Below are 115343 nucleotides of genomic sequence, written 5' to 3' on the forward strand. Positions count from 1 at the left end.
GTGGCGGAGCATTGCCGGGACGGAGTTCCAGTGCATGGCGTTGCGTGCGCTCGGTGCCCGGATCGGGCAGCGCGTGCACATCCACCGCGGGGTCAACCTGACGCAGGGCGGCTGGGATCTGCTCGACATCGGCGACGACGTGACGCTCGGCCAGGACGCGCACCTCGGGCTCGTTCAGTTCGAGCACGGACAGGTCGTCGTCGGGCCGGTCAGGGTCGGTTCCGGTGCCACGATGGACACCCGAGCGAGTCTCGGCCCCGGTTCCCGGATGGGGCGCGACTCCTGGCTCACCGCGCTGTCGTCGCTGCCCGCCGGATCGTGCATTCCGGACAGCGAGATGTGGGACGGCGTGCCCGCCCGCCTGGTGGGTCCGGCGCCGCGACCGCCGTTGCCTGCGCAAGGAGGGAGCTTCTTCGCGCCGGTGCTGCACGGCGTCGCGATGATGATGTCTCGAGCGCTGCTCGCGTGGGTTCTGGCCCTTCCCGCCACGGTCCTGATGCTCGGAGTGGTCTTGTTCTACGGGCTCACGTTCGACTCGCTGCTGGTCGTGCTCACGAACCCGTTGTCCTACCTGCCTTTCCTCGGTGTGGTCGCGGTATTGGCCTGTCTGTCGCTGATGGGCACGGTCGCTTTGGAGGCTGTGGCAGCGCGGGCGCTCGGAGCCGTGACGGAGAAGGTCATCAGCCGGTGGAGCCCCGAGTACATCCGGATCTGGTTGAAGAGCGGGCTGGTCGACTCGGCCGGGAAGTGGCTGTCCGGCGGGCTGTACTGGCCTACCTGGCTGCGCTGGGCCGGCATGGACGTGGGGCGCGGCTGCGAGATCAGCACGATCATCGACGTCGTTCCTGAGCTCATCCACATCGGACCGGACACGTTCTTCGCCGACGGCATCTACCTGGGCGGCCCTCGAATCCACCAGGGCGCGGTGACGCTGTCAGAAGTCCACCTCGGCTCCGGGACGTTCCTGGGCAACCACGCGGTCATCGCGGGCGGGCAACGGCTGCCCGACGACATCCTCATCGGGATCAGCACGGTGGCCGACGACAGGGTCGTGCGGCCGGGCAGCTCGTGGTTCGGGCATCTGGCTTTCGAGCTGCCGCAACGGGAAATCGTGCAGGTCGACCGTTCGTTGACGCACGAGCCGTCGCTGGTGCGGCGGATCAACCGGCTGTTCTGGGAGTGGCTGCGGTTCACGTTGCCCGTGGCCCCGCTGGCCGTGATGACCGCCTGGTTCTGGGGAATCTCTCTGGCCTCGGCCTTGCCGTCGGTGATCTTCCTGACGGTCGGCGTCGCGGCGGTCACGTTGGGCGCGGCGCTGCTGCCGTGCCTGATCGTGCTGGCGATGAAGTGGGCGTTGCTGGGCAAGGTTCGACCCGGCATCCACCCGCTGTGGTCGTGCTGGTGCAGCCGGTGGGACTTCCTCTACGTCGCCTGGGGTGTCATCGCGAGCGGGGTGCTCTCTGCGTTGGAAGGCACGCTCTTGCTGGCGGTCTACCTGCGCCGCACGGGCATGAAGATCGGCCGGAACGTCCTGCTGGGCGACGGTTTCGCGCAGGTCGTCGACCCGGACATGCTCCAGTTCGACGACGGTGCCACGGTGAACGCGATGTTCCAGGCGCACACCTTCGAGGACCGCGTGCTGAAGATCGACCGGGTCGTGGTGGGCGCGCAGTCGACGTTGGCCCACGGCACGGTTCCGTTGTACGGCGCTGTGGTCGGTGAGGGCGCCTACGCCGCGGCCCACAGCGTCGTGATGAAGCACGAACACCTGCTGCCGCACACGCGCTACGAAGGCGCCCCGACCCGTGCCTCTTCGTGAGTCAGAACCGCTGCTCGATCTCCTTGATCGCGGCCGCCGCGAGCTCCGCCGCTGCCGTGCGCGGGTTCGGAGCGTCGACGATCTTCGCGACGAGCTTGCGCATGTTCGTGCCGATCTTCGCGAACGCCGACTCCGCGGTGGCCTCGACGTCGCCGAACAGCGTCCACCACCACCAGGAGTTCGTAGCGGAGTTCGCGACGACGTCCGGGATGACCAGCGCGTCGATGATCTCCTCGGCTTCCTTCGTCACCGGCATGTTCGCGGCTTCGACGATCAGCTTGGCCTTGACGCTGTGCGCGTTGTCCTTGTGGATCGCGTAGCTCGTGGCGGCCGGGACCAGCACGTCCGCCTCGACGTCGAGCCACTTGTCGCGGTCGAGCTGGACATCTCCTTCGCGCAACTTGCTGCGGTCGATGCCGCCGTGCGCGTCTCGGGTGAGGAGAAGGGTTTCCACATCAAGACCATCAGGGTTGGCTACTACCCCGTGGACATCCGCGAGTCCGACGATCTTGACGCCCGCCTTGGCGAGGTAGCGTGCCGTGGCGCCGCCCATGGAGCCGAAGCCCTGGATCATCGCCGTGGGGTTGTGGAGGTTCAGTCGTTCGATACCGGCGAGTGCGGCCTCGGCGACGCCGTAGCCGCCGACGAGCTCGTCCAGGCTGACGCCGTCGACGTCGACCGCGAAGGCGTCCGCAAGGCGTCGGCGGGCCTTCTCCTCGTCGTCCAGCAGCGGGTAGACGGCCTGGATCGACGACTGCAGGCCGATCTTCTCGATCGCGGTGTCGATCGTGGACTGCCGGAGCCCGAGGTCCTCCCCCATCGTCCAGAACCGTTCGATGTAGGGCGACATGGCGAACAGGTAGGCCGTGAGAACCTCTTCGGCCCTGGGGTCGTAGGGGTCGAAGTCGATGCCGCCCTTGGCGCCGCCCAGCGGCACGTAGCGCGCCTCGGGGTCGTAGTTGAGGGCTTCCTTGGCGGTCATCCCCTCGGCCAGTCCGCGCACCTCGTCGAGGGTGCAGCCGTGGCGCATGCGCAGACCACCGCTGCTGACGCCTCGGACAAGTCGATCAATGACGAGGTAGCCGCGCGCGCCGGTTGCCGGGTCGGTCCACGTGACCTGGAGATAACTCATCGAACACACCTCTTGACTTCAACGTATGACCGCGGTCACATGGTCCGTCCCGAATAACTGACTGACGACTCAGTTAACCATCTGGAGGGCCCGTGAGCGAGGTACAGCCTCTCAGCGGCAACTGGCTCAGCGAACGAACGCACCTGCGCAAGTCACTCCGCCGGGTGGACGTGACGTTCTACCTGCTCTGCACCCTCGTCGGCCTGGACACGATCGGCAGCGTCGCCGCCAACGGGCCCCAGGGCCTCGTCTGGATGGTGATCCTGGCGGTGGTGTTCTTCCTGCCGTACGGGTTCCTGACCACCGAGCTGGGCACGGCGTTCCCCGTCGAGGGCGGGCCCTACGTGTGGACCAAGCTGGCGTTCGGCCGGATGGCGGCCGGCGTGAACCAGGTGCTCTACTGGCTGTCCAATCCACTGTGGATGGGCGGCACGCTGGCGATCATCGCGGTGACGACGTTCGAGAAGTTCTTCGTCGATCTGGGCATGGTCGGCAAGCACGTCGCGGGGCTGGCGTTCATCTGGATCGGAGTTCTTGCTGTCGCCGCGTCATTGCGGATCGGCAAATGGGTGCCGATCGCCGGCGCGTTCGCGCGCATCGTGCTGCTGGGCTTCTTCACGCTGTCGGTCGTGGTCTACGCGGTGAAGAACGGCGTGCAACCGTTGTCCGGCGGCGATTTCGTGCCGACGTGGGCCGGTTTCGTCGCTCTGGTGCCCGTGCTGATCTTCAACTACGTCGGGTTCGAGCTGCCCTCGACCGCGACGGAGGAGATGACCGATCCGCAGAAGACCGTGCCGTTCGCGATCCTGCGGGCGGGCATCGCGTCGTTCCTGCTGTACGGCGGGCCGATTCTCGGGATTCTGCTGGTGGTTCCCGCCTCTCAGATCCAGGGGCTGGGCGGGTTCATCGACGCCGCCAAGCAGGTCATGACAGTGTACGGCGGGTCGGTTGCTCCCGATGGCACCGTGACTTTGACGGGCGCGGGCGCGGTTCTGGGCACTGTGTGCGCCGCCGGGTTGATCATCGGCGTGCTCACGTCCGGCGTCTCGTGGGCGATCGGCGCGCACCGGGCGCAGGCGGTGGCGTGCGCTGATGGCGCCGGACCTGCTTATCTGGGGCGGCTTTCGGCTCGCTATGGCACGCCGTTGCGGGTGAACGTCCTTTCCGGACTGCTGGCGTCCGTCGTGCTGGTGACGGCGTTGAACCTGACGGGCGGCAACTCCGAGAAGTACTTCACCGCCGGGCTCGCGCTGGTGATCTCGACGACGTTCATCAGCTACCTGCTGACGTTCCCGTCGATGCTGGTGCTGCGGCGTCGGTTGCCTGATGCTCCTCGGCCGTTCCGCGCGCCTTTCGCTGTGCTGACAACGGTTCTGACGACCGGGCTGGTCGCTTTCACCGTGGTCGTGCTGATCTGGCCGTTGGAGCTGCCGTCGGCGTTCGAGGGTGAGCGGACCGCCTACACGTTGTCGCAGGTCGTTCCGTTGCTGATCGTCGTCGGCATCGGGTTCCTGTTCTACGCGCTGGGTGCCCCTACGCGGGCGTTGGACCGGGAGCTTGAGGGAGATTTCATTTCTTCGCCTTCATGAGGAACTCCGCGTTGCTCCCGGTCTTGCGCAGGCTGTCGAGAAGCACGTCGATCTCGCGGTCTGCCATGGCCCGGCGCATCGCGTCCGTGATGGCCAGTTCCTGTTCGGAGACCAGCAGTTCCGCCTTGCGGGTGCTGGACTGGTGGAGGTCGATCGCGGGGTAGACCCTCTTCTGGGCTGCCTTGCGGTCGAGCTTCAGCTCGGCGTTTCCGGTGCTCTTCAGCTCCTCGAAGATCACCGTGTCGGCCAGCGAGCCGGTCTCGACCAGCGCCGTGGCGAAGATCGTGAGTGAGCCGCCTTCCTCGATGTTGCGGGCAGCGCCGAGGAACTGCTTGGGCGGCGTGAGCGCACCGGAGTCGATGCCACCGCTGAGGATGCGGCCGCCGTTGGGCGCCGCGAGGTTGTAGGCGCGGCCGAGGCGCGTGAGGGAGTCGAGCAGGATCACGACGTCCTGGCCGTCCTCGACGAGGCGCTTGGCCCGTTCCACGGCCAGCTCAGCCACTCGGACGTGCTCTTTGGGGTGTTCGTCGAACGTCGAGGTGAACATCTCGCCGGGGATCGTGGCGCGCATGTCCGTGACCTCTTCCGGCCGTTCGCCGACCAGGGTGACGATCAGGTGGACTTCGGGGTTGTTCTTCGCGATCGCCTGCGCGATCTGCTGCAGCACGATCGTCTTGCCGGCCTTGGGAGGCGCCACGATGAGCGCCCGCTGCCCCTTGCCAACGGGCATGACCAGATCGATCGTCCTGCTGGTCAGCTCGAACGGGTCGTGCTCGAGCCGCAGCCTTTCGTTCGGGTAGAGCGGCGTCAGGGTCTCGAACCTGGGCCTTTTGTGCGGCTTGCGCCCGTTGACGGTGTCGACGCTGACCAGCTTGTTGTCCTCCGTTTCGCCGGAGATCTGGTCACCTCGCCTCAGGTCGTGTTGCTTGACGAGGTTTTGCGGTACGACTGGACCGTCGACGAGGAAGGCCTTGTTGTTTCGGATGTCGAGTACACCGATGTGCATGGTGACTGTCCTTTCGGGAGGGTTTGGCTGTGTTGGTGGTGGGGATCGATTTCGGCACCCTGTCGGCGCGGGCCGTGGTGGTCCGCGTCTCGGACGGGGCCGAGCTGGGCAGCGCTTCGGTCGAGTACGCCCACGGCGTGCTGGAACCCGAGCCGCAGTGGGCACTTCAGGTGCCTTCCGACTACCTGGATGCCTTGCGAGCCGTGCCTTTGGCGTTGCGCGAGGCCGGCGCGTCCCCCTCGGACGTGATCGGCATCGGCACCGACTTCACCGCCAGCACCGTGCTTCCGGTGCTGGAGGACGGCACTCCACTTCAGTCCTCGTCCCCGCACGCCCTGGCGAAACTCTGGCGCCACCACGCGGCTTCTTCGCAGGCCGCGCGCTTCAACGCCGTTTTCGCTTCGGAGCCGTGGATGGAGATGTACGGAGGACTGACCTCAGCGGAGTGGGAGTTCCCCAAAGCGCTGCAGGTGCTCGAAGAGGCACCTGATGTCTACGCCCAGATGAGATTCTGGGTGGAAGCCGCGGACTGGATCGTCTGGCAGCTGACCGGAACCTATGTGCGCAACGCGTGCACCGCCGGTTACAAGGGACTGTACCAGTCCGGCTACCCGTCGCCACAGCTTTTGGCTTCGCTGCACCCGGATTTCGGTTCCTTCGCAGCTCAGAAGCTCGACACGCCGATCGTGCCGTTGGGCACACGGGTAGGCGGCCTGTCCGCTCGCGGCGCGTCCTTGACCGGTTTGCTGCCAGGCACGCCCGTCGCGTGCGGGGTGATCGACGCGCACGCCACCGTTGCTGCTGCTGGAGCTGCCTCGCCCGGCCAGTTGGTGGCCGTGATGGGCACCTCGACCTGCCACATGATGGTGGGTTCTTCGCTGCGTCCCGTACCGGGCATGTGCGGCGTCGTGGACGGCGGCATCGTGCCTGGCCACTGGGGCTACGAGGCGGGCCAGAGCGGCGCAGGTTCGATCCTCGCCTGGTACGTGGAACACCAGGTGCCCGGTTCTTATTCCGCTGCCGCTGCTGCCGAGGGAATCTCCGTCCACACCCTGCTGTCCCGTCTCGGCGATGGCCTTGCGGTCGGCTCGCACGGCCTAGTGGCTTTGGACTGGCACGATGGCAACCGCTCGGTGCTGGTGGACCACGCCTTGTCCGGTGTGGTGGTGGGCCAGACCCTCGCCACTCGCGCGGAAGATGTGTACCGCGCCCTGATGGAAGCCACCGCGTTCGGCACCCGCACGATCGTCACGGCGTTCCGTTCCGCAGGCCTGCCAGTCGAGTCGTTCGTCGCTGCCGGCGGCCTGACCCAGAACCCGGTGCTCATGCAGATCTACGCCGACGTCCTGGGCATGCCGGTCTCGCTGATCGGCTCCTCGGAAGGCGCCGCCCTGGGCGCCGCGATCCACGGCGCGGTCGCCTGCGGTGCCTACTCTTCTCTGGGTGAGGCCTCCGCCGCGATGGGATCAGTGCGGCGCGACGTCTACATCCCAGATCCTGCAAGGGTTTCCTTGTACACCCGCCTGTACGCCGAATACGTGACGCTGCACGACTACTTCGGCCGCGGCGGCAACTCCGTGATGCACCGCCTGCGGGTCAAGCCAGCTCCCTGAGCACCGCCTGCGCCAGCTCCTGCGGACTCCGCCCGTCCCGGGAGTAGTCCCTGGTCTCGCGGCGCCCCCAGCCCTTGCGCAAGATCACCTGGAAGCGCTCCGGATCCTCCGCGTGCGCACCGGCCCAAGAGATCTTCGGTGCCCCGATCATCACCAGGCGCGCGGCCGCGAGAACCGGCGTCTCCCACTCTCGCCCCTCGGCGACGCGCGCGATCTCGCGGTCGTACGCCTCAGCGTCGAACACCGCGTCCCTCGGCATCGGAACCTCGTACGACCACGTCCACCGCACCGTGCCCGCCTCGCGCACGATCGTGACATCCGTGCGCCCACACCCGTCAATGCCGCAGTCACAGGTGGCGATGACGAACGTGTGCGGCTTCTCCGTAGCCACAAAAGCCTTGTCCTGCACCAGAACCTCGACCGGATCCCGGCCCATGCCCGCACCCACCGACGTCCTCTCGACGTCGTTGACGTGCACGAGCACCTGGAGCCCGAGCATCTCCGCGGGCGCGATCTCCAGCCGGAGAGTGTCGTTCATGCCGCCATGATGACCGGCTTGCCGCTCCGGCGCCCGCAGTTTTCAGCTGCACCGCTTCCACGCCAGCCGGAACGTCGTGCTGACGCTGGAATCCGTCGAGTCCATCGTCATGAAGCTGGTGTCCCGTCCCTTACCGGTCACCTTCAGCTCAGCCTCGATGGTCAACGGCTTCTTGTCCTTGCACGGCCCGTGAGCCACCCCGTCCGGAACGTCGGTCACCTGCCAGTTGTCACTCATCGGCCCCTGATAGGTACGAGTGCTGTGCCGCGTAGGGAACCCCGGGAAGTGGTAACTGTTGCGCTCAGTGCCCTTCGCGCCCTCGGTGAGGTTCGCGAACCCGCGATAGTCCGTCGCGGCGATCCCGTACGCATACCCGGCCGTGTGGTTGAGCTTGAGCTCGATCGTGCAGCTCTTCTTGGCCTCAGATCCCTTTGCCTGCACCAAGAAGTCGCTGTACGTCACCGTGAACGCCTCGTTGTCCTCGGACATCGCCACGTTCGTCGTCCCCTGCGGACATCCCGAACCTGCCACGCTCACCACCTCGACGGTGACCGGTCCAGGTGGGACAACTGCCACAGCCACCAACGCCATCGCCGCCGCCAGCATCGAGGCCTCCTCACATCGTTGTGGGAGAACCTATCGAGCCCCGCAATCCCGCAAACGGCGCTCAGGCACCCGCCAAGTCGCCTACGACGTGGAGGACCGTTGGGCGGTCCGCGGTGAACGCCTTGCGCAGCGCCGCGGCGAACTTGTCCTCGTCGTCGAGGGTCAGGCCGTGGCAGTTGAGGCCCTTGGCGACGCGCGCGAAGTCGATGCCCGGGAGGTTCACGCCGTGGACGGGTTCGCTGCGGTCCGCCATCTCGCGGCGAATCTCGCCGTACCCGCCGTTGTCGCAGATGATCACGGGGAGCGCGAGGCGTTCCTGGGCCGCGGTGGCCAGTTCGGGGAGGGTGAACATCACGCCACCGTCGCCGTGCAGCGCTACTACCTGGCGGTCTGGGGCTCCCATTTTGGCGCCGATGGCCGCGGGGAGACCGTAGCCCAGGGTGCCGAAGCCGGTGGGGTACAGGAAACTGGCTGGGGCTTCCAGCGGGAGGTTGGACAAAGTGCCGTAGTAGCAGGCCATTGCGCTGTCCGCGGCGATGATGGCGCCGGGGGCCAGGACTTCCTGCATGGCTTCGACGAGCGGAAGCCAAGGGGCGCCTTGGGTTCTGGCGTGTTTGCGGAAGAGCTTCTGCCAGCGTTCGGCGCGTTTCACCGCGTCCGGGCTAGCTTTTCCCTTGCCCAGGCGTTGGTTCAACGCCATCACAGTCGCGTGGGCGTCGCCTACCAGGCGGTAGTCCGGGAGGGCGTTGGTGATCATCTGGGCCGGGTCGACGTCGATGCGGATCAGGTCGCCGGGGAACTTCAGCGGGCCGTTCCAGAGGTCGGTGGAGGCCAGTTCGGTGCCGATGGCGAGGACTACGTCGCATTCGGCGATGAACTCGGCTACGGCTTTGTGGTGCAGGCCCGCGCCTATGGAGAGGTGGTGGCGTTCGGAGACGGTGCCTTTGCCGTTGGCGGTGGCGACCACTGGGGCGCCCAGGCGTTCGGCGAGGGCGGTGATCTCTTCGGCCGCACCGCGAGCGCCGCCGCCGATGATCAAACCTGGGCACAAAGCGGCGTTGAGGCGGCCTGCTGCTGCGGCGATCGTTACTGCGTCGGCCGGTGGGTGGGCGACGATGACCGGGGCCACTTCGCTGACTTTTTCGACGGCGTCGATGAGGTCTAGCGGGATCTCCAGGTGGGCTGGGCGGGGGCGGCCGGAGGTCATGTGCGCGAAGGCTTGTGCCACGGCCAGCGGGATTTCGGCGACGCTGTGGACGCGGTTCGAGTAGCCGATTACGGCTTCGAGGGCGGCGCTCAGGTGGCGGGCTTCGTGGAGGGTGCCGTTGCCTCGGCCTGGGTGGCGCAGGGGCATGCCTGGGGAGATCAGCAGGACCGGCACGGAGTCCGAGTAGGCCTGGGTCACGGCGGTCATGGCGTTGAGCACGGCCGGGCCGCTCGTGGTGAGGCAGATTCCCGGTTTGCCGGTGACTCGGGCGTAGCCGTCGGCGGCGAAACCGGCGCCCTGCTCGTGGCGGGGCGTGACGTGTTTGACGTCGTGGTCGGCCAGGGCTCGGTAGATGCCCAGGTTGTGGGTGCCGGGGATGCCGAACACCAGCTCGGTGCCGTGCGCGACGAGTGCGCGCACCAGGGCGTCACCCCCGCTGATGCGAGGAACGGTCATGCTCATGCCACGCGTTGTCCGCTCGTGTCGTTCAACCTGTCCCCCGAAGGGATGATCAGCGCGTCGACGGCCAGCACGCCGTCAGGCCCCACGCGCACGGGGTTCAGCTCGATCTCGGCCAGGTCCGGTCTGGCCACGAGCGTCTCCGAGATCTGGGCGATCACCTGGGCCAACGCCGCCACGTCCACCGCCGGGGCGCCGCGCCAGCCTGACAGGAGCGGAGCGGAGACGAGGCGTGCCAGCATTTCCCTTGCTGTGGCGGGAGTCACGGGCGCGAGCTCGATCGCGGTGTCCTTGAACAACTCTGCGTGAACGCCGCCCGCGCCGACGAGGATCACTGGGCCGAACGAGTGATCGCGTTTGGCGCCGATGATCAGCTCGATGGCGTCGGAGCGGGTGTCCATCTCCTCCAGGACGTAGGTGCCCGGGCCGAGTCTGGACTCCATCTCCTCGAATGCCGCAGCAGGGTCGGTGAGGTTGATCCGAACGCCGCCGTGCTCGCTCTTGTGGGCCAGCCAGTCGGCTTTGAGGGCGTACGGGCCTCGCAACGTCGTGGCCCTGGCCTCGGCGGCGCACGTCACCGGATGCGCCTCGGGGAACTTCACGAAGTGAAGCAGCTCGCGGGCGGCGAGGTAGCCGGGCTGGTACCGCACCGCGCTCGTTGCTTGCGGCTCAACGCTTTGGATGCTCGTCCCCAACCGGGTCGCGTGCCCGAGGGCAGCCACCGCGCGCTCGATCGTGTGCTGCACCGGCACTCCACCAGCGCGCAACGCCCGCACCGCCGCAGAGTCAGCGCACATGCTGTGCACGGAGATCAGAACGCCGGTTTCCCTTGCCAGGGAACAGATAGCAGCAGCAACCGACACCTCGCGCGACTCGAGCGACGGCGTGTCCGCCCCGTAGCTGCCGAAGTACCCGGACAACACGACGGTGTCGACCTCTCCCCCGCGTGCCAGAGCCGAGACCGCGCGGGTGTAGTTCTCCATGTCCTGCTCCCCCGCCCCGGCGAGGTCGAGAGGATTCCGCCCGGAAGACAGAGCGGGCACCGAAAGCCCTGCCGCCACAGCGAGATCCGCCGCGATCGCACCCTGCCCACCCGAGTCGGAGATGATCCCGACCCGACGCCCGCGCGGCGCCCCCGACTTCAAGACGGAGGCCAGGTCCACCAGAGCGGCAGGCGTCAGAACCCGCACCGCACCGGCCCGTCGGCAAGCCGCGTCCACAACGTCCATTGAGGACGTAAGCGCACCGGTGTGCGACAGAGCAGCTTCCTGTGCGGCAGAAGAGGAACCGACCGTCAGCAGAACAACGGGCTTCCCCGCGGCGCGCAACGCGGACATCGCCGCCACGATCCCCGGCCCGAAGCTCTCCAGGTACACCCCGACAACCGTGGTCATGTCGTGGGAAACCAAGTCCAGCAACGCCTCGGCAGCCGTCACGTCAGCCTGGTTGCCGACCGACACGAACCGCGACACCCCCAGACCCGAAGCCGCGAGCCCGGCGATCTCCAACCCGATCTGCCCGCTCTGCGACACCACTCCCAAAGAACCGGGCTGGAACTGCCCCCACGCGAGGTGCAACGACGTCGCCGCGTCGAACACCCCCAGACAGTTCGGCCCGAGCAACCGGGCCCCGGCCTCACGAATCCGCCCTATCACCCGCTCGTCGATACCCGACGTGATGCCGACAAACCCGCGCACCCCAACGGCCAGAGCCTCGTCCACCACAGCAGGAACGTGCGCGGCCGGCACCGCCAGCACGACGAGTTCAGGCGCCTCAGCCAGTTCCGACAACGACCGCACGGTCGGATGCGACAGAACCGAGCCACCACTGCGGTTCACGAGGTGCACAGCACGACGAGCAATGCCGCTCAACGCACCGCGCGCCAGCCAGTGCCCCCACTTGGCGGGGTCGTCGCTGGCACCTACGACCGCGACGGACGCGGGGTCGGAGAAGATCATCTCGCACCCAGGCCGCGGGAGATGATCAGACGCTGGATGTCCGACGTGCCTTCCTCGATCTCCTCGAGCTTGGCGTCCCGCATCCACCGCTCGACCGGGTACTCGCGCGAGTAGCCGTAGCCGCCCAGCGTCTGCACCGCCGCGTGCGTGCACCACATGGCGTTCTCGGAGCCGACGAGCTTGGCCATCGCGGACTCCTGCGCCACGGCCACACCCTCGTCGTACAGGGAAGCAGCGCGCACGGTCAGCAGGTGCGAGGTGTCGACGCGCGTGGCCATGTCCGCGAGCCGGAACGCCACCGCCTGGTGCTGGATGATCGGCACGCCGAACTGCTGCCGTTCCCGCGCGTAGGAAGAAGCGAAGTCCAGCGCCGCCCGAGCCAGACCCGTGGTGGCGGCGCCGATCAGGATGCGCGACGCGTCGAACGTCCGCATCAGGCTGGCGAACCCCTGACCTTCGTCGCCGAGCCGGTTCTCGACGGGCACCCGCACGTCGTCGAGGAACACCTCGGCGTTGACGATCGCGCGCTGCCCCATCTTCTGGAACGGCGCCCCGACCTTCAGCCCCTCCGAGGAACGCGGCACCACGAACGCCGTGACACCACGCGACCGCAACGACGGATCCACGGTAGCGAAGATCACGAACGTCGAGGCGTAGGGAGCGTTGGAGATCCAGGTCTTCTGTCCGTTGAGGACGTACGAGTCCCCGTCCCGCCGCGCCGACGTCTGGATGCTCGCCGCGTCCGACCCGCTGCCGGGCTCGGTGACGGCGACGGCGGTCAGCGGCGGCAGCGAGGTCCCGAGTGGACTGAGGAAGCGTTCCTGCTGCTCAGGCGTGCCGAGGTGCTCGATCGGCGCGCTGAAGAAGCCGTTGGACGTGATCAGGTTGCCGATGCCGATGTCACCGTGGCACAGCTCCTGCTGGACGAGCACCTGGGTGAGCAGGTCGGTGACGCCACCGCCGCCGAACTTCTCCGGGATCATGAACGACGTCAGCCCGAGCTGCGACGCCTTCTCCCACACGTCGAGCGGCGACTCGGTGTCGGCCTCGTCGACGGCGCGGCCCCGCGGACGGATCTCCCTCGCGGCGAAGTCACGGGCCAGCTCGACGAACTGCTCCTGCTCGGCCGTGAGCCGCAGGCCGTCTCTGACGGTCCGCCCCATCTCGCACTCCTAAATTGACTGACGAATCAGTTATTCACGATCCATCGGGCAGCCTAGCCGTGTCAAGCCTCTTCAGAAGGTGCGCGAACGGGTGATGACCGGGGTCGGTTCAGGTGGTCTCGATACCGGCCACGAACAGTCCCGGTGTCTCCGCGGCGGGACGCTCCCACCGGGTGGCGTAGTGGTCGAGGAAGATCTGCCCGACGAGCTCGCCGCGCGTGCGCACCCCGGTCTTGTCGAAAATGGACTTGAGGTGGTCCTGCACGGTGTACGGCGACATCGACAGCGCCTTGGAGATCTCCTTGGTGGGGCGCCCCTGGATGCACTGCATCGCCACGAGCGACTCGCGGTCGGTCAGCCCGTACGCCAAAGCGACCACGGGTGCGACGTCCTGCGGAGTGGCCGGATGGATGATCACCGCGGTCCGCCCGTCGGTGCCCAGACGGGTGCCGTACAACAACAACCACGTCCCGGAGCGCGTGCGAACGCGGGCGCGCGCGGCCAGTTCGAGCGGATCGGTACCGATGGGAATCCCCCTGGCGCGGGCGGCGATCGACTGCACGATCTTCGACTCGCTCGGGTGGTCCGGCGGCGGATCCTCCACGAGCTCGCCGATCCAGCGTTCCGCCGCGGCCGAGGTCGACTCCGGCTCTCCGGAAGCGTCGAACACCACGACACCCGGCCCCCAGTCCACCCGAGGGCCGGACAACGAGGCGGCGATCGTGCGACGCAGTCCGGCGCCGATGGACGGGGCCAGCGCGGACAACGCCGCCACGTCGGCCTCGGTGAAGCACGGCCGGTCCGCGTGCCGCAGGAAGGCCGCCGCTCCCCAGTAGACGCCGTCGACCACCAGCGAGACGCGCAGCTCGTCGCCGATGCCGTACGACTCGCGCGATCGGTGCCGGGCGGAGCGGCTCAGGTCGCCGTGCGTGTCGATGCTGCTCGCCCCGGCGATGCGGCCGCTGTTGGCGAGGAACGACCACTTGTTGACGTCGTCGACGACGTACTCGTAGTGCGCGAGCCAGGAGCCGGAACAGGCGATGTCGCGGTTGACGCTGCCGGTGAACAGGATCGTGCCGGGATCGACCGTGTGCCAGCAGTAGGCGTCGAACGGGAGGGCCGGCCGGAGCGTCTCCGAGACGCCCGCGGTGAAGTCGACCCAGGTCAACCGGGCCGCGTCGATGCGCGCGATCTCCGCCCGCACTCGGGGTACCAGCGCCACGCGTCGGAGACTACGCCGCGCCCGGCCACGCGCCACCCCCAGAAATCTGGCTCCCACCAGCGACGATCACCCAGCGTTCTGGGATGGTGGACGCCTCAAGAGCGGTCGCAGGCTCACAGCATGACGACTTCCGACATCGCCCCGGACCGAATCTTCCAGCTCGCCCAGGGGTTCATGGCCAGCAAGCACCTCTTCGCCGCCAACGAACTGGGCCTGTTCGAGGCCCTCGGCGAGGGCCCGGCCGATCTGGCCGGTCTCGCGGCTCGCACCGGCCTACCTCAACGCACGGCACGCATCAGCGCCGACGCCATGGTCGCGCTCGGCCTACTCGAAAAACATGGCGAGCAGTACGCGAACTCACCGGTGGCCGCGACGTTCCTGTCGGGCGCCACACCCGCCGACTTCAGACCGCTGCTGCGGTTCTGGGACAAGATCAGCTACCCGGCGTGGACCGATCTGGCCGGAGCTCTCGGACGCGGCAAACCCGCGCACGACATCACCGAGATCGACGACGAGCTCGTGCCCGTCGTGTCGGCCGGCATCGACGCCGCCACGGCCGGTGCGTGCCGCGCACTCCCTCACGTGGCCGCGTTGCCGCAGCAGAGCCGGGTGCTGGACATCGGAGGCGGAACGGGGTCGTGGTCCGTCGCCCTCGCGGACGCCGATCCCTCGCTCACCGCGACGGTGTTCGAGCTGCCGGGGGTGGCCGCCTTCGCCACGACACGGCTGCGCGACCACTCCCGGATCCAGGTGCACGTGGGAGATCTGCTGACCGACGATCTCCCGCAGGGCCACGACGTCTTCCTGATGGCCAACCTCATCCACTACTTCACGCCGGACACGAACCGCACGATCCTCCGCAAGATCCGAGCCGCCGCCGAACCCGGAGCACGCCTGCTGATCGCGGACTTCTGGACGGATCCGACGCACACAGCTCCGTTGCCCGCGGCCCTCATGGCCGGCGAGTTCGCGATCCACGTCAACGACGGTGACGTGTACAGCGTGGACGAAGGTTCCGCGTGGCTCGCTGAGTGCGGCTGGGCCTTCACCGGGCATCTCCCGCTGGCCGGCCCGATCAGCCTGGTGACCGCGGACGCGGTGTAGCTCAGAACCGCGCCAACGCCGCCCGCACGATGTCGAGAGCCTCATGCGGCGTGAGGCCCAGTTCCGCGGACATCGCCGCGTACTGGGCCGCCGCCGCACGCACTCGCTCTCTGTTGTTGTCACCGTTCGCGCTCACCACGGTGCCCGCGCGGCCCCGCGTCTCGACGAGGCCGGCCTCCTCCAGTTCGCGGTAGGCGCGGGCCACGGTGTTGACCGCCAGACCCAGGTCTTTCGCCAACGCGCGCACCGTAGGCAGCTTGGCGCCCACCGGCAGCTCTCGGTTCGAGATGGCGTGGGCGTAATGCACCCGCACCTGCTCGTACGGAGGTGTGTCCCCGTGGTGGTCGATCTTCACTGCACTCCGCCCCTCAACCCGCTTGTCACTACCTCTGTGTTGACCAACGGGTCAAAGCGGCGGAGGTTGCGGTCAATTCAGCGAATATGTGTCTGGTCCGCGCCCATCTGCAGGTACAGCTTCTTCCAGCCTTCGTCGGCTTCCGAAGCGCCTTTGCCGTCGCAGTAGGGCTTTGTGCCGTTCGAGGTGTAGTAGCGGAGGATGGATAACGAAACCACGGTGTCCCAATTACCTTCGTCGAAGTACTCCTCCCCCGGCGTCTGCTCCTGGTGCTTCATGCAGGAGATGTCGGACTGCTGTTCGTCGTCGAACTGAGCGGTGGCCGAACCGGACGTCGAACACGCTGCCAGTGCGAACAAGGCGGCCACGAACACGATGAGCTTCTTCATGATCCTTCTTCCTGAGAACTAACCGGCCAGCGCACGCGTGGCCAGACCGACTCCGACGAGCATCACCAGCGCCGCGGTGCCCAGCGGCGTGAAGTCCGCGTACTTGCGGAAACGGGCCAGGCGGTGGCTGAAGCGGTCTCGCAACGACACCAGCAGCAGCCCCGCGGCGGTCAGCGTCGCCGCCATTCCCAGCCCGTAGGCGAGCACCAGGATCACCCCGAACCACGTGCGGCCCAGCGCGATCGCTCCGAGCAGCACGACCAGCGCGGACGGGGACGGCACCAGGCCGCCCGCCACGCCCATTCCGACGAGCCCCGCCCGGCGGTGCCCATGACCATGTCCGTGTCCGTGGCCATGGCCGTGCCCATGACCGTGACCGTGTCCATGCCCATGGCCGTGGTCGTGCCGCTTACGACCACGGTTGCGCACCGCCGAGCGGAGCAGCACCCCTCCGATCACCGCGACCAGCAGACCGCTCGCCACGCCGAGCCAGCGGAGCACTGACTCACCGGCGATCGCGCTGGACACGCTGAGCAGCAGCCCCAGCACCAAAACCCCCGCTGTGTGGGTGATGGTCACCGTGGCCCCCACGAGGAGTGCGTCGCGGCGGGTACCCCTCGAACCCGCCAGATAGGCGGCCATCACGGTCTTGCCGTGGCCGGGCAGCAACGCGTGCGAAGCGCCCAGCACCAGAGACAGCAGGACCGCGCCTATCCCGACCACCGGGGTGAGATCACCCACCAGTCCGACGGCCGCCTTTGTGGCTTCTCCCAACGCACCGGGCGGGGTGACGACAGTTCCCTCGCCTGGTTGAGCGACAAATCGGACCGCCCGGACGTCCAGCGGCGACGACAACAGGTCGTCCGGGTAGTTCCGCAGTTCGTTCGTCACCGACTCGGACGGAGCGCCCGACACCGACACGTCGACACCGACGACGGTGATCTCGCGCCAGCCCGGCTTGTCCTTCAGGTACGAGTCGCTGAACGTGACCTCCACCTCGCCGCGCACCGGCAGCAACGCGGTGTACTCGCACGTCAGCCGCATCGTCGGCAGCCCGGCCTCACCGGGCGGCCGCACGACGTCCGCGTCCCGCACCTCGAACTTCAGCTCCTGCTCGTCCGCCATGGCGTTCAACGACTTCGCGCGTTCCGTGCAGCGCTTGCGGGCGTCGACGAAGTCCCGGTCCTGCAGGGTCGGGATCTCCGCACTGTCCACAACGGACCGCAGCTCGACGCGGTCGGGGAACACCCGCAGCCCGTCGTAGTGGTTCACGCTCAGGTTGCTCAACGGGTGGGCCTGCGCCACCCCGCCCATCAGCAGCAGGCCGAACAGCCCGAACACCGTCAGCAGGAACACCCTCATCGCAGACTCCCCAGAATCGCCTCGCGGTGCCGCAGAACCTCAGGGTCACGCCAGCCCAGCGCCACAGCCTTGTCGGAGTACTGCAGGGCTTCCGCCGACCGTTTGTTGACGTGCAGGGCCCACGAGAGAGCGTCCGCGGTGAAGACGCTCTGCCGCTTCGCCCACTCCTTCTCGGCGAACCGCAACGCCTCCGCGGGATCACCGTGGTCAGCCGCGATCAACGCGGCCGTCAGGTCGTCGCCACCCAGCGCCCGCAACTGCTGCAACGCGAGGTCGAACTGCGCTCGCGCTTCAGCGGGCTTGCCGGCCTTGTCCAACGCCTTGCCGTACTTCACGAGGTAGTCCGGCGACGGAGCCTTCGCCACGAGCCCGCGATAGACCTCCAGCGCCTCCTCGTTGGTCCGCCCCTTCAGCTCGTCGAGCTGGAAGCGGCAGAAGTCGCGTTCGGCCTCGGACGACGCCGACTCCAGCGCCCGGTTCAACGCCTCCCGTGCCTCGTCCACCCGGCCGTGCAGCTCGAAGTGGTACGCGGCGCGGGTGAACGACGCGACACCCGGCCGCAGGTCCAGCATGCGTTGCAGGGCAACAGAAGCACCGGCGTCGTCACCGAGCTGCGTCAGCGCGTCGACGAGCACTCCCTGCGCGGAAGCGTTGTCCGGCAACGCGGTCACCGCACGCTGTCCCCAGTCGCGGGCAGCGGCGAAGTCGTGCTTGGCGTTCGCCAGTGCACCACGACCGATGAACGCGTCACCGTTGCCTTCCGGCTTGAGCCGCAACGACTCGGTCAGAGCACGTTCGGCACGGGAGTAGTGCTGGGGATCGAAGGTGACGCGGGCCAGTTCGACGTGCGTCGCACCGAGCTGGGCCCACGCGGCAGCGTCCTGCGGGGTCCTGCGGAGCTTGGCCTGCAACGACTCGGCGTTGTGCTGCAAAGAAGAACTCGCGGACTGCTGGGCGGCGGGTGTTGCCGCCTGCGGGGAGGCACAGGCGGCAACGGCGAGCAAAGCTGCCAGCAGCGGAAGTGATTTCCACATGTCAGGCACCCTTGCCTAGTTGGAGTTGACCGCCCTGTTGCGAGGCAGTCCGACGTACGGGAACTTGTCCCCGAAGCGAACGTCGTTCTTGTCCACCCGGTCACCCTTGGCGAGAGCCGGCACGAGCTTGCCGGTCAGCGCCGCACCCACCACGGCCTGGATCTCGATGTCCACGACGTCGTCGGTGAGCCTGCGTCCGTTCGGGAACCCTTGGAGGTCACCGGCGAGCACACCGAGCCGGTTGGGATCCTTCGCGACCGGAACGCCCATGTTGAGGCGCAACATCTCCGACGGCTGGAACTTCTTCGGGTCGACGTCGGCGTTGTTCAGCTGCGAGTTGAGGTCGGCCTTGATAGGCCCGCCCGCCTTCGTGGTGATGCCCGTCAGGAAGATCTCCACCAGGTCGGCCCGCGGCGTCTTCGGTGCCGGGATGCCGTAGATCTGCTGGATCAGCCGCGCGAGCTCCGGGTCGTTCACCCGGTCCAGCAACGCCTGCACCTTCGCGTCGTTGACGGGCTGCAGCGCGTTGAAGGCGTCCTTGATCGGCGCCGACGCCACGACCTCGTTCACCAGCGGGTTGCCCAGCCTCGAGACCTGGACGAAGTCGCCCTGCGGGGTCGCCTTGCCGGGTTCGAGCTTGAGCGTGCGCTTCTCGGTGTCGCTCCACACGCCGATCACCGGGTTGCGCTTCGGGTCGCCCTTGAGCGCCAGCATCGTCTTCGGCACCTGGATCGCGATGGTGTTGACGTTGTAGCCCATCAGCGTGTCCTGGTTGACCTCCTTCAGGTTCCCGCCGTAGAGCAGGTCGAACACCCTGAGGTCGAGGAAGAAGGAGTCCTCCGACGGTCCCACGTACACCTGGCCGCCACCGGGGAGCTTGGACGTCGCCTGGTCCCTGATCGTCCCGAAGTTCGGGAACGACGCGGGCCCGGTGTTCGACGGCGCCGCCCTTCCGTTGCGCACCAACGTGGTCGTCTTGTTGCCCTCGATCAGCTCGAGGTTGTAGTTCTGCCGGAACAACAGGTTTTCGTCGTTGATCGAGGTGACGGGCCCGTTGTTGTAGAGGAAGGTCGGCGACTTCCCACCGCGCCGGTCGTCGGTGGTGAACGTGAACCGGAAGGTCTTGTCCGGCAACGCGTCGCCGTCGGCGTCGATGTTGAGGTCGTACCGCGCGTCCGTGGCCCACGGGTAGAAGTTGGGACCACCGTTGGGTTCCTGCAGCCCGAACCAGTTCGCGATGAGCGTGACGGTGTCGGGTCTGTCGGGACTGGTGAAGGCGTAGACGTCGGTGTTGTCCACGGCCGGGTCGGCCGCGATGAGCGGTGCTTCGCGGTGGCTGGAGGCTTGCGCCGCCGGGATCGCCGCCGCTGCCGCGACCACGACGGCGGCGATCGCGCCGCGCCGTAATCGCTGTTTCTTGCTAGTTGGCATTGTCCTGCTCCCTTCCCACGGCCGGGGATTCGGAAGCAGGACGCCTGCCGGTTCGAGCGCGTTACTTTCTTGTTATTCGGCGGCTTTCGGAGCAACGACGGTGCCACGAGCACGCGTTACGACGATTGGCGCAGCCAGCACGTCGGCGGCACTGGGCCCGCGATCCGGCGCCGACCGGCACACCACGCGCGCCTCGAACTCGATTTCCCGCGAGCGCTTTCCTATGCGCACCAACGTCGCCGACGCCTCGACGACGTCACCCGCCTGGATCGGCGCCACGAACTCGACGGAGCTGTACCCCGCGAACAGCCCCTCGTCCGAGTCCGTGTGGATCAGCAGTTCGGTGGCCACGTCACCGAACATGCCGAGCCCGTAGGCGCCGTCCACCAGGTTGCCGCCGTAGTGAGCGTGCGAATGCGGCACGTAACGGCGGTGCGTCACCTGGAAACCCTCGACCAAAGCCCCGCTCACGCGGCGACCCCCTTCTTCTCCTGCATCGCGTGCACCAGATAGCTGGCGACCTCACCCGGCGTGGTGCCTCTGCTGAACACCCGGTCCACGCCCAGCTCTCCTGCCATCAACGGATCGAACCGCGGACCGCCTGCGACGAGCAGCGGCCGCTTGTCCCCCATCGCCTCGCGGAACGCCGCGGACATCTCCTGCGTGTTCAGGATGTGCGCGTCCCGTTGCGTGACGACCTGCGAGATCAGCACGGCGTCGGCCTTCTCACTGCGGGCACTGCGCACCAGTTCGGGTACTGAGACCTGCGCGCCGAGGTTCACGACCTTCAGCTCGCGGTAGTACTCCAGGCCCTTCTCGCCCGCGAAGCCCTTGATGTTGAGGATCGCGTCGATGCCGACCGTGTGCGCGTCCGTGCCGATGCAGCCACCGACGACAACCAGCTTGCGCCGCAACACCTTCTTGAGCGTGGTGTTCACTTCGGACGGTGTCAGCAGCGGGTACTCGCGCTCGACCACCTTGACCTCGTCGAGGTCCACGAGGTGCTTCACCGAACCGTAGACGACGAAGAACGTGAAGTCGTCGCCGATCGGGTGCGAGTGGACCACCATCGCGGGGTCCATGCCCATCTTGTTCGCGAGCTGCTGCGCGGCGCCGTCCGCCTTGGGGCCGAAGGGAATCGGCAGCGTGAACGACGTCTGGATCATGCCGTCGCCGGTCGTGTCGCCGTACGGCCGCACGTACCTCTTGGACTCGCTCACTGCGCTGCCTCCAGCATCTCGCTCGCCGGGTTGAAGTAGCCGTCCGCCTTCTCGACCACGCCGTCCGCGCCCTTGCCCTTGTCCGCCGGGCGCTTCATGAGACCGAACGTGCCGTCCGCGATGGCGTTCAGCAGGCCCTCGTCCACGATGCGTTCGAGCAGATCCACGGCCTCACCGAGAACCTGGTGCGCGCGCTTGACGATCAGCCCGTCCGGTGCGGGACGGAAGTCCTCGGCGAGGCTGCCGGCCGCGTTGAGCACGTACCGGACGTTCTGCAGCGCGAGGTCGCGGTCGGACAGGAACGGCGTCACGACGGCTTCCGTCATCATGCCGACGAGCAAAATGGACTGTCCAGTCAGGACACCCGCGAGGTTGAAGAACCCGTCCAGCAGGTAGCCGTTGAAGACGTCACCCGTCATGTGCTTGGTGGGCGGCATCCACTTCAGCGGCGCGTCCGGGAACAGTTCGCGGGCCAGGAGTGCGTGGGCGAGCTCCAGGCGGAACGAGTCGGGCACCTTCGGGTTGATCTCGAAGGCGTGGCCGAGGCCCAGCAGGTGGTCGGGCAGTCCCGCCTCGTGGGCGAAGTGCTCGTTGAGGAGCTGGCTGACCGTGACCGTGTGCGCGGCGTCGACGGCGTCCGCGGTGGTGAGGTAGTTGTCCTCGCCGGTGTTGATGATGATGCCCGCGCGGGCGTGGACCTGGCGGGAGAAGCGCTGGTCGACGAACGTGCGGATCGGGTTGATGTCGCGGAAGAGGATCCCGTACATCGAGTCGTTCAGCATCATGTCGAGCCGCTGAAGTCCTGCCAGCACAGCGATTTCCGGCATGCAGAGACCCGACGCGTAGTTGGTCAGCCGCACGTACCGGCCGACCTCCTTCGACACGTCGTCGAGCGCGGCCCGCATGATGCGGAAGTTCTCCTGGGTGGCGTACGTGCCCGCGAAACCATGGTGCGTGGCGCCTTCCGGCACGTAGTCCAGGAGGCTCTGACCGGTCGAGCGGATCACCGCGATGATGTCGGCGCCCGCGCGTGCCGCGTTCTGGGCCTGCACGACGTCTTCGTCGATGTCGCCGGTCGCGACGATCAGGTAGATCCACGGCCGTTGCGCGGGATCGCCGAGTTTGCTGACCAGCTTGTCGCGCTGGACCTTGTTGCGGTCGACCGTCTTGAGGCCCTTGGCGACGGCGGACGTGGCGGCTTTCTTCGCGGCCGTCAGGTCCTTGCCCGTGGGAATCTTGAACTGGATCTGGCCCGCCGCGGTGGCTTCCGCGAGCTCGGTCAGGGTGCCGAGGTTGTTTTGACGCAGTGCGTGGAAAGCCGGAAGCACCACTCCGTGCTCCAGCCCGCACTGCTCGCGGACCGTGTCGATCACGCGGTTGACCCACGGCACGTCACCGGCGCGGTGAGTGGAGTCCGCGCCGGTGATGCCGGCCAGGCGAAGTGTGGCGCGCTCGACAGCGACGGTGGTGTGCGCCTTCGCGAGGGACACCACCGGTTCGGCCGCCCGCGCCGCGAGTTCGCGCGCGGTGGCCACCACCTTGGGATCCAGGTCGAGCAACGCCATCGAGTCACTTCCTCTCGTAGATTGTCCGGCCGTTCAGGACGGTTCGCACGCAGTCCGGCGCCGGGCCGGTCAGATCAGGCAGCCCGGGAACACCCGAGCGTGGATCGGTCGACCAGCGCTGCACCCGCGAGTCGCTCGCGGCCACGACGAGGTCACCCGTCTCCCACACCGCGTAGGTAGCGGGCGCGCCGGGCTGGAGCGTGCCGGTCAGGCCGTCGTCCACGCCCGCCGCACGCCAGCCGCCGCGAGTGTGGGCGGTGAACGCTGCTCGTGGCGAAATGCCATGGCCCTCGGTCTTGTGGTGCACCGCCGCGCGCACGGCCGCCCACGGGTCGATGGCGGTCACCGGGGTGTCCGAGCCGAACGCGAGTACGACGCCTGCTGCGGCGAGCTTCGAAAAGGGGTTCAGCCCCACTCCGCGCTCGCTTCCGAGCCGTTGCGCGTACATCCCAGTGGGGCCGCCCCACTCGGCGTCGAAAAGAGGCTGAACCGAGGCGATGACGCCCCACCCAGCCAGTTTGCGGGCCTGCTCGGCGTCGACCATCTCGACGTGCTCGAGGCGGTGGCGTGCGGAGGCCAGTTCGGGCGTGCCGAGGGCCTTCTCCGCGATCTCGAAGCCGTCGATGATCGCGGCCATGCCGGCGTCGCCGATGACGTGGAAGCCCGCCTGGATGCCCTCTTCGGTGCACTTGATGAGGTGGTCGGCGATCTGCTGGCCGTCCAGGTAGAGCGCGCCGGACGTCTCCGCGTCGGCGTAAGGCTCGGTCAGCGCGGCGGTGCGGGAGCCCAGCGCGCCGTCGACGAAGTGGTCGCCCGCGAGGCCGCGAACAGCGACGGAAGGCTTCTCGTGCGCACCCCAGTAGGCGACGATCTCGGGGCCGTCGGTGTGCTGGAGAAGCTCGCGCAGGTCGTCCTCGCCGGAGATGTCCGGACCGGCGCACTCGTGCACTGACGCGATGCCCATCGACGCGGCGTGGGCGAGGAAGGTCTTCTGCGCCGCCTGTCGCTGTTCGGGCGTGATCGCTGCTTTGGCAACGCGACGCACGACGTGATGGGCGGCGCGAGAGAGCGGGCCGTCGTCGTCGAAACCGTCGGCCGTGCGCGCGTCGTCCGTGATGAGGTTCGACGACACCAACGCCGAGTGCACGTCAATGCGCGACAGGTAGACGGTCTTGCCCTGCGCGGCCTCGTCGATCTCCGCGCGCGTCGGCGGCCGGTTCTCCTGCCATCGCGTCTCGTCCCAGCCGTGCCCCCACACCATCGGGCCTTCGGCGTCGCGGACCAGTCGGAGGATTTCCTCGACGGACGACGTGCGGGTCAGGTCAAGGCCGGTCAACAGCAGACCGGCACTCGTCGCATGGACGTGGGCGTCGACGAACGCGGGCGCGACGAACGCCCCGTGCAGGTCGATGACCTCTGCCTCGGGGTGCAGCGCGCGGCCCACCGAGTCCTGGCCGATCCACACGATGACGCCGTCCGTGACGGCCATGGCCGTCGCATCCGGTGCGTAGATGCGGCCGCCGACCAAAAGTTGCGTACTCACGTCACGCAGTCTGCCGTTGCTCGAACAGCGCCCGCACACCCGGCTGGGTCCTGATCAGGTCCAACGCGAACGCCGCGTGACCAGGCACATACCCGTTGCCGACGATCATCTCCACGTCGGCGGCCAGACCTTCGGCACCGAGGGCCGCGGCGCTGAACGACGTCGCCATCGAGAAGAAGATCACGGTGCCGCCGTCGCCGGTCGCGAGGATGGCGCCGTGCTCGCACCCCGGCACGTCCACACACACGACAGTGACATCAACCGGCTTACCGACAGCCTCCGCCACCGCGACCGGGTTGCGTGCGTCCGCGATGACGACCTCGTCCGCGAGGCCCGCCTTACGCACCTGGTCCGCTTCCTTCTCGGTCGGGACGAGAGCGACCAGGCGCGACGCACCGGCCTGACGCGCGGCCGCAAGAGAGAGCGACCCCGACTTGCCTCCACCGCCGAGCACCAGCACAGACCCACCGGAGTGCTTGCGGACCACCCGATCGGTGAGCGCCGGCGCCCCACACACGTCCAGCACCGACAGCGCCAGCTCGTTGGGCATGTCATCAGGCAACACGGCCGCGATCGACCGCCCGAACAGCACCGCGGTCCCCCGGCACGGCACCTGCTCGTCCTCGCCGTCCCAGTCCTGCAGGCCGTCGTTGATCTTCAACGGCGTGAGCGTGAGGCTGACCAGCGTCGCGATCCGGTCGCCCGCCTTCAGCCCGAGCGGCGACTCAGGCCCGACTTCGAGGACCGTGCCGAGCAGCATGCCGCCCGAGCCGGTGACCGGGTTCTGCATCTTGCCGCGCTCGCCGACGATGTCCAGCACAGCCTGCCGCACTGCGTCGCCAGTGCCATGCTGCTCCCTGAGCTGCCGGAACGACGCCGCGTCCAGGTTGAGCCGCTCGACCGCGACGATCACCTCGTCGGCCGCGGGAACCGGTTCCGCGTCCAGCCGCCACGCCTGCTGCGGCAGCACGCCGGCGGGTTCGAGGACGCGGTGCAGTCCGTACGCGCTCACCTGAAAATCCTTCGGTCGACGACGCTGTCTCGACAATATCTTCACGTGAGACGTCAAGATACCGCAAGCATCACTTGACGATCCGGGTCACAACCCCGCGTCCGAGCCCGCTGTCGAACCGGGATCCAACCCTGATCGAGACCGGCTCACTCACCTCGAACAGCACGACGACCGTGCCCCTGGCGGTCCCGGACAGAACGCCGCCGACAGAGGAACTGCCCCGCCAAAAACCGAAGTCGATGTCCGCGACCTCTGGAGTCGCGCCTTCTCGTGCCATGAGGACCGCACGGAACTGCGTGCACGCAACGGGGCTTCTGCCGTTTTGCCAGGGCGATTCGACCAGGCGCTGGATGACGTCCGCCAGTTCGAGCACCTTCTCGCCCGAGTCCGCGGTCACCACGGATGCATCGGGAAAGTCCGGCCCCAGGTCGAGGGAGACAGGGAAATCGGCGAAAGCGGGCATCACCGCGCCGGTCGCACACTGCACTCCGACCGAGTGAGCCAGGCCGATCTGCGCCTGCAGTACCGGCGTCATCCCCGCGCCTTCATCGGAAACGGCGACCACGCAATCGATCCGATGTGGCGACGTGACCAGGTACTCGACCGGATCACCGGAGTCGACCACCTCGAACGGTTCCTTGCCGAACGCCGTCCGCAACTGCTCGGTCAGCGCGCCCCTGGAGTCTCCCAGCAGAACCACCGTGCGACCCCGCGCCTCCTCGCGCAACGCCACTGCCGAGGCGTCGCCCTGAGCCAACCGGATGGCGTCCTCCGCACACGCCCAAGCTTGGTGCCACCCACCGGTGGCGAGCCAGTTGCGCCCCAACTGCACCAGCAGTGGCGCGATCTCGGCCGGAACGAGCGGGCCAGCTTGGTCGACCAATGCGTCCAAATGCGGTCGTGCGCGCTCGAGTCCCCGTCGATCCTCAGGCAGTCGCACCATCGACGCGACTTCCTCGGCACCGAGGAAGTCCCGCACAAACCGCCCTACGAGGGGATTCAGCTCGAAGCCGGCCGGTACGCGCCTGACCAACGACCACCGGGTCAAGGCAGCCTCGTCCGCGACGTCCCGCAGGAGTGAGTCCGGGATCGGCGACTGACCGAGGAACGACAGCGCCTTCAACAGTCTGATCGCGAAGGGGTTCAGAGGGAGGAGGGCATCCCTCAACGTCCGGTCCACCGACAGGTCGCCGTGCCGCACGAAACCCACCCCGCGCTCGTCGAGCGAGGCCAAGTAGTCCCGCACCGACCCACCGTTCTCGCCCAACTGGCCCCTGGCGCAGGCCAGTGCCAGCGGGAGGTCGCCCAGTACCTCGGCGAGGTCATCCGCGTCCGGCACGTCCAGGTACCGCACGGACTCGGCACGGGGCAGCGGGCCGACCTCGACCACCGACTCGGCATCGCCCCAGTCCCGGTTGCGCGTCGTCACGAGGACCGTGCCCGAGCCGCTGCGAGGCAGTGACGCGTCCTCGGCGCTCTCGAATCCGTCGTAGATCAGCAGGTAGTTGTCGTCCTCCAGCTCGTCCAGCACGCGATCGGCCGACGAGCCCACGAACTTCGCCAGCGCCGCGATGTCGTCGTCCTGGGTATCAGCCCGGATGAGCCACACAAAGCTGTAGTCACCGTAGTAGTCGATGGCGTACCGGATCGCGAACGTCGTCTTACCGCTGCCCGGCGGGCCGGCGAGCACCGTGATCGGTGCCCGCACCTGTTCGGGCAGGCCGTCGCGCGGCACGAGGTCGTCCGGCACCGCGGGGAGGTTGGTGAAGGTGGTGCGATCTTCCTCGAGGTCCGCGGCGGTCACGAAGCCCAGCCGTGCCAGCAGTTCCCTCTGGGCCTCGCCAGCCGTCATGCCGACGACGTCGAGCACCTGCTTGTCCTCGAGGAACGCGGAGGGCGTGGCGTCCTCGACGCGCACCGCGAGGAACGGAATGCCCTTCGCCACCGCATCGGCCCACTCTCTCTCCACCGCTGCCGACTGAACGGAGTTCCACGACCACACCCCGACGACGTAGCCGACACGAGCGCCGAAGGGTCTTTCAGGAACACCGACCAGAGGACGTTCGCCGACACTCCGCAACGCTTCGGCCAGAGGCTTGGCCCACACCAGGTCCTCAGCCGCACAGCTCACCAGAATCGGGTGCCGCAGGCGCTCCTGCGCGGACTCCTCGGCTACCGCCACCGTGTCGACGATCGACAGGTAGGCCTCGATCGCCACGCCACGGAAGGTGTCCTGGACACCCACATCCAGGGTGAGCAGCCTCTCCAGCCCCGGATACAGCTCGGCATACCGCTCCATCAGCCCGCTCACCGCGGCGTCGGGCTTCACCTCCGGCTGCCGATAGGCCTGTTCCAGCCGGGCCAGGAGCGAGTGGTCGTTGACGGCGGCCCGGTACACCTGCCGGAACTGAGCCTGCATCACCACGAGCTTGGCCAGCACCGACGGCACCGGTTTCAAGTCCGCGGACAGGTCCTTCAAGAGCAGGAACGCCTGCACCGTGCGTTTGATGCGCCGCGGGTTGTACGGCGCGGTGCCGCGCAGGATCGGCAGGCAGGCCAGCACATCCGGGTCCGACGACATCTTGCGGATGTACGAGTCGACCTTGCCCGCGGCCGGAGGTGGCAGCGAGTACGGCAACTGCACGATCTTCTCGAAGAACGTCTCGCCGAGTTCGCCGACCGCCGACAGGTCCTTGTACTTCACCCGGATCGCGTGCTCGATCACCTCCCGGTCGACCGCGAGCAGGAACACGCAGCCGGGCTCGTCGAGGAACAGCTTGATCGTCTCGATGATCTGCAGGGTCTGTTCCGGCAGGCAGCGGTCCAGGTCGTCGATGATCACGACCAGGGGTTTGCGCGGGTACACGACCTTCAGCACGCCTTGGAACTCGGCGGTGAAGTCGTCGATCAGCGCGGTCTGCGACCGGTGCTCGCGACGCCGCCGGAACGCCCCCAGGTCGGCGCCCAGCCGCACGTCGAACAGCTTCAGCAGCGCTTCCGGCTTCGTGCCCAGCGCCGCCACGACCCCCACCAGCACCCTGACCAGCGGATCGGCGAGCAGGGGTTTGTTCGCGAACCAGCCGGTGATCGGGTTGCCGGCGACCGGGACGAGGCTGACCGCGACGAGAACCAGCGCGGTGAGCATCGCGATCTTGAAGGCGATCGCGAGAAGCTTGCGGAACAACTCGAAGAAGCCCGCGCGGAAGTCGATCGAGCGCAGCCAGATGCGCAGGCGCACGTCCGGGACGCGGTACCAGGGCACGGAGCGGCGGGCGTCGACGACGATCTTCTCGATGAGGGCGGCCCACAGGTTGTCGTCGCGGGCGTACTTCCAGGCGTTGAACCAGATCGGCCGCACGCCCTCTTCGGTGAGCTTCTTCTCGATCAACCGCAGGAACGTGGTCTTGCCGCTGCCCCACTCGCCGTAGACGCCGATGGTCCAGGGCGTGCCGGAGCGGTCGATCTCGGCGATGGTCCGCGCGAGCGGCTCCGTGAACCGGTCGAAGCCGAGTTCGTCGGTCGTGGCGGGCTTGTCGGACGACGCAGACACACTCTGTTGTCGCCCGGCTACCTGCTTTCGCTACCTCGTGCGGAGGTCGCGGCACCTGAGTCCGAACTTTTTTCTTCGAACCGTTGAACCGATCCCGAACAGCGTCCGTGTGGATGGCAGCACCCTCGCGGAGGAGGAACGGCGATGTTCAACGAGACCCGGATCGGCACCGCCACCGTCGTCGAGTTCATCAGGCCGGACGGCACGGTCGAGCCGATGAACGTCGACCTCCAGTACCGCTCGGACGATCCGCACGCCGTGACAATGCGGTTCCAGGCCCGGGACCAGGAGTCGACCTGGGTGTGCGGGCGCGAGCTGCTGTCGGACGGGCTGCTGTCGCCCGCGGGCATCGGGGACGTGCGGTTGCGGCCGGACCACGGGGACGTGCTCGTGCTGGAGCTCTTCACCGAGGACTCGCACGCGGTGTTCCACCTGTCGGCCGACGAGCTCGGCCGGTTCCTCGACTCCACCTACGCGGTCGTGCCGGCCGGGCGTGAGGCGCTCGACTTCGACCTGCTGCTGAAGGACCTGCTCGCCTAGCGGCGTTCCGGGACGTTCCGCGACGTTCCGGAACAGGCGTTTCTCCCCCTCGGCTCGGGCAAGGTTCCGCCCGGCTCCGGAGCACCGGGGCGTTAGGCGGAACGTAAGGGGAGATGATGCGGACCTTCCTCCGTCGGGGGTTCCCGGCACTCGCGGCGCTGTTCGGGGCGCTCGCGCTGGTTCTCGGCCTGTCCGGCACGGCGTCGGCGGCCTCGGCGTCGTTCTACGCGCCGAGCATCCCGTGGAGCACGTCGACGAGCCCGAGCCAGCCGTGGACGAACTCGACCAACATCTGCTTCGGCGGCGGCCACTGCGGTGGTTCCGGCAGCAACGTGACCGTGCGGACGCCCGCCGCGTACATCAACTCGGTGCACGTGAACGTCCACGACAACGTCAGCAACGTGCACAAGGGCACGGTCTACGTGTTCGTCGACGAGGTGCTGGTGGGGTCCGCCGACGTCCTCGCCGGCGGCAGCATCAGCGACTTCCCGGTCAACCGGGTCGGCTCGACGATCAAGGTGGCCGCGGCGCCGCACCCGTCGGCGTGGTCGGACGAGGTCGTGCTGCTGGGCATGCTGGTTCTCTAGGTTTCTTGCGGCTGCGGGCGGTCCTGGACCGTCCGCAGCTGTTCTTGTGCGCGTTCGGCTGCTTTGTGGTTCCCGATCGCCTGGTGCAGCGCGAGGGCTTTGTAGGTGACCGCGATCGCCTCGTCACGACGACCCAGTCCCGCGTAGCAGGCGCCGAGGCTCGCCAGCACGTCGCCGCGGGCCGCGTGGTCCTCGACGTCCGCGTACAGGTCGCGGGCGCGTTCCAGCACTTCCAGGGCATCGGCGAACCTTTCAGCGCGGTTGTGGGTTTCGCCGAGGTTCGCGAGTGCTCTGGCCTGGGTCTCGGCGTCGAAACGGCCTCGCGCGACGAGCACGAACCGTTGCGCGCCATACGTGACGACCAGCTCGTTCAGCGCGTTTCGGCTCGTCACGACGACGACGGACGACCCACTGCCCGGCAGCAACGGCAGCACCTGCTCCGCGTCACGCGCGTCGTCCAGCACGAGCAGGACGCGCCGCCGTGCGATCGTGGTGCGCCACAACGAGATTTGCTCGCCGGGCGCTGCCGGTGGCTGGACGCCCAGGGCACGCAGCAGAGACGCCGGTTCCGGGTGGTGAGCGCGCAGGTCGAGGTACAGCACGCCGTCGGGGAAGCGGCCGGCGTTCCGGTGGGCCCAGCGCACCACCAGCGCCGTCTTGCCGACGCCCGCCGGGCCGGTGACGACGGAGATCGGTTCCTCGCCCAGCTCCAGCTCGCCTTCGAATCCGTGCGGCACTGGTGGCAGCTGCATCGGGGTGAGCTCGGGCCGTTTCGTGACGCGGCGGGCTTCCTCGACGCGGTCGCGGGCGGTGGCGAGCTCGGCCTGTTCTTCATCGCTGGCCCCGAAAATGCCGATCAGGACGTCGAACCTGTCGGTCGGCGGCAACGTCACGCCGTTGAGGTACTCGGAGATGCGGCCGACGGCGTACCCCGACTTCGCCGCGATCTCGCGGACCGTGAGCTCCCTGTCGTTCTGCGATCTCGCGTGTCTTCGTCTGAGCGCCCGCAGCTGTGCCGCCAACTGCTCGGCCGTGGTCACGTCGTCCATCCGCTCTCCCTCGTCGGGGTCAGAGGCGCAACCCCAGGACGAGCTTGTCAGCCGAGTCGATCACGCGGAAGCCGAGGTGCTCCCAGAATCCGATGCCGTGCGTGTTCTGGTGCCGCACGTGCACATGAACGCCCTTCTCCAGACGTTCGAGCACGGTGCGCACGAGCTTTCCGCCGAACCCCTTGCCCTTCGCGCGCGGGAGGAGGTTCGCGTGCATGTGTGCCGGATAGTCCTTGACCAGCGTCGGATCGACCCTGACCGGGTGGTGGATGTGCTGCACGACGCGGTTCGGGTTGGGTCTGAGCGGATATCTCACCCGCAGGTCGGGCCACCAGTCACGTTCGCAGCGGTCCTCGAACGCCTCGCTGTCGGACGCCGCGATCGCGTAACCACACACGCCCTCGTCGTCCTCGACGACGAATGCGAGGTCAGGCTCGAACGCCACATACGGTCCGACGTAGGCGTGTCCGAGCAGACGAGGGTCATCGAACAGATGGCGCGCACCCAGGCCACCGTTGCCGGTGTCGAGGCAGATGTCGTAGAGCGCGTCCAGGTCAGCGGGCCGGTACGCGCGGATCACGTCAGCTCGCGCCGATCCGTGATGATCACCGGCTCCACGTCGACCACTTCACCGTCGACGACCTGACCGGGCCCGAAGCGCCGCTCGTGCTCGAACTTGAGCGCCGCCGCCTCGGCCTTGCGCGCGATCCGGCGGCTCACGATCTTGCGCGTGGGCGGGAACAGCAGGAACAACGCCGCCACGTCGCTGATGAACCCAGGCACCATGATCAACGCCCCGGCCGCCGCGATGAGCACGCCGTCGGCCATCTCCTGGTGCGGCTGCTGACGCTTCCACACGGCCTCGCTGAACGCGGCCATCGTCTGCGCCCCTTGCCTGCGCACGAGCTGAAGGCCGACCAGGGTGCCGACCAGCAGGAGCGCGATCATCCACAGCCCGCCGATGGCGTTGCCAACGGCGATCATGACCGCGATCTCGGCGAACATCCCGACGAGCACCAGCGCGAAGACAGGCATGCCTTTTGAACGCACAAGCCGCCCGGTTTGCTCCCGGCCCGCCCTCGACCAGCACTTGAGCTGAAATATTTACGGCGCGCTAGCGATATGACAGGATATCTTTACGCGACCTCGACGCTGAGGAGTACGGATGACTGCGCTGCACGACGCCCCCACGGCGTTGGAACGGCTGGACCGCCAGCCGTACACGTACGTGCGCCGTGAGCTGGTCGAACCCGACTGGCGGCGCTTCCCGGGCTGGTCCCACGTGACCGACGCCCAGTGGCGCGACGCCCAGTGGCAGCGCGTGAACTGCGTGAAGAACGTCAAGCAGCTCCGCAAGGTCACCGGCGACCTGCTGAGCGAGAAGTTCTACGACGACCTGGCCGCGGACATGGACGGTTTCGCGACCATGTCGATGCTGATCCCGCCGCAGATGCTCAACACCATGGCGGTAGACGCGGCCCCGGCCGACTTCACCGACGCCTTCCTGGCCGACCCGGTCCGCCGCTACATGCTCCCGGTGAAGTCCGACCGCGACGTGCGCTGGCCGTCCCACCCGCACTCCCAGCGCGACTCGCTGCACGAGGCCGAGATGTGGGTCGTCGAAGGCCTGACCCACCGCTACCCCACCAAGGTCCTGGCCGAAATGGTCTCGACCTGCCCCCAGTACTGCGGCCACTGCACCCGCATGGACCTGGTAGGCAACTCGACGCCCTTGATCGACAAGCACAAGCTGTCTTTGAAGCCCGTCGACCGCCAAGACCAGATGATCGAGTACCTGAAGAAGACCCCAGGCGTCCGCGACGTCGTCGTCTCAGGCGGCGACGTGGCCAACGTCCCGTGGCCGCAGCTCGAGTCGTTCCTGATGCGCCTGCTGGACATCGAAACGGTCCGCGACATCCGCCTGGCCACCAAGGCCCTGGCCGGTCTCCCCCAGCACTGGCTCCAGCCCCGCGTGGTCGAGGGCCTGGAGCGAGTGGCCCGCACAGCCTCCCGCCGCGGCGTGAACCTCGCCATCCACACACACGTCAACCACGCGCAGTCGGTGACACCTCTCGTCGCCGAGGCCGCGCGGACGGCGTTGGAGGTCGGCGTTCGGGACGTGCGCAACCAGGGCGTGCTGATGAAGGGCGTCAACGCGACGCCGGACGACCTGCTGGACCTTTGCTTTGCGCTGCAAGGGGAAGCGAACATCCTCCCCTACTACTTCTACATGTGCGACATGATCCCCAACGCCGAGCACTGGAGGGTGTCGGTGTGGGAGGCACAGGAGCTGCAGCACGCGATCATGGGCTACCTGCCTGGGTACGCGACGCCGCGCATTGTGTGCGACGTGCCGTACGTCGGTAAGCGGTGGGTGCACCAGCTCGAGGGGTATGACCGCGAGCTCGGAATTTCCTACTGGACCAAGAACTACCGCACCGGGATCGAGCTCGAAGACCCCGAGGCGTTGGACCGCCGGTACCCGTACTACGACCCGATCTCGACTTTGGGCGAGGCCGGCCAGAAGTGGTGGTCGGACCAGGCCTGACAGGTCGCGATGGGGCCGTTTCCGGGTCAACTTCCGGGGGCGGCCCCATCGACATGTTTTGCCTGTAGCGCTATGTCGACGTTCGCGGCAGCAGACCACGCAACGCCACCGCGAAGAGTCATCTCGCCTTCAGCAAGCCGGCGATGAGCTACCCAGGCATGTGGGCTCCTTGCGCGACCTCGTGATTCAGCTCGACCCGCTCACGGCACGAGGTGACCAATGCACGTTCCGCCGTTGTCGTCGCTGTTCGTCGCGTCTGCCATGCAGGTCGGCATTCTTCAGCCGTGCTCCAGTGAACACCGCCCCGCCTGTACGCAGCCTCAAGGTCAGAGCAAGCATGCCGCGACCTTGCGGCCACCCATGTGCCACGCCGTAGTTAAGCGGCTTCCAGGACGAAGAACATGAAGCTCAGGAAGGCCCCGGAGGGGAACCTCGCCATCTCGTCGGGAAAGAGTTCGTGGGCTTCCGGCGCCGGAGGCGGCTCGCTGATGACGGCGGTGCGGAAGCCTGCCGCGGTGAAGGCATCGGTCATCGCGTGCAGCGGCCGGTGCCAGTAGGTGAGCACGGCCTTCTGGCCGTTGAAGTCGTACTCCTCGGACCACTTGGTGGTCGCGAAGTAGTCCGTCTCGCGATGCACCATCTTGAGGAGGATGGGGTGGTTGACGACCACGATCAGCCGGCCACCGGGCTTCAGCACCCGCCGCAGCTCAGCCAGAGGTGCGGTCCAGTCCTCCAGGTAGTGCAGCACCAAAGCGGCGACGGTGTCGTCGAACGCGCCGTCGGGGTACGGCAGCGGGCCCGTTATGTCGGCGACCCGCAGGTCCACGTCGTCGCCGAGCCGCTGCCGGGCCAGCTCCACCATCTTGGCGCTGCGGTCGAAGCCGCTCACGACGGCTCCCCGATCACGTAGCGCCGCGGACACAGGACCAGCACCGCAGCCGGCGTCGAGAATTCGTCGACCGGCCACGTCGCCGGCCAGGTCCACGATCGCGGGCCGGACGTAGTAGGCGTTGAGGAGGCTGGTCTCGTTCTCGGCCGTGTACGCCTCGGCGAAGCCGTCGTAGTCGTTCTCCACGGCTGGAGCGGCGATGACGGCGGAGCTCTCGGGAATGGCAGGCATGTTTCCCATACTGCCCAGTGATCAATCAGGGTGCCAGGAGATCATCTCCCTCGCCAATCGCCCGCTTGGGCAGCGCGCTCCCATCAGCCCAGGTGAACGGCGATTCCAGGTCGCGACAGCCCCTATGCGCTCGTCGAAGCACAGGGACATGGCGCCTGCTGCGGGTCGGTACCAGTGTCATGCCTGACTGGAGCGGTCACGTTCGCACCGAGACCGAGATCTCGCCTGCGACGCCGCCTCGACCAGGTCCAGCGCCGCGGCGGTGGTCAAACGTCCGTTCTAGGGTGGGCGGATGAGGGTTCTGTCCATTCAGTCGGTCGTCGCCCATGGTCACGTCGGCAACTCCGCGGCCGTGTTCCCGCTGCAGCGTCTCGGGGTCGAGGTGGTCCCGATCCCCACGGTGAACTTCTCCAACCACACCGGGTACGGCGCATGGCGTGGCCCGCTCCTGCCGCCGTCGGACGTGGCCGAGATCCTGCTCGGGGTGGAGGAACGGGGAGTGTTCCCGCAGATCGACGCCGTGCTGTCCGGCTACCAGGGCGGCACGGGCATCGCCGACGTGATCATCGACGCGGTGCGCAGGGTGAAGGCCGCGAACCCGGCGGCGCTCTACGCGTGCGATCCGGTGATGGGCAACGCCAAGTCCGGCTGCTTCGTCGCGCCCGAGATCCCCGTGCTGCTGCGCGACCGAGTCGTGCCGGTGGCCGACATCATCACCCCGAACCAGTTCGAGCTGGGCTTCCTCACCGGCACCGAGCCCGCGAGCGTCGAGGAGACGCTGGCGTCGGCCGACCTCGCCCGCGCGATGGGGCCGTCGACCGTGCTGGTCACGAGCGTCGAGAGGCCCGACCGGGAGGAGGGCACGATCGAGATGCTCGTCGTGGACACCGCCGGGTCGTGGCTCGTGAGCACCCCGCAGCTGCCGTTCAAGGCGAACGGGTCCGGCGACGTCACAGCCGCGCTGTTCACCGCCCACTACGTGCAGACGAAGGACGCGCCGCTGGCTCTCGAACGCACCGCGTCGAGCGTCTTCGACCTGATCGACCTCACCTACCGCTCCGGCGAGCGCGAGCTGCGGCTGGTGCAGGCCCAGGAGTTCTACGCGACGCCGCGGATGCAGTTCAAGGCCGAGCAGGTGCGCTGAACCTGAGTCGCGCGCGAAAGAGTTGAGTGTGGAAGTCGGTGACGTCGCGACTTGGTTCGCCGCTGATCATCGCGGCGGTGTTCGCGATGATCAGCGGGAGCTCGGCGAAGACTCAGGCGCGAGCGGTGCTCGAGCAAGCGGCCGACCTCCTTGTCGGTGGTGCGCTTGACGCTCAAGAGCACCGCGGTACAGCACGAACTGGCTGTGTCGGCCTGACGTGACCGCGCGGCAGTCTGCTCAGCGGGGCTTGCGAGCCAGGTAGAGGACGTCCAGCGGATCGTCTGGCACGTCGGTGACGGCGAGTACCTCGAACCCGGTGTCGATGAGCATCTGGCGGGCGAGCTCCTCGCCCCAGCAGGTGCCCAGGCCTGCGCCGCCCAGTGCCAGCGACACGGTCATGCAGTGCAACGTGCTGATGGAGTACAGGTAGGGCGCGAGCGGGTTGCCGAGGTTGCGTTCCACGTGGCTGGACGCCTTGATGTCGAACATCACGAACGTGCCTCCAGGTCTGAGCGCCTGGTAGATGCTGCGCAGCACGCCGACAGGGTCGGCTTGGTCGTGGATCGCGTCGAAGGCGAAGATCGCGTCCAGCGGCGGCTCGGCGGGGATGTCGATCACGTCGTGCACCTCGAACCGGGCGTTCGTCAGGCCCGTGGCCTCGGCCTGGGCCTGGGCGATCGCGTCTGCCGCGATGTCGTAGCCGACGAACTCCGATGACGGGTACGCGGCGGCGAGCAGGTTGACCGCGTGGCCGGTGCCGCAACCGATGTCGGCGACCCGGATGCCGCGGGCCAGCTGCTGGGGCAGGTCGCCGGTGAGCGGCAGCACGCCGTCGAGCAGTGCCCCGTCGAAGAACCCGCGGCTGAGTGTGTCCATGACCTCGGTGAAGCGGGGCCGGAACGCCTCGTACGGCACGCCGCCGCCCGTGTGGAACGCCCGGATGACGCCGTCGAGGTGGGTGGCCAGGTGCCCGGTGACCAGGCTCAGCGGCGCGATGTTGGCCGACCCGTCGCCGGCCAGGCAGGCCGCGTGCTCCGGTGGCAGGGTGTAGGTGCGGGTTGCGGGGTCGTAGCGCAGGATGTCGCCGGTGGACATGGCGCCGAGCCACTCGCGCACGTAGCGCTCCTGCAGCCCGGCGCGTTCGGCCAGTTCGGCACTGGTCGCCGGGCCTGCGGCCGCCGCGTCGAACAGACCGGTCCGGGACCCGACGTCGATCATGAGGGTGAGCATCGAGTCGGTGTAGATGCTGAAGATCCGTGCCGCGAAACCTTCGACCGCGGCCTCGTCGATCAGTGATGTCGTCATGGCCCGACGCTACGACCGGGGCTCGCCCGCCCGGATCGGAGAAACGGTGCATCCGGCTACTGGCCGCCGTGGGCAGTTCTACCCATCGGTGAGGCCGTGCTGGTGGGCGTAGGTCGCGGCGGCGGTGCGCGAGGACAGCCCGAGCTTGGTGTAGATGTTGGACAGGTGCCGGGCAACTGTCTTCTCGCTGAGCACCAAGGCGGCGGCCACCTGCCGGTTCGTCCGGCCCTTCGCCACCAATGCCAGCACCTCGACCTCCCGCACGGTCAGACCGTCCGGCAAGGCGCGGGATCCGGCCGGGTCGAGACGCCGCAGTGCCGAGGTCGCGGCCGCGCGCTCACGCTCGCTGGCGTCGAGGTCGCCGACGGCGGCGTAGGCCCGCGCGAGCAGCAACCGGACCTGGGCCGCGTCGTACGGTGCGTCGAGCGCCAGCCAGTCCGCGCACGCACGGCGGAGCACGGCCAAGGCCTCCGCGGGCCTGACCTCGCTGAGCAGCACTGCACCGTGGGCATGTCCGGCCAAAGCCCGCAGGCCCGCGCTGCCGTACCGGTCGGCTGTGGCCAGCAGCTCGTCGGCGGCGTCCCGCGCGATGTCCCCAGCCCGCGCCGCCAAAGCCACCTCGACGGCAGCGAAACACAGCGGGGCGCGGGGCAGCGGGTCGTCGACCGCGGCCAGCGCGACCCGAACCGCGTGCAGCGCGATGTCCGTGCGGCCCTCCGCCAGCCGCAGCAGCGCCATGCCGGGCTGCGGATCGCGGCCGAGCTCGTGGGCCTGCACGAAGGCTCGCTCGGCACCGGCCAGGTCGCCGCGCAACCGACGGGCCTCGCCGACAACGTAGTGGGCCTCGGCGGCGCTGGAGACCGACAGCTCCCGCACGTCGGCACCGGCCTGCGCGGCCAGCGCCTCCGAACGGGCCCACTCACCGCGGATCTGCAGCAGCTGCGCGCGATGAACCCGGCAAATCCCGGTGAACAGCACGGCCGCGGCCTGCCGCGAGCACCACAACTCCAGCCCGTCGGTCCAGGTCCGCATGCGCCGCAGGTCCACCAGCTCGTGGCAGATCGCGATGACGTTGCAGTAGATGTTCCCTGCCCACTCCTCCGGCAGCTCGCCGGCCACTACCGCGGCCATCGCCTCATCCAGCAAAGCCAGGCCCTCCGCCACCCGGCCCCGGCCGATCAGCACACGGCCCTCGCTGGCAGTTGTGACGGCGACCAGCGCCGGATCGGCAAACCGCACGCCGAGTGGCCGGATCTCCCTGGCAGCGGCCAGCATCACCTCCGCGTCGCTGCCGCACTCCACCTCGAGGAAGTAGCGCAGGTAGGCGTGCTCGACGCAGTCCGTGTCGCCGTCGAGCAATCGCTTCGCCCGTCCCAACCACGCCGCGGCCAGCACGTCCTCAGCCCGCAGGAACAACAGGAAGGCCAGATCCATCGCGGTCTTCGCGGCCCGCCGCGGCTCGCCCGCGCGCTGGTAGGCGCGGTACGCCGACTCGCAGGTGGCCAGCGACTCCTGAATTCGGCCCACCCACCACGCGGCATCGCTCAGCGCGGCCAGATCGTCCGCGCTGAGATGAGCCCGCTTCGCCATCTCCGTCCCGTCTCCATCGGTGACCCCAGTCCGAAGATTATGCTCGTTTATCCAGCTCAGAGCATCTGTCGCCAACCCATGACGCATGTAGCGCGGACAAACTTCCGGAGGCGGCCGCTCGGACATGCGATCGCAGGTAACGCAGCTGCCGCAGGGCGGATAAAGGCCTCATGGATGTCTTGCCGTGGCTCCTGGCCGTACAACCGTCCACCTCGCCGGGTACCACGCCGGGTGTGCCGGCCGCATCGCCCTGGGTACCTGTTGCCACCCTCGTGGCGGCCGTCATCGCGGCGATCGTGGCCGGCGTTGCCGCGGTCCTCCAGCGGAAGTCGGGCCGGGAAGCCGCCCAGGCCGCACACCTCTCCGCGGCTGCTTCCCAGCGGGCGGCGAGCGCGGCCGAGGCGGCGGTGGAGTTGAACGACCGCGTCTCCACGGGAAACGCGACTCGGTCCGAGGCCGACTCGCTCGCCAAGCGCTACCAGGACGCCGCCAGCCAGCTCGGCCACGAGAAAGCGGTGGTGCGCATGGCCGGGGTGGTCGCGATGGCGCACCTGGCCGACGACTGGCCCCAGCAACGGCAGATGTGCGTCGACGTTCTCTGCGGCTACCTGCGGATGCCGCCGTCGGCGCTGACGGAAAGAGATGCCGAGGAACGTGCCGAGCGCGAGGTCAGGGCTACCGTCACCAGGCTCATCGCGGCGCACACCCGGCAGCACCATTGGCCAGGAGAAGACGCCGTGCCCAGCTGGTCGGCGTGCGAGTTCGACCTGTCCGGGGCAGTGATCCACGACCTGGACTGGGTCGGGCTCACGTTCGAGAAGCGCGTCCACCTCACCGGCGCGACCCTGACCGGGCACTGCCGGATCATCAACTGCCGATTCGAGTACCTCGGCATTCTCCTCGACAAGCTCGTGCTCGAAGGAAGCCTGGAGATGTACCGGATCGAGGCGCGCGAATGTGGCGTCTCGCTCGACCGAGCCGCGATCCGCCCGACCGGGGAACTCCGGATCTCCCTGCACGGAGATCCGGGTGCGAAATGGGAGATGTGCTACCCCGAAATCGACGGAACGGTGGACATCTACATCAGTCCTGACGCACACACCGACAGTCTCGTGCTGTGCGACGCCGAGGTGCGGAGCGGGAAAGCGCTGATCCACTGTGCCGAGCACGAACTCACTTCCGGGAACGCCAGGCCCTTCTTGAACTTCTCTGGATGGAAAGTCGGCAGCGAAGCGACGGTGCGAATTGACAGCCAGCTGATGGACGTCTGGTCTGCCGAATGGCAGCCGCGACAAATCGACGAGGGTGCCGATGTGGTGCTCGCTGCCAGAATCGCGGCGTCGGAGTAGTCAGGCGCGGTGGGTGGCGAACGCGGTTGTGATCGCGGCGGTCGCCGCCGCGATCAGGCCCGCGAACAGGAAGAGCACCCCGGTGAAGCCCCACCCGGCTACCGCCCCGACCAGCACCGGGCCGAGGCTCGCGCCGACGAACAGCAGGAACGCGTACAGCGCGACGGCAGCCCCCTTGGCCTGGCCGGCCTGGCCCGCGATGAACTCGATCAGCGCCGGCGACGTGGCGGCCACCGCGGCCACGAAGAACAGCAGGAACACGCCCAGCGCCACGACGTTCGTGCTCCACAGCGCCGCCGCCAGCACTGTCACGAGTGCCAGCACACCGCCGCCGATGACGCGCGCCGGCTGGGACAGTCGCACCAGCTTCGGGGTGAGCAGCGGCACGGCGACCACCGCGGGCAACGCGCTGGCCCGCAGGATCAGCAGTGCGGTGGGGTCACCGGCGACCGTGGCGGGGCCGGCGAGCGTGACGATCGTGTAGATGCCGACGAAGCTGCTCATCAGCACCATCGCGAGGACGTAGCCCACGAGCAGTCGCGGCCGGGCGAGCAGGCCCGCCATCGCGACGAACGCGGCACGCGGGTTCGGGGAGCCCGCGGAGGTCGAGGGGCGCAGTACGGCGCGCACCACCGGCACGCACGCGAGCATCGCCGCCGCGCTCAGCAGGAAGACCGCCCGCCAGCTCAGCGCGGAACTGATGACCTGCGCGGTGAGCTGCATCAGGACGGTGGCCGCGATGGAGCCGCCGGTGATCCACGTCAGCGCCACGGCACGACGTGACGGCTCGATCCTGTCGGTCACGTAGGCGAAGGCGGCGGGGACGAAGCACGCGGCCGTCGCGCCCTGCAGGACCCTGAGCACGCCTGTGACCAGGAGGTTGGGAGCCCAGGGCACCAGCGCTGTCGCCACTGCCGTCGCGATCAGGCCCGCGGTGATGACCGTGCGTGGGCCGTAGGAGTCCGTCGCCGGGCCCGCGACCAGGAAGCCCGCCGCGTAGGCGATGCCGAACGCGGAGGCGAGCCAGGCCAGTGAGCCGGCGGTGGTGCCGTACGAGACCGCCATCGACGGCAGCATCGCGATCACCGTGTACATCTGGCCGACCACCACGATCCCCAGCGGCGCGAGCAGCCACACGGTGGGAGCGAAGGGCGCCCAAGTCTGGTCCTGACGGGTTTCGGCAGCCGCAGCAGTCACCTCGCCAGGGTGCCCAACCAACTTGTTGGTTGTCAAATGCGACAGACCGCCTCACACACCCCGGAGAAACTAGCTACGATATGTCGCGTGAGTACGAGATTCCAGCTGACCACCCGCCAGAAACTGCTGGCAGCGGCCCGTGAGGAGTTCGCGGAGCACGGCATCGCGGGCGCTCGGGTCGAACGCATCGCCGCAATGGCGGGCGTCAACAAAGAACGCCTCTACAGCAATTTCGGCAACAAGGAAAAACTGTTCGAGGCGGTGGTCACGTCGGCGCTCGCGCAACACACCGAAGCGGTTGGTCTGCCCGGTGGTGACCTGATCGCGTACGTCGAACGGCTCTACGACTACCACCAGGACAACCCGCAGGTCCTGCGCCTGATGTTGTGGGAAGCGCTGCACTACAGCGACAGGCCGCTGCCCGACGAGGAGGTCAGGACCCGGCACTACGCCGAGAAGGTCGAGAACCTGGCCAAGACCATGGGCACGGAGTCCGGCACCCGTGCCGCGGTGACCATGCTCTTCCTCATCGGCCTCGCCGCGTGGCCCGCCGCCGTGCCTCAGCTCACCAGGACCGTCCTCCCCGACGCCGACGACCGGTCCGAGGTGCGGGCGCAGGTGATCGACCTGGCCCGCAGGATGCTGCAGAACGAGGGCTGAGCATCGCCCAGCCCTCGTTCGCCGCCTGATCAGCTCAGCAGTTGCCGCACCACGTCCGCGAGCACGTCGACGTGCCGGCGCTGCACCATCGTGTAGTGGTCGCCCGGCACGACCTGGTGCTCGAACTGGCCGTCGCACAGCGCCCGCCACTCCCCCACGACGCCGGGGTCGGTGCCGGACGCGGCCTGCACGAAGTGCACGACGCCGCCGAACCGGTCCGGCCGGTATGCGTACAGCGCACGGGCGTTCGCCTCGAACCGGGCGCACACCGCCTCGAAGTCCGCGAACGCGATGTCCTCCGGCAGGATCCCCGCCGAGCGCAGTGCCGGGAACAACTCCCCCGCCGAACCGAAGTCGCCACCTGCCCACGGCACGCCGGCGAGCCCGGCGAGGTCCCTGGCGAGCCACGACAGCAGCACCAGCTGGTCGATCACCGCGGCGGCGAGCCGTGACGGTGACTCGGCGATGTCGAGCGCGAGGACGAGGTCGACCTCGCATCCGGACGCCTCGAGCTCACGGGCGATCTCGATCGCGAGCATTCCTCCCATCGACCATCCGCCGACGCGATAGCGCGTACCCGGCACCTCCCGGCACACCGCCCGCGCGTACTCGGCGGCGAGGTCCGTCAGGCCGAGGGCGTGCCCGTCCGGCGACCGCAGACCGTAGACCGGCTGATCCGGCCCCAGCCGGCCCGCGAGGTCGGCGTAGGACAACACCTCGCCGCCGATGGGATGCGCGAGGATCAACGGCACGGCCGAGCCCTCGGTCCGGATCGGCACGACCACACCGGACGGTGCCGCGGCGGAGAGCCACCGAGCGAGCGCGCGGATCGTCGGCGCCGCGAACAGCGTCGACACCCGCATCTCCACGCCGGTCGCCTGCCGCACGAGCGACACCAGCCGCACCGCCTGCAGCGAGTCGCCGCCCAGGTCGAAGAAGTCGTCCGTCACGGACAGCTCGTCGGTCCCGAAGAACCCGCGCCACAGCCCGAGCAACACCTCCTCCTCGGCGTCCGCGGGCTTCTCCACCTCGGCGTCCGTCGAGGCCGGCAGCGCGCTCAACGCCGCGCGGTCGACCTTTCCGTTGGCGGTCAACGGGAACTCGTCGAGCACGGAGAGCACCGACGGCACCATGTAACCCGGCAGCGCGTCGGCCACGCCGGCCCGCACCGAGGCCGAGGTCGTTCCCGGCTCCACCAGCACGTGCGCCGCCAGCCTGCCCGCGCGCACGGTCGCGACGGCGGTGCGCACGCCGGGACAGCTCTCCAGAGCGGACTCGACGTCACCCAGCTCGATGCGATGACCACCGATCTTGACCTGGGTGTCCTCGCGGCCGAGGAACTCGATCTCCCCGCTGGGCAGCAACCGGCCCAGGTCACCGGTGCGGTACCACCGCCCGCCCGTCGCCGGATCGGTGACGAAACTGCTCGCCGTGCGTTCGGCGTCGCCGAGGTACCCGCGCGCCACACCCGCTCCGCCGATGTAGATGTCGCCGACCGCCCACACCGGTCGAGCGCACAACCGCTCGTCCCCGACGTACACGTGTTGGTTGCGCATCGACACGCCGTACGGAATCGAGGCCAGCTCCGCGTCCTCCGGCCGGATCCGGTGCCAGATCGACCAGATCGACGCTTCCGTGGCGCCTCCCAGACCCCACTGCGCGGCGTCCGGGAACAACCGCCGGATGTCGGCGGGCAGCGTGACCGGAATCCAGTCGCCGCTGAGCAGAACGGCCCGCAGCGGCACGTCCGCGGACTCGGCGTACTCGCAGAGCATGGCCATCAGGGCGGGAACGCTGTTCCACACCGTCACGCCGTGCTCGGTCATCTGCCGCAGCCAGGCGGCCGGCTCCCGTTCGTCGCCCGCGGCCGGCACGACCACGGCCCCGCCCACCGACAGCGGGCCGAACAGGTCGTACACCGAGAGGTCGAAGTTCAACGCGGACAACGCGAACACCCGGTCCGAGGAGATCAGCGACAGCTCTTCGTTCACGTCCCTGATCGTGTTGAGCGCCGCGGCGTGTTCGATCATCACGCCCTTCGGCACGCCGGTCGATCCGGACGTGTAGATCACGTACGCCAGATCGTCCGGCCCGACCGCCGGGTCCGGTACGAAGACGACTTCGGCCGGTCCGGGCTGGATTTCCCGTGCCCACAAGCCTTCCGGCCACTCGATTCGATGCCACGGCTGCGTCAGCACAGCGGTGATCCCTGCCGACTCCAGCACGCCGTGCATGCGCTTCGCCGGCCATCGGGCATCGACCGGAACGTAGGCGGCGCCGGCCCGCAGCACACCGAGGCACGCCACGACCTGCTCCCAGCCCTTGTCCATCACGACGCCGACCAGCGAACCGGGGCCGTGCCCGCGTTCCGCCAACTCGGCCGCCACGACCAGCGCCTCGGCCGCCAGCTCGGCATAGGTCAGCGTCCGCGCGCCGGAGATCACCGCCACGGCGTCCGGTGTCCGCGAGGCCTGCTCGAAGAATCCCGCGTGCAGCAGGGACTTCTCCGGGTCGCGGACCTCGGCGATCGGCGCTGCGGCGGGTTCGGGCGCGTGCCACGCGCCGGCCTCGCACAACGCCAGAACCGTGCGTTCGTACTCGGCGAGCATCGCGTCGATCATTCCCGCCGGGAAGACCTCTTCCACGACGTCCCAGTTCAACCGCAGCACACCGGCTTCCTCGACGGCCTGGTGGTCGAGCGTGACCTGGGGCGTCCGCACACCGCTGGCCACCGTCGTGCCGCTCTCCCCCATCCGCGCCAGCGCGCCGATCAGGCCCGCGGGACCGTTGTGCGCGGCCTGAACGCCGCCCAGCGTGGACGTGAACACCACCGGCATCCGGGCGCGTCCGGCGCCGCCGTCGAGACGGTTGAGCTCACGCGTCACGTCGACACCGGTGAACGCGGCGTGCTCCATGTCCTGGGCCAGCTGCCGTTGCACGACGCGGGCGCGTTCGGTGAAGGACAGCCCCGGATCGACCCGGACCTCCAGCAGCGAGGTCGACGAGAAGTTGCCGACGACCTGCGACAGGTCCTCGCCCTCGAAGCCCTGCCGGTTGGACACCAGGACGTTCACGGCGAAGTGCGGGCTCTTGGCCCACTTCGCCAGCACGTCGCAGTACGCGGTGCAGATCGCCGCGGACGGCGTCACGCCGAGCCCGGCTCCGAGCTGCTTGAGCTTCGTCCACAGTGGAGCGGCCAGGGTGATCGACCGGTGGCCGAACACCGGAGCCGCCGCTTCGCCCAGACGAACCGCGAGAGGCAGATCGGGTGCGGGCGGCAACGTCGTCAGGCGGTCCTGCCAGTAGGAGCGCGCCGCGACCATCCGGTCGGATGCGCGGAACTCGCGCAGCCGCGCCGTGTACTCCCGGAACGTCGCCTCCGGAACCTGCCGCACCGCGGCCGGATCGTGGTAGAGGTCGGCCCACTCGTTGAACAGGGCCGCGGCGCTGCTGCCGTCGGCGATCAGCACGTCGACGCCGAAGTGGAGCCGGGTCGTCCGATCGTCCAGCCGGGTCGCGGTGGCCCGGAAGAGCGGCCAGCGCGACCGGTCGAACTCGTGCGTTTCGAGGTCCGCGCGCAACCAGTCCAGCCGCGCCTCCTGATCCGCCCGGCCACGCAGGTCCTCGACCTCGATCGAGTAGTCCGGAACCTCGTCGAGCACCCGGAAGTGGCCTTCCTCGGAGAAGACCGCGCGCAGCATCTCGTGACGCCGCACCATCAACCGCAGCGCACGCTCCGCCGCAGCCAGGTCGAAGCCGGTGAGGTCCGCCTCGATGTGGATGTAGGTCGACACGTCACCGAGCTCGAACTCCGAGGAGCGACCCGCGACGTACGCCTCCTGCAACGGGGTGAGCGCGCACTTGCCGTCGTCGATCGGCAGAAGTGGTGCCACTGAACGGTTTTCCTCGACGGGTTCGCCGACGAGCTCGGCGACGTGCGTCGTCAACGCCTCGGGCGTCGGGTGGTCGAACACGGCGGTCGCGCCCACCCGGACACCGAGCCGCTTGCCGACCCTGCCGCGCAGTTCGGTCGAGGTGAGCGAGTCGAAGCCCATCTCGAAGAACGAGCGGCGCGCGTCCACCCGGCGCGGCTCGACGCCGAGCAGCCCGGCGACGCAACCGATCACCACGTCCCGCACCACCGCGCGCCGGTCCTGTGCCGTCGCGGCCACCGCCAACAACGACGCCGCGTCCTCGGTCACCGCCTCGACGACAGGAGCCCGGTGCTGTGGCGCGAGGCTCGTCAGGAGGAACGGCACGTCGGCGAGACCGGAGACGTCGAGCTCCGCCGCGACGACGAACGACGTGTCCGCGGCGAGCGCGGCGTCGAACATCGCGAGTCCCGCTGACACCGGGAACGGCACGATCCCGTTGCGCCGCAACCGTTGCAGGTCGGCATCGCCGAGGTGCCCGGTCATCCCGGACGCCTCCTCCCACAGCCCCCACGCGACCGACGTCGCCGGACGGCCCTGTTCCCGGCGCCAGGCCGCGAACTGGTCGAGGAACGTGTTGGCAGCCGCGTAGTTCGCCTGGCCCGGCCCACCGAGAACGCCGTAGACCGACGAGAACAGCACGAAGAAGGCGAGGTCGTCGTGCGCGGTCAACGCGTCGAGCAGCACCGCCGAGTCGGCCTTGCCGCGCAACACCTCGTGCAACTGGTCCTCGGTCATCGCCGCGATGGTCGAGTCGCGCAACACACCGGCGGCGTGCACCACGCCCACGATCGGTCCGTGCGAGCGGATCTCGGCGAGCGCCGCGGCCGCCTGTCCCGCGTCGGCGATGTCGGCCGCCACCACGAGCAACCGCTCTCCCAGCTCGTCGCGCAGTTCGGCGACCGCGCCGGACCTCTCGCCGCTGCGACTGATCAACGCGACCGAGGTCGCACCCAGCGACGTGACCAGGTGCCGGGCGAGCTCCCTGCCGATCGTGCCGGTGCCGCCGGTGATCACGACCGTGCCTTCCGGCAGCGCATCGGGTTCACCTGGGGGAGCGGCAGGGACGATCGCCGGCCGCAGCAGGCCACCGGAGCGGACCACCAGCTGCGGCTCGTCGCGCCGCAACGCCTCAGCGAGCCCGGCGCCGCAGCCGTCGACGACCCGGAACACGCCGGGATGTTCGGACTGCGCGGACCTGACGATGCCCCAGACCGGACTCGTGCCCAGGCTCAGCCCGGTGTCACCGGGAACGGCGACCGAACTCCGCGTGACGAGGACGAGCCTGCCGGGGCTCTCGTGGTTCAGCCACTCCTGCACCAGCCTCAGTGCCCGCGCCGACGCCGCGTGCGGCTCGTCGTCCGCGCACGGCACGACGACCTGCCACTCGTCCGGAGCGGCACCGGTGATCAGCGCGGCCTCGGCGAGCGTCGAGACCGAGACCTGCGCGAGCTGACGCACCTCCGCCGACAGCGGATCGTCGCCGGCACCGACCACGCACAGCCGTGCCGTCGTCTCCGCTGCCTCGGGCTCGGACCAGTCGAGCCAGTGCAACCTGGCCGACGGGCCACGCAGGCGGCGAACGACCACACGATCGATCGACAGCAGCACGGCACCGGTGGAGTCGAGCAGTGCCAGCGAGATCTCGTCCTCACCGGCGCGACGGGCGACCACCGTGCAGGCGTCACCCACTTCGTCCCGGCCCACCCGCACCCCGGCGAACAGGAACGGCACGACCAAGCCCTTGCGCACGTCACCGAAAAGCCCGCAGCCGAGCGCGGCGTGCAGTGCCGCGTCCACGAGCGCGGGATGCACGGTGAAACCACCGTGGTTCACCAGCGCGGCGTCGGACAGCCGGACGTCGGACGTGACGACGTCACCGCCGTCGTGGACACCGCGGACCGCCTGGAACGCCTCGCCGTAGCCATATCCCGCACCGGCCAGCGCGGTGTACATCTCGTCCGGTGCGACTGGACGACCGCCTGACGGTGCTGCGGTGGACACTCCACTCGAGACGGTGAGAACCGCTTCGCCGTGCTTCACCCAGTCACCGCCGGACGTCCGCGAGTGGATCGTCGCGGTGTGATCAGCAGTGACGGCCACCTGCACCTCGACCGGCGCACCGTCGAGTGGCACCACGAGCGGGTCGTTGAGCACGAACTCCTCGATCGCCGCGTACCCGGCGTGTGCGCCCGCGTGCAGCAGCATCTCCACGAACGCCGTGCCGGGCAGGAAGATCGCACCGTTCACCCGGTGGTCCATCAGCCACGGATGGCTGCGCAGCGACAGCTCCCCGGACAGCAGCATCGCGTCACCCGGCAGCGCGACCGCGGAGCCGAGCCACGGGTGCCGAGCCGGTGCGGACCTGCGGGCGACCGCGGCGGGCTGCTCCGCTGCCGAGAGCCAGAACCTCTGACGCTCGAACCGGTACGTGGGCAGGTCGACGCGACCGGCCGCGGGAAGCAGCCTCGCCCAGTCGATCTCGTGCCCCTGCACGTGAGCCTGGCCTGCCGCCGCCAGGAACTGGTCGGCACCACCACGATCACGGCGCAGCGTCGCGCAGACAGGAGCGTCGCGGCGCTGCGCGGCCAGCACCGCCTCGATCGCGCCCGTCACCACCGGGTGCGGGCTGATCTCCACGAACGCGTCGTACCCGCGTTCCGCCAGCACCGCCACCGTGTCCGCGAAACGAACCCGGCTGCGCAGGTTGCGGTACCAGTACCCGGCGTCCAGCTCGTCGCCGCGCACCGGAGCGGCGTCCACAGTGGAGTAGATCGGAACCGCGGCACGCACCGGCCGGACGTCCCGCAGCGCCGCCATGATCTCCGCACGCAACGGCTCGACGGCCGGGGAGTGGGAGGCGTAGCGCACCGGCACCCGGCGGGCGTACACGTCCTTGGCCTCGCACAGCGCCAGCAAGCGTGCCGCACCCTGCTCGTCGTTCCCGGCGAGCACGAGCGACCGCGGCGCGTTGACCGCGGCGACGACCAGATCCGCGGCCGCTTCGGAGATGAGAGCGGTCGCTTCGGACTCGGTCGCCGCGACGACCATCATGCCGCCCGCACCGCCGGACCGTTCGATCGCCCGGCTGCGGCCGGCGACGATCCGGGCGGCGTCGGCCAGGCTGAGCGCGCCCGCGACGTGGGCGGCGGCGACCTCGCCCTGGGAGTGGCCGATGACGGCGGCCGGCCGCACACCCGCGTCCTGCCACATCGCGGCCAGGGCGACCATCATCGTGAAGATCATCGGTTGGACGACGTCGGTCGCCTCGGTGTCCAGACCGTCCGCGAGCGCGTCGAGCAGCGAGAAGCCCAGGTGTGGCGCGAACGCCTCCGCGCACTCCCCGACCTTCGCGCGGAACACCGGCGTGGACGAGAACAGCTCGGTGGCCATGCCCGCCCACTGCGAACCCTGACCGGGGAAGACGAACACGGGCTGCCGCACCCGGCGCGCCTCACCCGTCACCGCGGCCCCGCCCGGCGTCCCGGCCACGAGATCGCCCAGACCGGTCAACAAGCTGTCGCGATCACCGCCCACCACGACGGCGCGATGAGCGAAGTGCTCGCGCTCGCACGCCAGCGACCGGGCGACGGCGGCCGGTGGATGGCTGAGCACCTCCGCCACCGCGGCGGCCGAGGCGGCGAGCGCCTCCGGCGTCTTCGCCGACAGCGTCAACGCGACCACACCGGCGGTCGCGGGCCTCTCCTCCTCCGGCTCGGTGACGCTTTCGAGGACGACGTGCGAGTTCGTGCCGCTCACCGCGAACGCGGAGACAGCGCACCGGCGAACACCGTCGCGCTCAGGCCACTCGCGCGCTTCCCGGAGCACGTCGACGGTCTCGGGCCAGGACACGTGCGAGTTGAGTTCCTCGACGTGCAACGACTTCGGCATCACACCCGCTCGCATGGCGAGCAGGCACTTGATGACACCACCGACGCCGGCCGCGGCCATGGAGTGACCGATGTTGGACTTCAACGACCCCAGCCACACCTGGTCCGAGCGGTCGCGACCGTAGGTGGAGATGATCGCGCCGGCCTCGACCGGATCACCGAGCTTCGTGCCGGTGCCGTGCGCCTCGACGAGGTCGATGTCCTGCGGGCGCAGGCCGGCGTCGGCCAGCGCCTGCTCGATGACCTTGGCCTGCGCCTTGCCACTGGGTGCGCTCAGCCCGTTGCTCGCGCCGTCCTGGTTGACCGCGGAGCCCCTGATCACGCCGAGAATCCGGCGGCCGAGCCGGCGGGCCTTCGCCAGCGGCTCCAGCACGAGCACGCCCGCGCCTTCGGCCCACGCCGTTCCGTTCGCGGTGTCGGAGAACGTGCGACATCGGCCGTCCGGCGACAGGGCGCGCTGCCGGGAGAAGTCCTGGAACATGCCGGGCCCCGCCTGCACGGTGCTGCCCGCCGCCAGCGCCAGTTCGGTTTCACCGCTGCGCAACGAGCGCACGGCCGTGTGAATGGCGACCAGCGAAGAAGAACAGGCCGTGTCGACGGTGATCGCCGGCCCTTCCAGGCCGAGCAGGTAGGAGATCCGCCCGGAAGCCACGCTCGGCGACGTACCCGTTGCCATGTAACCGGAAGTCTCGCCCTGCCAGCGGCCGAGCGGCATGCCGTACTCGTTCGGCATCAGGCCGACGAACACACCCGTGCGCATGCCCTTGAGCGACGACGGCACGATGCCCGCCCGCTCGATCGCCTCCCACGCGACCTCCAGCAGGATGCGCTGCTGCGGGTCCATGCCCAGCGCCTCGGCGGGCCTGATCCCGAAGAACGCGGCGTCGAACGTGTCGGCGTCGTACAGGAAGCCGCCCTGGCGCACGTAGGTCGTGCCGGGGCCACCGTCCGGGTGGTGCAGTGCCTCCAGGTCCCAGCCGCGGTTCTTCGGGAAGTCGCCGATGGCGTCGCGGCCCTCGGCGACGAGCTCCCACAGCAGTTCCGGTGTGTCGGCGCCGCCGGGATAGCGGCACGCCATGCCGATCACTGCGATTGCGTCGTCCACGTCAGGCACAGCTCTCCCCCATCCTGTCGTTCACGTGCGCGGTCAGCTCGTCGATCGTCGGACAGTCGAAGACGTCCGTGTCGGCCAGCGAGAGCCCGGTCGAGTTGTTGATCCGGTCCATCAGTTCCATCTGGGCCTGCGAGTCCACGCCCAGGTCGTGGAACGCCACGGCGGAAGCGTTGCCGGGCAACGGTTCCCCGAGCAGGTCTGCGAGTTCGCGTTCCACCAGCGAACGCACCAGCCACGAACGGTCCGGCGAGTCCTTCCACTCCGCCCGGAACTCCGGCGTCCCGGTCGTGGACACCTCCGCCGCGACCGTCACCTCCGGGAGGATCGGGAACTCCGCACGGTCGAAGGGATGTGCGGGCAGTGACGGCACCTTGCGGGCGGCGCCGAGCAGGCCGAGCACCGGGGCGGGGTCTCCGTCGGCCAGGTGCCTGCCGGCGGCGCTCAAGACCCTCACGTCGCCCGCCCAGCCCTGGGGAACCGCGAAGCTGTTGCCCGCCACCACCTTCGCGAGACCCGCGCGGAGTTCGTCCCAAGTGGACCCGACCACCACTGCCCGGTGGTCCCAGCGCGTGCGGTGCAGCAGCGTCCACGCCACGTCGGCCGGCGTGTGGCCGGCGGGGTCGTGGTCGAGCAGCCTGCGGGCGAGCTCGGCGAGTGCCTCAGGAGAACGCCCGGACAAGCACCACACGACCTCGCCGGCCTGCCCGCGCTGGTCGGCGGCAGGCGGCGGACCGAGCACGACGTGGGCGTTCGTGCCGCCCATGCCGAAGGAGCTGACGCCGACCACCTCGTGCTGGTGCAGCACGAGGTCTTCGCATCGGGTGACGACCTCGAGGTTCAGCTCGTCCAACGGCAGCGCGGACTTCACGAAGTTCAGGCTCCGCGGCACCACGCCGTCGCGGATCATCAGGCAGGCCTTGATCAACCCCGCCACACCGGCCGCCGACTCGAGGTGCCCGATGTTCGTCTTGACGGAACCGACCTTGACCTTCCGGGCCTGCCCGACCGCCGCACCGAGTGCCTTCGCCTCGACCGGATCGCCGACCGGGGTCCCCGTGCCGTGCAGCTCGACGTAGACGACGTCCGATGCGGACACACCGGCGGCCTTGTGCGCGGCCTCGATGACGTCCTGCTGCGACTCCGCCGAGGGAACACCCGGCAGGTCCGGTCCGCCGTCGTTGGCGGTGGCGCTGCCGCGGATCACCGCGTGCACCGCGTCGCCGTCGCGAAGCGCCGCCTCCAGCGGCTTGAGGACGACGAGCCCGCCGCCTTCGCCGCGCACGTACCCGTTGGCGCGTTCATCGAAGGTGTGGCAACGACCGTCGGGTGACAGCCCACCCCACAGCTCGATCTGCTCGGTGACCTCGCGCAGGAGGTTCAGGTTCACCCCACCGGCGATCGCCGCTTCGCACTCGCCGGCGCGAACAGCCGATAAGGCCCTGTGCACAGCAACGAGAGAAGAGGACTGACCGGTGTCCACGACCTCGCTAGGCCCACGCAGGCCGAAGAAGTAGGAGATCCTGTTGGCCAGCATCGTTCGACTCGTGCCCATGTGCCCGTAGCGGTCGAACGATCCGGAAGCGAGGTAGCGGTGGCGGAAGTCGTCCGCGCCCGCTCCGACGAACACGCCCCAGCGCGAGCCCCGCACGTCCGCGGTGCTGACGGCCGCGTCCTCCACGCACTCCCACGCCAGCTCCAGCAGCAACCGCTGCTGCGGGTCCATCCAGGTCGCTTCCCTGCGGGACAACCCGAAGAAACCCGAGTCGAAGGCGTCCAGTCCGTCGACGAACCCGCCGAACCCCGTCGCACCCTGCCACCGGTCCCGCGGCACCTCGGTCACGCTCGACCGGCCCGCGACGAGGTTGCGCAGGAACTGCGCGGGATCGGCCGCACCGGGCAGCCGGCAGGACATGCCGATCACGGCGATCGGGCTCATCGCGCCACCTCGGCGGGCCCTGGTCCGACCAGCAGGTGCCGCACGCCGCGGAACGTGGGGCTGGGCTTCCACTCCAGCTCCGCGCGCGAGGTCCTGATCTCCAGATCCGGGCAGCGTTCGATCAACGCCTCGAACGCGACCTCGGCCTCCACCTTGGCCAGGTGCTTGCCGATGCAGTTGTGCACACCGCCGCCGAACGCGATGTGATCACCGCCAGGCCTGTCGACGTCGAACGCGTCCGGGTCGCCGAACCGTTGTTCGTCCCGGTTCGCCGCGGCGAACGCGAGGAACACGATCGAGCCCGCGGGAATCAGGGTTCCGCCGACCTCGACGTCCTCGCTCACGTAGCGGTAGAGCGACAGGTTGAACGGCGACTGGTGGCGCAGCATCTCCTGCACCGCGCCGGGCACGAGCGCGGGATCCGTCCACAGCCGCTTCCTGAGTCCGGGTTCGGACTCGAGTGCGAGCAGGCCCGCCGCGATCAGGTTCGCGGTCGTCTCGTAGCCGGCGACGAGCAGGGCGTAGGCCTGCGAGACGCCTTCGCGCTCGGTGATGCCGGGGTGCCTGGCCAGCAAGGCCAGCACGTCCTCGTCCTCGGAACTCCTCTTGGCCGCCATGAGATCGCGCAGGTACGCCGCCATCAGCCCGGCGTCGCGCCGCAGGTCCTCCTTGGACGCCGCGCTCGTGATCGTCTGCGCCCACGACGCGAACGTGTGCCGATCCGCGACGGGTACGCCGAGCAGCCCGCAGATCACCTCGATCGAGAACGGCAACGCGAAGTCCTCGACCAGGTCGAACTCGGTGACCCCCGCCAACTCGTCCAGCACACGGTGGGCGACCGCACGCACGTCATCGCGCCGCGACGACGCCGCACGCGCGGTGAACGCGCCGTTGAGCGGCTTGCGCAGCCGGGTGTGGTTCGGCGGGTCGTTGTTCGCCATGTTGTCGTAGAGCACCGCGTCCTGACTTGCGTGCCCGAACACGGCCATCGCCTTGTCCAGCTCCTTGCGGAACCGCGGGTCACCCAGCGCGAGCTCGATGTCCTCGTACGACGTCAGCAGCCACGCTCGCAGACCTGGCGGCAGGTAGGCCATGCCGGTCTCGAGCACCACCTCGACGGGCTTGTTGCCCGCCTCGCGAATCGCGGCGTACGCCGGATACGGATTTCCGAAGAAGTCGCCGTCGAGCACCAACGGATGTGCGCTGCTGTGCGCAGAAAGAATCATGGTCCCCCGATCTTTCGAACAAGACAGCGAGGACTGAGAAGAAAAGCGAAATGCGCAATCCCATGTCCGCCCCCCGCCGACATGCACATATGAACAACTACCAGCCGCTCACAGCGGCACCCCAAACCCCAGCGAACACTACCACCCAGGTCCTGCCGCGCCGACAATGACGAACGTCACGACAGGACGGTCACACCAAATCACATAAAACGCTTTTACCTCACACCGCGGGCCCGAAGACCAGCGACACGTTGTGCCCGCCGAATCCGAACGAGTTGGCGAGCGCGCAGCCCCATTCGCCGCGCCGTTCCGAACCGGTCACGACGTCCAGATCGATCGCCGGGTCGAGTTGCTGGAGGTTGCGGGTGGGCGGCACCACGCCGTCGCGCAACGCCAAAACCGACACGATCGCCCCCAGCGCTCCCGACGCGCCGAGCAGGTGACCGGTCATCGACTTGGTGGCGGTCACCACGGGGTGCGTGCCGACGGCCTTCGCGATCGCCTGCGCCTCCGCGAGGTCGCCCTGCGGCGTCGACGTCGCGTGCGCGTGCACGTGCCCGATGTCCGACGGCTGCAGGCCACCATCGGCCATCGCCTTGTTGATCGCGCGCACCTGCCCGTCGGTGTCGGACGCGGTGATGTGCACGGCACTGGAACTGATGCCCGCGCCGAGCACCGCCCCGTGCGCCTTCGCACCGCGAGCCTTGGCGTGGTCCGCTCGTTCGAGCACGAGCACCGCCGCACCCTCGCCGAGCACGAACCCGCTTCGCGTGGCGTCGAACGGCCGACAGGCCTTCTCCGGCGTCTCGTTCTCCGTGGACAGCGCCCTCATCTGCGCGAAACTGGTGATCGGGAACGGGTGCACGCTCGCTTCGGCACCACCGACGACGACCACGTCGGCCCGCCCGGCCCGAATCAGGTCGAGCCCCACCGCGACAGCCTCCGCACCGGAAGCGCAGGCACTGACGGGCGTGTGGGCACCACCCCGCGCGTTGAGTTCCATGCTCACCCATGACGCCGGGCCGTTGGCCATCAGCATCGGCACCGTGTTCGGCGACACCTTCCGCGGCCCGGCGGTCTCGAGCACGTGGTTCTGCCCGAGCAGGGACAGCACGCCGCCGATACCGGTGCCGATCACCACCGCGACCCGTTCCGGGTCGACCTCGGGAGTACCCGCGTCCGCCCACGCCTGCTTGGCCGCGACGATCGCCATCTGCTCGCACCGGTCGAGCCTGCGCGCGTGCACTCTGGGCAGCGACGCGGCAGGGTCGGCCAGCACCGGCGCCGCGATCCGCACCGGCAGCGACTCCGGCCAGTCGTCGCCCGTGAGCGCGCCGATCCCGTTCTCGCCGGCGCGCATGGCCGACCACGTACCAGCCACGTCGACGCCCAACGGCGTCGTGGCCCCCAAGCCCGTGACCCACACACCCGCGTTAGACAGCATGCCCGGAACCATATCCAACCATCCGGTTGGTTGGCAACCTCAATAAAAGCTCAAGAGGAATTAACCGGAATCTTTTCCACTTCTTGCGCCCACTGTTTACGGCGTACAGGGAATCCAATCCCAGCCCAACGCATCGCGCGTAAATGTACCGCCTTCCACCTGAACACCAATTCACCGGAATTCGGCCCGTCACACCACCGACCGCACCGTGCCACCATCTACTCGGATCGTCGCGCCGCTCACGTAGTCCGCGTAGGAACTCGCGAGATAGGCCACCGCTCCGGCGATCTCCTCCGGCCTGCCGAACCGGCCGACGTCGTTGGGCACCAGCGACGTGACGGCGTTGCGCTCGATGTCCTCCCAGGTGTCGCCCCACCCGTTGGCCAAGGCCTGCGTCGACAGCCACTTCTCGACCGAGTCGACCATGATCGCGCCCGGCGACACGACGTTCGAGGTCACGCCGGTGTCCTTCAGGTCGCGCGCCAGGGAGACGGCGAGGGTGTGGCGGGCGGCCAGGGTCGCGCTGTAGTGGGGCTGGATCGCGATCGGCTGCGAGCCGAGGCCGCCGCCGATCTGGATCACCCTGCCCCAGCCGCGGGCGCGCATGCCGGGGGTGAGGCGCTGGATCATCCGCACCGCGGAGACCACGTTGGACTCGTAGATCTCGCGCCACTCCCCCGGTGTCGCGTCCTGCCAACCCGTGTGGGCGTACCCACCGGCGTTGTTGACCAGTACGTCGACCTCGCCGGCGACGGCGGCCACCGCGTCCGCGCCGGCGTCGGTGGCCAGGTCTCCGATCGCCACCGCGACGGCGCCGATGTCGGCCGCCACGGCTTGCGCTCGAACCTCGTCTCGGCCGTGCACGACGACGTCCGCGCCTTCCGCCGCCAGCAGTCGGGCGATCGCCTCACCGAGGCCCGAGCTCGATCCCGTGACCAGGGCGCGCTTGCCCTTCAGGTTCAGTTCCACCACGTTCTCCACAAGTCTACAGTCGTATACTTCGTTCGAAGTCTACACTCGTATACATGAGTTCCGCACACCGCCGAGACGCCGCCGCCACCCGCGCGGCGATCCTCCGCGCCGGCGTCGAGGCGTTCACCCGGTACGGCTTCGACGGGGTCGGGGTCCGCGAGATCGCCCAGGCGGCTGGGGTCAGCGCGATGCTGGTCAACCGCTACTTCGGGTCGAAAGAAGGACTGTTCGCCGAGGTCGCCGAGGTGTCGATGACCGACCGCACCGTGCTCGGCGACGACCCGGCAACCCTGGCGCGCGACATCGCGGCGGCACTCGTCCGACGAACCTCGCCCGCTGCGGACAACCTGTCGCCGTTCCTGCTCATGCTGCGATCGGCGGCCAACCCGCGCGCGGCCGAGATTCTGCGGGAGAACATCGAGCGCCACGTCGAGGCGCATGTGTACGAGGTCGCACCGGACACGCGCGGCACCGACCGCGCGGCCGTGGTGCTGGCCGTCATCGCCGGGTTCTGGTTGCTGCGCAAGGTGATCGGCAGCAGCGCATTGAACGGGACCGACGAGAAGACCCTCGAGACCACGCTGCGGCAGCTCTTCGAGACCCTGATTCCCTCGGCCACCACCGGTTAGTCACTTGATGCAGCAAAACGGCATCCGACTCGGGTTACTGCGCAGTGAGGGCGAACCCGCGCGCAGCGAACCGAGGAGAAGCCGCGTTGAAACGATCATGTCTGGCCATGGTGCTGATAGCGGCAACAGCGGCCGCACCCGCCGCAGCGGAACCGCAGGTACCACCCGGAGCAGGCACTGACGGACTGTCCGCCGAGGTCACGCTCGTCACCGGCGACAAGGTCACCGTCAACGGCGACGCGGTCCACGTCCAACGGGCTCCCGGCCGGGAGAACCTGCGGTTCCGCACCTATCGGGACGTGCACGGCCATCTGCACGTCGTGCCGCTCGACGTTCAGCCGCGGCTGAACTCCGGTGAGCTCGACGAGCGGCTGTTCGACGTCTCGCTGCTCGCCGGAGCGGCCCCTGACCAACCCCGCGGCGTGCGGCAGCAGGTGGCGGAGAGCTACGACTTGAAGCTCACGTTCCTCGATCACGACGGCAGACCCGCACCCAACTACCACTTCCGCTTCGTCGACAACGCCCGGCAGGAGGAGCACAGCGGCTACGACCCCTCCGGCACCGTCACCGTCCGCCTGCCGAAAGGCACGTTCTACTTCGAGGCGAACATCGACACACCGGGTGCCACCCCGACGACGAGGGGCAGGCTCACCAGCGCGGCCGAGCCCGCGTTCGCCGTCACCTCCGACACCGAGCTCGTGATCGACGCGCGCCAGGCCACCCAGCCCGCGATCTCGGTGGACCGCCAGGAGGCGGCGGAGGTCGTCTCGGAGGCGGGCCTGTCCTCGATCACGGACTGGGGCGGCGAGGTCGGCGCGCGCTTCCTGATCGACACGTTCGACGGCTTCTACGTCCGTCCTTCGACGACTTCGCGGCCGCAGTTCAGCTGGTACGCGCAGACCGTGCTCGCCAGGCCGGACGGCACCGGCCGCTTCTCCGGCAGCCCGTACCAGTACCACGCACGCGTCGTCGAGCACGGCGGCGTGCCGGCGAACGTGCGCCGAACCTTGCCGGACAACGAGTTCGCTGTGATCGACACCGTGACACACGCTCGTGTCCCGGGCTCACAGGTGAACCGCAACTACGGCGCGTCCGGGCCGGCGCCGTTCAAGCTGCGCGAGTACTACACGCCGGACGTGGAGTGGTGGCCCTCGACCGGCGAGTCGACCGCGGCGGGCAACGGCTACCAGACCGACGCGTCCGCCCGCGTCTACCGACGTGGCCAGACCGGCGTCGAACACCTCAACACGGCGGTGTTCGGCCCCGCGTTTCCCTTCGGCCCCGCCAACTACCGTCCTGCCGGGCGGCGTGGTGACCTGCTGCGGCTGCAGGTGCCGATGTTCAGCGACTCGTCCGGTCTGAGGATGGGAGACAGTCCGCACACCGGCCGGACCACCCTGTCCCGCGACGGCGAACTGCTCGGCGAAGCCGCCTCGGCGGGCGGTTACCTCTCGACCGAGGCGCCGGCCGCCAGCACGCGCTTTCAGCTGCACGCCGAGGGCGCACGGGACTCGGTGACCGCGCGGGTCATCGCGGACTGGACGTTCACCTCCGAGCACGTGCCCGGTGACGAGCTCGAGCTCGTCCCGCTGCTGGCCGTGCGGTTCGCGCCCGAGCTCGACGAGCACAACCGGGGACGTGCCGGCCGCGCGCTGACGTTCCCGATCACCGTTCAGCGCAACGGAACCGCCGGCAACGTCACGGATGTGCGCGCTCCGGCCGTGCAGGTGTCCTACGACGAAGGCGCGACCTGGCACGGGGTCAAGCCGCTCAGGATCGGCACCAGGTGGCTGGTCACGCTGTGGCATCCGGCGAACGCCAAGTCCGTGTCGCTCAAGGCGAACACCGGTGACGAGACGGGCGAGGTCGAGCAGACGATCATCCGTGCCTACTACCTGAAGTAGCCCACTACGCCGACCGTGTGTTCGCCGACTTGGCGAGGTGCTTCTGGAAGAAGTCGTGCCGGAACTGGTAGACGCCACCGACCTCGCGCAGCAGGCCGCGTTCGTAGGCGTCCACCAGGAACACCTGCAGCCGCAGCGGCATTCGGCCACCCAACAGGAGTTTCGTTGTGTGGTAAGAGGTTCCCGCGTGCCAGGTTCTCGCAGTGATCAAGATGGGGATCAGCAGCAGCTCAAGTGGAAAGTCCGGGTACTGCTCCAAGCCGAACGTGTAGCCGAAGTAGAACACCAGGACCGCTGCCTGCAGACCGAGCGCCCGGCTCGCGCTGTACCGGCGGTCAGCGGCCAGCGCGTCGGCGGTGGTGACGAGCGACGTGATCGGCAACCTGCCGTGCTTGGCTCGTAGCGCGTAAGCGAACCACCCCACCAGCACGGCCACGACGCCGATCATGAGGCTGAGCAAGGAGAAGCCGAAGAGTGTGAGTGGATCGGCGGGGAGGTACCAGCCGTCGGTCTCCTCGATGGTGAGGAAGTCGGTGCCGTAGAGCTGGACGACGCGAATCGTCAACCACGTCATGATCGGCAGGAACACGGCGAGCCCGGCGACCGCGCCCAGCCCGTAGGCGCGGTCGTCGATCACTGGCTCGGTGTGGCCCGGCGCGCGAGGCCCGATCGGCACGGCGGTTCCGGCGACCAGCGCGATCGCCGCGGCCAGCCAGTAGTGCTGCGGTCCGGCGATCTGGTCCACGAAGCCGTGCCGGTAGAGCTCTGGCCAGCCGTGATCGACCGCGAGCAGGCTCGCGAGCACGCCCAGCCAGACGACGGGAAAGCTCAGCCGCAGCACGAGCCGCCGGGGCAGGTCGAGCGAACGGTGCAGTCGCCACCACGCGATGTCCTGAACACCGAGCCGGTCCAGGTGACGGGCTAGGAACGTGAGCCATTCGGTGACCTTCGCCGCCGGATAGGCCGGAGAGTTCGTCGCCGCCAGATCAGGATGCGGAGCGACTGAGTAGGCGGCGGGGATGAGTGCGTCGAGCAAATGCGTGTGCACGGCGGCGATGTCGGGGAACGCGCACAACGCGCTGGGGTCGGTGTCGCGGCGGGCGTAGGTGAACCGGGCCAGCGAAGCCACGAAGGGTGAGGACAAAGCGGTCGCGAGCGGGCCGTCCGGGTTGGTCCGCAACGCGGTGAAGACCGGCGACCAGCGCTCTTCGTCGCCGGGCCGGTGGAGGTAGGAGATCGTGTCCTCCGGCTGGACGGGATGGAGCTCGACGACCAGCGCCGTGCGCAAACCCGCGCCGGCCGCCGTGAGCTCGTCCGTGCGCGAGGTGAGCACGACGGGGTTCCCGCCGTCGATGGCCGTGTTGATCTGCCGGACCGCGAGAGTGCGGTGCACTTCCGGAAGTTCGTCGAAGCCGTCGAGCACCGGCAGGATCCGGCCCGATGCGAGCAGCCGCCGCCATTGCGCCCAGCCGATCGCCGGGTAGTCACGGGTCAGCGCGCTCGCGGCCCACCGGTACAGCGGCTGCTCCGGGTCCCAGGACGACAGCGAGAGCACCACGGGAACCGGCCGGCCCTCCGTGGGCAGCCGCAAGGCCAAGTGCACCGCCATGACCGTCTTGCCGCTGCCGGGTGGGCCGATGATCACCAGTTGCGGGGCTGCCGCTGCGAGGAAGGTCGCCGGCAGGTCGTGGATGTCGCCGCGGGACTCCGGACGGGCGGTGTCGGACCACGCGACCGGCAACAGGTGCGACAGGCTGATGCCGCGCGACTGCAGTTCCGCCTTCCACTGGGCCCGCACCTCGTCGGCGAGCGCGGACAGATCCGGCTCGGGTGTGCCGCCGCGTTGAAACCACCACGTGCCGAACGCGAGGAGCACGCCCGCGACCAGACCCATCGCCGCCGCGACGGGCCACGGCACGAAGTTCACCAGTGCACCGAGCACAGTGGCCACGACGATGCCGGCCAGAACCGCCCGAGTGATCAACAGCGCTCCCCGTCTCCGCGAACGTCAACGGGCTATCGCGAGAACAGCGGCGGGCGTAACGCGGGCCCCGCCGACCACGACAGCAACATGCGATCTATCGAGGGAGACGCTGGGGTGCGGTGGTTGTCGTGGGTGGTGCCACCGCTGTTGGCCGTGTTGGTGGGACTCGTGACCAACAGGGCCTCCGAGAAGCTCCCGCCGTGGGTCGACACCTGGGCGTGGACCGCACTAGGTCTGCTGACCGCCCTCACGATGGTGCTGGAGTTCGTCCGGCAACGCACCGCGGACGGACGAACCGCCCAAGCGCGGGAACGGCAGGCGGCGGCAGCGCTGGCCGATGCCGTGACCAAGCAGTGGTCGCGTGAGCTGTCGGCGCTGCTCGCCGGCCGGGCGATGCCGCATCCCTGGTCGACCACGACGCGTCCGGTCCTGCCCCCGGCTATAGACATCGTTGGTGCGGCACCGGAACGGACGTGGAGCACCGCGCTGCGCCGGGTGTTCCGCCGTGCTGTCACCAAGTCGAACGCCGAACTGCCGGTGCTCGACGTGCTGCGGCGGGCACAGGCCCGTGGCGATCTCGACTTCCGCGGCGGCGTGGACGAGCTCGTCGCCTTGCTGCGGGAGTTGCCGCGACGGCAGCTGATCGTGCTCGGCGAGCCCGGTGCGGGCAAGAGCGTGCTGGCCGCGCGGATCACCTTGGCGTTGTGCGCCAACCGCTCGGAAGACGACGTGGTGCCGGTGCTGCTGCCCCTGTCGTCGTGGCAGGTCGGCGAGGAGTCGCCACGAGACTGGATCAAACGCCGGCTGCGGGCCGACTACGCCTCCGACGACGTCGAACAGCTCGTCGACGCGGATCGTGTGCTGGCCGTGGCCGACGGCCTCGACGAACTGCCTCCCGAACTGCACGCCGAGGCGGTCGCGGAGCTAGGCGCCAGCGGGCTGCCGCTCGTCGTGACCTCGCGCAGTGTGGAGTACGAGGACGCCGTGTCGCCGTCCGGCCGGGTTCCCGCGTCGGCTCTGGTGGTGGAGCTCGCCCCGCTCACGGAAGCGGACGCCACGACCTACCTGTCGGCCGGCCGGGTTGATCGAGATCCGCGCTGGGCCCCACTCCTCGCCCGACTGCGGAACCAGCCGGAGAGCGCTCTCGCCCAGGCGTTGCGCACGCCGCTGATGATCGACCTGGCCCGCGCCGCCGATCCGCGGACCCTGCTCGACCTCGACGACGAGGACCAGATCAAACAGCTCCTGCTCGACGGGCTGGTGCCCGCCTCCTACCCGGACGCTCGAAGAGAAACCGCCGCACAGCAGCTGAGTTTTCTGGCCGGGCACCTGCACCGCCAGAGGACCTACGAACTCGCCTGGTGGCAGCTGTACCGCGCGCTGCGCTTCCCCAAGTGGGCCACCGGGATCGGCGTCGGGCTGACCGCGGCGGTGCTCGCGACGCTCGCGGTGTGGCTCATGGTGTCGCCCACGGTGGCCGAGACGGGTGCGAAGGCAGCGCTCGGGCTCGCCGCTGGGGCTTTGGCCGGCGTCGTGGTGGGGTGGATGGCCGCGACGAACGCAGAGGGCGAACCGCGCCGCATCAACACCCAGGTGCGCGGCAGGAGAACACAGCTGGCCGTGCAGATCGGTGTGGGTGCTATGCGCGGCATCGGCGCGGGGTTGATCATCGGCCTCGTCGCCGAGCTCACCTACTCGTTGCGGTACGGCACGTCCGACCCGGTCCACCCTGGTTTGTTGATGGGCGTGGCATTCGGTGCGATCACCGGCATCGCGTACAGCCTGGTCGGGTGGTTGGAGATGACGGCGATCTCCCTGCGCACCGCGAGCCCCGCGGCGAGCCTGCGCGGCGACCGCACCACGAAACTCGTGCAGCTCGCGGTGCTGGCGGTGCCGTTCGGCCTGTCGACGGGCCTGGTGCTCGGGCTGGTGGCGGGCCCCGTGGTCGGGCTGCTCGACGGTGCGGGCGCCGCGCTGCTCGGGGTCGTCGTCGGATTGGCCCGCGGCCCGCATCTCTGGGTGCGGTTCGTGGTCGCCCGGTTCGTCCTGGCAGCACGGGGGCGTCTGCCGTGGCGGCTCATGGCGTTCCTCGCCGAAGCGCACGAACTGAACGTCCTGCGAGCGAACGGCGGTGCGTACCAGTTCCGCCACAGACTGCTCCAGGATCGGCTGTCCGGCAGCCCACTCGCGGCGGGCAGGTCCTCCGCGCCGGCACCGGCTCGGATCCCCCGGCGCGCCGGCAGGTTCGCGGCGCTGATCGTGGCCGTGCTCCTGGCCGGGACGGGACTGGGCGTCGGCCTTCCGATCGCGGGCGGGTTGCAGACGCGGTGCGGCTTGACCCCGTTCGATCAGGACGTCCGCTACCTCAGCGCCGGTTTCGACTACGAGTGCGTCGGCATCTCGGACGGCTCCTACGCGTTCGCCGGTGACCAATCCGGGATCTACGAGCTGATCCAACGCGAAAACGCGACGGTCACCTCAGCACAGCACGAGTACGTTCGCGTCGCACTCCTCGCCCCGCTGGAACCGGGCACGTTCGACCAGCCGCACATCAGGCACGCGTTGCAGGGCGTGTACCTCGCGCAGAAACAGGCCAACTCGGAGAACGCCGTCAAGGTGCAGGTGCTGCTGGCCAACGAGGGCCGCCGTCAGTCGAACTGGCGGCCCGTGGTCGAGCAGCTCCTCCCGATGACGCGGCAGCAGCACCCGCTCGTCGCAGTGGTGGGACTGGGCCTCAGCAGCTCGAACGCGGTCGCCGCGACCAGGATGCTGTCCCAGCAAGGCATCCCGATGGTCGCGGCGACCGCGAACGCACTGGCATCGAACAGCCTGTTCCGAATCACCCCGTCCAACACCGAGTACGCCGAGGCCCTGCGGCGGTCGTGGACGGGACCGGCGCCGGAGTTCCTGCTCACGACCGGCGAACCAGACCCGTACGTCCAGTCGCTGCGGGAGAGCTTTCTGTCGACCTGGGAGCTGCCCGAGGTGCGCGGCGGCGGGCGGATCTACCTCCCGTCATGCCCGTCTGCATTGCTGTACGCCGGGCGCGCGGTCGACGACCTGATTCGCTACCTCCGGGAGCAGTGCGGGCATCAGCCCCTGACCGTCGGCGTCGTGGCAGCCGGGATTCCCTCAGCAGAACCGTTGCCGCACCACACGTTCCGCTACGCGTTCCCCGCTGACCCCGCCGGGTGGACGGTGAATCAGGCCCCTGAGGGCTTCGGCCCGTTTCGCGCCGACTACTGCGGCCTGTTCCGCGAGCCACTGGACGACGGCTTCGCGCTGCTCTACCACGACGCGGCCGCAGCGGCGTTCGCCACGATCCGCCCGGAGGCGAGCACGGCCTCCGTCCTGGCCGGGTTGCGAACCGTCGAGGTGCGTGGCGCGACCGGCACGTTCAGGTTCGACGAGCGCGGAAACCCCGTCGGCAAGCCGATTCCGATCGTCACCAGACCGCCGCGAACCATGTGCCCGTAAGTGCACAGAACTGAGCATTCTCGGCCCCTGTCAGCCGAATCCGAGGAGTTTTCATCTATCCTCGCGGCGATCACGGTCCTGACACCGAGGAGCAGCTCCTTGCGTCTTCCGCTCCTGATCGTGTGCGTATGTGCCGCGGCCATCTGCGCAGGTGTCGGGCTGGGTGTGCTGATCAGCACGCGGTCTGACGGTACGGCTTCACCCAGCACGGCGCCGGGGAGCCGTGGAGCGGTCGACGTGCCCAGCATCGTTCCGACGGGAACGGTGGCTGGAGCTGTTGTCACGCCGACGGAACGCAGCACGCCGTCCTCCTCCGCGAGCCACAAGTCGCAGCCGACCACCACTTCGGTGACGACGACGGCGCCCGCCACGTCACAAACGACCACAACCACCAGCATGAGCTCCAGCTCGCGGCCGAGCAGCCCTGCTCCGCCGACGCGAACGAGCTCCGGCGGTTGCATCCTCATCTTGTGCTGGAACGGCTAGGAGAATGACCAGGCCGCGAGCGAGAACCGGTTGAGGCGAGCCGGATCACCAACGGCTTCGTACGACGAGATCAGTCCGTTGTGGACAGTCACGCGCAGGACGAGCTGCAGGCGACCCAGCGGCGCGATCACGATTCCGGGCTCTCCGTCGACCAGCGCCACCTCGGCGATCGCGATCCGGTGCGCGTTCGCCGCAGTTGCCTCCGCGACCGCCCGAGCGCCCCGGATCTCGGCGGCGACTCCGGGCGGCGTCGCGAACCGGTCGGCCCTGCGCACCACGTCCGGCGCCAGCAGGTCGAGCAACGCGGCCAGGTCGCCGTGGCGCGCGGCGGCGAGGAACGCCTCCACCACGGCGTGGTTGCGGGCGAGCTCGGTCCTGTCCCCCGGTGCCGCACCTCGGACCCGGCCGCGAGCGCGGCTGGCCAGTTTCTTGCTCGCCACCGGTGATCTGCCCACGACCGTCGCGATCTCCTCGAACGGGACGGCGAACACGTCGTGCAGCACGAAGGCGACGCGCTCGGCGGGCGTCAACCGGTCCAGCACGACCAGCAGGGCCAGGCCTACCGACTCGGCCAGCACGGCCTCCGCCTCCGGTTCGACGCCGCCGTGCCGTTCGACTGCAACACCTGGCGCCTCGTTGCGGGATCGCCTGGCGCGCAACAGGTCCAGGCTGATCCTGCCGACCACGGTGGTGAGCCAGCCGGCCAGGTTCTCGATCTCGCCGACATCGGCGCGGTCGGCCCGCAGCCAGGCGAGCTGCACGGCGTCGTCGGCCTCGTCGAGCGAGCCCAGCAGCCGGTAGGCCACCCCGCGCAGGTGCTCGCGGCACGCCTCGAAGCGCACCGCCAACGCCTCGGATCCGGTCATCGGTCACCTTTCCCGTTCGCCATCCGTCAAGAGGGTGCCGACCCACTTCGGATGAGCGCGACGAGCAGAGGAGAACCGGTTCGTGAGTCTACAGATGGCCTACATCATCGTCACGGTGTCAGCAGCCGTCGCCACCACCTTTGCGTCCATTGTGGACTTCATGCGCGCCGAATGGGTCATCGCCAACATGACCAAGTATGGCGTGCCGCGCGACTGGTTGTTCCTGCTCGGGGTCGCCAAAGCAGCTGGTGCCGTCGGCCTGGTCGCGGGATTCGTGGTGCCGCCCATCGGAATCGCGGCCGCGGCGGGTCTGACCGTCTACTTCGTCGGCGCGGTCATCACGGTCGTGCGCAGCCGGTGGTACTCGGACGTCAGCGCCCCGGCGGCGTTTCTCGCACTCGCCGCCGGGACGCTGGCATTGGGACTCGTCCAAGCCTGACTCAGCGCAGCGAACGGAAAGCCGCGCGGAGCTCGGCGGTGAACAGGCCGGGTTCCTCCCAGGCGGCGAAGTGTCCGCCCCGGACCGGCTGCTGGTAGTAGGAGAGCGTCGGGTACGACGACTGCACCCAGCTGCGCGGAGCCTGGAAGATCTCGCCGGGAAAGGCGCTGAACGCGACCGGGACCTTCACCGGTGCGGTGACCTGGCCCCCGGAGTGAAAGCTCTCCCAGTACGCGCGGGCGGCCGAGACACCCGTGCCGGTGAGCCAGTACAACGAGATGTTGTCCAGGACGTGCTCCCTGGTGAGGTTGCCCGCAGGCGCCTCGCCCAGGAAGGCTCGGGCGATCTTGTGATAGCTGTCCGTGTCGTGGTCGAGCATCCACGCCGCCAGGGCGACCGGGGAGTCCAGCAGCGCGTAGCCGATCGTCTCGGGCCGGGTGGACTGCTCGACCAGGTAGCCGTTGCCGGTGGTGCCGAACACTTTGAGCGCGGCGGCCGCGGCCTTCTCCTCATCGGTGTTCTTCGGCAGACCCGCGCTGTTGCGCAACGCCGGAACCAGCAGGTTCAGATGGATGCCGGCGAGCCCGGCAGGTGCCAGCCGACCGAGGTTGTCGGTGACGGCCGCGCCGACGTCGCCGCCCTGGGCGACGTAGCGGGTGTAGCCGAGGCGGCGCATCAGCTCGGCCCAGGCACGCGCGGTCCGGCCCGTCTCCCAGCCGAGCCCGGTCGGCTGGGCGGAGAAGCCGTAGCCCGGAATCGACGGCAGGACGACGTGAAACGCGTCGGCCGCCGTGCCGCCGTGCGCGGTCGGGTTCGTGAGCGGCCCGATGGTCTCGAGCAGCTCCACGATCGAGCCCGGCCAGCCGTGGGTCATGATCAGCGGCAGCGCATTCGAGTGCTTCGACCTGACGTGGACGAAGTGGATGTCGACACCGTCGATCTCGGTCTTGAACTGCGGGAACGCGTTGATCTTCTCCTCGAACCGGCGCCAGTCGTAGCGGGTGGTCCAGAAGCGGGCAAGCCCTTGCGCGGCCGCGAGTTGCACGCCCTGAGTACGGTCGGCGACGAGCTCCCGGGACGGCCAGCGCGTCGCGGCGACCCGGTCGCGCAGATCGGCCAGCTGCCGGCGAGGAACCGCGACCCGGAACGGACGGATCCCGTCCCGCGACGCGAACGCCGGGGCTTCGCCGAGCGCACTCGTCACCGCGACGCTGAGTCCGGCGGCGAGTCCGCCCTGCAGCAGCTGCCGTCGTGTAGGTCCAGACATGGATCTCCCCCTCCTAGCGCAGTTCTCGGAACGCGGCGCGGACCTCGGCTGCGAACAGCTCCGGCTCTTCCCAGGCGGCGAAGTGACCGCCCCGTTCGGCGACCCCGAAGTAGGTGAGCGTGGGGTACGACAGTTCGGCCCAGCTGCGCGGAGTCCGCCAGATCTCGCCGGGGAACGTGCTGAACCCGACCGGAACCCGCGGCGCCGGAAGTGGCGGTTGGCCCGCGGTGGGGGCGTCGGCTCCGTAGGCCTCCCAGTAGCTGCGGGAGGTGGACGCGCCGGTGCCGGTCAGCCAGTAGGCGGTGATGTTGTCGAGCAGGTGGTCGCGGGTGAGGTTGCCGGACGGCTTGCCGTCGACGAACGCACTGGCGATCTTGTAGTAGGCGTCGGTGTCGTGGTCGATCATCCAGGCGGCGAGCGCGGACGGGGAGTCCAGCAGCGCGTACCCGATGGTCTGCGGCCGGGTGGCCATCTCGACGAAGTAGCCGTTGCCGGTGGTCTGGAACTCCTTGATCGCGGCCAGCGCCGCGCGTTCCTCCTCGGTGCCGTTCGGCAACGACGACGGGTCGTTGAGCGCGGGCACGAGCAGGTTGGTGTGGATGCCCACCAAACCTTGCGGGCCCAGTCGCCCGATCGCGTCGGTGACGCCGGCCCCGACGTCGCCGCCCTGCGCCACGTAGCGGTCGTAGCCGAGCCGGCGCATCAGCCCCGCCCACGCCCGAGCGGTGCGCACGAGGTCCCAGCCGACCTCCTTCGGTTCCGCCGAGAAGCCGTACCCCGGCAGGGAGGGCAGCACGAGGTGGAACGCGTCCGCAGCGGTGCCGCCGTGCGCGGTCGGGTCGGTCAGCGGGCCGACGGAGTCGAGCATCTCGATGACCGACCCCGGCCAGCCGTGGGTCATGATCAACGGCAGCGCGTCCGCGTGCTTCGACCTGACGTGCACGAAGTGGATGTCCACGCCGTCGATCTCGGTCGTGAACTGCGGCAGCGCGTTGAGCCGCGACTGGACTCGCCGCAGGTCGTAGTCGTTCTCCCAGTAGCGGTGCAGCGCTCGCATCGTGGCCAGCTGCACGCCTTGCGAGCGGTCGCCGACCAGTTCTCTGGTCGGCCAGCGCGTCGCCGCCAGACGACGACGCAACTGGTCGAGCGCCTCCTGGCGGAAGCGGACGCTGAACGGTCGGATCACATGATCGGTCTGCTGCTCGAGCGTGGACATGTCGCACGCCTTTCACGAGGGAAATCCGGGACACCCTCAGCGTGCCGAGGTGCATCCGCCGATCGCCCCAGTGAGAACCCCTGGTCGAAGCATCACCAGGGTGTGATCACGGGCGGTCGAGACCGGTGAGCCGGACCACCGCCGCGAACCCGTCGTCGGTGCCGGGCCAGTGCGCGCGAACCGCGTCGAGTCCGGCTCGGCGCACGACGCCGCGCAGGACGGCGGTGACGATGATGGCGTCGTCGGCGTACCCGAGGACGGGGATGAAGTCGGGGATCAGGTCGATCGGGAGGGCGAGGTAGACCATCAGGAGGCCGAGCCGGATCCGGACTCCCCGCGGCAACGACCTGTCCGCGGCGAGCCTGCGCACCAGTCGCAGCACGTCGGGGAGCAGGCGGAGTGCTTCGCGCAGCAGGCCTCCGCGCGGGCGGACGACGAGCAACGCGACGATCAACGCCGCCCAGGCCAGCAGCAGCGCGGCGGCGAGGCCGATCAGCAGATCCCACCAGAACGAGCCGGTCACCGCTCGAATGCTACGTCCGCGACACGCTTGGCGAGCCGTTCGCGCACCTCATCGGCCTCGGGCATGCGCAACGACTCGTAGATCGGCAGCGCGGCCTCCCGGAGCCGGCGCGCCTCGGCAGGCTGCCCGGCACGCTCCTGGGCGGTGGCCAGATCGTCCAGTGAACGGGCCTCCTGCTCGCGATCTTCCATCTCTCGCGCGTGCACCAGTGCGTCTTGGTGGCACGCAACGGCTTCGTCGTAGCGGCCCGAGGCGACGGCGGCCCGGCCTCGTCCGTTGAGAGCGGCGCACTCCAGCAGGCGGTCCCCCAGTTTCACGGCGAGCGTCTCGGCCTGCTGGTGAAGGTCGGCCGCCTCGCGGTACCGGGACATGCACTCGTGCGCGATGCCCAGGTTGATGAGCACCTCGGCCTCTCCCACGGGATCGCCGATCTCGCGGAACACGGCGATCGCCTGCTCGTGGTGCTCCAGTGCGTCGGCGTGACGGCCCCAGCGCGAGCAGATGCGGCCCAGGTCCGTGTGCGCGATCGCCTCCGCCGCGCGATCACCGACGGCGTGCAGAATCGCCAAGGCCCGTTGGTGGTGTTCGTGGGCTTCCTCCAGCCGGCCGTAGCTCTGCAGGGCGCTGCCCAGGTCGTTGAGGATGCGGCCCTGGCCCACCCGCTGGCCGATCTCCGCGTAGATCGCGGCTGCCTGGCGGTAGCAGTCCATGGCTTCGTCGTGGCGGCCGAGACTGTGCTGCACCTGGCCGATGCTGGCCAGTTCGACCGCTTCCTGGCCCCGGTCGCCCGCTTCGCGGCTCAACGTCAGCGCGAGCGAGTAGGAGGCGAGGGCGTCGTGGTAGCGGCGGGCCCGGCCTTCGTTGTTGCCCAAGGCATGCAGCGTTCGGGCCTCGCCGGGGAGGTCGCCGAGCCGCCGGTACAGTCCCAACGCCCGGCGGTAGTGCTCGTCGGCCTCGCTGTAGGCACCGGCGCGCGCGTGCGAACGGCCCAGTTCCAGCAACGAGCGGGCTCTGCCGGCCGCGTCGCCCAGGTTCTCCGCTGCCGAGAGCGCGTTCTGGTGCACCGAGAACGCGTCGGCGTTGTGGTAGCCGACGTTCAGGTGCTGGTCGATCACCCGCGCGATCTTCACGGCGTACTCGGCGAGGTCACCCGCCGCGGTGCCGGTGATCGTGACGAGCGTGAGGCGTTCGGTGTCCAGCCACGTCTTCGCGGCGGACGCGGTCATGGTGGACGGCTCGTCGACGCCGGACTCGCCGCGACGCCAGCGTTTCGTGTACGGGTACAAGGCGTCCATCGCGTCGAGCGCGGCGGTCAGGTAGTGCTCGTAGAGGTTCTTCAGCGCGTTGTGGCGTTCGGACTCCGAGAGTCGTTGTTCCGCACGTTCACGGGCGAAAGCGCGCAGGAGGTCGTGCATCGTCCAACGGCCCGGGTTCTCCACGAGGTGAGCGCCCTGGAGCACGTCCAGCAGGTTCCGGCCGACCCGCGCGTCCACGCCCGCCAGCGCGGCGGCCGCGTCGGCGTCGGTGTCGCGGCCGGGATGCAGGCCCAGCAACCAGAACAGGCGGTTCGCCGCCGCCGGCAGGTGCCGTTCCGACCAGGAGAACACCGCCCGCACGGCGGTGTCGGCGTCGGTGCCGGCCTGCAGGAGGTCGAGGCGGTGTCGTTCGTCGGCGAGGTCGTCGAGACCCACGCGCCCGCGCCGGGCGACGAGCTCGGCGGCGATGCGCAGTGCCAGCGGCAGCCGAGAACATTGCGCGGCGAGGTCGTCGAGTTCCGCGGAGGTGGCGATCCGGTCGCCGATGAGCAACCGGAGCAGGTCGGCCGCCTCGTCGGCACCGAGCACGTCCAGCCCGACCCGGTGTGCTCCGTCGCGGGCCACCAGACCGGCCAGGTCGTCGCGGCTGGTGATCACGACGGCGCTGCCCGGCCCGGCAGGCAGCAGCGGGCGGACGTGGGCGGCGTCGCGCGCGTTGTCGAGCACCACCAGAACGCGCTTGCCCGCGGTCATGCTTCGGTAGAGCGCGATTTGCGCTTGCAGGACCTGCGGCATGCGGTCGGCCGTGACGCCGAACGCGGCCAGGAACCCGTGCAACGCCTCTTCCGGTGGCAGTGCCCCTTCGGGGTCGAACCCGCGCAGGTTGACGTAGAGCTGGCCGTCGGGGAACCGCGCGGCGGCGGAATGTGCCCAGCGCACAGCCAAAGCGGTCTTGCCCACACCGGCCGTGCCGCACACCGCGACAACGGCGACCGCGTCCCCGGATGCCGCGACGGCTGTGTCGAGTTCGGCCAGCTCTGCCTCGCGACCGGTGAAACCCCGCACCAGCGGCGGCAGCTGCGCCGGTCGCGGGTCCGCGGTCCGAATCGGCTCCGGCGAGGCCAGCAGCCGGGAGTCGTGCGCGAGAACCCGCTCCTGGATGTCCGCGAGCACCGGCGACGGTTCCACACCCGCGTGCTCGACGAGCCCTCGCCGTGCCCGCTGGAACGCTTCGAGCGCATCGGCTTGGCGGCCGGCGCGGTACAGGGCCGTCATCAGCTGGCCCCACAGCCGTTCGTGGCCGGGATGCGCGACGGTGAGGTCGGTCAGCTCGGCCACCAGCTCCACACCGGATCCGGCGGCCAGGTCCGCGTCGACGCGGTCCTGCACGACGTCGAGCCGCACACCTGCCAGCCGGATCCGTTCCGCTTCGAGTGCGGCGACCCCGTCGAACTCGTCGAACGGCCTGCCACGCCACAGTTCCAGCGCGGCGGTCAACCGTTCCCGCGCGCTCGCGGCAGCGCCCTCGGCCAGCGCCGCGTGCCCCTCCCTGGCGAGCCGCTGGAACCGGACGACGTCCACAACGTCCGGTTCCAGCAACACATACCCAGGCGCGCGCGTGCCGATCAGCACGGCCAACGGCCCAATGCCCTTGCGCAGTCTGGACGAATAGGTCCGGACCGTCCGCTCGGCATCCGGCGGCGCCTGCGGGCCCCACAGCTCCGCGACGAACGTCGCGACGCTCACCGGCCTGCCCGCGTACACCGCGAGCAGCGCCAGCATCGCCCGCAACCTAGGGCCGCCGGGATCCAGCAGTCTCCCGGCGGCTTCGACCTCGAACGGTCCGAGCACGCGAACACCGTCGTCCGGCATCCACTGCCCAGCCATCCGGCCTCCGCTCGTCCCTGGTGCGCCGCAATGAGAGAGCAATCATCGGGCACGGGGATACGACGGAGGCGCGGAGGCGGGCCAAACCGCCGCTGAACTGTCAGACGGGGAACACTCCGTAGCGCTGCGCGGCGGTGCCGTTGCAGACCCAGAGCTGCACCGCGAGACCCTCGTCGGTCCGTCCACCCGGAACGTCGAGGCAGTGGGTCCGCGTGCCGGCGACCCGCGACCGCAGCTCCACGAAGTCGGGCAGGCTCCGGTTCGCCTGGAACCGCTGGTTGCTGATGTTCGCGCACGGCCACTGGACCACGGGAACGCCGTTGGTGTTGCGGCCCAACGCGTCCATGCACTTCAACGTGACCGCGTTGCGGATCGTGAAGATCGAGTCGTCGTGGTCGATGAAGTCCCACCGCTGGAACGGGCTGCCGTTGCACGTGGTCTGGACGATCGGCACGCCGTCGGCGGACGAGTTGCCCTGCGGTGCCAGGCACTTGCCGCTGACCGCGCTCCGGACTGTCACGTCGAAGTGGTCGTCGGCCAGCGCGGGCGTGGCCGCGCCGACCAGGCCGACCACGGCGGTGGTGATCGTGAACGCCGACGTGGCGATCCACCTTCTCATCTGGGTACCTCCCCTGAACCTGGGCGCCTGACGGCCGCCCCGTGGGGAACACGATGGCGAGGGCCGTCGACAGTCCGTCGACAACCTGTCGACACCGTCAGCCCGACGCGAGGAGACCGGCGTCGTGGGCGAGGATGGCCGCCTGCACGCGGTTCGCGCAGCCGAGCTTCGTCAGGATCCGGCTCACGTGCACCTTCACCGTGCCCGCGGCCAGGCCCAGGTGCTCGGCGATCTCCGCGTTCGCCAGGCCGTGGCCCATCGTCACGAGCACGTCGCGCTCGCGGTTGGTGAGCACGGCCAGCCGGCGCTGTGCCTGGTTCGCGCGGGCCGCCGTCACCTCGGCCGACGCCGCGGCGAGGTACTGGTCCACCACGCGGCGGGCCACCTGGCGGGACAGCACCGCGTCACCGGAGCGCGCGGCGCGCACGGCGTGCAGGATGCGGTCCGGTTCGGTGTCCTTGAGCAGGAAACCGGCTGCGCCCGCGCGCAGGGCCCTGGCGATGTTCGGCTCGTCGCCGAACGTCGTGAGCATGATGACGCGTACTTCTGGCGCGGTGCGGCTGATCTCCTCGACCGCGGTCAGACCGTCCACATTGGGCATTCGGATGTCCAGCAGCACCACGTCAATCCGGCGCTGACGGACCAGCTCGATGGCAGCGGCACCGTCGGCGGCCTCGGCCACCACCTCGATGTCGTCGGTCTGGGCCAGCAGCAACGCCAGGCCCGCTCGCAGCAACGGTTCGTCGTCGGCCAGCAGCACGCGGATGGGCTCGGTCACGTCAGCTCACCTGGCCGTCGGTGGAGATCCACACCTTGTCCACGAGCCGATCCGCCGCGTAGCAGAACCGGTAGACCAGCACGATCTGCGTCTCCTCGGTCTTGGCACCCTCGACGTAGGCGCACTTGCTGTCGGGCGGCACAGGCGGCTCCACCCCGGCCGCGGCTTTCTGGGCAGCGGCGGAATGCGGTCCGTACACCGCTTCCACCTGCGCCGACGTCGTACCCAGCTCGGCGCCGTCCAGGAGGCTTTCGTCGTCGATCGGAGGAAGCAGCGGCGCGCCCAGGATCAACGTCATCAGGAGCATGGCCGCCACCGCGACCAGACCGCCGACTCCGAGCAGTCCACTGGCCAGCCTGGTCGTGAGCCGCGGCGGCGGAACGGGTTGCGGCGTCGGCACGACCTTGGGCCTGCCGCCCCGCAACGGCATGGTCGCGACCACCGCGAACCCGCCGTCCGGTGCAGGACCGGCGGAGAGGGTGCCGCCGAGCAGCCCGACTCGTTCCCGCAGACCCACCAGGCCGTGTCCGTTGCCGGGCAAGCGATCGGTGGCCGTCTGCGCGTACCCGTTGCGCACCCACACGGACAGTTGTCCTTCTTCGTGTTCGACGGTGACGGAGACAGCAGCCGCGGCGGCGTGCTTGTGCACGTTGGTCAACGCTTCCCGCACCACGCGATGCACGGCGTGGCGCAGCGCGGACGGGGCGTCGGACAGGTCGTCTCCGCGCCAGTCGAGGGTCACGGTGATCCCGGCGGCCCGCGAAGACGCCACCAGCTGCGCTATGTCGTCGCGGGTGCCGGTGGTGTTGTGCGCGTCCGGCACGTCCGGCGACCACAGCGTGCCGAGCGACTGCCGCAGTTCGTCGAGGGCGCCGCGTGCGGCGGTGCGCACGTGGCTCGCCGCGTCCAGCAGTTTCGGGTCCTTGCCCTTCGCCGCGGTCTCCAGCGCGCCGGAGAACATCGCGATCAGGCTCAGCCGGTGGCCGAGGTGGTCGTGCATCTCGCCGGCGATCCGGGAGCGCTCGCGCAACCGGGCCTCCGACTCGGCGCGGTCGCGCATCACGGTGACCAGCCGCGTCTGCTGGGTCTGCGACAGGCCGACGAGTGCGGGCAGGGCCACGCACAGGACCGTCGCGATCGCCATCACCACGACCACGTAACGCCATTGGTGCGAGGGTTGGACGAGCAGCACCACGCCAATCGGGACCACGGCCGCGGCACTCAAAGCGATCCAGCGTTGTGCGGTCGTGCCGATCCGTCCGCCCGCGCTGTGGGTGATCGCCGCGAACGCGACACCCGTCGCGGGGAACGCGCCGAACAGCAGCGCTGCCACCAACAACGTGGGGACGGGCACCCGCCGCGCCAGCACCAGCAGCACCGCGGCACCGGTGACCGCAACGTGGGGCACGGGGTCGAGCACGTCCGGCCAGCCCCACGCGGGCATCAGGTCGATCAGCTGTACCGTTACAGCAGCTACACATCCGGCGAACAGCAGCTCCGTCAGCACCGCGGACAGCCGCACGTTCCTCATGGCACTCCCGGCGGGCAGCGTCCTCAGTGGACGGTCAGTTGTTCGGTCACACCAGTGCCCATGGTCACGGTCAGGTTAGCAGGCCTGCACTCCTGGTCACCGGTCTCGACATCGCCTGGCGTTCGGCGTACCCCGAAAGACATACGCGGAACGCCTTTGGTGTCACCAAAGCGGAACGGCCGTCCGTCCTCGGCATGAAGACAGCGCCCGGTGCGCCGGAGAGGCTGGCGGGCATGAGAGTTCCGGGTGGACGCCGGGCGGTCGCGGGTCTGGGTGCGGGTGCGGTGCTGGTGGCGTTGCTCGTCGCACTGCCGGATCGGGCCGAAGATCTCGGCGACCGGCTCCGGCGGTTCATCGGAACCGTGCGCGAGGACAACCCGTACCAGCCGCCGAGCGAGCACGATCGGCGGCGATTCGCGGCCGCGTTGGTGGGCTTGAACTTCGACGACCTCCGGTCCCTGGGAATGGTGGTGAACAGGGGAACCGACGCGCGGACCGGCCGGCCCTACGCGCTGGTCACCGAGGCGCCGGGGGCCGAACGGGGCTGGGGCCTGTACGCGGTCGACCTCTCGCAGCCGGTGCGGGTCGCCGTCCAGGTACCGCACCCGGTGAACGACCTGCGCACCGACGAGATCGGCCTGGAGCTGTTCCGGCGCGCACCGGGCGCTGTGCTCGCGGTGGCGGGCACCCACCGGCGTGCGGCGGGTGGCGACATGGCCCATCGCACGGATTCGATGTTCCACGCCCTCGCCGAGGAACAGGCTCGGCTACGGCTGCCGCAGGTGCAGCTGCACGGTTTCGACGACCGCAGCCTGCCGTCGTCCGACGTGGTGCTCTCTTCAGGCGCCGCGGTCGCAGGAGATCAGATCGCGCGCGCCGCGGACGTGCCCGGCCTTCGCGTGTGTCGCGCGTGGCGGTCCGACTGCGGTGCGCTCGAAGGCACGCGAAACGCGCAAGGTGCTACGGCCGCGCAGTTCGCGACGACGTTCTTCCACGTCGAGATCAATCGCAGCGTGCGCGACGACCCGGCGAAGTGGACCGGGCTCGTCGAGGCGATCGCGAAGACGATCTAGAGCCTTCGAACACCGCGCAGCCCAGCACCGCTGCCGCGCTTCCGGTCGAACGACGCGCCTTCGTCAGCCAGGGTGGGACCTTCCGCCTTCCGGCTGGACACGAACCGCGGCCGTCCTGCTTGATCGAGTCCGACGAACAGGCCCACGTGGTCGACAGAGCCCTTCCCCGTGTCGAAGAACAGCAGATCTCCCGGCTGCAGCGCGAGCCTGACCGGCGTCGTCTCGATCGGCACGCCGGTGTCGGACATCGCGGCTGGGGTGTCCCGCACCGGGTAGCCGAGGCGGTCACCGAAGACGAGCCGGACGTATCCCGCGGCGTCGAGAGGCGCGGTGCCGAGGTACTGCGTCGCGATCGCGAGAACGTCGTCGCTGCGATCCGCCACGGCCGCGTCGAGCCACGGCCGGAACCACTCCTCCCGTTCGGCGTCCCGCTGCCACGGCCGGGGAACGAGCCGCGCCCACACCGGAGTGGTGACGACGGCCGGTGTCTTCGCCGGTTCGGTGAAAGTGCGGGCGAGGCCGGTGATCGCCGCGGTCCGCGCGCCGTCCGTGAACATCGCGACGACGGCGCCGTGCTCGTCGCGGACCACCGTGCGCGCCGGGGCGTTCAGCCGTTCGTAGCGGTAGTCGCGGCCGAGCAGGTCCGGGCGGGGCTTGGCGACGCCCGCACGCACCCCTTCCTGGCGCTGCTGGTCGACGGCGACGCGTGCGGACGCGATGCCGGACAACACGATCACCGCAACGAGAACCGTCGTGCGCAGTCGGGACATCGTCGCCTCTCAGGTGGTCGGAACGAGGCCGAGGAGAACACCGCTGATCAGCACGCCGTACGCGAGACCGCTGACCGCGACGGTCGAGATCACCGTGGCCGCGGGTGGCTGCCGCACGAGCTGGTAGGCGATCAGTCCCGGCACCACGAAACCGAGCGTCTGGTGCACGTAGATGAGCGGATAGTCCTTCTGCAGCAGGATGAACAGCGTTGTCTGCAACAGCACGCTGAGCAGTACGACAGCGGCGAACAGGCGCTTTCCGTAGAGGATCACCACGCGTTGCAGGCCGCGCGTGCCCGCGTACGTCAGTGCCGTCATCAGCACGACGATCGCTGCTCGCCGGTAGTCCTCGACGAGCGTGAGTGCCAGCCAGCCCGGGGTGATCATGCCGCCGGGCGACAGGTTCGACGTGAGGTAGCAGAGCAGGGAGAAGAACAGGCCGATCGCGAGGCCGAGCGTGGCCACCTCCGGCTGGAGGCTGCCGGTGATCACGACCGGCTCCGTTCCAGCTCGGCGAGCAGGGCCTCGCCCTGGCCGTGGATGTTGCCGATCGCCGCGAGCGAGATCGCCTCGCTGTCGTCGGACACGATGCCGCGCACCAGTTCCGCGGGATCACGCCGGCCGCCCAGATCGACGATGCGGTCGCGGAACTCCGGTGGCACGGTATCGGCGGCGCTGCGAGTCGGTTCGCCGATGAGGATCACTCGCGCCGGGTCGAGCCGGCCGATCAGCGCGCCCATCTGGCCGTTGCGCTCCACCCGATCCGGCCGGCAGTTGATCAGCACGTGCAACGGACGCTCGATGGCGCCGTGCTCCAGCAGCAGTTCGATGTTCATCAGCGTCGATTCGGGATCGTTGGCGGCGAAGACGTTGGCGAACCGCATCTGCCTGTCTTCCACCTGGTAGCGGTGCACCTGCAGCACTCCCGGATCCGGTGGCGCGTCGTGCATGCCCTTGATCGCGTCCACTCTGGACACTCCGCACAGCTCGGCGACGGCCAGCGCGATCGCGACGTTCTCCTTGAAGGTGATCCAGGTGAAGCCGCTCATCTCCTCGTCGGTCACCTCCGCCGGGTTCACCGAGACCAGCCGGCAGTCACGCCGTTCCGCTTCCTCCCGCAGGATCGGCAACCGGTCCACCTCGGCCGTGACGCAGACTCCGCCGACGGGCATCGACCGGCACAGCGAGCGGGCGACGTCGTCGAGCGTGGGCCCCATCTCGGCGAGGTGGTCCTCCCGCACGTTGCACAGCACGCCGATGGTGGAGCGGATCAGCTTGCTCTGGTTGATCTCCTGCAGGTCCGGCATCACCGCCATGCACTCCATCACCAGTGCCTCCGGGTCGTACGCGGCGGCTCTGCGCACGATGCCGATCTGCTCGACGACGTTCGCGATGCCGAACTTGCGGTGCACGGGTTCCTCGGTGGCGTCGGGGTGGATGAACCGCGCCGCGGTCCCGGTGGTCTTGGCCACGGTCGTGAGCGATCCGCCGCGCAACGCCCCCGCGCACAGCCTCGTGATGGAGCTCTTGCCGCGGATGCCGTTGACCAGCACCCGGTAGCGGATCCGGCCCAGGTTCGCGTAATGCCTGCGTTGTTCGACGATCCCGGAGATGAACAGGGCGAGGCAGGCCACCAGGTAGACGGTGTGCAGGAAGCGCATCAAGGTCCTCGTTCGTCGATCATTTGGCGGCGGAGCTCGAGGCAGCGGGCGATGGTGCCGGTCTCGTCGGGCCGTTGCGGGTAGATCACGGTGTTCCGGTCGCCGTTCGAGAACCGGTCGGCACTGGCCGCCAACCGGCGCAACGGCAGCACGATGACCAGCAGATACCAGCCGAGCAGGCCCAACGCCGTGACCGCAGCGACCAGCGAGACCAGCCACGCGGTGCGGCGGACGTCGTTGCCCGGCAAGGGGATGTCGCTGACCGGCTGCTGGATCACGACGGCCCACTGCAGTTCGCTGGTGGCGCGGGAGCCGCGGATCGGGGCGGAGGCGACCACCGACCTGCGACCGCCCACGTCCTCCACGGAGGGTTCCTGCTCGCCTCGCAACGCCTTGCTCACGTTGCGGCGCAACGGTTCCTCGGTGATCTTCTCGTGGGCGCGGAAGCCGACCGTCGCGGCGACGGTGCGCAGTCCGGCGTCGACGAGCCGTCCCGCGCCGCCGGGTTTGCGCACGACCGCCGACAGCTTCACCACGTCCAGCTCACCGATCAGGACGCGCCGGCTGCCCGGAAGTGGTGCGCTCGCGTAGACCACCGGAACCCGGCCGACGTTGTTCTGCTGATGAATCGCGGGTTTGTCCGGAGGCGGTCCGTCCTCGCGCATCGGGGCACGCCCGGCGCGCACCTCGACGGTCCCGCTCGCGTCGACGACGTACACGCTGCGGTACCGGGGATGCCTGGCCGACAGTTCTTCCAGGGCCGGGCGCAACTCGTTGGACCCGGTCGAGGAGATCCTGGTCGCGAGCACCTTCAGGTCCGCGACACCCTGCTGAAGACTGCCCTGCACCGCGGCGGCGGTCGCGTTCGCGAGGCTCTGCGCGACCCGCGTGGCTCGTTCCGGTACCTGAACGTCCTGTCTGCCCAGCGTGAGCGCCACGGTTCCCGCCCAGGCGAGCACCACGACCGCGGCGAGCGCGACCGGTACCCGCGCGGAGAAACTCCACCGCGGGGCCCGGCGCTCACCGGCGAGGGCGGCTCCGATTCGTTCCAGCTCACTGATCCGCGACCGGCGTACCGCGGTGTCAAGTTCTCCCGAGGCGAGCGCGAGCGCGTCCTCACGCAGTCGCCGCAACGGCCGTACGAGCGCTCCCCAGAGCAGGAACAGCACCAGCAGCAGGACGCCGAGCAGGGACGCGGCCGGGACGAACGCGCTGGCCGGGCGCGTGCTTTCGATCGCGGGCACTGACGTGGACAAGAGCACTGAGACGCCGAGCCGCGTCTTCGCGGTGCCCGTGGTGACCGGTGCGTAGGCGACGATCGGCACCGCGGCCTGCCCGGAACCCACGAGGTAGCCGCTCTTCCCGTCCTCCGCCTCGGCCACGGCCCGCCGCACCAGGTCGTCGTCCCGTTCTCCTGGACGGAGTTCGACCGACTCACCGTCCATCGTGGACAGCAGTACGGCTCCTGAGCTGTCGGCGGCCACCGCCAGTTCGGTCGAGACCACGACCGTCCTGTCGCCGCCGGGCAGCACGCTGCTCGCCACGGTGCGCGCGATCTTGCCGCCCACCACGACCCTCGACGAGGCTTCCCTCGGCACGGACTCGATCGGGACCGGTTCGCCCGCGGCCGCCAGCAGCGCGCCGGTCGACCTGTCGAGCACGGCCACTCCCCTGATCCGCGGCGACGTCCGCGCGAAGTAGGCGACCGCGCGCTCAGGCGTGCCGGTCTCGGTGCCGGACAGCTTCACCGCGGTCGCCAGGTCGCCGACCGCGTCGTTCACCGACTCCCCCGCCGAACGGGCGAGCACCTCCGCGAACCACTGCTGGGACCGGGCGACGACCGCTGTCTCGGAGGCGTCAGGCTGGCCGCCGAGCCTGGTAGCGCAGAAGGCGGCGAGCAGAGTCAGCACTGCTACTACTGCTATGGCCGGAACCCTTGCGCCGGAGGGAAAGCCCGCTTCCGCCATCTGTCGTTCGAGCTGCTGGCGAGACACTGTTCTCCACATCGCTCAGGACGGTGTCCGCATGGTGATCGACAGGTCCCGTGCCTCGGAACCCTTGTTGCGCGCCAGGGTGAAGTCGCCGAACGATCCGGTCATGCCCTGGGCGTCACGCCACTCCACGAACCGGACGTCGTCGAGGTCGAGAGACGCGGACAGTCCGTCGTTTCGGCGATGCAGACCGGCGTACATCATGACCATGTTCCCGGTGCCTTCCGCGGTGTCCAGGTCGTCCGTGGACAGGTCGACGGTCACCTCGTGCCAGGCGCCGCCGCCCGGCACGTCCACCGGCTTGGTGATGGTGGTCAACAGGGTCGAGCTCGGGTCCTCGGTCGGGTTGGTGTCGTCGAAGTGGTAGACGCCGAAACGGAAGTAGGCGCTGCCCGTCGCGGAACCGCGGACCAACGCGCGCATCGAGTAGGACGGTGAGGGGTCGAGCGGCCGCGCCCCACCCCTCGCCGCCTCGTGCAGCCGGTGCCGCGGCAGGGCGACCCGTGCCGTCGCACGGGTCTGCACGGCCTTACCCGGCGGCGCGTTCAGGTGCAGGAACCGCTGTCCCCGCGGAGTAGGCCCGGTCTGCCACGACTCGGAGCCGCTGTCGGTGTTCCAGTGAGTCGCCGAACCCACGCCGCCGTCAGCGGTGTCGTCCTCGAAGCCGCCCCAGCCGAACAGGTCACGTCCAACCTCGACGCCCTCGCCCGCTCTCGGACGGACGAGGTCACCCGCTCCTCCCAGTGACACGACCTGTTTCGGCGGCACTGTCACGGTTTTCGCCGTCTCCTGCGGCGCGACCTGGGTGATGCGGCCGGTGTTGCGTTCGACGACGATCTGGCCGGGCGCACTGTCCTCTTCGGACTTCCGCGCGTAGGTGCGGACCGCCCCACTGGAGTCACGTGTCGTAACGGCGGGAAGCAGGCTGCGTTCCCAGATCCGGCCCAGTACCCGCCGTGCGGCGTCACCGGTGACCGCCACCGGCCGGTAGCCGACGAGTTCGAGCGGCAACAACCTGGCCTCGAGCATCCGGTCGCCCTCCCACACCGTGCGCAGGATCGCGCTGGAGAACGTCGCCAGGAAGTTCTGGTCGAACACGAAGTTGCCGAGGCTGTAGACGATCAGCTTGCCCTTGTACCACTCCAGGCCTTGCAGCACGTGCGGGTGATGCCCGATCACGATGTCCGCGCCGGCGTCGACGGCCGCGTGCGCCATGTCGCGCACGTTCTCCGAGGCCGCGGCTTCGAACTGGAAGCCCGCGTGCAGCTGCACGACGGTCAGTTGCTGCTGCGCCGAGAGCTCCTTGATCAGTGCGGGCGAGGCGACCGGGTCCCACACCGCGGCACCACCGTGCCCGCGGCGGGCGACCCAGTCCTGCAACTCCGGGTACACCGCGATGAGCGATGACCACAGCGCCGCCGGGTCGGCCTTCTTCTCGGCTTTCCGGTACTCCTCCCAGGCCTTGCCGATGCGACGCGCGGCGGCGGGCACCGTCACCTTGTCGCTCTGGAAGCCCCACGACCGTTCCTCGTACTGCCAGGCCTCGGCGTCCTTGGGCGGGGCAACCTTCGCGCTGGGATACGCGCCGTTGACGAAATCGCCGTCCACGCTGGTGAAGGCCGCGATACCGACACCGGTGCCGTTGACCTCCCTGCGATGGGGAACGGCCGCGCTCTCGGCGGTCGCGTCGGCACCCACCATCGCGATTCCCGCTTCCACCAACGCTTTCCTCGTGTCGGCGACCCCTTGGTCGAGGAAGTCCCTGGCGTGGTTGTTCGCCAGCACCGCGCAGTCGACGCCGAGCGTGCGCAGCCCCGCCGTCGTAGCCGTGCTCGACTGCAGGATGAACCGCTTCTTCGGATAGGCCCCCTGCGACGGCATGTCCGTCAACACGCTCTCCAGGTTGACCGTCCGCAGGTCCGCCGCACCGAAGACGGGCGCGATAGCCGACACCACCTGCTCCGCACCACGATCAGCCGACGAAGCGGGGATGAGTGCCTCCCCGCTCTCCGGTTCGGCGTACCGGCGGCCGAACATCACATCGCCGGCCGAGTGCATGACGAACCGATTCGCCTTGCGGGCGAACAGCTTCACGTTCACCGTCGCGTCAGCCTCATCCAGCTGAACAGGCTCCGGCAGGTGGTCCGGCGCCTCCACGACCGCGACGACCGGACCGCGCAACTGCGGAGTGCGCACGTTGCCGTCTTGGTCAGCCTCCAGCCGCACCGGAGCCGCCGTGTGCCCGTGCAGCCGCACCACCGCGCCCGGCAACGATCGGCCGGACTCGTCCGAGACCTGCAGCGCGACCGAGAACCCGAGCTCGTGGTGCGGCGCATCGCAGCCGGCACACCCGTTCGCGGCGTTCAACGCCCGAAACGCCACGACCAGCGTCAGGACCAGAACGACGACCAGCCCACCCGCGGGCACCACCCGCCTTGCCCACCGAAGGCGCTTCACGTGCCGCAGACCTCCACCGTCCACCTAGGACAATCAGCTTTCGCTCCCAGGCATGAAGGTTCCAGTTCCCGGTCCGGCCGGAAACCTCCCGAAGACGGAGATCGAATCCGCGAGGTATGGCGTCGGACCGATGGCTAGGTACATCTCCCGATGTACTCCAGCCGAGTCAGCCGCCCCTCAGGGGTGGATGTCCGGGTTCTCCCGGATGTCCGGGGACAGGCGCGTACGTACCGTCTCGCAGCGACACGACCGCACGAGCGGGCGTGTGAACGTGGCTGCCACCAAAGACCGAAGAGTCGTCCTTTCCACGCTGTGGATCTTCGTGATTCTCAACTACGCCTACGCCGACATCTTCGGGCTGTTCTTCAACCCGGTGCTGCAGAAGGAAGAACACGCGCAGCTGCTGTCGGGCAACGTCGCCGGCATCCAGATCACCCAGGGGTTCGTGCTGGTGACGGCGATCCTCATGGAGACGGCGATCGCGATGGTCCTCTTGTCGCGGCTGCTCCCCCACCGTGCGAACCGGTGGGCCAACATCGTCGTCGGCGTGCTGCACACCGCGCTGGTCATCTGGTCGACGACCAGCGGGCCGGTGAACGTCTTCTACGCGTTCTTCGTCGTCATCGAGGCGGCCTGCACCGCGTTCATCGTCTGGTACGCCTGGACTTGGTCGCGATCATCCGTCGTGACGGCTGCCTAGCGGTCGGCGGCGTCGAACCAGTTCAGCGTTCGGCGCCAGACCTCCGTCGCGGCGTGCGGGTTGAACCGGGCGCCGGTGTCGTTGAAGAAGGCGTGATCGGCCTCGGTGAAGGTGAGCAGCTCGTACTTCAGCCTCGCCGCTTCCAGCGCTGCCTTGGCCGCGGGCCTGGTCGCGTTGACCCTGGCGTCCAGACCGCCGTAGACGCCGAGCACCGCGGCACGGGAGCCGGCGAAGGTCCCGCCTTCCGGGAACGGACCGTAGTAGGCGGCGCCCGCGGCCAGGCGCGGTTCGTTCGAGGTGAGCAGGCGCCACACCATGTTGCCGCCGAAGCAGTAGCCGACCGCGCACAGCTTCTTGCCCCGCACGCGTTTCTTGAGCTCGGTCAGGGCGGCCTTCATGTCCGCCACGAACCGTTCCGGCGGGATCTTGGACAGCGCGGCGGCCACCTCGGCCTCACCGGGGAACGCCCCGGTGCCGCCCTCCTCGGACAGCAGATCCAGCGCCAGCGCGGAGTACCCGCTGGCGGCGAACCGCCCGGCGACCGTGCGGATGTGCTCGTTCAGGCCGCGGTTCTCGTGGATGACCAGCACGGCACCACGGGGTTTCGCGGCGGGTGCCCACGCGGCCATCAGCGGCACGCGCGGGCCGGCGAACGTGATCGACTCTCGAGCGACGGGAGCCCAGCTCGTCTCGGACGCGGAACGTGTACCGCTCGCCGGCTCGGCTGTCGCGGTGCCTGAGGCGAACGAGGCCAGCAACCCGCTCGCGGCCGCACCGGTGACACCGAGCAGGCCTAGGCGGCGTAGCGCTTCTCTGCGGTTGATGATGCCGTCGGCGAGGTCTTCCGCGACTTCTTCCGCGAGATACTGCTGAATCTCCGTCATGGCTGCTCCCAACAGACTCTGCGAGAGTGGCACCGGCTGGTCACCGGCAGCCCGCGGTGGCGTGGACGAGCCTAGACCCCCTCGGCGTGGATGAGCTGGGCCAGACCGATTCGGTTCGACACCCCCACCTTCCGGTAGACGCGGCCGAGATGGCTGTCGACGGTCCGCGTGCTCAGGTACAGGCGGCGACCGATCTCGGCGCTGGTGAGGCCGGCGGCGGCGAGTTCGGCCACCTCTATCTCCCGGCTGGTGAGCGGGCTGGTCCAGGCCGGGCGCGGTGACTGGTTCAGGCGCTCGCGGGTTGCTGCCACGAGAGCGGTGAGACGGCCCGCACCGCAGGCGGTGGCGTGGTCGGCGGCTCGGTCCAGGTGTGCCGCGGCCAGGTCGGGGCGGTGGGCGTCGAGGAACGCCCGGCCGGCGAGGTGCTCGGTGATGGCGAGGTCCAGCCAGTGGTCGATGGCGGCGAACTCGGCTGCCGCGGCGCTGGCCCAGGCGGTGAGCTCACTCGGTTCGCCCGGGATGGCGCGGATTCTGGCGCGCTGGGCCAGGCCGCGGCGGGATGCCGACCACGCCGTGGTGGGGTGGCGCAGGGCCAGTTCGGCGTACTGGGCGGCGGAGGTGGTGTCTCCCAACGTCATCGCGGCGCCGCTCAGCGACTCCCACGTGCGCACCTGTCTGCGGCTCGCCACCAACGGAATATCCGGACCGCCGCCGAGCTTGAGCAGCAGACGGCTGCCCCGTTGCGGATCGCCGGCCAGCGCGATCAGCTCTCCCGCCATGCACCGGCCGAACACCGCCCAGCCGTAGCGCAGGCCCGCGCACCTCGCCTCGATCGTCTCGGCGTCGGCGAGGATTTCGGCTACGTCACCGCCCTGCCAGTACCGGGCGTAGGCGCGCACACCGGTCGCGATGCTCTGCTGCGGCCCGAGATCGTCGCGGCCTGCTTGGTGCACCGCCTCGTCCAACGTCGCCACGGCCTCGGCCACGCGCCCGACCCGCAGCTCCACCTCTCCCAAGAGCTCGAGCATGGCCGAGAAGATGTAGAGCTGGCCGGTGCGCCGGCACAGTTCCACTCCGCGCACCAGATGCCGGTAGGTGTTGACGACGTCCTCCACCAGCAGCTCGGTGAGCGCGAGCTGGTGCAGGCAGCGGAGGTCGCGCATGACGACGGCGTCGGACATCGCGTCGACCAGGGCGGCCGCGGCACCGACCACCACGCGCGTGAACTCGATGTCGCCGGCGCATCCCCGCGCCCACGCCTGCTCGGTCAGCGCGGCCGCTTCGCGCAACCGGTCACCGTGGCGTTGCGCGATGCCGACCGCTGTCGTCGCGCAGTCGGCCGCGGACACGAAGTCCATGGCGTCGGTGTGCAGGTTCGCGAGGTCCGACAGCACGGCGGCCGCGTCCGGCGAGTGGTCGTCGGGCACCGCGGCCCGCAACAGGGCGCGCGCCTCGCCGTACTGCCCGAGCAGTTCCAGCGCTCGGCCGGCGTAGAGGACGCTCGCGGTTCCTTCCGCGTGCGCCGACCGCAACCCGTCGTACGTCTGCGTCACCTCGCCCAGCACCAGCCGGGCACGGGCCTCCAACGCCTGCGCGTCGCTCGTTCGCGGGTCGCCGTGGGACATCAACGCACCTGCGGCACCGGCCCAGCGCAGGGCGGCCGCCGGGTCGGTGTCGGAGGCTTCGCAGGCAGCGGCCAGGAGCACGTCGACCTGCCCGGTCAGACCGGCTGCCGCGATGTGCCGCGCACGCCGGCCGGGTGGTGCGTCGCGACGGGCGAGCGCCTCGTCCACCCGGCTGTGCAGCAACCATCGCTCGCCGATCGGGATGTGCCGGTAGACGACCGACGCGACCACGGGGTGCCGGAACTCCAGCAGCGACACGAGCTCGCCGGGCCGGACCAGGTCGGCCGTCACCAGCACGTCCACGGCCTTGCGGGTCGTGGCCGGATCGTGCGTGCACACCTCGGACAGCACGTCCAGGGTGAAAGGGCCACCGAGCACCGCGGCCGCCTGAGCCGTCCTGAGCTCGGCCTCGCCCAGCCCGGCGAACTCCGCCAGCAGCCCACCCGTCGGCTCGGCCGCCTGCCCGGCGATCAGCTTCAGGTACAACGGGTTCCCGCTGCCTTCCAGGTGCACGCGCTCGATGTCGTCGTGGCCCGCCAGCAGTTCCTTGGTCTCGACGAGCGAGAGCGGTCCGAGCCTGACGTGCCTCAGGTCCGCCGACGCCGCAGCGGAGCTGAGCACCGCGCCGACCACCGGATCGACCTGCCGCGGCCGGTACGCCAGCACGAGCAGCAACGGCCGGGTTCGGGCGACCCGGACGAGCTCCTCCAGCACGGAAGCCGAATCCGACTCAAGCCGATGAACGTCGTCGACGAACACCACCGCACCGCTCGCCTGACGCACCTCGGCAAGCTCCGTCGACGTACGCACCGTGATGACACCGGCTTCGCTCGCGGCGACACCCAACGCCGCGAGCAGCCGCGTCTTGCCGATGCCCGGTTCACCGGTGACCGCCATCGCGCCACCACGTCCGGCCCGCAGCAGATCCAGATCGTGTTCGAACAGGCCGATCTCCTCGGCCCTGCCCACTACCTCGTCGCGTTCCACGTTTAAGTAGTAGATGCCGTAGGTCTGCCGATGCTCCTCAGCGGCACAGATTTTTAGCCTTTCCCGGTTCGCGTGTGAACGGCACACGCAAGCAGGGGAGGAAATCCATGCACCGCTTGAGATTCCGCCGGGCGTGGGGACGCGCCCTGGCGACGATCGCGCTGACCGCGGCGGCCGCGGCCGTGCTGCCCACTAGCCCGGCCTCGGCGGCGGCATCGCCACTGCCGAACGACGTGACGTTCGCCAGCACCCCGATCATCGATCCGACGGGCCTGTTCATGGTCTCCCGCGGCCTGGACGGCACGGTCCTGTTCAGCACCGGAAACCCGGCCACCGCCGGCTACAGCGACTTCTTCTCCATCGGCGGGCCGATCATCGGAGACCCGACCGCGGTCGTCGAGTCCCAGGGCGCGCAGGTCTACGCCCGTTCCACCACGAACAAGGTGATCACCAGCTCGGTGATCAGCTACAGCTTCCCGACACCGTTCCAGGAGATCGGAGGCCTGGACATCTCCAGCGAGGTGACCGCGGTCAAGATCCCGGACAGCCCCGCGCGGGCGCGGATGACCCGGATCTTCGCCCGCGACGCCGAGACCGGCGGTCTCTACACCAACCTCATCGTCAACGAGACTCCGCAGGGCTGGAACCCGTTGCTGCTCTACACCACCAGCGAGGTGACGGCGGCACTGATCCCGCAGACGTCCCTGGACTTCCAGATGCGGCTGGTGGTGCGCGGTTTCGACAACCGGCTCTACTCGACCGTCCTGAACAACACCACGGGGTTGCACAACGGCTGGGAAGGACTGGGCTCCATGACCGCCGGCGGCAACCCGGTGCTGACCAACGACGGCTTCACGTTCGAGTACCGGGGTGACGAGGTGTTCGTCCGCGGCACCAACGGCGCCCTGTGGACGTGGAACTTCAACGCTCCCGGTTGGGTGAGCTTCGGGGGCAACTTCCAGGGTGACCCCGGTGTCTCGCTGCCCAAGGGCGGCGGGTTGCACGTGTACACCCGCGGCGTGAACCAGCGGATCTTCCTCATGCGGCGCCCGCCCGGCGGCGTGTTCGGCGGTTTCCTCAACCTCGGCGGCAGGGCGACGAGCAACATCGCCGCGGCCGGCGGAGCAGGGAGCAACCGGCGGCCGATCGCGGACCAGTTCATCACCCGCAGCCTGGAGAACCGGATGCACAGCAGGATCCTGCCCGACGTGAACAGGGGCTTCGGCGGCTTCTTCTACTTCGGCGGACCACTGCACGGCTGAGCCGGCACTCGCGGACTTCCGCTTTCGGCGGCTCAGCCGAGGCGGAAGTCCGCGACCCTGATCGGGGACGGCGTGGTGCCGCTGGAACTCCGCTGGTACTGCACGGACAGCACTCCCTGCGACACAACGCGGGACGTGTCCACGTTGACCTCGCCGAACATCTGCAACGACGGCCGGTCGAACACCGTCGTCCAGTCCGTCCAGCCACTCGCCCGGCTGGCTGCCACGATCCTGCCGCGCGGCATCACCAGGTAGAGGTTGTCGTTGCGGTCGAACACGATCTTCGTGCGCTGGGTGTGGTTCGGCGGGATCGGAACCTCCATCTTGGTCCACCTCCCGTCCGCGCCCCGGAAAACGTGGAACGTGCGGCCGTACTGCGCTCGCTGCTGCGCGTAGTTCGAGACGCACTGGGTGAAGCGGCCGGGCACGTAGCTGATCACCACGTGCGGCCGGCCGCCGGAGTCCACGGCCTGGCTCTCCTGGTTCATCAGGCCGTGGTTCGGGTCCAGAGGGTCCACCACCAGGCCCGGCGAGGTGATGCTCACCGGCGATCCCACGGCGGCTCCCGCGCTGTTGTGCCACGTCCGGCCGCGGTCGTCGCTGTAGACGTAGCCGGTGTCGTGGTTGGTGAGCCCTCCCGGGTTGCAGAGCACGCCGGAGTTGCCCTCACGCCAGGTGAAAGCGGCGTGCAACCGTCCACTTCGGTCGTACGTGAGCCCGTGCAGGTACATGTTGCGGGTGGTCGAGACGACGCCGTTCGGGCCGGTGTACGAGCCGGTCGCGGACGACCAGCCGCCGAGCTTGCGCCACACCCCGCCGGAGTACTCGGCCAGTTCGTTGACCCCGTTGCCGGAACCACCGGTGCGGTAGCTGAACTGCAGCCTGCCCTCGGGTGTCACGACGAACTGCGGGTACGTCATGGCGCCCAGCTCGACACCGCCCAGAGTCCGTTGCACCTCACCGAAGGCCGCCGCGTTCCACGGCCCGGTCGTCGTGGCCCGCAGGTAGTGCAGGCGCGTGTTGTGGGTGTCCAGAGCGACGTGGATCGTGTTGTCCTGCGGGGAGATTCCCAGCGAGATCACGTTGTGCGAGTCGTCGACGCTGAGCCGGTGCGGCAGAACCACGCTCTCCCACCGCGCACTACCGATGGTCCGGCGCGCGATCACGGCGTTGCGACTCGAGGTGTACCAGGTGGCGTACTGACGTCCTTGGTAGGTGAGGATCGCGTCCTGCTGGAACGAGTTGTTGTTCACCACCCCGTCGTACGACACGAAGTACAGCGCGGTGGGATCCAGGACCGTGTCGCCCATCAGGCTCACGGTCGGCGTGACTTCTGGCGCGGACAGCGAAGCGGCGACAACAACGGCCGCCAGCAGAGGAGCGAGCATGCCCCTGGAGCGTGCTGTCGAACGAACTCGAACGCAAGGGACGATCGATTCGATAACAGCGCGGGTGTGAACGTCTCCGACCTCGCGGCCCCTTGTCGGTCCTGAGCCCGAACTGTTCACTTGTGTGCACTTCTGTCTGAACATGGAGGTTCAGCGTGGGGCGCGCGATTGTTCTTGCGGCAGTCATGGTGGTTGCCACCGGTTCGACGACACCGATCGCCGCCGCCGTCGATCCCCCTCCCGACGTGCACACCTACCTCGAAGATCCGCGCAAGGTCGGGGAGGGACAGGAGCCGCACCACGCGTTCCTCGACCAGCAGCCGGGTTTCACCCGCTCGCTCGACGGCCGGTGGCACATCGCCATGGCGGACAAGCCATCCGACGTGCCCGCGCGCTTCTACGCCGACGACTACGACACGTCCGGCTGGCGCACCGTGACCGTGCCGCACACCTGGCAGACCGACGGCCTGGACCACCCGATCTTCCGCAACATCGCCACCGAGGTGCAGCCGGACGACCCGCCGCGCGTGCCTCGCGACATCAACCCGACCGGCGCCTACGTCCGCGAGTTCGACGTGCCCGCGAACTGGACGAAGCGCGCGACGTTCGTGCGCTTCGAGGGCGTGACGTCCGCGTACTTCGTGTGGGTCAACGGGAAGTACATCGGCTACGACCAGGGTGGTTACACGCCGGCGGAGTTCGACATCTCCTCCGCGCTTCGACCCGGCCGCAACAGGATCGCCGTGCAGGTGCACCGCTGGAGCGCGGGGTCCTACCTCGAGGACTACGACCAGTGGCGCTACAGCGGCATCTTCCGCTCGGTCACGCTGTACTCGACGCCCAGGACGTTCATCCAGGACGTCACGCTCAAGACCGACCTCGATGCCACCTACACCGACGCGACGCTGACAGCGGACGTCGAACTCGGCCATCAACCCCAAGGAACGCAACGGATCCGCGCCAGCCTGCGGGACGCCAAGGGCGTCGAGGTCGGCACGGCGAGCACGGAAACCGAAGGCAGTACAGCGCGTCTGACGTTGCCGGTGCGCAACCCGGCCAAGTGGACCGACGAGACGCCGAACCTCTACACCGTCCTGCTGACCCTCACCGCGGCCGACGGCACGACGCACGTGGTCAGCGACACCACCGGCTTCCGCAAGATCGAGATCAAGAACAGGACGTTGCTGGTCAACGGGAAGCGCGTGTTGTTCAAGGGCGTCAACCGCGCGGAGACCGACCCCGAGCACGGCCGCCACGTGCCCCGCAAGGCGCAGGAACGCGACGTGCAGCTGATGGAGGAGCTCAACGTCAACGCCGTCCGCACCTCGCACTACCCCAGCGACCCGTACTTCTACGACCTCGCCGACAAGCACGGCATCTGGATCGACGACGAGGTCGACATCGAGACCCACAACCACGAGAACTGCGCGCGGTGGTGCCAGGCGAACCAGCCGGAGTGGCGCGACACCTTCATGGACCGCATGATCGCCATGGTCGAACGCGACAAGAACCACCCGAGCGTCTTCATGTGGGACACCGGCAACGAGGCCGGGCTCGGCGCGCACCACTACGAGATGGCCAGGTGGGTCAAGGCGAACGACCCCAGCCGCCCCGTTTACCACCAGTCGAACAGCCCGGACGGCGACGCGCCGTTCGCCGACGTGTGGGGGCCGCGCTACCCGTCACCGGAGCGGTTCGCCGAGCAGGCGAAGACCACGACCAAGCCGTTGATCTTCGGTGAGTACGCGCACGCGATGGGCAACAGCCTCGGCAACTTCGCCGAGTTCTGGGAGATCATTCGCGCGCACCCGCAGACCCAGGGCGGTTTCATCTGGGACTGGGCCGAGCAGAACATCAAACGTAAGACGCTGCTCACCCCGGACTCGTCCGGCAACGACATCGCCACGCTGCTGTCGGGCGCGCCGAAGCTCGTCAACGGGCATCGCGGCAAGGCCTTGTCGTTGTCGGGCCTGGACGACTTCGTCGAGGTCTACCGCGACCGCAAGCTCGACATCACCGGCACCGCGCTGACTCTCGACGCGTGGGTCAAGCCCGGGAAGTGGACCGGGCAGTTCCCGATCATCGCGAAGGGCGACCACCAGTGGACGCTCAAGATGAAGAACGAGACCACGCTGGAGTTCTTCATCCACAGCGGCACCTGGCGGGCGGTGCAGGCCAAGGTGCCCGCCGACTTCTACGGCAAGTGGCACCGGGTCAGCGGCACGTACGACGGCACCGCTGTCCGGCTTTACCTCGACGGCACCGAAGTCGGGTCGCTGCCGTTCACCGGCGCGATCGACTACTCGGCGGCGGACGTGAACATCGGCCGTGACTTCGAGATGTCGTGGAACGACCCGTCGAACGTCGGCCGCCTCTCCAGCGGCGATGTCGACGACGTGCGGATCTACAACCGCGCTCTGTCGGCTGCCGAGCTCAACGCGTCGACGCCGGCGAGTGGCGCGGTGCTGGCGCTGGACTTCGACCGCGTGCAGGAGAAGGGCACGCACCTCGCGTACGGGTCGACGTTGTCCGGTGTGGACGGTCTGATCGGCTCTGACCGCACGCCACAACCGGAAGCCCTGCAGATGGCCTGGGCGCACCAGCCGATCCGGTTCGGCTACTCCGGCGGTGTGCTGTCGGTGACGAACGAAAGGCAGTTCACCGGCACCGACGACCTCACCCTGCGCTGGCGGGTCACCGAGGGCTCGCGGACGGTCAAGAACGGCGAACAACCGTTGCGCGTCGCAAGCGCCTCCACCGCGCAGATAACGCTGCCGGTCAACGGCGCTGACCGCGAGCGGTTCCTGACCGTCGAAACGGTGACGTCGAACGGCCATGTGCTCGCGCACGACCAGTTCTCGTTGGGTGGCAGCCGGATTCCGGGTCTGGACAAGGCTCCGCTCGACTGGGCTCTCGTGATCACCGAGGAAGACGCAGCCAAGGTCTCTGCGACAGCGGCCGGCACCACCTACACGGTCGACAAAAAATCCGGTGCGTTGACGTCCATCAAGTCGTGGGGCCGGGAACTGCTCGCCAGCGGCCCGAAGCTCGACGCATGGCGCGCGCCGATCAGCAACGAGACCTACACGTGGGGCCGTGCGGAAGGCGAGGACTGGCGCAAGGCGGGCCTGGACCGTCTGCAGACCGCGGTCACCGGTGTGCGGGTGGAGAAGGACGGGCTGAAGACCACGCGGATCATCGTGGACAGCAAGGTGTCCGGTGTGGCCGGGGCGTGGTTCGACCAGACGATGGTCTACTCGGTGGACTCGGCCGGTGTGCTGCGACTCGGGCACCGCGTGACGCCGCAGGGTTCCCTGCGCACGCTGCCGTACCTGCCGCGCATCGGCGTGCAGCTGTCGGTGCCGGACCGCTACTCCGAGTTCTCCTGGTACGGCAGGAAAGCGGAGAGCTACGTCGACCGCAGGGACGGCACGCCCATCGGCGTGCACACCACGTCGGTCGCCGACCAGTACGTCGAGTACCACCGCCCGCAGGACCACGGCAACCACACCGACACCCGGTGGGCGCTGCTCACCGACGGCCGCACGTCCGGTCTGCTGGTGTCGGGCGCGAAGGAGGTCAGCGTCACGCAGTACGACGACATCGAGCGCGCCGCGTACCCGTTCATGTTGCAGCGCAACAAGGGCTACTTCACGCTGCACGCCGACCACGCGGTGACAGGTGTCGGTGACACGCCGAACCCGGTGCGGCAACGCAGTCAGGTCCGGCCCGACAGCACCTACGAGTACACGCTCACGCTGCGGCCGCTGACGCCGCAGGAAGCCTGGTCGGGCATGCCGGCGGGAGCCTGACCCGGTCCTGGCTGGAGGCGAAACCTGCCTCCAGCCAGGAAAACCGCGAACTACGAGAGCACTCGCACCGACAGTCCTGCCGGGCTGTACCTGGGTTCCACCCGGTGCTCTCCCCCGGCGACGGTGACCGTGGCGAACCGGCCGAGCAACCCCGGCGCGGCGAGCACCGGCACCACCGCGCCGACGCGCACGTCGGCCAGCGTGATCTCCAGCGCGCTGCCGGACGCCAGCCTGATCGGGTACGCCGCGGTGAGTGCGGCGCACGAACCCCGCCGCGCCGTGACCGCGAGCGTGGTTCCGGAACTCTGCCGGTACCCGCGCACCCGGACCGCGGTGCCGAGCCGCAATGTGCCCGCACGCAGGTCGACGTCACCCCTGCCGAGCGCCGACGACGAGGCGGCGACGAGCGTGCCGCCTTCGACGCACGTGGAGCCGGTGTAGGAGTTGATGCCGGACAGCGTCAGCGTGCCGGTGCCCTTCTTGACCAGCCCGCCGCGGCCGCCGATCTCGTTGTGCCAGGTGTCGGCGGCGTGGAAACCGCCGCGGTTCGCGTCCATGTCGACGCGCACGTCCGCGTCGAACGCGCCGAAGCCGTCAGCTGCGGCGAAGAGGTTGAGCCTGCCCCAGTTCTCCGGGCCGTCGAGCAGTGCGTGCCCGGACGGCAAACCGGTGGTGCGCAGGACTTCTCGCCGCTGGTTCGCGGTGAGGTACGGGAGACGGGTTTCCAGCAGCACTTCCGCGCCCTTCGGCACGGTCATGGGTGCCCGGCGCCCGTTCCTGGGCAGTCCGTAGGTCAGCAACGGTTGCACGAGCCGGGCGTTGGCCGAACGATCGGCGTACGGGTCGGTGGAGATGCCCGCCGAGTGCGCGTAGGAGAACAGGTCGACGCCGACGTGCTGCCGGAAGAACTCGCTCGCCTGCGTGCGTGCCGCGGCCTTGAGCGCGGCGTTCTGCGGGTCCGCCAGGGTCGCGGCGGCCAGTGCGGTCGCGAGGATCCGCCCGCCGATCACGTCGGCCGGCGAGTGCATGCCCGCCGTGATCCTGGTGTCGGCCAGGTCGAACGCCGCGGTCACCAGCTCCTGGAACCGTTCGGGGATCGCGTAGGCGAGCGCGAGGCAGGCCAGGTGCAACGCGTTGGTGTGCCCGCTCGGGTAGCCCGCGTCGTCGGTGGGGCTGAGGTTGCGCTGGCGCAGCAGTTGAGGAGCGACCACGACATCGCTGCGGTACACCGGGAAGCCGTACTGGTCCGTCTGCCCGGTCGGAACCACCGTGCTGTCCGGTGTCATGCGCCACGGCCGCGGGTACTGGTAGGCGTACTTCGACGGGTTGCCGGACGCGAACGTCCCGCGCACCGTGTTGACCAGCGTCACGACCTGCCCCAGCGCGGAGTCCGGTGACCCTGCGCCGAGCGCCGATCCCGCCGGCGCGTCCGCGGGGATCTTGTCGTCCACAGTGGACGGCGGCGTGCCGTCCGGTGCCGTGGTGATACCGGTGACGGCTTTGGCGCCCGTCCGGTACAGCCCGGCCAGCGGACCGAGGCCCCCGGTCGCGCTGTAGCTCTGATGCTGTCGATCCACGATGAACGCTCGCTCGGCCTGCTCGACGGTCCGCTGCCTGGTGATCCGCGCGACGTGGCGCAGGTTCGCCCTGAGCACGTTCCGGTCGAGCACGGTCCCGGTGTTCCAGCTCCCGCCGGTGCGCCAGAGCTCCTGCATCCCGGACAGCGCGCGGACCGCGGCGTTGGTCTGCGGGGTCTGGTTGGCCGGCACGTTGGTGCGGTAGGAGTCGACGAACGGCGCCGCGCCGGTGGGCAGCTCCGCGGCACTCGCCGCGAGCGCCCGGTCCAGCGCGGTCGGGCCGATGAGCAGGCCGGCGGACACCATCGCCGAACGACGCAACAGGGTTCTGCGGTCGAACCCGTCGGCGGTCGTGGTCATGTTAGCGCTCCCAATGGTCCTTCTTGGACCGAGTGATCACACAGGGATTTTGGAGCAAGATACGCAACGAGACCCGACCGTACTCTAAATCGGCATGATGTGAGCGTTAACAGTTCACGACCTGGTCCGCCCCGCGACGAACCACAGCACGCTGCCCAGGAACGGCAGCGCGAACACGACCAGCAGCCAGAGGATCTTGGCGCCGCACCCGATCGGCGCGCCGAGCACGCTGATCAACGCGGCGATCCAGAAGACCAGCAGGGCGACCGCGCCGAGGCCGAGGAGCACGAGTCCGCCGCCCTCGAACCACCTGATCTGCTGATCGGACAACGCCTGCACCACCTGATGTGACATGACGCCGACGTTAGGTCCGTTCGGACGCATCGGGCATCGGCCTGCGGGACGATCACCCGTCCTACCTGGAGAGGACACCAACCCCGAGGATGATCGACAACGACCCCCGTGCCTGCCACCCTGGAAGGGGTCGACGGGAGGCACGATGACGTCGCTGGAGACGAAGACCGAACAACGCGACCACGCGGTGATCCTCCAGGTCACCGGCGAGGTCGACTCCTACACCGCGCCTGAGCTGCACGAACACCTGGCCGCGGCCTTCACCGAGGCGGCGAGACTCGGGTTCGCGGTCGTCCTGGACATGACCGGCGTCGTGTTCCTCTCCTCGTCCGGTCTGTCCGTGCTGGTCGAGTACCACCAGCGCGGCGACGACAGCGGCACACCGCTGAGGGTCGTGGCGCCGGCGGGCAGCGTCCTCCGCGCGCTGCGGGCGACCACGTTGAACGAGCTGCTCGAACTGCACGACACCGTGGCCCAGGCGCTCACGAGGAGCTGATGCTGGCCACCAGGTTGATCGTGGTGGCCAGCACGCCGGTGCCGAACAGGTACGACAGCAACGAGTGCTTCAGCACCGTGCGGCGGATGTCGCGAGTGGACAGTGACGTGTCGGAGACCTGGAACGTCATCCCGACGCTGAACGCGACGTAGGCGAAGTCGCCGTAGTCGGGTTTCTCGTCCTGGTTGAACTCGATGCCGCCGTCATCGTCCACGTAGTACAGCCGGGCATAACGCAAGGTGAAGACCGTGTGGACCACCATCCACGACAACACCACCGACAGCACACCGAGCCCCACGCGCAACAGCTCGGATCCGCCGGTGGTGTGCGAGGCGCGCGCCAGGACGAACCCGACGGACACCAGGCTGGCGAGCGCCGCGCACAGCAGCACGATCTCGGCTGCCGTGCGCGTCGGGTCGTTGCGGACGGCGTGCTGGGCGGTCTCCTCCGCGTCCATCGGCCAGATCAGCACCCACACCCAGATCAGGTAGGTCAGGGTCGCCACGTCCCAGCCGACGAGCGGCCCGAACTCCACGTGCCCGGTGAGGGACACCGCGAGCCCGGCGACGAGTCCGGCAGAGATCACGGTCGCGACCTTCGTCCGTGTCAGGACGAACCCCTCGTCGGGCAGCGGGCGGACCGGAAGATCAGGCATGAGCCAGGAAGATACTCACTCCTTGCACTTCTTGCCCGTGTTCACGCAGTTGACGAGCCGGTCCATGATCTGCTGCGACATCACGTTCGCGAAGTCGTCGTGGTCGGAGAACGGGTTGTGCTTCTCCTCCGGGAACGAGTCGACCGCGTAGTCGCCGCGCTGCTGGACGTCGCGGGGGATGTTGTAGGTCAACGAGATCCGCAGCTGCGGCACGGCCATGAACCCGTTCTGGCACCGGCCGTTCGCGTCGGGGAAGACAATGTGCTCGCGGTGCTTCGCGGAGTCGATGTTCTTGCCGTCCCAGCAGCTCGGGAAGTCGTGGATGCGCTTGACCTTCGAACCCTGCGGGCAGACCGGGTACTTGTTGATCAGCACCTTGTCCTCGAAACCCGTGCAGGTCCACGAGTCGCGCGCGTTCTTCGTGCCGTTGGTCGAGACCTTGGCGTCGCCGTACAGCACGCGCAGGAACTTCGGCATCGCGACGACCTTGCCGACCGGCGAACCGCGGAACTGAAGCTCGGCCACCTCGGGACGCTGGATGTCACCGTCGTTGCCGGGCAGCTCGTTCTCGTTGGCCTTGCCCTCGTTGAGCTGGCACGGCGCGAGCTTCTCGAGCCCCTGCGGGCGCGGCGCGTTGCGGCCGATCGCGATGGCCATGCGGTCGATGGTCGCGACCCGCTTGTCCTTCAACGGTCCCACGATCGCGTTCTGGTTGAAGTTGAGGTCGCGCGGGTTCTCGTTCTTCGCCAGGCGCTTGTTCGCCTCGTCGATCTGCGTCTTGAGCAGCGCGAGGTTCCGGTCGACCTCCGCGCGCGCCTGGTTCGGCACGTCCGGCAGCTTGCTCTTGACGTCCGGGCAGTTCACCGTCTTGGCCTGGTCATCGTCGTCGTCGATGCGGACCACCGGCCAGAAATAGGCAGACTTGTCACCGTTCTGGCACGTGGTTCCGGCCGCCTCCAAGGACTTGTTGTTCGAGTCCGCGTCGGTGGACAGGTTGCCCACGTAGTCGTGCAGGTGCTGGGCACCGTTGCGGACACCGGGCTGCGCGATGAAGTTGTCCGGGTTGAAGTGCTTGTTCTCGTTGCGGCCGCAGTCGACCGTGAACGTGCCTGTTGTCGCGTCGTTCTCCGCTCTGGGTTTCTTGACGTTCGGCTTCACCTTGGTGATGTCGACGAACAAGCTCTTGTCCGCGCCGTCGGCCAGAGCGTCCTCACTGCTGCTCGTCGTCGCCACCACGAGCGCGCCGACCGCGACCAGACCCAGCAGACCCGCGGCGGCCTTCACCACGAGCGGGCGTCCTTTGTAGAGGCTCATGAACCGGGGTACGGACCGGGAAACGGAACGGATCATTTCGACCGGCGTTCGAGTCGAACGGCCGTCGAACGAGCGGTGGTTCGTCGCTCGACACAACAGAACCGCAGTAACGTGAAAATATTTCAGCTGATACCCGTCTGCAATCTTGTGGCCGGGATCACTCATACCTACTATCCGGTAGGTAGCGCCGAACCCCTGCCAGGAAAGCGCCCGAAGTTCCCACCACCCCGGAGAAGCAGCGATGAACGCCATGTCCGACCCTGCCCGGAACGCTCCAGGCGGGAACGCTCTCACCCGTCTGGCGAGGGCCGCCGCGGCGGCCACGATCCTCGCCGCCTGCGTCGCCACCACCACGTCCTCCGCCAACGCGGCCCCGTTGCGCGAGGTCATGTTCGTCGGCAACAACTGGGACGGCACCGCCGACGTCGTGAAGTCCACCGGCGACTTCGCGAAGATCGGCCGCCTCAACGTCATCCCCGACAAGACCCAGCGCCTGACCGAGATCTACCTCAACCCGATCAAGCTGGCGTTCTTCCTCGGCATCCGCAACGGTCCCGGCGAGGGTCACGACCAGTTCGTCGACGACATGTACACCACGCCCGACGGAAGCGCCGTCGTCGTCTCACGGCCCAGCTTCGCCGACGTCGTGTCGCTGGACCTGGCCACCGGCAAGGTGAAGTGGCGGTTCCCGGTCTCGGGCTTCCGCTCCGACCACATGGCCGTCTCCCCCGACGGCACCAGGATCGCGGTCTCGGCGTCGACCTCCAACACCGTGCACGTGCTGGACATCAACACCGGAAGGCAGCTCGGTTCGTTCAAGACCGGCGACAAGCCGCACGAGAACATCTTCACCAACGGCGGCCAGTACCTCTGGAACATGTCGATCGGCGAGGTCAACAACGACTTCGACGCCCCCGACCAGGACTGGCTCAAGGGCGACCGGCACATCACCGTCGTCGACGCGAACACCTTCCAGACCGTCAAGACCATCGACATGCGCAGCCGGCTGAACGCCTTCGGCCGCAGCGACCTGTCGAACGCCGTGCGGCCCGCGGTGTTCTCGCCCGACCTCTCGAAGCTGTACTTCCAGGTGTCGTTCTTCAACGGCTTCATCGAGTACGACGTCGCCACCGACGCGATCACCCAGGTCAAGACGCTGCCGAAGAACTCGAACACGAGCGACGACCGCAAGACGTTCGTCAACGACTCGCGCCACCACGGTCTGTCGATGAGCCCCGACGGCAGCAAGCTGTGCGTCGCCGGGACGATGGACGACTACGCCACCGTCGTCGACCGCGCCTCGCTGCAGCAGGGTCCGCTCGTCACGGCGTCGAAGCCGTACTGGGCCACGGTCAGCGGCGACGGCCGGCAGTGCGTGATCTCCGAGAGCGGCTCCGACCAGATCACCGCGATCGACTTCGCCACCGGGCAGAAGACGGTGTCGGTGCCGGTGGGCGACCACCCGCAGCGCGTCCGCATCGGGCACGTCGCGGAGGGCTGGACGGGTCCCGCCACCCGCTGATCACCAGCTGATCACGTGAGGGCCGTCCGTCACCCGGCGGGCGGCCCCATCGTGTCCCACAGCTGCTGGGAGCCGGTGTAGGTGTAGATGCCGGGCCCACCCTGAGCAGCACAACCCTCACCGCGGGACACCACGCCGATCTGGATGTGCGTCTGCGTACCGGGGACCGTGCGGAAGATCGGGCCGCCGCTGTCGCCCTGGCAGGAGTCCTTGCCCTCCACGCCGGCGCAGATGTCCGTGGCCCTGTTGTAGGCGTCCAGGCCCATCTCCGGCCCATACGCGATCGCGCATTCGTTGTGGGACAACAGCGGCACGTCCACCTGACGCAACCGGTCCGGCCGGTGCGGCAGCCCGGTGTCGGTGTTGCCCCAGCCGATGACGGTCGCCTTGGCACCAGGGCGGATCAACGCGTCGGTGCCGCGGGTCGGTTGCAGGATCGGCCTGATGCTCACCACCGCGTCGTCCAGGTGGAGCAGAGCCACGTCGTAGCCCGGTTCCCTGCCGAACCGCGGGTGCGACGAGATGGCCGCGACGTCGCGGACCTGGCCCTGCCGGCCGTTGGACAGCACGGTGCGGCCGACCACGACCTCCAGGTCCTCCGGGTCGTTCCCGACGCAGTGCGCCGCGGTCAGCACCGTCACCGCGTCGATGAGGCTGCCACCGCACACGACCTGGCCCCTGGCACTCGGCGGCCGCTTCAGTCTCAGCGCGGCCATGAACGGATACGCGTCGTCCGGCACGTCGACGCCGCCGATGATCGGTGCCGGGCGAGCCTGCACGGGCGTGGCGAACGTCAGGGTGACACCGATCGCCAGCAGGGTTGCGATGAGACGGAGCACGAAGAAAATTCGATCACGCCCGCACAACCGGCACCACGGCCAGCTTTACTCCGTCGGTTCACCCAGACGCCGCAACGCGTCCGCGAGCCGCTCTCTGCGGACGCGTTCCGCCCGCGCGGCGATCCAGAAGCACAGCACGCCGAGCGGCAGCTCCACGAACAGCGCCTGCGCCCACGCCAGCGGACGGTCACGGCGCGGGCTCGACATGGTGTCGAACCACGCGTCCACGAACAGCAACGCGCCGGTCACCGAGGCGGGCAGCTGCACGTGGTCACGCCGCCGCAACGCCAGCCAGCCGGTGACGACGAGCATCGTCGCGAGCGCGATGTCGAAGATCACCCACGAGAGCGTGTACTGCCGCAACGACGTCGTCAGGAACGCTCCGCAACGCACCCTCGCGTCCGGGCACCGCTCCGGCGCGTTCAGGAAGTCGTTGAACAGCACCCCAGCCCAGACCAGCGTGATCACGCCGGCGGCGAGGTAGAACGGGCCGGTCCAGCGCGGCAGCCCGCCCGCGAGTTTCTTCCCCAACACGTCGCCGAGCGTAATCCTTTGTGGACTCCCCCGCGCTCAGTACGGGTACCTGGGGCGGCCGTGGTTCACCGAGACCCACTGCGTCGTCGTCAGCTCGTCGATGTTCGCCTGGCCGCCCAGCCGTCCCAGCCCGGACCGGCCCTCGCCGCCGAACGGAATGATCGGCTCGTCCGCGATCGTGGTGTCGTTGACGTGGACCATGCCCGTGCGCAGCCGCCGGGCGAGGCGCACGCCTCGGGTCAGATCGCGGGTGTGCACCGCTCCGCTGAGACCGAAATCGGTGTCGTTGGCCATGGCGACTGCTTGATCGTCGTCGTCGAACTGCATGAGCAGCACGACCGGACCGAACAGCTCCTCACGGGCGATGGCGTCCTCGGAGCTCACGCCGTCGAGCACGACCGGTCCGAAGACGTTGCCCTCGACCGGTGCGCGCAACAACGCCCGAGCTCCCGCGCTGATGGCGGCGTCGACCTGCGCGGTCAGCACCGACACCTGCCTGCTGTTGATCAGAGGCCCGATGACCGTGCCGGGATCCGACGGACGCCCGGTCGTCAGGGAGCGGACCTTCGCCACGAACCGCTCCCTGAACTCGTCGATCAGGGCGGAGTGCACCAGGATCCTGTTGGCGGACATGCAGATCTGACCCTGGTGCGTGAAGCGGCTGAACACCGCCGCGTCCACCGCGAGGTCCAGGTCGGCGTCCTCGCACACGATGAACGCGCTGTTGCCGCCCAGCTCCAGGACCGCCTTCTTGAAATGACGCGCGGCCACCTCGCCGACGTGCCGCCCGACCTCGGTCGACCCGGTGAACGCCAGGATCCGTGGCACCGGGTGTTCGAGGAAGTAGTCGCCGATGACCGGGATCTCGGTCACCACCACGTTCAGCAGCCCCGGTGGCAGCCCCGCCTCCTCGAAGATCGACGCGAGCAGGGTGCCGCCGGCCATCGGCGTGTCCTCGTGCGGCTTGAGGACCACACCGTTGCCGGTCGCCAACGCCGGCGCGACGCATTTCATCGACAGGAAGAACGGGAAGTTGAACGGGCTGATCACGCCGACCACGCCCACCGGACGCCGGTACACGAAGTTCTCGGTGTCCGGCACCGGAGACGGATGCATGCTGCCCCCGACGCGCAACGGCAACGTGGCGGCCTCCTTCAAGGTGTCCACGACGAGCCCGATCTCGAACGCGGCCTTGAGCGCGGTTCCGCCGACCTCGGCGATGATCAGCTCGGTGATCTCGGCCCGTCTGGACTCGACGACGCGGACGGCGTCCTCGAACACCGTGCGCTTGGCGTAGGCGTTGACGGCTTCCCAGTCGCGTTGCCGTTCCTGCGCTGACTGATACGCCTCGTCGACATCGGCGCGGTTCGCGACGACGAACTCGCCCACCGTGCTCCCGTCGAACGGGTCGTGGTCGACGAGGAGCTTGTCCCCGCCGCCGTGCCGCCACTGCCCGCCGATGTACTGCTGTCCCAGGTCCATGTCTCGGTAGTACCTGGAGCGCAACGGATCCCGTGCCCGCGCGGCGCAGATGTTCCGGCCAGCGGGCCTCACCCGGACGGCTGGTTACGTTGAGGTAACCGAGGTTCGGGTGCGAGTCTGGGCCCATGAACACCGGCCCGAACGCGATCGAGGTGCGCGGCGCGCGTGTGCACAACCTCCGCGACCTCGACGTGTCCGTCCCTTTGCGACAGTTCGTGGCCGTCGTCGGCGTGTCCGGCTCGGGAAAGTCGTCGCTCGCGCTCGGAGTGCTGTACGCGGAGGGGTCGCGCCGGTACGTCGAAGCGCTGTCGACGTACACGCGCCGGCGCCTGTCGCAGGCCGCCCGCGCGACGGTCGACAGCGTCGAGCACGTCCCGGCGGCGCTCGTCCTGCGGCAGCGGCCGGGTGTTCCCGGCGTCCGCTCGACCTTCGGCACCTCGACGGAGCTGCTGAACGTGCTGCGGCTGCTGTTCTCGCGGCTGGGCTCGCACCTGTGCCCCAACGGCCACCGGCAGTCGCCGACCATCGACGTCGCGCTCGGCCTGAACCTCACGTGCCCCGAGTGCGGCGTCGAGTTCGCCCCGCCGGGTGCAGAGGCGATGGCGTTCAACTCCGACGGCGCCTGCCCGCGCTGCACCGGCACGGGTCTGGTGCGCGAGGTCGACGAGGCAGCGCTGGTGCCGGATCCGGCACTGTCGATCAGCGAGGGCGCGGTGGCGCCGTGGTCGATGTTCGGGCTGACGGTGATGCCGCAGGTGGTGGCGGAGTTCGGCGTCCGCACCGACGTGCCGTTCGCGGACCTCACCGATGGCGAACGGGAGATCGTCCTGCACGGCCCCGCGGAGAAGCGGCGCATCACCGCGCCGTCGAAGAGCGGGAAGCTGTTCGAGCTCAACTTCACCTACCGCAACGCGCGCCAGGCCGTGCTCGAAGCGCTGAACAACGCGAACAGCGAACGCGGGCTCAATCGGGTCAACAAGTTCCTCAGCGTCCAGGTCTGCCCCACGTGTCACGGCACCCGGCTGAGCGAGGAGGTCCGCTCCACACTGGTGGACGGCATCAACCTCGCCGAGGCCACCGCGATGACGCTGGACGACGTGCTGACGTGGGCGCCGAGCGTTCAACCCACTTTGCCCGCGGCCATGAAGACGATGGCGCACAACATCGTCGCTGAACTGGAGACGAACGCGCGGCGGCTGATCGATCTCGGCCTCGGCTACCTGAGCCTCGACCGCGCGAGCTCGACCCTGTCCACCGGAGAACGGCAACGGATCCAGCTCGCCCGCGCGGTCCGCAACCGCACCACCGGAGTGCTTTACGTGCTCGACGAGCCGTCCGTCGGCCTGCATCCGTCGAATGTGGACGGTCTGCTCGGTGTCGTCCGGGACCTGTTGGCGGACGGCAACTCCGTGGTGCTCGTCGACCACGACATCCAGGTCGTGCGCGAGGCCGACTGGGTGATCGAGATCGGTCCCGGCTCCGGCGCGGACGGCGGTCGCGTCGTCGCCACCGGTGACGTGGCGGCCATCGGCGAGCACCCGGACTCGCTGCTCGGCGGCTTCCTCACCGGACGCGCACCCGTCGTGGTGCGGAAACGCGCGCGCGAGGACGAAATGTTCGACCTCGGCAGGATCCAGCTCTCCACCGCGCCGCTGCACACGGTGCACGCACTGGAACTCGACCTGCCCGCCGGGCGGCTCATCGCGGTCACCGGTGTGTCCGGCTCCGGTAAGACCACGCTCGTCCTCGACAGCCTGGTTCCCGGACTGACCACGCGGATCGCAGGCACGTCCCTTCCGTCCCACGTGATCGAGTTGCAGGCGGACCGGATCTCGCGCGTCAACGTCGTCGACGCCACCCCGATCGGGGTGAACGTGCGCTCGACTGTCGCCACCTACAGCGGCGTCCTGGACGACCTGCGCCGCGCCTACGCCCAGACCGAGCGCGCCCGTGAGCTCGGACTCGGCGCCGGCGACTTCTCCTACAACACCGGATCGCTGCGGTGCCCGCGCTGCGAAGGCACCGGCCAGGTCTCGCTCGACGTCCAGTTCCTCCCCGACGTCGACATCGAGTGCCCGGTCTGCGAGGGCTCCCGCTACGCCCCGGACGCGGCCACGATCCGCCGCGGCGACCTCTCGCTGCCCGACGTGCTGGCACTCACGGTCGCGCAGGCCCGCGAGCGGCTCGGCGACGTCCGCCGGGTGCACACCCGTCTCCAGGCGCTGATCGATCTCGGACTCGGCTACCTCACCCTCGGCGAGGCGACGCCTGCCCTGTCCGGCGGCGAGGCCCAGCGGCTCAAGCTCGCGTCAGAACTGCACCGCGACCAGGCCGGCACGCTGTTCGTCTTCGACGAGCCCAGCGTCGGCCTGCACCCGCTGGACGTCCGAGTTCTGCTCGAAGTCCTTCAGCGCCTGACGGACAACGGCGCCACCGTCGTCGTCATCGAGCACGACCTCGACATGATCGCCAACGCGGACCACGTGATCGATCTGGGACCGGGAGGCGGCGCCGCGGGCGGCACGATCGTCGCGACCGGGACACCCGACCAGATCACTCGGGCGCCCGGCAGCGCGACGGGTCGTTACCTGCGAGAGCACCTACTCCACTGAGCACTGCGCGCCGTTGAGGGTGAACGCGGTCGGCTCCGAGTGCGGGCCCCACGCGTTGCCGTTGTACCCGATCTGCACCGAGGCGCCCGGTGCGATCTGCGGGTTGTAGCTCGCGTTGAATGCCGTGACGATCGAGCCGGACTGGCGCGGGGTGGCGTTCCACATCTCCCGCACCGACTCGCCGTTGGCGAAACTCCACCGCAGCGACCAGCCGTTGACCGGGGAGGTGCCGGTGTTGCGCACGGTCATGTTGGCTTGGAAACCGCCCTGCCATTGCCCGGTGACCGCGTAGGCGACGGCGCACGCCCGCGCGGGCTGCGTCGTCGTCGTGGTGGGCGGGGTGGTCGTGGTCGGCGGTGGAGGCGTGGTCGTCGGCTGCGCGGAGGAAGGTTTGGCCGTCTCCGAGCCTTCACACGGCGGGCCCCACAGGCCGCGTTTGGCCGCCGCGGCCTCGGACTGGGCGTTGATCAGCGGGCCGCCGTCGACGCCCTCGGGTCTCAACGCGCCCCGCTGCACGGCGAGCAGCGCGTAGTCGGTGCCGTCCTCGAGCTCGAGAGTGATCTGGCCCGGCGTGACACCGCTGAACCGCACGGATCTCGCCAGCAGCGTCGTCTTGGCGAAGTCGAGTGACGCCGCTTTCCAGCACTCCTTGGGCTCCGCGAGCGAGGCGACGCGGACCCTGGAGCCACCGGCGAGCTCGACGGTGCGGGCGTCGATCACGTCCATCACGACGGTGATCACGTCCCGCGGCGGCACGACCTCGTTGATCAGCGACGGCGGTTTCAGCGGAGTGGTGCCGGAGGACGGTGGCAGTGCCGCCGGATCGTTCGTGCAGCCTGCGGAGAGCAGGACCAACATCACCAACACGTGCTTGCGCGCCACCGTCACTCCTGAAATCTCAACTCAACGAGATGTTGCTGTCCAGCGTTGGTTTGCACCAGAAGTCGCGTGGTACAGGCCGATCCTGGCTCCGTCCTCACGCGACTCGCCGATGACGTCGAGCAGCGCTCCGGTGGCGGCGTTCACGAACGTCCAGCTCCCGTCGCCGGTGGACGAGAGCACCCACCGGGCAGCGGGACTGTCGGCCTTGGTCAGCGTCGCGTTACCGTCCACAGCGGCGATGCGCTGGCCGGTGGCGGCGTTGACGACCGCGAACTGGACGTCGTGGCCGAAACCACCTGTCTTGCGCTCCAGACGCCACACCTGATCCGCGGCGTTCACGTCGGTCGTGCGCTGCACCAGCGACATGCCGGACGGGGCCAGGGACTTGCCGCTCTGCACCCCGGTCAGCCGGCGCTCTCCGCTCAACGCGGCCGCGCGATCGACGCCGCTGACACCCGACACGTCGAACGTGACGACCGAGCGCGCGGGAACGGTGAGCGTCGCCTTGCGATCCTTGACGCGGACCGAAGCGCCCTTGACCAGCGCGCCGAACATGTCGGTGACGATCGGCCGCACGGAAGCGTTGGGGCGCACCGAGGCGAAGCCGGAGAGGTCCAGCGTCACGGACTGCGGCTGGTCGGACTGGTTGAGGTGCACCACGGTCTTCAGCTCGGTGTTGCGCACCGCCGCCACGTCGGACCTCGTGTTGACCTTGACCATGCGGTCGCCGGGCTTGACGTAATGGGTGAAGTTCCGCAGCGTGTGGAACTTCGAGTTGACGCGGGCGGGGCAGGTCGCGAGCGTGTCCTGCGGGCCGCAGTTGAACGGGATCTGGATCACGCCCCAGTTCATGCCGTTCGGCGTCTCGCCGCCGGGCTTCATGTTGTCGTAGTCCTCGACCGCCTGCCACAGCAGCCAGGCGCGGGGTTCGAGCTCGCGCACGTCGTCGATCACCCGTGCGGCGATGCCCAGCCCGGAGTCCATGGCCGTGAAGTCCTGCTTCGTCCCCCACGAACCGTCGACTTCGCTCATCCACAACGGTTTGCCCGCGCCCTTGGCGATGTCGCGGGCGGAGGTGCGGCGATCCTGGCCGTAGGTGTGCACGTTCAACTGGCCGACCTGCTGACGCGACGCCGCCGGATAACCCGCCCAGTCGTCCGCGAAGGTGCCGGGGTTGGTCTCGTCCGGTGCGGACACGACGGCCTTGAGTCGCTTGGCGCGCAACGCGTCCGCCAACGCTGGGACTAGCTTCGCCTGCAGCGCCGGGCTCACGTGGGCGCCCTCCTGGCGGCCACCCGTCGGGTTGCCGTCCGGGCCGAGCGTCGTCTTCCAGTACGACGTGTTGGGCTCGTTGAGCCCGTCGACCGTCGCGAACTTGATGCCGTGCGCGCGTTCCAGCTCGGCCGTCGCCTGCGCCAGGTACGCGGCGAAGTCACCGACTCGGTCCGCCCGCAGCTGGTCCGCGTTGGCGTCGAAACCGCCCGACACGTAACCGCTGACGGTCTGGAACCACGGCGGGGAGTTGCTGAACGCCTCCCAGGTGGTGACCTGGGACTTGATCCGGTCGACCCACCAACGCTGGTTCGGGTCCGCCGAGGCGTCGAAGTACCTGGGGTCACCCGGTTTCCACCAGTCGGTGTCCGTGCGCTTCGTCCCCGCCGGCGCCTTCCACCAGCCGGGGACGGCCGCGCCCGCGCGCAGGTACTGCGGCACGTCCGGCGCGTTGCCGCCACCGATGTTGTAGCGGGCGATGTTGAGGTTCAGACCGTCCTCACCGAACAGCAGCTCGGCGAGCTGGTTGCGGATCTCGTCCGGGTAGCCCCCGGTGGCGTTGGCGAACCACACCAGGCTGGTTCCCCAGCCCTGGAACGGTTCCTGTTGATAGGTCGGGTCCGGCCGCACCGTCACGGACTCGACGGCGGCGAGGGCAGGAGCGCCACCGCAGACCACTGTGGACAGTGCGAGCGCCGAAGCGGCTAGGAGTGCAGGGAGTCTGGTCATCGGTTCTCCGTTGAACGGACGATGTTCGCGTTAACATCTACCGAGGACTCCCCCACTGCGTCAAGGTCCTGCCGAGCGGTGGCGCGTCCGCTCGGCAGGCCCCCAGGAACGCTCGCCCCGAGGAGAGGCGGGCCCTGTCGCTCCGACCCCGAGGAGGGTTACTTGAGCGAGCAGGTCGCGAAGCGCTCCAGCCCTTCCGGCTTCGCGGCGACCCGGCCGATGGCCGTCTCGATGCGGTTCAGCGCCGCGACGCGCTTGTCCTTCAACGGCCCGAGAATCGCGTTCTGCACGAAGTTCGGGCCACCCTGTCCGGCCGAGGTGCGCAGCCGTTCGTTGGCCTCCGCCTGCTGCTTGCCGAGGTTGGCGAGCTCGCGGTCCACTTCGGCCTTCGCCTGCGCGGGCACGTTCTGCACCACGGGCACCGGGCACTCGATCGCCTTCCCCGACGCCGACGACCCGGTGCCGGAACCGGTTCCGGACGACTGGTTCTTGGTCGCCGGTGCCGGGGCGACCGCGGGCGCCTGACCGAGACCACAGGGCGCGAATCGTTCCAGCCCCTCCGGTTTCTCGGCGACCCGACCGATAGCGGTCTCGATGCGATTGAGTGCCGCGACGCGCTTGTCCTTCAGCGGCCCCAGAATCGCGTTCTGCACGAAGTTCGGCCCGCCTTCACCCGCGGAAGTGCGCAACCTGTTGGTGGCTTCGGCGATCTGCTTGTCCAGATTGGCCAGTTCACGCTGGACCTCGGCCTGCGCCTGCGCGGGAACCGCGACACCGATCACGGGCTTCGGACACGCGATCGCCTGACCTGCACTGTTGTTGCCACCAGCGGCGAACGCGGCGATCGCGCCACCCGTGGTCAGAGTCGCGGCGACGGCGATTCCGGCAACGAGCACCCGCTTGCGTCGCTGTGGTTTTGCATGTGCTCTCGACATTTCGAACCCTCACGAATCAGTGGACGGATCTGCCGGCACATCGGGATACGGACCGGGACCGTCAAGGGTTCAACTACTTGTGAGCGTTCACAGCAAATGCGATGCTGACCGTCTCGTACCGCAGACCGCACCTGCGCAGAATCCGAGGACAGTCATGCCAACTGGGCGCAGACCCGTGCACGAACAGCTTCGCCTGAGGGTGCACGACGTGAACCTGAAGATCGCCGCGGTGCACCGCGGCGGCGTCGACGAGCCGATCGTGTTCCTGCACGGCTTCGGCACGAGCAAGGAGGACTTCACCGACATCACTCAGCGACACGAGTTCGCCGACCGCGGCTTCCTCGCCTACGACCTGCCGGGCTGCGGTGCGACGGAGTGCGCCGACCTCGGGGTGGTCGACGTTCCGTTCCTGGTGGACACCGCACGCGCGATGCTCGACCGGCTCGGCATCGGGCGCTACCACGTCGTCGGGCACTCGCTGGGCGGGCTCACCGCACTCCTGCTGGCCCACCGCGAGCCGGGTCGCGTGCTCAGCTTCGTGAACATCAAGGGCACGCTCGCGCCCGAGGACTGCGCGCCGACGAGGCACGTGCTGTCCCACCAGGAACCCGGCGACGTCTTCTTCCGGTTCATCGAGAACCTGCGGCAGGCGGACGGCTACTCGAGCGGTCTCTACGCGGCGAACCTGCCCGGCAAGATCCGCCCGGCGGTCGTGCACAACCTGTTCCGGTCGGTGGTCGAGCTCGCCGATCACGGGGATCTGCTGAACAAGTTCCTCTCGCTCCCGTTCCCCCGCATGTACCTCTACGGCGAGGAGTGCGCGTCACTGCCCTACCTGCCGTTCCTCGACGCGAACGGCGTGGAGCTGGCCGAGATCCCGCACAGCGGACACCTGCCGATGTACTCCAACCCGGTCGCGACCTGGAAGCACATCGCCGAGTTCCAGGCGCGCTGCCGTCAGCGCATCCCCGTCGCCCGGCGGCGGTAGGCGGGCCTGACAGGATCTCCGGCTGTGACAGGCCCGGGGAACCACCACGAACTGCTGGCGTTGCGTGCGAAACGGGACGGCGTGACCTCCCACGAGGTGGTCGAGGCTGAAGACCGGCAGGTGCCCGTGCGGGTCTTCAGCCCCAGCACCACACCTCAGAGCGTCCACCTGGACATCCACGGCGGTGGTTTCTACCTGGGCCCGACGGCGCGGGAGAACGTGCGCAACCAGCAGCTCGCCGACGCGCTCGGGGTCGCCGTCGTGAGCGTCGACTACCGGATCGCCCCCGAAAATCCCTGGCCGGCCGCACCCGACGACTGCGAGACCGCGGCTCTGTGGCTGATGGAGCACGCGGCGGCGCGGTTCGGCACGACCCGGCTGTCCGTCGGCGGGTTCTCCGCGGGCAGCACGCTCGCGGTGACCACGCTGATGCGGCTGCGTGATCGTGGCGTGCGGGCGTTCGAGCGCGCCGTGCTGCAGTTCGGCACGTACGACCTGAGTGGACTGACGCCCGCCGGCCGGCTGATTGCCGACGAGTACTTCATCCGGGCCTACGCCGGGCACGTGCCGGACCGCACTGATCCGGACATCTCCCCGATCTACGGCGATGCCGGCGGACTGCCACCGCTGCTCATGATCGTCGGCGCCGAGGACGTCCTGCTCGCCGACAACAAGGCCATGGCCGCACGGGTGCGGGCGGCGGGCGGCGAGGTCGACCTGCGGATCTATCCTGGGGCACCGCACGCCTTCACCAACCGCGACACCGAGGTGGCGAAGGCAGCGCGGCACGACATCGAGTGCTGGATGAAGAAGGTGGCGTGATGAAGCTGGGCGATGTCACCCGGACCGTGCTGGCGTGCGTCCGGATCTTCAACGGCGCGCTGGGGTTGTTCGCGGCCGGGAAGATGGCGAAGAGCCTCGGCGGTGAGCTGGGCGACGACAAGAGGTTCGTGTACCCGGCGCGCATGTTCGGCATCCGCACGCTCGTCCTCGGCGTCGACCTGCTGACGTTGAAGGCCGACCGCCGGGTGCTGCGGCAGGCCGTGCTCATTCACGCCACGGACACGGCCGCCGCGTTCTACGCTGGTCGCAGTGGCGAGCTGCCGGCCGAGGCGGCGAGGCTCACCACGATCATCTCCGCCGTCAACACCGGGCTGGCCGTCGTGTCGCTCGTCGCCGCCGAGAAGGACAGCTGATCCGTGGTCGAGATCGACCTGCTCGGTGAGGTGAGCGCGCGGGTCGGCGGGCACAACGTCGAACTGGGGCCTGCCCGGCAGCGGTGCGTGCTCGCGGCGCTCGCGGTCGACGTCAACAGGACGGTGTCGGTCACGCAGCTCACCGAACGGGTCTGGGGTGACGAGCCGCCCGCGCGGGCACGGGCGACGCTGCACAGCTACCTCTCCCGGTTGCGGCAGGCGGGAATCGAGCTGGTCACGCGGCCGACCGGGTACGCGCTCGTCGCCGAGGAGTCCAGTGTGGACCTCCTGCGGTTCCGGAAGCTCCTCAGGGAGAACAACCTCGGCGACGCCATCGCGTTGTGGCGCGGCGAACCGCTGACGGGTATCGCGGGCGAGTGGGCCGAGCTGACCAGGGAGCGGCTTCACGAGGAGCGCGACGCCGCCGAGCTCGACCTCATCGACGCACGCCTCGACCTCGGTCAAGGTCCGGAACTGCTCGCCTCGATCACCGCGCACGCGACGGACAAACCGCTCGACCAACGCGTGGCGGCACAACACATGCGGGCCCTCGCGCAGTCCGGCCGCGTCTCCGAAGCGCTCGACCAGTTCCACGCGATGCGCACCAGGCTGCGCGACGCCGGCACCGAGCCGGGCCCGGAACTGCGGCGGCTGCACGAGAAACTGCTCCTCAGCGACCAGGACACGGCGGTTCCGCGACAGCTCCCGTCGGCGCCGCCGCAGTTCGTCGGCAGGCAGGAAGACCTGGCCGCGCTGGACACCGCGATGCGCACGGGCGTCGCGGCGATCGCGGGCGCGGGCGGCATCGGCAAGACGTGGCTCGCGCTGCACTGGGCGCACCGCGACCTGCACCGCTTCCCCGACGGCCAGCTGTTCGTGGACCTGCGCGGGTTCAGCCCCGACGAGCGCCCGATGGAACCGGCCGTCGCGATTCGAGGGTTTTTGCACGCGCTCGGTCTCGACGCGAGCCGCATCCCGGCGGATCCGCAGGCCAGCGCGGCGTTGTTCCGCAGCCTCGTCGCCGGGAAACGCCTGCTGGTCGTGATCGACAACGCCGTCGACGCCGCCCAGGTCGCCCCGATGCTGCCCGGCGGCGACACCTGCAAGGTGCTCGTGACCAGCCGCAACCACCTCCCCGGCAGCATCAGTCCCGTCGGTCTCGACGTGCTCGCCGACCGGGACTCGTGCACGTTGCTGGCCACCAGGATCGGCGCGGCCAGGCTGACCGCCGAACCTCTCGCCGTGGCACGGCTGATCGACCTGTGCGGCGGGCTGCCGCTGGCGTTGAGCATCGTCGGCGCCCGCGTGCTGACCGAACCGGACCTGTCGCTCGCCGCCATCGCGCGCCAGTTGGAGGAACTGGGGCTCGGCGCACTCGACGCCGACCCGAGCGTCAGCGTGCCGGTCGTGCTCTCGTGGTCGTACCGGGCGTTGACCTCGAAGCAGAAGACGCTGTTCGCCCTGCTGGGAATCGCGCCCGGCGAGGACATCGATCTCAGTGCGGCCACGAGCCTCGCCGGAATGTCCACACAGGACACCCAAGCAACCCTTCGCGCGCTCGAACAAGCATCGCTGATCTCGATCACCCCGGGCTTCCGCGCGAAGATGCACGACCTGGTGCGGGCCTACGCGGCGGAACGGGCGAAGCACGTCGACAGCGACGAGGCCCTGCACCGGCTCGTCGACCACCACGTGCACACCGCGCACGCCAACGACCGCGTGATCGACCCGCACCGGCCGTTGATCACCCTCGGCCCGGCGATCACCGAGACCACCCCGGCCATCGACAAAGCCTCGGCACTGGCCTGGTTCGACGCCGAACGCGGCACCCGCAAAGCCGTCCAGCAAGCCGCCGCCGCGCACGGCTGGAACGACGCGGTCGTGCTGCTGGCCAGGGTTTCGCACGCGTACCACCAGCACCGCGGCCATCTCGACGACGAGCTGACCATGTGGCAGACCGCCATCGACGCGGCCGACGACCTTCAAGACCGAGTGGTCGCCCATCGCATCATGGGCAGCAGCCTCGGCCAGGTCCAGCGCTACGACGAGGCGCTGCACCACCTCGACGAGGCCCTCGCCCTGGCCGAACAGGTCGGCGAGGCACTCCCCCTCGCCGACGCCCACGGCACGCTGGCCTGGCTGTGGGTGACCCGCGCGGACCACCAGCGGGCGTTCGAGCACGCCCGAGCCTCGTTGCCGCACTACCAGCAGACCGGCAACCAGATGCTCATCGCGTTGGCGCACAACAACATCGGCTACTGCGCCGCGGAGATCGGCGACACCGTGCAGGGCCGCGAGCACGCCACGAAGGCGTTGGCCCTGCTGCACGAGCTCGGCGACCGGCAGGGCGAGGCGGCCGCGGTGTCCACGCTCGCCCGCATAGAGCACCAGGTCGGCAACCACGCCGAGGCGATCACCCTCTACGAGCGGGCGATCGGCCTGTATCGGGCCGAGAACGACGACTACACCACCGCCAAGATCCTCATCGCCCTCGGCCACCCGCATCTGGCTTTGGGCCACCGCGACCAGACCGTTCGGCTCTGGCAGGAGGCGTTGCGGATGCTGGAGCAGCAGGGACGCGAGGACGAGGCGGACCGGGTGCGCAAACAGCTCGCGGAGATCACCCCAGGGGGTTGAGACCAGGGTTCCTCACTGGCGCGAACGCCCCGGGTTCCGAGGAAGCTTGCTCCTGACAGAAAGCATCACGAGGAGCGGAAAAATGGCCACCATCACCCTGAACCAGCAGACCACCGCCACACCCGAGCAGTTCCTCGCCGGGCTCACCGACTTCGGTCCCGGCCGCAAGGAGCTGTTCCCCAACAGCGCCGACGACTACCTGAAGGTGCACGACCAGGGCGCCGGGTTCGCCGACGTGACCGAGGGCAACGGCGGCATCTGGGAGCGTCTGCGCTACGACTGGTCCGACCCCGAGCGCATCGTGCTCACCACCGTCGACTCCAACCTGTGGGGCGGACAGTCCGGCCACACCTACACCTTCACGAAGCAGGCCGACGGCACGACCGTGGTGCACGCCCGGATCGTGCGCGAGGGCAAGAACCTCAAGGGCAAGCTGCTCGGGCTCGTGCTCACCGTCTTCGGCAAGAACGTGCTGGGCGGCGCGTTCGCGAAGACGATCAAGGCCATCGAGGGCGGCGTCAAGAACAGTTAGGTAAGGGTGCGCTAACGTAGCCCGTCGTGAGTATGGTGGTGGAGCAACGCGGGCTGGTTCCCGCACCGGTCAGGGCGAGCAGTCGCCGGTTGCCGGGGCTGGTGGTCCTGCTGGTGCTGCTCGCCGTCTCCGCGGTGCTGTCGCTGGTGATCGGTGCCCGGTCGCTCTCCCCCGCCGAGGTGTGGCAGGGGCTGTTCGGCGACCCCGGCACCGACCAGCGCCTCACCGAGATCACGCTGATCGTGCAGACGTTGCGCATCCCCCGGACCGTGCTCGCGATCGTCGCGGGCCTCGCGCTGGGCGTCGCGGGCGCGTTGATCCAGGGCCACACCCGCAACCCCATCGCGGACACCGGCCTGCTGGGCGTCAACTCCGGTGCGTCGTTCGCCGTGGTGCTCGCGGTCTCCATGTTCGGACTGCAGAACCCGATCCAGTACATGTGGTTCGGGTTCCTCGGTGCCGCGGGAGCCGGCGT

84 protein-coding genes and 1 pseudogene (2 of these 85 cut by a window edge) are annotated in these 115343 nt (G+C 69.1%); 27 read left to right on the forward strand and 58 right to left on the reverse strand.

What is annotated here, in order from left to right; all coding sequences use genetic code 11:
* Nucleotides 1–1819 carry the 3' portion of an amino acid adenylation domain-containing protein gene (locus tag AB0M24_RS16350; protein ID WP_363767302.1) on the forward strand. Its footprint begins 2120 nt before the window's first position, so only the last 1819 of its 3939 coding nucleotides appear in the window; its start codon lies beyond the left edge, outside the window; it ends in the stop codon at nucleotides 1817–1819.
* 1 nt (nucleotide 1820) lies between these two features.
* Here AB0M24_RS16350 and AB0M24_RS16355 read toward each other — a convergent pair whose 3' ends face one another.
* The gene (locus tag AB0M24_RS16355; protein ID WP_363767305.1) at nucleotides 1821–2951 is read right to left on the reverse strand and encodes a Glu/Leu/Phe/Val dehydrogenase dimerization domain-containing protein; all 1131 of its coding nucleotides are present in this window, start codon (nucleotides 2949–2951) and stop codon (nucleotides 1821–1823) included.
* A gap of 92 nt (nucleotides 2952–3043) precedes the next feature.
* Between AB0M24_RS16355 and AB0M24_RS16360 the strand changes: the two genes are divergently transcribed.
* Nucleotides 3044–4540 (forward strand): APC family permease, encoded by a 1497-nt coding sequence (locus tag AB0M24_RS16360; protein WP_363767308.1) that lies wholly within the window; start codon nucleotides 3044–3046, stop codon nucleotides 4538–4540.
* Here AB0M24_RS16360 and rho read toward each other — a convergent pair.
* Nucleotides 4521–5552: pseudogene (gene rho, locus AB0M24_RS16365) on the reverse strand (transcription termination factor Rho); the annotation flags it as partial. The gene AB0M24_RS16360 and the pseudogene rho sit on opposite strands and share 20 nt — an antisense overlap.
* 23 nt (nucleotides 5553–5575) lie before the next feature.
* Between rho and AB0M24_RS16370 the strand changes: the two are divergent.
* On the forward strand, nucleotides 5576–7159 hold the full coding sequence (locus AB0M24_RS16370; RefSeq protein ID WP_363767311.1) for a ribulokinase: 1584 nt from the start codon (nucleotides 5576–5578) through the stop codon (nucleotides 7157–7159).
* Here AB0M24_RS16370 and AB0M24_RS16375 read toward each other — a convergent pair.
* The 6 genes from AB0M24_RS16375 to AB0M24_RS16400 all read right to left on the reverse strand — a co-directional run bounded on the left by AB0M24_RS16375 (nucleotide 7143) and on the right by AB0M24_RS16400 (nucleotide 14312).
* A complete protein-coding gene (locus AB0M24_RS16375) occupies nucleotides 7143–7697 on the reverse strand; it encodes a hypothetical protein (protein ID WP_363767314.1) in 555 nt (184 codons plus the stop codon). The genes AB0M24_RS16370 and AB0M24_RS16375 overlap by 17 nt on opposite strands.
* Nucleotides 7698–7739: 42 nt before the next feature.
* Nucleotides 7740–8303, reverse strand: coding sequence for a DUF4360 domain-containing protein (locus AB0M24_RS16380; protein WP_363767317.1), 564 nt, complete (start codon nucleotides 8301–8303; stop codon nucleotides 7740–7742).
* Between the two features lie 61 nt (nucleotides 8304–8364).
* The gene (locus AB0M24_RS16385) at nucleotides 8365–9972 is read right to left on the reverse strand and encodes a 5-guanidino-2-oxopentanoate decarboxylase (protein ID WP_363767320.1); all 1608 of its coding nucleotides are present in this window, start codon (nucleotides 9970–9972) and stop codon (nucleotides 8365–8367) included.
* Nucleotides 9969–11927, reverse strand: a complete 1959-nt coding sequence (locus AB0M24_RS16390) for an acetate--CoA ligase family protein (protein WP_363767323.1) — start codon at nucleotides 11925–11927, stop codon at nucleotides 9969–9971. The genes AB0M24_RS16385 and AB0M24_RS16390 overlap by 4 nt, the downstream gene beginning before the upstream one ends.
* Nucleotides 11924–13090 carry an acyl-CoA dehydrogenase family protein gene (locus AB0M24_RS16395; RefSeq protein ID WP_363767326.1) on the reverse strand — a complete coding sequence of 389 codons (1167 nt, stop codon included), beginning with the start codon at nucleotides 13088–13090 and terminating at the stop codon, nucleotides 11924–11926. Before AB0M24_RS16395 ends, AB0M24_RS16390 begins: the two co-directional genes overlap by 4 nt.
* A 109-nt stretch (nucleotides 13091–13199) precedes the next feature.
* A complete protein-coding gene (locus AB0M24_RS16400) occupies nucleotides 13200–14312 on the reverse strand; it encodes a LuxR C-terminal-related transcriptional regulator (protein WP_363767330.1) in 1113 nt (370 codons plus the stop codon).
* A gap of 120 nt (nucleotides 14313–14432) precedes the next feature.
* Here AB0M24_RS16400 and AB0M24_RS16405 point away from each other — a divergent pair, with 120 nt between their 5' ends.
* On the forward strand, nucleotides 14433–15416 hold the full coding sequence (locus tag AB0M24_RS16405) for a methyltransferase (RefSeq protein ID WP_363767333.1): 984 nt from the start codon (nucleotides 14433–14435) through the stop codon (nucleotides 15414–15416).
* A 1-nt stretch (nucleotide 15417) separates the two neighbouring features.
* Here AB0M24_RS16405 and AB0M24_RS16410 read toward each other — a convergent pair whose 3' ends face one another.
* The 11 genes from AB0M24_RS16410 to AB0M24_RS16460 form a co-directional block, all read right to left on the reverse strand.
* A complete protein-coding gene (locus tag AB0M24_RS16410) occupies nucleotides 15418–15771 on the reverse strand; it encodes a GntR family transcriptional regulator (RefSeq protein WP_363767336.1) in 354 nt (117 codons plus the stop codon).
* Nucleotides 15772–15848: 77 nt separating this feature from the next.
* Nucleotides 15849–16160 (reverse strand): hypothetical protein, encoded by a 312-nt coding sequence (locus AB0M24_RS16415; protein WP_363767339.1) that lies wholly within the window; start codon nucleotides 16158–16160, stop codon nucleotides 15849–15851.
* An 18-nt stretch (nucleotides 16161–16178) separates the two neighbouring features.
* Nucleotides 16179–17522 (reverse strand): sulfite exporter TauE/SafE family protein, encoded by a 1344-nt coding sequence (locus tag AB0M24_RS16420; protein WP_363767342.1) that lies wholly within the window; start codon nucleotides 17520–17522, stop codon nucleotides 16179–16181.
* Nucleotides 17519–18556 (reverse strand): tetratricopeptide repeat protein, encoded by a 1038-nt coding sequence (locus AB0M24_RS16425; RefSeq protein ID WP_363767345.1) that lies wholly within the window; start codon nucleotides 18554–18556, stop codon nucleotides 17519–17521. The genes AB0M24_RS16420 and AB0M24_RS16425 overlap by 4 nt, the downstream gene beginning before the upstream one ends.
* Nucleotides 18557–18571: 15 nt before the next feature.
* Nucleotides 18572–19987 (reverse strand): DUF4331 domain-containing protein, encoded by a 1416-nt coding sequence (locus AB0M24_RS16430; RefSeq protein WP_363767348.1) that lies wholly within the window; start codon nucleotides 19985–19987, stop codon nucleotides 18572–18574.
* Between the two features lie 72 nt (nucleotides 19988–20059).
* Nucleotides 20060–20458, reverse strand: a complete 399-nt coding sequence (locus AB0M24_RS16435) for a hotdog fold domain-containing protein (protein ID WP_363767351.1) — start codon at nucleotides 20456–20458, stop codon at nucleotides 20060–20062.
* Nucleotides 20455–21207 (reverse strand): OAM dimerization domain-containing protein, encoded by a 753-nt coding sequence (locus AB0M24_RS16440; RefSeq protein WP_363767354.1) that lies wholly within the window; start codon nucleotides 21205–21207, stop codon nucleotides 20455–20457. The genes AB0M24_RS16435 and AB0M24_RS16440 overlap by 4 nt, the downstream gene beginning before the upstream one ends.
* Complete coding sequence (locus AB0M24_RS16445; protein WP_363767357.1) at nucleotides 21204–22772, reverse strand: lysine 5,6-aminomutase subunit alpha; 1569 nt, start codon at nucleotides 22770–22772, stop codon at nucleotides 21204–21206. The genes AB0M24_RS16440 and AB0M24_RS16445 overlap by 4 nt, the downstream gene beginning before the upstream one ends.
* A gap of 4 nt (nucleotides 22773–22776) precedes the next feature.
* A complete protein-coding gene (locus tag AB0M24_RS16450) occupies nucleotides 22777–24324 on the reverse strand; it encodes an amidohydrolase (protein WP_363768259.1) in 1548 nt (515 codons plus the stop codon).
* Nucleotides 24317–25327, reverse strand: a complete 1011-nt coding sequence (locus tag AB0M24_RS16455; protein WP_363767360.1) for an L-erythro-3,5-diaminohexanoate dehydrogenase — start codon at nucleotides 25325–25327, stop codon at nucleotides 24317–24319. Before AB0M24_RS16455 ends, AB0M24_RS16450 begins: the two co-directional genes overlap by 8 nt.
* A gap of 70 nt (nucleotides 25328–25397) precedes the next feature.
* Nucleotides 25398–28877, reverse strand: coding sequence for a P-loop NTPase fold protein (locus AB0M24_RS16460; protein WP_363767363.1), 3480 nt, complete (start codon nucleotides 28875–28877; stop codon nucleotides 25398–25400).
* Nucleotides 28878–29021: 144 nt separating this feature from the next.
* Here AB0M24_RS16460 and AB0M24_RS16465 point away from each other — a divergent pair, with 144 nt between their 5' ends.
* Together AB0M24_RS16465 and AB0M24_RS16470 are read left to right on the forward strand one after the other, a co-directional pair.
* Nucleotides 29022–29417, forward strand: a complete 396-nt coding sequence (locus AB0M24_RS16465; RefSeq protein ID WP_363767366.1) for an SsgA family sporulation/cell division regulator — start codon at nucleotides 29022–29024, stop codon at nucleotides 29415–29417.
* A gap of 116 nt (nucleotides 29418–29533) precedes the next feature.
* Complete coding sequence (locus tag AB0M24_RS16470) at nucleotides 29534–30004, forward strand: hypothetical protein (RefSeq protein ID WP_363767368.1); 471 nt, start codon at nucleotides 29534–29536, stop codon at nucleotides 30002–30004.
* Here the strand turns inward: AB0M24_RS16470 and AB0M24_RS16475 are convergent.
* The 3 genes from AB0M24_RS16475 to AB0M24_RS16485 are packed head-to-tail and all read right to left on the reverse strand — an operon-like array spanning nucleotide 30001 to nucleotide 32088.
* Entirely contained in the window at nucleotides 30001–31053 is a 1053-nt protein-coding gene (locus tag AB0M24_RS16475) for a tetratricopeptide repeat protein (RefSeq protein WP_363767371.1), read from the reverse strand. The genes AB0M24_RS16470 and AB0M24_RS16475 overlap by 4 nt on opposite strands.
* Nucleotides 31054–31072: 19 nt before the next feature.
* Nucleotides 31073–31633, reverse strand: a complete 561-nt coding sequence (locus tag AB0M24_RS16480) for a GNAT family N-acetyltransferase (protein WP_363767374.1) — start codon at nucleotides 31631–31633, stop codon at nucleotides 31073–31075.
* Nucleotides 31630–32088 carry an FxsA family protein gene (locus AB0M24_RS16485; RefSeq protein ID WP_363767377.1) on the reverse strand — a complete coding sequence of 153 codons (459 nt, stop codon included), beginning with the start codon at nucleotides 32086–32088 and terminating at the stop codon, nucleotides 31630–31632. The genes AB0M24_RS16480 and AB0M24_RS16485 overlap by 4 nt, the downstream gene beginning before the upstream one ends.
* A gap of 130 nt (nucleotides 32089–32218) precedes the next feature.
* Here AB0M24_RS16485 and AB0M24_RS16490 point away from each other — a divergent pair, with 130 nt between their 5' ends.
* Nucleotides 32219–33601, forward strand: a complete 1383-nt coding sequence (locus tag AB0M24_RS16490; protein ID WP_363767379.1) for a lysine 2,3-aminomutase — start codon at nucleotides 32219–32221, stop codon at nucleotides 33599–33601.
* A gap of 376 nt (nucleotides 33602–33977) precedes the next feature.
* Here the strand turns inward: AB0M24_RS16490 and AB0M24_RS16495 are convergent, their stop codons facing one another.
* Nucleotides 33978–34721 carry a class I SAM-dependent methyltransferase gene (locus AB0M24_RS16495; protein ID WP_363767382.1) on the reverse strand — a complete coding sequence of 248 codons (744 nt, stop codon included), beginning with the start codon at nucleotides 34719–34721 and terminating at the stop codon, nucleotides 33978–33980.
* Nucleotides 34722–35013: 292 nt separating this feature from the next.
* On the opposite strand from AB0M24_RS16495, the gene pdxY reads away from it, so the two are divergent.
* Nucleotides 35014–35865: a pyridoxal kinase PdxY gene (pdxY, locus tag AB0M24_RS16500; RefSeq protein WP_363767385.1), complete on the forward strand. Its 852-nt coding sequence runs from the start codon at nucleotides 35014–35016 to the stop codon at nucleotides 35863–35865.
* A 237-nt stretch (nucleotides 35866–36102) separates the two neighbouring features.
* On the opposite strand, the gene AB0M24_RS16505 is transcribed toward pdxY, so the two are convergent.
* Together AB0M24_RS16505 and AB0M24_RS16510 are read right to left on the reverse strand one after the other, a co-directional pair.
* Nucleotides 36103–37170, reverse strand: a complete 1068-nt coding sequence (locus tag AB0M24_RS16505) for a methyltransferase domain-containing protein (protein WP_363767388.1) — start codon at nucleotides 37168–37170, stop codon at nucleotides 36103–36105.
* Between the two features lie 78 nt (nucleotides 37171–37248).
* On the reverse strand, nucleotides 37249–38760 hold the full coding sequence (locus tag AB0M24_RS16510; protein ID WP_363767391.1) for a LuxR C-terminal-related transcriptional regulator: 1512 nt from the start codon (nucleotides 38758–38760) through the stop codon (nucleotides 37249–37251).
* Between the two features lie 170 nt (nucleotides 38761–38930).
* Between AB0M24_RS16510 and AB0M24_RS16515 the strand changes: the two genes are divergently transcribed.
* The gene (locus AB0M24_RS16515) at nucleotides 38931–40109 is read left to right on the forward strand and encodes a hypothetical protein (protein ID WP_363767394.1); all 1179 of its coding nucleotides are present in this window, start codon (nucleotides 38931–38933) and stop codon (nucleotides 40107–40109) included.
* Here the strand turns inward: AB0M24_RS16515 and AB0M24_RS16520 are convergent, their stop codons facing one another.
* Complete coding sequence (locus AB0M24_RS16520; protein WP_363767397.1) at nucleotides 40110–41306, reverse strand: MFS transporter; 1197 nt, start codon at nucleotides 41304–41306, stop codon at nucleotides 40110–40112.
* 87 nt (nucleotides 41307–41393) lie between these two features.
* Here AB0M24_RS16520 and AB0M24_RS16525 point away from each other — a divergent pair, with 87 nt between their 5' ends.
* Nucleotides 41394–41966, forward strand: coding sequence for a TetR family transcriptional regulator (locus AB0M24_RS16525; protein ID WP_363767400.1), 573 nt, complete (start codon nucleotides 41394–41396; stop codon nucleotides 41964–41966).
* A 29-nt stretch (nucleotides 41967–41995) separates the two neighbouring features.
* Here AB0M24_RS16525 and AB0M24_RS16530 read toward each other — a convergent pair whose 3' ends face one another.
* From AB0M24_RS16530 to AB0M24_RS16550, 5 genes are all read right to left on the reverse strand, one after another.
* Nucleotides 41996–50893, reverse strand: a complete 8898-nt coding sequence (locus tag AB0M24_RS16530) for an amino acid adenylation domain-containing protein (RefSeq protein ID WP_363767403.1) — start codon at nucleotides 50891–50893, stop codon at nucleotides 41996–41998.
* 1 nt (nucleotide 50894) lies between these two features.
* Complete coding sequence (locus AB0M24_RS16535; RefSeq protein WP_363767406.1) at nucleotides 50895–52838, reverse strand: beta-ketoacyl synthase N-terminal-like domain-containing protein; 1944 nt, start codon at nucleotides 52836–52838, stop codon at nucleotides 50895–50897.
* A complete protein-coding gene (locus tag AB0M24_RS16540) occupies nucleotides 52835–54064 on the reverse strand; it encodes a cytochrome P450 (protein WP_363767409.1) in 1230 nt (409 codons plus the stop codon). Before AB0M24_RS16540 ends, AB0M24_RS16535 begins: the two co-directional genes overlap by 4 nt.
* 220 nt (nucleotides 54065–54284) lie before the next feature.
* Nucleotides 54285–55505: a beta-ketoacyl-[acyl-carrier-protein] synthase family protein gene (locus AB0M24_RS16545; RefSeq protein ID WP_363768261.1), complete on the reverse strand. Its 1221-nt coding sequence runs from the start codon at nucleotides 55503–55505 to the stop codon at nucleotides 54285–54287.
* A gap of 192 nt (nucleotides 55506–55697) precedes the next feature.
* The gene (locus AB0M24_RS16550; protein ID WP_363767412.1) at nucleotides 55698–56477 is read right to left on the reverse strand and encodes an SDR family NAD(P)-dependent oxidoreductase; all 780 of its coding nucleotides are present in this window, start codon (nucleotides 56475–56477) and stop codon (nucleotides 55698–55700) included.
* Between the two features lie 56 nt (nucleotides 56478–56533).
* Here AB0M24_RS16550 and AB0M24_RS16555 point away from each other — a divergent pair, with 56 nt between their 5' ends.
* Both AB0M24_RS16555 and AB0M24_RS16560 read left to right on the forward strand, forming a co-directional pair.
* Complete coding sequence (locus AB0M24_RS16555; RefSeq protein WP_363767415.1) at nucleotides 56534–57109, forward strand: TetR family transcriptional regulator; 576 nt, start codon at nucleotides 56534–56536, stop codon at nucleotides 57107–57109.
* A 107-nt stretch (nucleotides 57110–57216) separates the two neighbouring features.
* A complete protein-coding gene (locus tag AB0M24_RS16560; RefSeq protein WP_363767418.1) occupies nucleotides 57217–59013 on the forward strand; it encodes a hypothetical protein in 1797 nt (598 codons plus the stop codon).
* Nucleotides 59014–59017: 4 nt separating this feature from the next.
* Here AB0M24_RS16560 and AB0M24_RS16565 read toward each other — a convergent pair whose 3' ends face one another.
* On the reverse strand, nucleotides 59018–60997 hold the full coding sequence (locus AB0M24_RS16565; RefSeq protein WP_363767421.1) for an NACHT domain-containing protein: 1980 nt from the start codon (nucleotides 60995–60997) through the stop codon (nucleotides 59018–59020).
* A gap of 168 nt (nucleotides 60998–61165) precedes the next feature.
* Between AB0M24_RS16565 and AB0M24_RS16570 the strand changes: the two genes are divergently transcribed.
* The gene (locus tag AB0M24_RS16570) at nucleotides 61166–64474 is read left to right on the forward strand and encodes an NACHT domain-containing protein (RefSeq protein ID WP_363767424.1); all 3309 of its coding nucleotides are present in this window, start codon (nucleotides 61166–61168) and stop codon (nucleotides 64472–64474) included.
* A gap of 482 nt (nucleotides 64475–64956) precedes the next feature.
* On the opposite strand, the gene AB0M24_RS16575 is transcribed toward AB0M24_RS16570, so the two are convergent.
* Nucleotides 64957–65826 carry a sigma-70 family RNA polymerase sigma factor gene (locus AB0M24_RS16575; protein ID WP_363767427.1) on the reverse strand — a complete coding sequence of 290 codons (870 nt, stop codon included), beginning with the start codon at nucleotides 65824–65826 and terminating at the stop codon, nucleotides 64957–64959.
* An 82-nt stretch (nucleotides 65827–65908) separates the two neighbouring features.
* Between AB0M24_RS16575 and AB0M24_RS16580 the strand changes: the two genes are divergently transcribed.
* Entirely contained in the window at nucleotides 65909–66265 is a 357-nt protein-coding gene (locus AB0M24_RS16580) for a DoxX family protein (RefSeq protein WP_363767430.1), read from the forward strand.
* A 1-nt stretch (nucleotide 66266) separates the two neighbouring features.
* On the opposite strand, the gene AB0M24_RS16585 is transcribed toward AB0M24_RS16580, so the two are convergent.
* The 7 genes from AB0M24_RS16585 to AB0M24_RS16615 form a co-directional block, all read right to left on the reverse strand.
* On the reverse strand, nucleotides 66267–67532 hold the full coding sequence (locus tag AB0M24_RS16585) for an epoxide hydrolase family protein (RefSeq protein WP_363767433.1): 1266 nt from the start codon (nucleotides 67530–67532) through the stop codon (nucleotides 66267–66269).
* A gap of 13 nt (nucleotides 67533–67545) precedes the next feature.
* Nucleotides 67546–68748, reverse strand: a complete 1203-nt coding sequence (locus AB0M24_RS16590; RefSeq protein WP_363767436.1) for an epoxide hydrolase family protein — start codon at nucleotides 68746–68748, stop codon at nucleotides 67546–67548.
* A gap of 106 nt (nucleotides 68749–68854) precedes the next feature.
* Entirely contained in the window at nucleotides 68855–69271 is a 417-nt protein-coding gene (locus tag AB0M24_RS16595; protein ID WP_363767439.1) for a DUF1232 domain-containing protein, read from the reverse strand.
* Nucleotides 69268–72414 carry a tetratricopeptide repeat protein gene (locus AB0M24_RS16600; protein WP_363767441.1) on the reverse strand — a complete coding sequence of 1049 codons (3147 nt, stop codon included), beginning with the start codon at nucleotides 72412–72414 and terminating at the stop codon, nucleotides 69268–69270. The genes AB0M24_RS16595 and AB0M24_RS16600 overlap by 4 nt, the downstream gene beginning before the upstream one ends.
* Nucleotides 72415–72514: 100 nt before the next feature.
* Nucleotides 72515–73033, reverse strand: coding sequence for an RICIN domain-containing protein (locus AB0M24_RS16605; RefSeq protein WP_363767444.1), 519 nt, complete (start codon nucleotides 73031–73033; stop codon nucleotides 72515–72517).
* Between the two features lie 97 nt (nucleotides 73034–73130).
* Nucleotides 73131–73811: a response regulator transcription factor gene (locus AB0M24_RS16610; protein ID WP_363767447.1), complete on the reverse strand. Its 681-nt coding sequence runs from the start codon at nucleotides 73809–73811 to the stop codon at nucleotides 73131–73133.
* A 1-nt stretch (nucleotide 73812) separates the two neighbouring features.
* Nucleotides 73813–75342 (reverse strand): histidine kinase, encoded by a 1530-nt coding sequence (locus tag AB0M24_RS16615; RefSeq protein ID WP_363767450.1) that lies wholly within the window; start codon nucleotides 75340–75342, stop codon nucleotides 73813–73815.
* A 233-nt stretch (nucleotides 75343–75575) separates the two neighbouring features.
* Here AB0M24_RS16615 and AB0M24_RS16620 point away from each other — a divergent pair, with 233 nt between their 5' ends.
* On the forward strand, nucleotides 75576–76415 hold the full coding sequence (locus AB0M24_RS16620; RefSeq protein ID WP_363767453.1) for a hypothetical protein: 840 nt from the start codon (nucleotides 75576–75578) through the stop codon (nucleotides 76413–76415).
* Here the strand turns inward: AB0M24_RS16620 and AB0M24_RS16625 are convergent.
* Genes AB0M24_RS16625 through AB0M24_RS16645 form a run of 5 tightly spaced genes read right to left on the reverse strand, consistent with a single transcriptional unit; the run spans nucleotide 76412 to nucleotide 83294 of the window.
* Entirely contained in the window at nucleotides 76412–77185 is a 774-nt protein-coding gene (locus tag AB0M24_RS16625) for an NlpC/P60 family protein (protein ID WP_363767456.1), read from the reverse strand. The two genes, AB0M24_RS16620 and AB0M24_RS16625, sit on opposite strands and share 4 nt — an antisense overlap.
* Before the next feature lie 9 nt (nucleotides 77186–77194).
* A complete protein-coding gene (locus tag AB0M24_RS16630; protein ID WP_363767459.1) occupies nucleotides 77195–77677 on the reverse strand; it encodes a poly-gamma-glutamate biosynthesis protein PgsC/CapC in 483 nt (160 codons plus the stop codon).
* The gene (pgsB, locus tag AB0M24_RS16635; protein WP_363767462.1) at nucleotides 77674–78846 is read right to left on the reverse strand and encodes a poly-gamma-glutamate synthase PgsB; all 1173 of its coding nucleotides are present in this window, start codon (nucleotides 78844–78846) and stop codon (nucleotides 77674–77676) included. Before pgsB ends, AB0M24_RS16630 begins: the two co-directional genes overlap by 4 nt.
* Nucleotides 78846–80852, reverse strand: a complete 2007-nt coding sequence (locus tag AB0M24_RS16640; RefSeq protein WP_363767465.1) for a HAMP domain-containing protein — start codon at nucleotides 80850–80852, stop codon at nucleotides 78846–78848. The genes pgsB and AB0M24_RS16640 overlap by 1 nt, the downstream gene beginning before the upstream one ends.
* Nucleotides 80853–80855: 3 nt before the next feature.
* The gene (locus tag AB0M24_RS16645) at nucleotides 80856–83294 is read right to left on the reverse strand and encodes a CapA family protein (protein ID WP_363767468.1); all 2439 of its coding nucleotides are present in this window, start codon (nucleotides 83292–83294) and stop codon (nucleotides 80856–80858) included.
* Between the two features lie 271 nt (nucleotides 83295–83565).
* On the opposite strand from AB0M24_RS16645, the gene AB0M24_RS16650 reads away from it, so the two are divergent.
* Nucleotides 83566–83994, forward strand: coding sequence for a DUF6326 family protein (locus AB0M24_RS16650; protein WP_363767471.1), 429 nt, complete (start codon nucleotides 83566–83568; stop codon nucleotides 83992–83994).
* On the opposite strand, the gene AB0M24_RS16655 is transcribed toward AB0M24_RS16650, so the two are convergent.
* Both AB0M24_RS16655 and AB0M24_RS16660 read right to left on the reverse strand, forming a co-directional pair.
* The gene (locus tag AB0M24_RS16655; protein ID WP_363767474.1) at nucleotides 83991–84878 is read right to left on the reverse strand and encodes a dienelactone hydrolase family protein; all 888 of its coding nucleotides are present in this window, start codon (nucleotides 84876–84878) and stop codon (nucleotides 83991–83993) included. The genes AB0M24_RS16650 and AB0M24_RS16655 overlap by 4 nt on opposite strands.
* A gap of 71 nt (nucleotides 84879–84949) precedes the next feature.
* The gene (locus tag AB0M24_RS16660; protein ID WP_363767477.1) at nucleotides 84950–87490 is read right to left on the reverse strand and encodes a LuxR C-terminal-related transcriptional regulator; all 2541 of its coding nucleotides are present in this window, start codon (nucleotides 87488–87490) and stop codon (nucleotides 84950–84952) included.
* A gap of 107 nt (nucleotides 87491–87597) precedes the next feature.
* Here AB0M24_RS16660 and AB0M24_RS16665 point away from each other — a divergent pair, with 107 nt between their 5' ends.
* A complete protein-coding gene (locus AB0M24_RS16665; RefSeq protein WP_363767480.1) occupies nucleotides 87598–88752 on the forward strand; it encodes a hypothetical protein in 1155 nt (384 codons plus the stop codon).
* 32 nt (nucleotides 88753–88784) lie between these two features.
* Here AB0M24_RS16665 and AB0M24_RS16670 read toward each other — a convergent pair whose 3' ends face one another.
* On the reverse strand, nucleotides 88785–90140 hold the full coding sequence (locus tag AB0M24_RS16670) for a BNR repeat-containing protein (protein WP_363767483.1): 1356 nt from the start codon (nucleotides 90138–90140) through the stop codon (nucleotides 88785–88787).
* A gap of 155 nt (nucleotides 90141–90295) precedes the next feature.
* Here AB0M24_RS16670 and AB0M24_RS16675 point away from each other — a divergent pair, with 155 nt between their 5' ends.
* Complete coding sequence (locus AB0M24_RS16675; RefSeq protein ID WP_363767486.1) at nucleotides 90296–93952, forward strand: glycoside hydrolase family 2 TIM barrel-domain containing protein; 3657 nt, start codon at nucleotides 90296–90298, stop codon at nucleotides 93950–93952.
* A gap of 50 nt (nucleotides 93953–94002) precedes the next feature.
* Here the strand turns inward: AB0M24_RS16675 and AB0M24_RS16680 are convergent, their stop codons facing one another.
* Nucleotides 94003–95889, reverse strand: coding sequence for a phosphatase PAP2 family protein (locus AB0M24_RS16680; protein ID WP_363767489.1), 1887 nt, complete (start codon nucleotides 95887–95889; stop codon nucleotides 94003–94005).
* 114 nt (nucleotides 95890–96003) lie between these two features.
* Nucleotides 96004–96243: a PLD nuclease N-terminal domain-containing protein gene (locus tag AB0M24_RS16685; RefSeq protein WP_363767492.1), complete on the reverse strand. Its 240-nt coding sequence runs from the start codon at nucleotides 96241–96243 to the stop codon at nucleotides 96004–96006.
* Between the two features lie 145 nt (nucleotides 96244–96388).
* Between AB0M24_RS16685 and AB0M24_RS16690 the strand changes: the two genes are divergently transcribed.
* A complete protein-coding gene (locus AB0M24_RS16690) occupies nucleotides 96389–96739 on the forward strand; it encodes an STAS domain-containing protein (protein WP_363767495.1) in 351 nt (116 codons plus the stop codon).
* Here the strand turns inward: AB0M24_RS16690 and AB0M24_RS16695 are convergent.
* Together AB0M24_RS16695 and AB0M24_RS16700 are read right to left on the reverse strand one after the other, a co-directional pair.
* Nucleotides 96726–97394, reverse strand: a complete 669-nt coding sequence (locus AB0M24_RS16695) for a DUF1345 domain-containing protein (RefSeq protein ID WP_363767498.1) — start codon at nucleotides 97392–97394, stop codon at nucleotides 96726–96728. The genes AB0M24_RS16690 and AB0M24_RS16695 overlap by 14 nt on opposite strands.
* Nucleotides 97395–97409: 15 nt before the next feature.
* Nucleotides 97410–98708 carry a DUF1996 domain-containing protein gene (locus AB0M24_RS16700; RefSeq protein WP_363767501.1) on the reverse strand — a complete coding sequence of 433 codons (1299 nt, stop codon included), beginning with the start codon at nucleotides 98706–98708 and terminating at the stop codon, nucleotides 97410–97412.
* Between the two features lie 250 nt (nucleotides 98709–98958).
* Between AB0M24_RS16700 and AB0M24_RS16705 the strand changes: the two genes are divergently transcribed.
* Nucleotides 98959–100230: a YncE family protein gene (locus AB0M24_RS16705; protein WP_363767504.1), complete on the forward strand. Its 1272-nt coding sequence runs from the start codon at nucleotides 98959–98961 to the stop codon at nucleotides 100228–100230.
* A gap of 29 nt (nucleotides 100231–100259) precedes the next feature.
* On the opposite strand, the gene AB0M24_RS16710 is transcribed toward AB0M24_RS16705, so the two are convergent.
* From AB0M24_RS16710 to AB0M24_RS16720, 3 genes are read right to left on the reverse strand one after another with little or no spacing between them, the layout of a single operon-like run.
* A complete protein-coding gene (locus tag AB0M24_RS16710) occupies nucleotides 100260–101069 on the reverse strand; it encodes a serine protease (RefSeq protein WP_363767507.1) in 810 nt (269 codons plus the stop codon).
* A 45-nt stretch (nucleotides 101070–101114) separates the two neighbouring features.
* Nucleotides 101115–101603 (reverse strand): hypothetical protein, encoded by a 489-nt coding sequence (locus AB0M24_RS16715; protein WP_363767510.1) that lies wholly within the window; start codon nucleotides 101601–101603, stop codon nucleotides 101115–101117.
* Between the two features lie 36 nt (nucleotides 101604–101639).
* Nucleotides 101640–103085: an aldehyde dehydrogenase family protein gene (locus AB0M24_RS16720; protein ID WP_363767513.1), complete on the reverse strand. Its 1446-nt coding sequence runs from the start codon at nucleotides 103083–103085 to the stop codon at nucleotides 101640–101642.
* Between the two features lie 125 nt (nucleotides 103086–103210).
* Here AB0M24_RS16720 and AB0M24_RS16725 point away from each other — a divergent pair, with 125 nt between their 5' ends.
* A complete protein-coding gene (locus AB0M24_RS16725; protein WP_363767516.1) occupies nucleotides 103211–105697 on the forward strand; it encodes an excinuclease ABC subunit UvrA in 2487 nt (828 codons plus the stop codon).
* Here AB0M24_RS16725 and AB0M24_RS16730 read toward each other — a convergent pair.
* From AB0M24_RS16730 to AB0M24_RS16740, 3 genes are all read right to left on the reverse strand, one after another.
* Nucleotides 105686–106579 carry a cellulose binding domain-containing protein gene (locus AB0M24_RS16730; RefSeq protein ID WP_363767519.1) on the reverse strand — a complete coding sequence of 298 codons (894 nt, stop codon included), beginning with the start codon at nucleotides 106577–106579 and terminating at the stop codon, nucleotides 105686–105688. The two genes, AB0M24_RS16725 and AB0M24_RS16730, sit on opposite strands and share 12 nt — an antisense overlap.
* Nucleotides 106580–106600: 21 nt before the next feature.
* Nucleotides 106601–108580, reverse strand: a complete 1980-nt coding sequence (locus AB0M24_RS16735) for an RICIN domain-containing protein (RefSeq protein ID WP_363767521.1) — start codon at nucleotides 108578–108580, stop codon at nucleotides 106601–106603.
* 158 nt (nucleotides 108581–108738) lie between these two features.
* Nucleotides 108739–109515: a hypothetical protein gene (locus tag AB0M24_RS16740; protein ID WP_363767524.1), complete on the reverse strand. Its 777-nt coding sequence runs from the start codon at nucleotides 109513–109515 to the stop codon at nucleotides 108739–108741.
* A 208-nt stretch (nucleotides 109516–109723) separates the two neighbouring features.
* Here AB0M24_RS16740 and AB0M24_RS16745 point away from each other — a divergent pair, with 208 nt between their 5' ends.
* The 6 genes from AB0M24_RS16745 to AB0M24_RS16770 form a co-directional block, all read left to right on the forward strand.
* Nucleotides 109724–110503, forward strand: a complete 780-nt coding sequence (locus tag AB0M24_RS16745; protein ID WP_363767527.1) for an alpha/beta hydrolase — start codon at nucleotides 109724–109726, stop codon at nucleotides 110501–110503.
* 24 nt (nucleotides 110504–110527) lie between these two features.
* The gene (locus AB0M24_RS16750; RefSeq protein WP_363767530.1) at nucleotides 110528–111325 is read left to right on the forward strand and encodes an alpha/beta hydrolase; all 798 of its coding nucleotides are present in this window, start codon (nucleotides 110528–110530) and stop codon (nucleotides 111323–111325) included.
* Nucleotides 111325–111699: a hypothetical protein gene (locus AB0M24_RS16755; protein ID WP_363767533.1), complete on the forward strand. Its 375-nt coding sequence runs from the start codon at nucleotides 111325–111327 to the stop codon at nucleotides 111697–111699. Before AB0M24_RS16750 ends, AB0M24_RS16755 begins: the two co-directional genes overlap by 1 nt.
* Nucleotides 111700–111702: 3 nt before the next feature.
* Entirely contained in the window at nucleotides 111703–114336 is a 2634-nt protein-coding gene (locus AB0M24_RS16760) for a BTAD domain-containing putative transcriptional regulator (protein WP_363767536.1), read from the forward strand.
* Between the two features lie 82 nt (nucleotides 114337–114418).
* The gene (locus AB0M24_RS16765; RefSeq protein WP_363767539.1) at nucleotides 114419–114868 is read left to right on the forward strand and encodes a hypothetical protein; all 450 of its coding nucleotides are present in this window, start codon (nucleotides 114419–114421) and stop codon (nucleotides 114866–114868) included.
* Nucleotides 114869–114900: 32 nt separating this feature from the next.
* On the forward strand, nucleotides 114901–115343 hold the beginning of the coding sequence (locus tag AB0M24_RS16770; protein WP_363768264.1) for an iron ABC transporter permease. The gene runs 610 nt beyond the window's last position; the window shows 443 of its 1053 coding nt (coding positions 1–443); it begins with the start codon at nucleotides 114901–114903; its stop codon lies beyond the right edge, outside the window.

Origin of the sequence: Lentzea sp. NPDC051838 (genome assembly GCF_040681245.1) — a bacterium.
Classification (GTDB): Bacteria; Actinomycetota; Actinomycetes; order Mycobacteriales; family Pseudonocardiaceae; genus Lentzea.

Coding starts and splice junctions, on each gene's coding strand:
- AB0M24_RS16655 (WP_363767474.1), bottom strand. CDS start 84,878: ATGACGGAGATTCAGCAGTATCTCGCGGAAGAAGTCGCGGAAGACCTC.
- AB0M24_RS16515 (WP_363767394.1), top strand. CDS start 38,931: ATGGATGTCTTGCCGTGGCTCCTGGCCGTACAACCGTCCACCTCGCCG.
- AB0M24_RS16590 (WP_363767436.1), bottom strand. CDS start 68,748: ATGTCCACGCTCGAGCAGCAGACCGATCATGTGATCCGACCGTTCAGC.
- pgsB (WP_363767462.1), bottom strand. CDS start 78,846: ATGCGCTTCCTGCACACCGTCTACCTGGTGGCCTGCCTCGCCCTGTTC.
- AB0M24_RS16430 (WP_363767348.1), bottom strand. CDS start 19,987: ATGCCAACTAGCAAGAAACAGCGATTACGGCGCGGCGCGATCGCCGCC.
- AB0M24_RS16405 (WP_363767333.1), top strand. CDS start 14,433: ATGACGACTTCCGACATCGCCCCGGACCGAATCTTCCAGCTCGCCCAG.
- AB0M24_RS16395 (WP_363767326.1), bottom strand. CDS start 13,090: ATGGGGCGGACCGTCAGAGACGGCCTGCGGCTCACGGCCGAGCAGGAG.
- AB0M24_RS16535 (WP_363767406.1), bottom strand. CDS start 52,838: ATGAGCCCGATCGCCGTGATCGGCATGTCCTGCCGGCTGCCCGGTGCG.
- AB0M24_RS16470 (WP_363767368.1), top strand. CDS start 29,534: ATGCGGACCTTCCTCCGTCGGGGGTTCCCGGCACTCGCGGCGCTGTTC.
- AB0M24_RS16390 (WP_363767323.1), bottom strand. CDS start 11,927: ATGATCTTCTCCGACCCCGCGTCCGTCGCGGTCGTAGGTGCCAGCGAC.
- AB0M24_RS16735 (WP_363767521.1), bottom strand. CDS start 108,580: ATGACCAGACTCCCTGCACTCCTAGCCGCTTCGGCGCTCGCACTGTCC.
- AB0M24_RS16725 (WP_363767516.1), top strand. CDS start 103,211: ATGAACACCGGCCCGAACGCGATCGAGGTGCGCGGCGCGCGTGTGCAC.
- AB0M24_RS16505 (WP_363767388.1), bottom strand. CDS start 37,170: ATGACGACATCACTGATCGACGAGGCCGCGGTCGAAGGTTTCGCGGCA.
- AB0M24_RS16380 (WP_363767317.1), bottom strand. CDS start 8,303: ATGCTGGCGGCGGCGATGGCGTTGGTGGCTGTGGCAGTTGTCCCACCT.
- AB0M24_RS16705 (WP_363767504.1), top strand. CDS start 98,959: ATGTCCGACCCTGCCCGGAACGCTCCAGGCGGGAACGCTCTCACCCGT.
- AB0M24_RS16465 (WP_363767366.1), top strand. CDS start 29,022: ATGTTCAACGAGACCCGGATCGGCACCGCCACCGTCGTCGAGTTCATC.
- AB0M24_RS16690 (WP_363767495.1), top strand. CDS start 96,389: ATGACGTCGCTGGAGACGAAGACCGAACAACGCGACCACGCGGTGATC.
- AB0M24_RS16685 (WP_363767492.1), bottom strand. CDS start 96,243: ATGTCACATCAGGTGGTGCAGGCGTTGTCCGATCAGCAGATCAGGTGG.
- AB0M24_RS16605 (WP_363767444.1), bottom strand. CDS start 73,033: ATGAGAAGGTGGATCGCCACGTCGGCGTTCACGATCACCACCGCCGTG.
- AB0M24_RS16540 (WP_363767409.1), bottom strand. CDS start 54,064: ATGATTCTTTCTGCGCACAGCAGCGCACATCCGTTGGTGCTCGACGGC.
- pdxY (WP_363767385.1), top strand. CDS start 35,014: ATGAGGGTTCTGTCCATTCAGTCGGTCGTCGCCCATGGTCACGTCGGC.
- AB0M24_RS16475 (WP_363767371.1), bottom strand. CDS start 31,053: ATGGACGACGTGACCACGGCCGAGCAGTTGGCGGCACAGCTGCGGGCG.
- AB0M24_RS16695 (WP_363767498.1), bottom strand. CDS start 97,394: ATGCCTGATCTTCCGGTCCGCCCGCTGCCCGACGAGGGGTTCGTCCTG.
- AB0M24_RS16415 (WP_363767339.1), bottom strand. CDS start 16,160: ATGAAGAAGCTCATCGTGTTCGTGGCCGCCTTGTTCGCACTGGCAGCG.
- AB0M24_RS16585 (WP_363767433.1), bottom strand. CDS start 67,532: ATGTCTGGACCTACACGACGGCAGCTGCTGCAGGGCGGACTCGCCGCC.
- AB0M24_RS16680 (WP_363767489.1), bottom strand. CDS start 95,889: ATGACCACGACCGCCGACGGGTTCGACCGCAGAACCCTGTTGCGTCGT.
- AB0M24_RS16700 (WP_363767501.1), bottom strand. CDS start 98,708: ATGAGCCTCTACAAAGGACGCCCGCTCGTGGTGAAGGCCGCCGCGGGT.
- AB0M24_RS16555 (WP_363767415.1), top strand. CDS start 56,534: ATGAGTTCCGCACACCGCCGAGACGCCGCCGCCACCCGCGCGGCGATC.
- AB0M24_RS16445 (WP_363767357.1), bottom strand. CDS start 22,772: ATGGCGTTGCTCGACCTGGATCCCAAGGTGGTGGCCACCGCGCGCGAA.
- AB0M24_RS16600 (WP_363767441.1), bottom strand. CDS start 72,414: ATGGCTGGGCAGTGGATGCCGGACGACGGTGTTCGCGTGCTCGGACCG.
- AB0M24_RS16575 (WP_363767427.1), bottom strand. CDS start 65,826: ATGACCGGATCCGAGGCGTTGGCGGTGCGCTTCGAGGCGTGCCGCGAG.
- AB0M24_RS16765 (WP_363767539.1), top strand. CDS start 114,419: ATGGCCACCATCACCCTGAACCAGCAGACCACCGCCACACCCGAGCAG.
- AB0M24_RS16620 (WP_363767453.1), top strand. CDS start 75,576: ATGAGAGTTCCGGGTGGACGCCGGGCGGTCGCGGGTCTGGGTGCGGGT.
- AB0M24_RS16385 (WP_363767320.1), bottom strand. CDS start 9,972: ATGAGCATGACCGTTCCTCGCATCAGCGGGGGTGACGCCCTGGTGCGC.
- AB0M24_RS16355 (WP_363767305.1), bottom strand. CDS start 2,951: ATGAGTTATCTCCAGGTCACGTGGACCGACCCGGCAACCGGCGCGCGC.
- AB0M24_RS16740 (WP_363767524.1), bottom strand. CDS start 109,515: ATGTCGAGAGCACATGCAAAACCACAGCGACGCAAGCGGGTGCTCGTT.
- AB0M24_RS16490 (WP_363767379.1), top strand. CDS start 32,219: ATGACTGCGCTGCACGACGCCCCCACGGCGTTGGAACGGCTGGACCGC.
- AB0M24_RS16420 (WP_363767342.1), bottom strand. CDS start 17,522: ATGAGGGTGTTCCTGCTGACGGTGTTCGGGCTGTTCGGCCTGCTGCTG.
- AB0M24_RS16720 (WP_363767513.1), bottom strand. CDS start 103,085: ATGGACCTGGGACAGCAGTACATCGGCGGGCAGTGGCGGCACGGCGGC.
- AB0M24_RS16375 (WP_363767314.1), bottom strand. CDS start 7,697: ATGAACGACACTCTCCGGCTGGAGATCGCGCCCGCGGAGATGCTCGGG.
- AB0M24_RS16485 (WP_363767377.1), bottom strand. CDS start 32,088: ATGCCTGTCTTCGCGCTGGTGCTCGTCGGGATGTTCGCCGAGATCGCG.
- AB0M24_RS16495 (WP_363767382.1), bottom strand. CDS start 34,721: ATGCCTGCCATTCCCGAGAGCTCCGCCGTCATCGCCGCTCCAGCCGTG.
- AB0M24_RS16615 (WP_363767450.1), bottom strand. CDS start 75,342: ATGAGGAACGTGCGGCTGTCCGCGGTGCTGACGGAGCTGCTGTTCGCC.
- AB0M24_RS16625 (WP_363767456.1), bottom strand. CDS start 77,185: ATGTCCCGACTGCGCACGACGGTTCTCGTTGCGGTGATCGTGTTGTCC.
- AB0M24_RS16560 (WP_363767418.1), top strand. CDS start 57,217: ATGGTGCTGATAGCGGCAACAGCGGCCGCACCCGCCGCAGCGGAACCG.
- AB0M24_RS16670 (WP_363767483.1), bottom strand. CDS start 90,140: ATGCTCGCTCCTCTGCTGGCGGCCGTTGTTGTCGCCGCTTCGCTGTCC.
- AB0M24_RS16425 (WP_363767345.1), bottom strand. CDS start 18,556: ATGTGGAAATCACTTCCGCTGCTGGCAGCTTTGCTCGCCGTTGCCGCC.
- AB0M24_RS16640 (WP_363767465.1), bottom strand. CDS start 80,852: ATGTGGAGAACAGTGTCTCGCCAGCAGCTCGAACGACAGATGGCGGAA.
- AB0M24_RS16665 (WP_363767480.1), top strand. CDS start 87,598: ATGCACCGCTTGAGATTCCGCCGGGCGTGGGGACGCGCCCTGGCGACG.
- AB0M24_RS16755 (WP_363767533.1), top strand. CDS start 111,325: ATGAAGCTGGGCGATGTCACCCGGACCGTGCTGGCGTGCGTCCGGATC.
- AB0M24_RS16510 (WP_363767391.1), bottom strand. CDS start 38,760: ATGGCGAAGCGGGCTCATCTCAGCGCGGACGATCTGGCCGCGCTGAGC.